98 protein-coding genes and 2 riboswitches (1 of these 100 running past the window's edge) are annotated in these 115,343 nt (G+C 40.9%); of the genes, 55 read left to right on the forward strand and 43 right to left on the reverse strand.

Annotated features, from left to right (window positions below; genetic code table 11):
* Positions 1–397 (reverse strand): IS110 family transposase (locus ACSLUH_RS07555; RefSeq protein ID WP_448565700.1); only part of this gene is annotated, 397 nt, incomplete at its 3' end.
* A 244-nt stretch (positions 398–641) separates the two neighbouring features.
* Here ACSLUH_RS07555 and ACSLUH_RS07560 point away from each other — a divergent pair.
* Positions 642–875 (forward strand): RH3 domain-containing protein, encoded by a 234-nt coding sequence (locus tag ACSLUH_RS07560; RefSeq protein ID WP_448565701.1) that lies wholly within the window; start codon positions 642–644, stop codon positions 873–875.
* On the forward strand, positions 862–1,125 hold the full coding sequence (locus ACSLUH_RS07565; protein WP_448565702.1) for a type II toxin-antitoxin system RelE family toxin: 264 nt from the start codon (positions 862–864) through the stop codon (positions 1,123–1,125). Before ACSLUH_RS07560 ends, ACSLUH_RS07565 begins: the two co-directional genes overlap by 14 nt.
* Positions 1,126–1,236: 111 nt before the next feature.
* Here the strand turns inward: ACSLUH_RS07565 and ACSLUH_RS07570 are convergent, their stop codons facing one another.
* The 6 genes from ACSLUH_RS07570 to cyaY all read right to left on the reverse strand — a co-directional run bounded on the left by ACSLUH_RS07570 (position 1,237) and on the right by cyaY (position 6,511).
* Positions 1,237–1,905, reverse strand: coding sequence for a DUF2982 domain-containing protein (locus tag ACSLUH_RS07570; protein ID WP_448565703.1), 669 nt, complete (start codon positions 1,903–1,905; stop codon positions 1,237–1,239).
* Positions 1,906–1,989: 84 nt separating this feature from the next.
* The gene (locus tag ACSLUH_RS07575) at positions 1,990–3,183 is read right to left on the reverse strand and encodes a heme biosynthesis HemY N-terminal domain-containing protein (protein ID WP_448565704.1); all 1,194 of its coding nucleotides are present in this window, start codon (positions 3,181–3,183) and stop codon (positions 1,990–1,992) included.
* Positions 3,183–4,490 carry a uroporphyrinogen-III C-methyltransferase gene (locus tag ACSLUH_RS07580; protein ID WP_448565705.1) on the reverse strand — a complete coding sequence of 436 codons (1,308 nt, stop codon included), beginning with the start codon at positions 4,488–4,490 and terminating at the stop codon, positions 3,183–3,185. Before ACSLUH_RS07580 ends, ACSLUH_RS07575 begins: the two co-directional genes overlap by 1 nt.
* Entirely contained in the window at positions 4,480–5,253 is a 774-nt protein-coding gene (locus ACSLUH_RS07585) for a uroporphyrinogen-III synthase (RefSeq protein WP_448565706.1), read from the reverse strand. The genes ACSLUH_RS07580 and ACSLUH_RS07585 overlap by 11 nt, the downstream gene beginning before the upstream one ends.
* Entirely contained in the window at positions 5,243–6,172 is a 930-nt protein-coding gene (gene hemC / locus ACSLUH_RS07590) for a hydroxymethylbilane synthase (protein ID WP_448565707.1), read from the reverse strand. Before hemC ends, ACSLUH_RS07585 begins: the two co-directional genes overlap by 11 nt.
* Before the next feature lie 18 nt (positions 6,173–6,190).
* Entirely contained in the window at positions 6,191–6,511 is a 321-nt protein-coding gene (cyaY, locus tag ACSLUH_RS07595) for an iron donor protein CyaY (protein WP_448565708.1), read from the reverse strand.
* Positions 6,512–6,622: 111 nt separating this feature from the next.
* Here cyaY and ACSLUH_RS07600 point away from each other — a divergent pair, with 111 nt between their 5' ends.
* The 7 genes from ACSLUH_RS07600 to ACSLUH_RS07630 all read left to right on the forward strand — a co-directional run bounded on the left by ACSLUH_RS07600 (position 6,623) and on the right by ACSLUH_RS07630 (position 13,857).
* Positions 6,623–6,799, forward strand: a complete 177-nt coding sequence (locus ACSLUH_RS07600; protein WP_448565709.1) for a hypothetical protein — start codon at positions 6,623–6,625, stop codon at positions 6,797–6,799.
* Positions 6,799–8,046 carry a diaminopimelate decarboxylase gene (gene lysA / locus ACSLUH_RS07605; RefSeq protein ID WP_448565710.1) on the forward strand — a complete coding sequence of 416 codons (1,248 nt, stop codon included), beginning with the start codon at positions 6,799–6,801 and terminating at the stop codon, positions 8,044–8,046. Before ACSLUH_RS07600 ends, lysA begins: the two co-directional genes overlap by 1 nt.
* Before the next feature lie 33 nt (positions 8,047–8,079).
* Complete coding sequence (gene dapF, locus ACSLUH_RS07610; protein ID WP_448565711.1) at positions 8,080–8,910, forward strand: diaminopimelate epimerase; 831 nt, start codon at positions 8,080–8,082, stop codon at positions 8,908–8,910.
* Between the two features lie 8 nt (positions 8,911–8,918).
* Positions 8,919–9,620: a DUF484 family protein gene (locus ACSLUH_RS07615; RefSeq protein WP_448565712.1), complete on the forward strand. Its 702-nt coding sequence runs from the start codon at positions 8,919–8,921 to the stop codon at positions 9,618–9,620.
* Positions 9,621–9,623: 3 nt separating this feature from the next.
* On the forward strand, positions 9,624–10,337 hold the full coding sequence (locus ACSLUH_RS07620) for an HAD-IA family hydrolase (protein WP_448565713.1): 714 nt from the start codon (positions 9,624–9,626) through the stop codon (positions 10,335–10,337).
* A gap of 86 nt (positions 10,338–10,423) precedes the next feature.
* Positions 10,424–12,598: a DNA helicase II gene (uvrD, locus tag ACSLUH_RS07625; protein WP_448565714.1), complete on the forward strand. Its 2,175-nt coding sequence runs from the start codon at positions 10,424–10,426 to the stop codon at positions 12,596–12,598.
* Positions 12,599–12,615: 17 nt separating this feature from the next.
* A complete protein-coding gene (locus tag ACSLUH_RS07630) occupies positions 12,616–13,857 on the forward strand; it encodes a diguanylate cyclase (protein ID WP_448565715.1) in 1,242 nt (413 codons plus the stop codon).
* Here ACSLUH_RS07630 and ACSLUH_RS07635 read toward each other — a convergent pair.
* Positions 13,854–15,959 (reverse strand): TonB-dependent receptor, encoded by a 2,106-nt coding sequence (locus tag ACSLUH_RS07635; RefSeq protein WP_448565716.1) that lies wholly within the window; start codon positions 15,957–15,959, stop codon positions 13,854–13,856. The two genes, ACSLUH_RS07630 and ACSLUH_RS07635, sit on opposite strands and share 4 nt — an antisense overlap.
* Positions 15,960–16,167: 208 nt before the next feature.
* Here ACSLUH_RS07635 and ACSLUH_RS07640 point away from each other — a divergent pair, with 208 nt between their 5' ends.
* Complete coding sequence (locus ACSLUH_RS07640; protein ID WP_448565717.1) at positions 16,168–17,991, forward strand: YfiR/HmsC family protein; 1,824 nt, start codon at positions 16,168–16,170, stop codon at positions 17,989–17,991.
* 46 nt (positions 17,992–18,037) lie between these two features.
* Here the strand turns inward: ACSLUH_RS07640 and rarD are convergent, their stop codons facing one another.
* The 4 genes from rarD to ACSLUH_RS07660 all read right to left on the reverse strand — a co-directional run bounded on the left by rarD (position 18,038) and on the right by ACSLUH_RS07660 (position 20,463).
* Positions 18,038–18,955, reverse strand: coding sequence for an EamA family transporter RarD (gene rarD, locus ACSLUH_RS07645; RefSeq protein ID WP_448565718.1), 918 nt, complete (start codon positions 18,953–18,955; stop codon positions 18,038–18,040).
* Positions 18,956–19,260: 305 nt separating this feature from the next.
* Entirely contained in the window at positions 19,261–19,644 is a 384-nt protein-coding gene (locus tag ACSLUH_RS07650) for a DUF6559 family protein (RefSeq protein WP_448565719.1), read from the reverse strand.
* 87 nt (positions 19,645–19,731) lie between these two features.
* Entirely contained in the window at positions 19,732–19,860 is a 129-nt protein-coding gene (locus ACSLUH_RS07655; protein ID WP_448565720.1) for a hypothetical protein, read from the reverse strand.
* A gap of 147 nt (positions 19,861–20,007) precedes the next feature.
* Complete coding sequence (locus ACSLUH_RS07660; RefSeq protein ID WP_448565721.1) at positions 20,008–20,463, reverse strand: thioesterase family protein; 456 nt, start codon at positions 20,461–20,463, stop codon at positions 20,008–20,010.
* Between the two features lie 164 nt (positions 20,464–20,627).
* On the opposite strand from ACSLUH_RS07660, the gene recQ reads away from it, so the two are divergent.
* The gene (recQ, locus tag ACSLUH_RS07665; RefSeq protein ID WP_448566028.1) at positions 20,628–22,406 is read left to right on the forward strand and encodes a DNA helicase RecQ; all 1,779 of its coding nucleotides are present in this window, start codon (positions 20,628–20,630) and stop codon (positions 22,404–22,406) included.
* 55 nt (positions 22,407–22,461) lie between these two features.
* Here the strand turns inward: recQ and ACSLUH_RS07670 are convergent, their stop codons facing one another.
* On the reverse strand, positions 22,462–22,761 hold the full coding sequence (locus tag ACSLUH_RS07670; protein WP_448565722.1) for a c-type cytochrome: 300 nt from the start codon (positions 22,759–22,761) through the stop codon (positions 22,462–22,464).
* 149 nt (positions 22,762–22,910) lie between these two features.
* Here ACSLUH_RS07670 and ACSLUH_RS07675 point away from each other — a divergent pair, with 149 nt between their 5' ends.
* Positions 22,911–23,228, forward strand: coding sequence for a DUF3630 family protein (locus ACSLUH_RS07675; RefSeq protein WP_448565723.1), 318 nt, complete (start codon positions 22,911–22,913; stop codon positions 23,226–23,228).
* Positions 23,229–23,230: 2 nt separating this feature from the next.
* Complete coding sequence (locus ACSLUH_RS07680) at positions 23,231–23,686, forward strand: 2-thiouracil desulfurase family protein (RefSeq protein ID WP_448565724.1); 456 nt, start codon at positions 23,231–23,233, stop codon at positions 23,684–23,686.
* Between the two features lie 41 nt (positions 23,687–23,727).
* Here ACSLUH_RS07680 and ACSLUH_RS07685 read toward each other — a convergent pair whose 3' ends face one another.
* Entirely contained in the window at positions 23,728–24,741 is a 1,014-nt protein-coding gene (locus ACSLUH_RS07685) for a GGDEF domain-containing protein (RefSeq protein ID WP_448565725.1), read from the reverse strand.
* Positions 24,742–24,996: 255 nt separating this feature from the next.
* A riboswitch (cyclic di-GMP riboswitch) is annotated at positions 24,997–25,079 on the reverse strand.
* Positions 25,080–25,229: 150 nt separating this feature from the next.
* On the opposite strand from ACSLUH_RS07685, the gene ACSLUH_RS07690 reads away from it, so the two are divergent.
* Positions 25,230–27,089 (forward strand): tetratricopeptide repeat protein, encoded by a 1,860-nt coding sequence (locus ACSLUH_RS07690; RefSeq protein ID WP_448565726.1) that lies wholly within the window; start codon positions 25,230–25,232, stop codon positions 27,087–27,089.
* A gap of 7 nt (positions 27,090–27,096) precedes the next feature.
* Positions 27,097–27,606, forward strand: coding sequence for a hypothetical protein (locus tag ACSLUH_RS07695; RefSeq protein ID WP_448565727.1), 510 nt, complete (start codon positions 27,097–27,099; stop codon positions 27,604–27,606).
* Between the two features lie 24 nt (positions 27,607–27,630).
* Here the strand turns inward: ACSLUH_RS07695 and ACSLUH_RS07700 are convergent, their stop codons facing one another.
* Positions 27,631–27,885, reverse strand: coding sequence for a hypothetical protein (locus tag ACSLUH_RS07700; RefSeq protein WP_448565728.1), 255 nt, complete (start codon positions 27,883–27,885; stop codon positions 27,631–27,633).
* A 186-nt stretch (positions 27,886–28,071) separates the two neighbouring features.
* Here ACSLUH_RS07700 and tesB point away from each other — a divergent pair, with 186 nt between their 5' ends.
* The gene (gene tesB, locus ACSLUH_RS07705; RefSeq protein ID WP_448565729.1) at positions 28,072–28,929 is read left to right on the forward strand and encodes an acyl-CoA thioesterase II; all 858 of its coding nucleotides are present in this window, start codon (positions 28,072–28,074) and stop codon (positions 28,927–28,929) included.
* A 32-nt stretch (positions 28,930–28,961) separates the two neighbouring features.
* Here the strand turns inward: tesB and ACSLUH_RS07710 are convergent, their stop codons facing one another.
* Both ACSLUH_RS07710 and yihG read right to left on the reverse strand, forming a co-directional pair.
* Entirely contained in the window at positions 28,962–30,227 is a 1,266-nt protein-coding gene (locus ACSLUH_RS07710; RefSeq protein WP_448565730.1) for a mechanosensitive ion channel family protein, read from the reverse strand.
* Between the two features lie 8 nt (positions 30,228–30,235).
* Complete coding sequence (gene yihG / locus ACSLUH_RS07715) at positions 30,236–31,132, reverse strand: 1-acylglycerol-3-phosphate O-acyltransferase, YihG family (RefSeq protein WP_448565731.1); 897 nt, start codon at positions 31,130–31,132, stop codon at positions 30,236–30,238.
* Between the two features lie 418 nt (positions 31,133–31,550).
* Here yihG and proB point away from each other — a divergent pair, with 418 nt between their 5' ends.
* The 3 genes from proB to dmeF are packed head-to-tail and all read left to right on the forward strand — an operon-like array spanning position 31,551 to position 34,841.
* Positions 31,551–32,648 (forward strand): glutamate 5-kinase, encoded by a 1,098-nt coding sequence (gene proB, locus ACSLUH_RS07720; protein ID WP_448565732.1) that lies wholly within the window; start codon positions 31,551–31,553, stop codon positions 32,646–32,648.
* Positions 32,649–32,678: 30 nt separating this feature from the next.
* On the forward strand, positions 32,679–33,929 hold the full coding sequence (locus tag ACSLUH_RS07725) for a glutamate-5-semialdehyde dehydrogenase (protein WP_448565733.1): 1,251 nt from the start codon (positions 32,679–32,681) through the stop codon (positions 33,927–33,929).
* A 6-nt stretch (positions 33,930–33,935) separates the two neighbouring features.
* Entirely contained in the window at positions 33,936–34,841 is a 906-nt protein-coding gene (gene dmeF, locus ACSLUH_RS07730) for a CDF family Co(II)/Ni(II) efflux transporter DmeF (RefSeq protein ID WP_448565734.1), read from the forward strand.
* Between the two features lie 81 nt (positions 34,842–34,922).
* On the opposite strand, the gene ilvC is transcribed toward dmeF, so the two are convergent.
* Positions 34,923–36,407 carry a ketol-acid reductoisomerase gene (ilvC, locus tag ACSLUH_RS07735; RefSeq protein ID WP_448566030.1) on the reverse strand — a complete coding sequence of 495 codons (1,485 nt, stop codon included), beginning with the start codon at positions 36,405–36,407 and terminating at the stop codon, positions 34,923–34,925.
* A 166-nt stretch (positions 36,408–36,573) separates the two neighbouring features.
* On the opposite strand from ilvC, the gene ilvY reads away from it, so the two are divergent.
* On the forward strand, positions 36,574–37,461 hold the full coding sequence (gene ilvY / locus ACSLUH_RS07740) for an HTH-type transcriptional activator IlvY (RefSeq protein ID WP_448565735.1): 888 nt from the start codon (positions 36,574–36,576) through the stop codon (positions 37,459–37,461).
* Positions 37,462–37,510: 49 nt separating this feature from the next.
* Here ilvY and ACSLUH_RS07745 read toward each other — a convergent pair whose 3' ends face one another.
* Positions 37,511–39,034 carry a YifB family Mg chelatase-like AAA ATPase gene (locus tag ACSLUH_RS07745; RefSeq protein ID WP_448565736.1) on the reverse strand — a complete coding sequence of 508 codons (1,524 nt, stop codon included), beginning with the start codon at positions 39,032–39,034 and terminating at the stop codon, positions 37,511–37,513.
* Between the two features lie 438 nt (positions 39,035–39,472).
* Here ACSLUH_RS07745 and ilvG point away from each other — a divergent pair, with 438 nt between their 5' ends.
* The 8 genes from ilvG (at position 39,473) to ACSLUH_RS07785 (ending at position 49,242) form a co-directional block, all read left to right on the forward strand.
* Positions 39,473–41,137, forward strand: coding sequence for an acetolactate synthase 2 catalytic subunit (ilvG, locus tag ACSLUH_RS07750; protein ID WP_448565737.1), 1,665 nt, complete (start codon positions 39,473–39,475; stop codon positions 41,135–41,137).
* A complete protein-coding gene (gene ilvM / locus ACSLUH_RS07755; RefSeq protein ID WP_448565738.1) occupies positions 41,137–41,394 on the forward strand; it encodes an acetolactate synthase 2 small subunit in 258 nt (85 codons plus the stop codon). Before ilvG ends, ilvM begins: the two co-directional genes overlap by 1 nt.
* Before the next feature lie 116 nt (positions 41,395–41,510).
* Entirely contained in the window at positions 41,511–42,437 is a 927-nt protein-coding gene (locus ACSLUH_RS07760; RefSeq protein ID WP_448565739.1) for a branched-chain amino acid transaminase, read from the forward strand.
* A gap of 143 nt (positions 42,438–42,580) precedes the next feature.
* Complete coding sequence (ilvD, locus tag ACSLUH_RS07765) at positions 42,581–44,443, forward strand: dihydroxy-acid dehydratase (RefSeq protein ID WP_448565740.1); 1,863 nt, start codon at positions 42,581–42,583, stop codon at positions 44,441–44,443.
* Positions 44,433–45,986: a threonine ammonia-lyase, biosynthetic gene (gene ilvA / locus ACSLUH_RS07770; RefSeq protein ID WP_448565741.1), complete on the forward strand. Its 1,554-nt coding sequence runs from the start codon at positions 44,433–44,435 to the stop codon at positions 45,984–45,986. Before ilvD ends, ilvA begins: the two co-directional genes overlap by 11 nt.
* A 110-nt stretch (positions 45,987–46,096) precedes the next feature.
* Entirely contained in the window at positions 46,097–46,645 is a 549-nt protein-coding gene (locus ACSLUH_RS07775) for a MarR family winged helix-turn-helix transcriptional regulator (RefSeq protein ID WP_448565742.1), read from the forward strand.
* Between the two features lie 106 nt (positions 46,646–46,751).
* The gene (locus ACSLUH_RS07780; protein ID WP_448565743.1) at positions 46,752–48,233 is read left to right on the forward strand and encodes a DUF418 domain-containing protein; all 1,482 of its coding nucleotides are present in this window, start codon (positions 46,752–46,754) and stop codon (positions 48,231–48,233) included.
* A gap of 85 nt (positions 48,234–48,318) precedes the next feature.
* Positions 48,319–49,242, forward strand: a complete 924-nt coding sequence (locus ACSLUH_RS07785; RefSeq protein ID WP_448565744.1) for a prohibitin family protein — start codon at positions 48,319–48,321, stop codon at positions 49,240–49,242.
* A 119-nt stretch (positions 49,243–49,361) separates the two neighbouring features.
* Here the strand turns inward: ACSLUH_RS07785 and ACSLUH_RS07790 are convergent, their stop codons facing one another.
* Together ACSLUH_RS07790 and ubiK are read right to left on the reverse strand one after the other, a co-directional pair.
* Complete coding sequence (locus ACSLUH_RS07790; RefSeq protein WP_448565745.1) at positions 49,362–51,713, reverse strand: EAL domain-containing protein; 2,352 nt, start codon at positions 51,711–51,713, stop codon at positions 49,362–49,364.
* Positions 51,714–51,761: 48 nt separating this feature from the next.
* Positions 51,762–52,013: a ubiquinone biosynthesis accessory factor UbiK gene (ubiK, locus tag ACSLUH_RS07795; protein ID WP_448565746.1), complete on the reverse strand. Its 252-nt coding sequence runs from the start codon at positions 52,011–52,013 to the stop codon at positions 51,762–51,764.
* A 110-nt stretch (positions 52,014–52,123) separates the two neighbouring features.
* Between ubiK and rep the strand changes: the two genes are divergently transcribed.
* From rep to ACSLUH_RS07830, 7 genes are all read left to right on the forward strand, one after another.
* Positions 52,124–54,148, forward strand: a complete 2,025-nt coding sequence (gene rep, locus ACSLUH_RS07800) for a DNA helicase Rep (RefSeq protein ID WP_448565747.1) — start codon at positions 52,124–52,126, stop codon at positions 54,146–54,148.
* A 54-nt stretch (positions 54,149–54,202) separates the two neighbouring features.
* Positions 54,203–54,303: riboswitch (TPP riboswitch) on the forward strand.
* Positions 54,304–54,367: 64 nt separating this feature from the next.
* Positions 54,368–56,299 (forward strand): phosphomethylpyrimidine synthase ThiC, encoded by a 1,932-nt coding sequence (gene thiC, locus ACSLUH_RS07805; RefSeq protein ID WP_448565748.1) that lies wholly within the window; start codon positions 54,368–54,370, stop codon positions 56,297–56,299.
* Between the two features lie 10 nt (positions 56,300–56,309).
* Positions 56,310–57,443 (forward strand): FAD-dependent oxidoreductase, encoded by a 1,134-nt coding sequence (locus tag ACSLUH_RS07810; protein WP_448565749.1) that lies wholly within the window; start codon positions 56,310–56,312, stop codon positions 57,441–57,443.
* Entirely contained in the window at positions 57,440–57,634 is a 195-nt protein-coding gene (gene thiS / locus ACSLUH_RS07815; RefSeq protein WP_448565750.1) for a sulfur carrier protein ThiS, read from the forward strand. The genes ACSLUH_RS07810 and thiS overlap by 4 nt, the downstream gene beginning before the upstream one ends.
* Positions 57,635–57,639: 5 nt before the next feature.
* The gene (locus ACSLUH_RS07820; protein WP_448565751.1) at positions 57,640–58,461 is read left to right on the forward strand and encodes a thiazole synthase; all 822 of its coding nucleotides are present in this window, start codon (positions 57,640–57,642) and stop codon (positions 58,459–58,461) included.
* A gap of 8 nt (positions 58,462–58,469) precedes the next feature.
* The gene (gene thiE / locus ACSLUH_RS07825; RefSeq protein WP_448565752.1) at positions 58,470–60,008 is read left to right on the forward strand and encodes a thiamine phosphate synthase; all 1,539 of its coding nucleotides are present in this window, start codon (positions 58,470–58,472) and stop codon (positions 60,006–60,008) included.
* On the forward strand, positions 59,996–60,742 hold the full coding sequence (locus ACSLUH_RS07830) for a HesA/MoeB/ThiF family protein (RefSeq protein WP_448565753.1): 747 nt from the start codon (positions 59,996–59,998) through the stop codon (positions 60,740–60,742). Before thiE ends, ACSLUH_RS07830 begins: the two co-directional genes overlap by 13 nt.
* A 65-nt stretch (positions 60,743–60,807) precedes the next feature.
* Here ACSLUH_RS07830 and ACSLUH_RS07835 read toward each other — a convergent pair whose 3' ends face one another.
* Entirely contained in the window at positions 60,808–62,799 is a 1,992-nt protein-coding gene (locus tag ACSLUH_RS07835) for a M3 family metallopeptidase (protein ID WP_448565754.1), read from the reverse strand.
* A gap of 232 nt (positions 62,800–63,031) precedes the next feature.
* Between ACSLUH_RS07835 and ACSLUH_RS07840 the strand changes: the two genes are divergently transcribed.
* Positions 63,032–65,074, forward strand: coding sequence for a TonB-dependent receptor plug domain-containing protein (locus tag ACSLUH_RS07840; RefSeq protein ID WP_448565755.1), 2,043 nt, complete (start codon positions 63,032–63,034; stop codon positions 65,072–65,074).
* Between the two features lie 16 nt (positions 65,075–65,090).
* Here the strand turns inward: ACSLUH_RS07840 and ubiB are convergent, their stop codons facing one another.
* Genes ubiB through ubiE form a run of 3 tightly spaced genes read right to left on the reverse strand, consistent with a single transcriptional unit; the run spans position 65,091 to position 68,076 of the window.
* Positions 65,091–66,653 (reverse strand): ubiquinone biosynthesis regulatory protein kinase UbiB, encoded by a 1,563-nt coding sequence (gene ubiB, locus ACSLUH_RS07845; protein WP_448565756.1) that lies wholly within the window; start codon positions 66,651–66,653, stop codon positions 65,091–65,093.
* Positions 66,650–67,285 (reverse strand): ubiquinone biosynthesis accessory factor UbiJ, encoded by a 636-nt coding sequence (locus ACSLUH_RS07850; protein WP_448565757.1) that lies wholly within the window; start codon positions 67,283–67,285, stop codon positions 66,650–66,652. Before ACSLUH_RS07850 ends, ubiB begins: the two co-directional genes overlap by 4 nt.
* Before the next feature lie 2 nt (positions 67,286–67,287).
* Entirely contained in the window at positions 67,288–68,076 is a 789-nt protein-coding gene (ubiE, locus tag ACSLUH_RS07855) for a bifunctional demethylmenaquinone methyltransferase/2-methoxy-6-polyprenyl-1,4-benzoquinol methylase UbiE (protein ID WP_448566032.1), read from the reverse strand.
* Between the two features lie 374 nt (positions 68,077–68,450).
* On the opposite strand from ubiE, the gene ACSLUH_RS07860 reads away from it, so the two are divergent.
* Entirely contained in the window at positions 68,451–71,414 is a 2,964-nt protein-coding gene (locus ACSLUH_RS07860) for an immune inhibitor A domain-containing protein (RefSeq protein ID WP_448565758.1), read from the forward strand.
* Here ACSLUH_RS07860 and recG read toward each other — a convergent pair.
* The 8 genes from recG to ACSLUH_RS07900 form a co-directional block, all read right to left on the reverse strand.
* Positions 71,411–73,507, reverse strand: a complete 2,097-nt coding sequence (gene recG / locus ACSLUH_RS07865) for an ATP-dependent DNA helicase RecG (protein WP_448565759.1) — start codon at positions 73,505–73,507, stop codon at positions 71,411–71,413. The genes ACSLUH_RS07860 and recG overlap by 4 nt on opposite strands.
* Positions 73,508–73,534: 27 nt before the next feature.
* The gene (gene trmH / locus ACSLUH_RS07870) at positions 73,535–74,242 is read right to left on the reverse strand and encodes a tRNA (guanosine(18)-2'-O)-methyltransferase TrmH (protein ID WP_448565760.1); all 708 of its coding nucleotides are present in this window, start codon (positions 74,240–74,242) and stop codon (positions 73,535–73,537) included.
* Between the two features lie 93 nt (positions 74,243–74,335).
* A complete protein-coding gene (gene ridA / locus ACSLUH_RS07875; protein ID WP_448565761.1) occupies positions 74,336–74,725 on the reverse strand; it encodes a deaminase RidA in 390 nt (129 codons plus the stop codon).
* A 32-nt stretch (positions 74,726–74,757) separates the two neighbouring features.
* Entirely contained in the window at positions 74,758–76,866 is a 2,109-nt protein-coding gene (gene spoT, locus ACSLUH_RS07880; protein ID WP_448565762.1) for a bifunctional GTP diphosphokinase/guanosine-3',5'-bis pyrophosphate 3'-pyrophosphohydrolase, read from the reverse strand.
* 206 nt (positions 76,867–77,072) lie between these two features.
* Positions 77,073–77,351 carry a DNA-directed RNA polymerase subunit omega gene (gene rpoZ / locus ACSLUH_RS07885; RefSeq protein WP_448565763.1) on the reverse strand — a complete coding sequence of 93 codons (279 nt, stop codon included), beginning with the start codon at positions 77,349–77,351 and terminating at the stop codon, positions 77,073–77,075.
* Between the two features lie 53 nt (positions 77,352–77,404).
* The gene (gmk, locus tag ACSLUH_RS07890; RefSeq protein ID WP_448565764.1) at positions 77,405–78,034 is read right to left on the reverse strand and encodes a guanylate kinase; all 630 of its coding nucleotides are present in this window, start codon (positions 78,032–78,034) and stop codon (positions 77,405–77,407) included.
* Between the two features lie 108 nt (positions 78,035–78,142).
* The gene (locus ACSLUH_RS07895; RefSeq protein ID WP_448565765.1) at positions 78,143–79,102 is read right to left on the reverse strand and encodes a GGDEF domain-containing response regulator; all 960 of its coding nucleotides are present in this window, start codon (positions 79,100–79,102) and stop codon (positions 78,143–78,145) included.
* Positions 79,103–79,137: 35 nt separating this feature from the next.
* Positions 79,138–85,788: a response regulator gene (locus ACSLUH_RS07900; protein ID WP_448565766.1), complete on the reverse strand. Its 6,651-nt coding sequence runs from the start codon at positions 85,786–85,788 to the stop codon at positions 79,138–79,140.
* A 348-nt stretch (positions 85,789–86,136) separates the two neighbouring features.
* Between ACSLUH_RS07900 and ACSLUH_RS07905 the strand changes: the two genes are divergently transcribed.
* From ACSLUH_RS07905 to ACSLUH_RS07920, 4 genes are all read left to right on the forward strand, one after another.
* On the forward strand, positions 86,137–88,374 hold the full coding sequence (locus ACSLUH_RS07905) for a TonB-dependent receptor (RefSeq protein ID WP_448565767.1): 2,238 nt from the start codon (positions 86,137–86,139) through the stop codon (positions 88,372–88,374).
* 117 nt (positions 88,375–88,491) lie between these two features.
* The gene (locus tag ACSLUH_RS07910; protein WP_448565768.1) at positions 88,492–89,649 is read left to right on the forward strand and encodes a hypothetical protein; all 1,158 of its coding nucleotides are present in this window, start codon (positions 88,492–88,494) and stop codon (positions 89,647–89,649) included.
* 6 nt (positions 89,650–89,655) lie between these two features.
* Positions 89,656–90,579 carry an HAD family hydrolase gene (locus ACSLUH_RS07915; RefSeq protein WP_448565769.1) on the forward strand — a complete coding sequence of 308 codons (924 nt, stop codon included), beginning with the start codon at positions 89,656–89,658 and terminating at the stop codon, positions 90,577–90,579.
* 6 nt (positions 90,580–90,585) lie between these two features.
* Positions 90,586–91,182 (forward strand): DUF1361 domain-containing protein, encoded by a 597-nt coding sequence (locus ACSLUH_RS07920; protein WP_448565770.1) that lies wholly within the window; start codon positions 90,586–90,588, stop codon positions 91,180–91,182.
* A gap of 61 nt (positions 91,183–91,243) precedes the next feature.
* Here ACSLUH_RS07920 and ACSLUH_RS07925 read toward each other — a convergent pair whose 3' ends face one another.
* Positions 91,244–92,434 carry an amino acid aminotransferase gene (locus ACSLUH_RS07925; RefSeq protein ID WP_448565771.1) on the reverse strand — a complete coding sequence of 397 codons (1,191 nt, stop codon included), beginning with the start codon at positions 92,432–92,434 and terminating at the stop codon, positions 91,244–91,246.
* A gap of 258 nt (positions 92,435–92,692) precedes the next feature.
* Positions 92,693–93,406, reverse strand: a complete 714-nt coding sequence (locus ACSLUH_RS07930; RefSeq protein WP_448565772.1) for a DUF445 domain-containing protein — start codon at positions 93,404–93,406, stop codon at positions 92,693–92,695.
* Positions 93,407–93,543: 137 nt separating this feature from the next.
* Here ACSLUH_RS07930 and ACSLUH_RS07935 point away from each other — a divergent pair, with 137 nt between their 5' ends.
* Positions 93,544–94,404, forward strand: coding sequence for a peptidylprolyl isomerase (locus ACSLUH_RS07935; RefSeq protein ID WP_448565773.1), 861 nt, complete (start codon positions 93,544–93,546; stop codon positions 94,402–94,404).
* Between the two features lie 72 nt (positions 94,405–94,476).
* On the opposite strand, the gene ACSLUH_RS07940 is transcribed toward ACSLUH_RS07935, so the two are convergent.
* The gene (locus tag ACSLUH_RS07940) at positions 94,477–95,076 is read right to left on the reverse strand and encodes an outer membrane beta-barrel protein (RefSeq protein ID WP_448565774.1); all 600 of its coding nucleotides are present in this window, start codon (positions 95,074–95,076) and stop codon (positions 94,477–94,479) included.
* A 274-nt stretch (positions 95,077–95,350) separates the two neighbouring features.
* Here ACSLUH_RS07940 and ACSLUH_RS07945 point away from each other — a divergent pair, with 274 nt between their 5' ends.
* The 7 genes from ACSLUH_RS07945 (at position 95,351) to ACSLUH_RS07975 (ending at position 105,965) form a co-directional block, all read left to right on the forward strand.
* The gene (locus ACSLUH_RS07945; RefSeq protein WP_448565775.1) at positions 95,351–96,625 is read left to right on the forward strand and encodes an efflux RND transporter periplasmic adaptor subunit; all 1,275 of its coding nucleotides are present in this window, start codon (positions 95,351–95,353) and stop codon (positions 96,623–96,625) included.
* Positions 96,626–96,634: 9 nt separating this feature from the next.
* Positions 96,635–97,336 carry an ABC transporter ATP-binding protein gene (locus tag ACSLUH_RS07950; protein WP_448565776.1) on the forward strand — a complete coding sequence of 234 codons (702 nt, stop codon included), beginning with the start codon at positions 96,635–96,637 and terminating at the stop codon, positions 97,334–97,336.
* Between the two features lie 8 nt (positions 97,337–97,344).
* The gene (locus ACSLUH_RS07955) at positions 97,345–98,703 is read left to right on the forward strand and encodes an ABC transporter permease (protein WP_448565777.1); all 1,359 of its coding nucleotides are present in this window, start codon (positions 97,345–97,347) and stop codon (positions 98,701–98,703) included.
* A 14-nt stretch (positions 98,704–98,717) separates the two neighbouring features.
* Positions 98,718–99,932 (forward strand): ABC transporter permease, encoded by a 1,215-nt coding sequence (locus tag ACSLUH_RS07960; protein ID WP_448565778.1) that lies wholly within the window; start codon positions 98,718–98,720, stop codon positions 99,930–99,932.
* 84 nt (positions 99,933–100,016) lie between these two features.
* The gene (locus ACSLUH_RS07965; RefSeq protein WP_448565779.1) at positions 100,017–101,354 is read left to right on the forward strand and encodes a sigma-54-dependent transcriptional regulator; all 1,338 of its coding nucleotides are present in this window, start codon (positions 100,017–100,019) and stop codon (positions 101,352–101,354) included.
* Complete coding sequence (locus ACSLUH_RS07970) at positions 101,354–102,697, forward strand: sensor histidine kinase (RefSeq protein ID WP_448565780.1); 1,344 nt, start codon at positions 101,354–101,356, stop codon at positions 102,695–102,697. The genes ACSLUH_RS07965 and ACSLUH_RS07970 overlap by 1 nt, the downstream gene beginning before the upstream one ends.
* A gap of 109 nt (positions 102,698–102,806) precedes the next feature.
* On the forward strand, positions 102,807–105,965 hold the full coding sequence (locus ACSLUH_RS07975; protein WP_448565781.1) for an ATP-binding protein: 3,159 nt from the start codon (positions 102,807–102,809) through the stop codon (positions 105,963–105,965).
* A gap of 194 nt (positions 105,966–106,159) precedes the next feature.
* Here ACSLUH_RS07975 and ACSLUH_RS07980 read toward each other — a convergent pair whose 3' ends face one another.
* Genes ACSLUH_RS07980 through ACSLUH_RS07990 form a run of 3 tightly spaced genes read right to left on the reverse strand, consistent with a single transcriptional unit; the run spans position 106,160 to position 108,769 of the window.
* Positions 106,160–107,479 (reverse strand): hypothetical protein, encoded by a 1,320-nt coding sequence (locus tag ACSLUH_RS07980; protein ID WP_448565782.1) that lies wholly within the window; start codon positions 107,477–107,479, stop codon positions 106,160–106,162.
* Positions 107,472–108,374, reverse strand: coding sequence for an ABC transporter ATP-binding protein (locus ACSLUH_RS07985; RefSeq protein ID WP_448565783.1), 903 nt, complete (start codon positions 108,372–108,374; stop codon positions 107,472–107,474). Before ACSLUH_RS07985 ends, ACSLUH_RS07980 begins: the two co-directional genes overlap by 8 nt.
* Positions 108,375–108,379: 5 nt before the next feature.
* A complete protein-coding gene (locus ACSLUH_RS07990; protein WP_448565784.1) occupies positions 108,380–108,769 on the reverse strand; it encodes a GntR family transcriptional regulator in 390 nt (129 codons plus the stop codon).
* A 234-nt stretch (positions 108,770–109,003) separates the two neighbouring features.
* Here ACSLUH_RS07990 and greB point away from each other — a divergent pair, with 234 nt between their 5' ends.
* From greB to ACSLUH_RS08020, 6 genes are all read left to right on the forward strand, one after another.
* Entirely contained in the window at positions 109,004–109,483 is a 480-nt protein-coding gene (greB, locus tag ACSLUH_RS07995; RefSeq protein WP_448565785.1) for a transcription elongation factor GreB, read from the forward strand.
* A 46-nt stretch (positions 109,484–109,529) separates the two neighbouring features.
* Entirely contained in the window at positions 109,530–109,841 is a 312-nt protein-coding gene (locus tag ACSLUH_RS08000) for a RidA family protein (RefSeq protein ID WP_448565786.1), read from the forward strand.
* A gap of 12 nt (positions 109,842–109,853) precedes the next feature.
* Positions 109,854–110,453 carry a Crp/Fnr family transcriptional regulator gene (locus tag ACSLUH_RS08005; protein WP_448565787.1) on the forward strand — a complete coding sequence of 200 codons (600 nt, stop codon included), beginning with the start codon at positions 109,854–109,856 and terminating at the stop codon, positions 110,451–110,453.
* A gap of 75 nt (positions 110,454–110,528) precedes the next feature.
* Positions 110,529–111,170 (forward strand): NAD(P)H-dependent oxidoreductase, encoded by a 642-nt coding sequence (locus tag ACSLUH_RS08010; protein ID WP_448565788.1) that lies wholly within the window; start codon positions 110,529–110,531, stop codon positions 111,168–111,170.
* A gap of 1 nt (position 111,171) precedes the next feature.
* Complete coding sequence (locus tag ACSLUH_RS08015) at positions 111,172–111,630, forward strand: DMT family transporter (protein WP_448565789.1); 459 nt, start codon at positions 111,172–111,174, stop codon at positions 111,628–111,630.
* Positions 111,620–112,366, forward strand: coding sequence for a GNAT family N-acetyltransferase (locus tag ACSLUH_RS08020; protein ID WP_448565790.1), 747 nt, complete (start codon positions 111,620–111,622; stop codon positions 112,364–112,366). The genes ACSLUH_RS08015 and ACSLUH_RS08020 overlap by 11 nt, the downstream gene beginning before the upstream one ends.
* A gap of 52 nt (positions 112,367–112,418) precedes the next feature.
* Here ACSLUH_RS08020 and ACSLUH_RS08025 read toward each other — a convergent pair whose 3' ends face one another.
* The 4 genes in view from ACSLUH_RS08025 to ACSLUH_RS08040 are tightly spaced (at most 59 nt apart) and all read right to left on the reverse strand, a layout consistent with a single transcriptional unit that may run on beyond the window.
* Entirely contained in the window at positions 112,419–113,582 is a 1,164-nt protein-coding gene (locus ACSLUH_RS08025; RefSeq protein ID WP_448565791.1) for a M14 family metallopeptidase, read from the reverse strand.
* Positions 113,582–114,673, reverse strand: a complete 1,092-nt coding sequence (locus tag ACSLUH_RS08030) for a permease (RefSeq protein WP_448565792.1) — start codon at positions 114,671–114,673, stop codon at positions 113,582–113,584. The genes ACSLUH_RS08025 and ACSLUH_RS08030 overlap by 1 nt, the downstream gene beginning before the upstream one ends.
* Positions 114,674–114,732: 59 nt before the next feature.
* A complete protein-coding gene (locus tag ACSLUH_RS08035; RefSeq protein WP_448565793.1) occupies positions 114,733–115,116 on the reverse strand; it encodes an ArsR/SmtB family transcription factor in 384 nt (127 codons plus the stop codon).
* Positions 115,097–115,343, reverse strand: partial view of a PhzF family protein gene (locus tag ACSLUH_RS08040; RefSeq protein ID WP_448565794.1) — the end only. It continues 620 nt past the right edge of the window; the window shows 247 of its 867 coding nt (coding positions 621–867); its start codon lies off the right edge, out of view — the gene reads right to left on this strand; it ends in the stop codon at positions 115,097–115,099. Before ACSLUH_RS08040 ends, ACSLUH_RS08035 begins: the two co-directional genes overlap by 20 nt.

Raw genomic sequence — 115,343 nt, forward strand, 5'->3', positions numbered from 1 at the left:
TAAGTAAATCGCGAGTGGCGCGCATTTCCTTATCGTAAACGTAGGCCATAGGAAAGTTGCCTCCACGGATAAGTTTAGCGATTTTATACGAGTCAATTTTATCGTTTTTTGCTTTACCGCCATGAATAGCCTTCATATACAACGCATGGCCGAGAATAAAATCAATGTTGTGCTGCTGACAAAAGTCACAGACCCAATACCAGCAGTGCATACATTCTACGCCAATGACAATATTACCAAGGTACGGATTCAACAGCTGCAGTAAAGCAGCGGGGCTATCTTTAATTTTTTGGTGTACGAGGATGACGCCTGTATCATCAATAATACAGACATAAAGTAATCTGGCATGTAAATCGATACCACAATAGTACGGATGCATGTTATTGTAGAAATTCATTGAGCTTTCTCCTATTGGTTTGGTTACCTTGAAGCTTAGTCAATGGCTAGCTTCAAGGAGGAGGCTCAATGAGTATCAAGCACTTCAACAGGACAAATAAAGCTTGGCTCCTGTCGCTGCGCTCCAAATTTTAGCCAAGCTAATTATTTGCCCGTTAAGTGGGCGTTAGTTGCTCCCCCAACCTTGGTGACATCATGACATTATAATGCTATAGTGTTGTTCATTATTTAGGTGGAGCAAAAATATGAGTAATTTATCCAAGCGTTCAACAGTGTATTTTGAACCAGAGATACACCAAGCACTTAAAATTAGAGCCGCATCAGCTCATCTTTCAGTATCGGAAATTATTGATGAAGCAGTTCGTCTATTGATGCGAGAAGACCAAGAAGATTTAGCTGCTGTTTCAGAGCGAGCAAACGAACCTGAGATTTCATATGAAGAATTGCTAAATGATTTAAAATCACATGGCAAAATATAAGATTACTTTCAAGAAGTCGGTAACTAAAGATTTACGGACTATCCCTAAAAGCGATATTAAAAAGATCCTTCATAAAATAGATTCGTTAGCCGAAAACCCTAGAGGTGAAGGCTGTGTCAAACTATCTGGACAAGATAGCTATCGAGTAAGGCAAGGTCTTTATCGAATAATATACGAAATAAGAGATAACTTGCTTGTGGTCAATGTTGTTAAAATAGCCCACAGATCTAGTGTGTATAAGAGCAACTAACAAGAGACTATGGCATCAATAACTCATTTTTAGTTTTTAGCGCTTGCAAGCTGTTTGCTTGATATCTGTTGGTTGAATGATGAAATTTCAGCGTCAAACGGGATGACTAAATTAATAATTTTGATGGTGCGCTTTACAGTTTTTTAATAGCGCGGTGAAATCTTCCATTGAGCGGTCAATATCGGTTTGTGCAATAAATAAATGTGCACCATAAACCCGATGTAACAAAACACACTGATGTAAAAAACCTGCTAACGGGCCTTTTATTTCTTTATCTCCCAACTTAAAACTTTCGAAGTTAATGATCACTTCTTCACGTTTTGCTAGGCCTCTTGAGACACAATAAAGCAACAGCGGCTTTTGTTCGTGAAGGAGGTGGTTGGCTAACCGCGGCGGCATATTGTTGGCAATGTCGGTTAATTGCTCAACACGAATGCCGATATAACCCAATTCTTCCCTAACAATGCCATGGGTATTGGTGATAGGGTAAATATTTCGGATCACTGACCAAGGTAACGACCAACATCCTTTGCGGTGAATAAAGGTCAAAGCTTGCGGGGTAAGATCGAAGCGATAACGAGGCTCAAGTAATTTGCTTGCGCCAATAACAATGGTCACTATCGCGACTAAAGCGGCGAACATCAAAGGGAATTTAGCGTCTTGCCAAAACCATTGGCCGAGCAATAATACGATAAATAGCCCGAAAACACCGACAACCAGCGCAAATCGACCATGCTTGTTAGCATTACCAGCGATGAGTATATGCGGTGAGTTATCCATACATTTTGTTGTTATGTTAGCTGAGTGTTATGCAACAACGTATACCGACACAATCGCATGGTGACAATACACCCATGTAACATCTTATTGGTTTTCGACTATTTTATTAAATACTTCTAATGCTTTTACCGTTTCACCTTGATGCTGGAGTACCTCAGCAAAGGCTTTTAAATCGATGGTATCGTATTGATGCCCGGGTAAGTGCACTAGGCTATTAAACGCTTTTTCTGCCCGATCCCACTCTTTCGATTTTATCGATAGATGTGCTAAGCAACTTAACCATTTTGCACTTTGTGGATCATGATGTAAGTGCTTTTGCACTGCCTGAACTAATTCGTTGCTAACCGTCAGCGGCAATAAGCGTATTTTTTTAATAAACGTTTCATCCGTGCCCTTCTTGACCTTTGGTAATAACAATTTCGTTAATGGTTCACTGACGTGATGATTCGCTAAGGTTTGACAATAGGCAAATAATACGGCATCTCGTTGCTTGACTTTGCTCGCTAATCCTTGCCAGTAGTCATGTAAGGCAAGTTGACTTTTTTCCGAGATCGTTTGTTCAAAAACGCCATTAAAGGCTTGGCTCTCCCAGCGAATGATTTGTTCTTCTGTTAGGGTTTTGCTTTTTCGAGCTTGTTTTAACAAGTTAACCACATGTTGAAAGCGCTTTTCAATTAGGCTTAACGTGATTTCTTGGGCGAGTAACCGATCATCATGGCCAATATGTTTATGGTAATCGTCCAACACTTTTCGAGCACTGGCATATTCTTGATGGTTAAGCAGTAATTTTATCGTGACTAAAATAGCTTCTAAACCATGGTCCTTTAAGTCAGCCGGCTGTTGTTCCAATTGTCCAAGATAATGCTTGGCATTACTCGATAACCCCAGTTTATCAGCGGCGCTCGCGGCCAAAAGATAACTAATATTACTGAGTTTATTGCTTTCGGCGCTGCGACTAAGCAGGTGCTCTGCTTGCGCATAATCTTCAACGATATAAGCAGCGACACCTTTATTAAAATCTCTTAACGCTCTTCGTTGGCTCGCAAAAGCGATCTTATTCCAAGCGCTGAAAGAGAGCTTTAAGCCACCTTTAAATAATTGTATGACCACGAGTAGGAGAAAAAACAAGGTCACTAACATGGCAACCGCGGCGGTTACCGTGGTCTCGCGTGCATTATCGCCCATCTTAATTAAGATATAGCCTTTATCGTCAATTAAGGCAGGAGCGAACGCTATGGTAAGCAGAAAAAGTCCAAGAAGTATGAGAAGCCGTGTCATTAGAGCGCCTCACTTTCTGATGCTGAATCGACCATCGGTGAGCTAGACCCGTTGTTACTTTGCTGCTCTAGTTCATTTAGCTCATTCAGTTGTGTCTGATGACTCATCAATACTCTAATTTCTTGCAACGAGGATAGTTGAGTGGGTAAATCAATATCAACGGCAAGCTGACTCAACGCGTTAATTTGTTCGATAAAGTATGTCGTGTTTTGCTGGCTGGTATCAAAGTACTCATCAATCCATTGGCTTATCTCAGCGAGCGTTTGCTGATAAAGGCCAGTTTGGTGCCGAGCCGCTGCGCCTTGAGCCAAGCTGAGCTTCAATAGAAGGTTTTCTCTTAAATTTTGCTGATATTCAGGTGATAACAACGGCTTAACGTTAACATTAACCGGACGAAGCGTGAAGTATTGCTCGACAAAGTTATCCCAAGTAATTTTTAAGTTTTCACGCCAATCCGCGATATCATTCGATACTTGCTTAGGTTGCTCGCTTGCTTGCTCTTTTTGAATATAAACCAGTGGCAACTGGTAAACCTGCGCACTCAAGGCTTGCAAAGACAAAATGATTTCTTCTATCTCCAACTGAGGTAATACTTTTAAACTATCGATGTCTTGTTTGATATTAAGTCGCAAGGTTAAAAACTTGGGATCATTAAGTTTCTTAATTTGTTTGTCAGCGGCAAGCAACAGTTCAATCGCTTTTGCACTATCCTTTTCTAACCATAAGGTTCTACTGGCGATACGCAGCAAGTATTCGGCTTCATATATCAACCAATCACTGGGTTGATTTTGTTGCAAGCGCGCTATTTGTTGTTCGAGTAAGGCTATTTTTTCATCTCGTGTCACCCATTGTTGCGTTTGTTCAACAAGTGCATCATTGATCGTGTTTCTTAGCGAAACTTCTTGAGCATCGTTCAATTGTTCTACCAGTTGCTCGAGTTTTCTTTCACTTGCTTGTTCAGCTTGAGTTAATTGGGCAAAGCGTTGCTGAATTTGTTGGTTTTGATACCAATATAGCCCCGCTACGCCACCAATACTGCTCAGTGCTATTAATAACGCTAACACCCCTACTTTCGATACCTTGGCTTTAGGGGTTTGATGAGTAGCAGTTGTTGATGATGGTTGATGTTTATTCGATGACACAGGTTTGCCTTTTTGTGCTTGATGTTTTTCGATGGTCGAGCTTGCTGTGGTTTGCTTGTCGTTGGCAGTATCTTCCTCATTCAGCGTTTTATCTTCAAAATCAGTTGATTGCTCTGGCGCTTGCTGAGGTGTTGAAAGGCTTTTGTCTTTTTTATTATCGGTCATCAGTCAAGTCCATATTTAACAAGGTTGTTAGTATTGCTTGGTTAGTCGCGCCATGACAATTAATGACGTTTTGTAACCCGAAATTTTTTGCTTGTAGTGCAATACGTTCACTCGCGACGAGCCACAAGCAATCACAACACCAATGATTATCAGTAATATCAATTAAGTGTACAAGGCTTTTTAATAAAGCGGAACTCGTGACAACAATACAGTTAACGCTTTGCTGCTGCCAGCGCTTTGCCACATCGGCGGGAAAGCTGAGCCATTGTTTTTGATAAACAGGTAAATAGTTTACCGTAGCGCCTGCAGCATTCAGTTGCTTTGCAAGATGCTCTCGACCATCCTCTCCACGAACGATGGTGATTCGCTGCCCTTTTATATTATAAGTCGCCAAATCAGTGAGCGCTAACATACCTTCGCTATCATGTTGCTTAGGACAAATACTTTCAATACCGAGTTCGGTGAGCTTTTGTTGGGTAGTTGGACCAACTGCGATCACGGTTTGTATCGGTGCTAAGGCTAACCATGACGGAAGAGAGAGTGCTTGGTGAGCGTATTCAACCGCAGAAACACTAATAAAAATTAATATTTGCGGTTGCTGCTGTGCTAATTGTTGTTCGATGGTTTGCCTATTGGTAACTGATTGATAGGTAAACATCGGCTGGCACAAGGTAGTAAAACCTTTTGACTGTAATGTTTGTGCTAGTTTTGTGCCTTGTGGTTCTGGGCGCGAAATTAGCACAGTAGCAATGTTATCCACCATAAACACTTTGTAAAATCGTATCGGCACCCTGCTCTAGCAGCTGCTGCGCCAATTGCTCTCCAAGCTGCTCGGCTTGCTCAACATGGCCAGTTACTTCATCTTGTAAAATGGTTGTTCCATCAACAGCACCCACTAAGCCTTTGAGGTGCAGCGTTTCGTCATTGACGATGGCAAAACTACCAATAGGTACTTGGCAGCCTCCTTCGAGCTTTCTATTCATTGCTCGCTCTGCCAGCACTCGATAGCGCGTTGTTTGACAGGCAAGCGGGGCAAGCAACGCTTTAATGTGCTCATCGTCGGCGCGACATTCAATACCAACAGCCCCTTGACCGTTTGCCGGCAACATAACCGTAGGTTCAATAAATTCTTGAATACGCGCTTCCATCTCTAGGCGAATTAAGCCGGCTGCAGCAAGAATTATTGCATCATATTCGCCATTGTCTAATTTCGCTAAACGGGTATTAACATTACCGCGTAGGTCGATAATATTTAAATCAGGACGCATCGCTTTTAATTGGCATTGTCTGCGTAAGCTAGACGTACCCACCGTTGCACCTTGTGGTAATTCTGCCAAGCTGTTGATGGTATTTGAGACAAATGCATCGCGAGGGTCTTCTCGCGGGCAAATCACTTCTAACCCTAACCCTTCAGGAAACTCCACTGGCACATCTTTCATTGAGTGGACGGCAATGTCAGCGCGATTTTCAAGCATGGCTACTTCAAGTTCTTTAACAAACAAGCCTTTACCGCCAACTTTGGCTAACGGTGTATCTAAAATTACGTCACCTTTTGTGGTCATTGGCACCAGTTCAACGGTAATGTCGTGATGATGATGCTCTAGCTGGGCTTTTACATATTCGGCTTGCCACAAGGCAAGTGCGCTTTTTCTTGTTGCAATACGAACAACATTTTTACTCATGATAATTCCTAATTACGACTACTGTGGGCTCAAACTTACATCTGTTTCAGCTTGAGTGCTGACCGCTTTATTGATAAACGCCCAAAATTCTTCGCCGCCACGTTTGTCTATCCATTGCTCGTTTTCGAGGTGAAAGTGATGGCCATTAAATTTAGTCGCGACCCATATTTCATGCAAAGGTGCTTGTTTATTGATAATGATTTTTGAACTATTTTTAAAGGTGAGTGTTAACATGCCGCTCACTCCTTCATAGTCAATATCGACACCACAATCCTCAATCGCTTCTTCAAGCGCTAGTAACAGTTCATCGGCTATAAAATTGTACTGACTATCGTTCATTAATCGTTCCTTTTACAAAAAACACTAAAATCGCGTTTCGTTTCGTTGGTAACATATGGTCAAGCCATTATAAAACGTCTATCATGGGAAAAAAATCGAATTAATCAAATAATGCGTAAACTAAAACTTTCTACATTGACTTTTTTTACATCATTGTTGCTATTAAATGCTTGTGGAATGCCTGGTCCTTTGTATCAAACAGAAAAACAACAGCCAAGTCAAACACAAGACGCCGATAAGACGCAAAAACAAACTCCAGCTGAGGCTAAAAAAGAGGAAGGTCGCTAATGGATTTCTTCAATTATCAGCAACAAGACCTATTCGCTGAGGATGTTGCGGTTGAAGCACTCGCTAAACACTATCAAACGCCATTGTATATTTATTCGCGTAAAACGATCGAACGTCATTGGCATGCCTTTGATCAAGCTGCTGGCGATCACCCGCATATGGTGTGCTATGCTGTTAAAGCCAATAGCAATCTAGCGGTTCTGAATGTTTTAGCAAGGTTAGGCTCTGGCTTTGATATTGTCTCTAAAGGAGAATTGGCTCGGGTGATCGAAGCTGGCGGGGATCCAGCAAAAGTTGTCTTTTCTGGGGTCGCCAAAACCGAAGATGAAATTGCGTTTGCCTTAGAAAAAGGCATTTATTGTTTTAATGTTGAATCAGCGCCTGAATTGGCTCGTATTCAAGCGGTTGCTGCGAGCATGGATAAAGTCGCATCGATTTCATTAAGGGTGAACCCTGATGTCGATGCCGGCACGCATCCTTATATTTCAACTGGTCTGAAAGAAAATAAGTTTGGTGTAAGTATTGATGATGCTATGAATATTTACACGGAAGCCGCATCTTTGCCCAATATTAATATCAAAGGTATTGATTGCCATATTGGTTCTCAACTAACCGAGATAACGCCATTTATCGATGCACTCGACCGATTGTTAGTGATGGTTGATAAACTAGCGGAGCAAGGTATCGTGCTTTCGCATATCGATGTTGGTGGAGGTTTAGGGGTTAATTACCGAGAAGAACAACCGCCACAACCGAGTGCATATGCAAAAGCTATTGTTGAACGATTGGGTGACCGTTCACTCACGCTATTGTTTGAACCTGGACGAGCTATTATGGCTAATGCGGGTATTCTAGTAACTAAGGTTGAATTTTTAAAAGAAAATCAAGGGCGACATTTTGCCATTGTTGATGCGGCAATGAATGATTTGATCAGACCTTCTTTATATCAAGCGTGGCAAAACATCATTCCGGTGAAACAAAATAATGTTGAACCTTCGCGATGTTATGACGTTGTTGGTCCGGTATGTGAAACCAGCGATTTTTTAGGAAAAGAGCGTCAACTAGCGATTAAACAAGGCGACTTGTTAGCGGTGCGTTCATCTGGTGCTTATGGCTTTACCATGAGTTCAAATTACAACTCTCGTCCGCGAGTGGCAGAAGTCATGGTTGATAATGAACAACATTATTTGATCAGAAAACGAGAAACAATAAGTCAATTGTGGCAAGGTGAAGCATTGCTTCCTTGAGTTTGTCCTTAATTGACCGAGAACAAGAATAACATGTTAGTAAACTTTTCAAAGATGCATGGCTTGGGTAATGACTTTATGGTGTTGGATAACGTCACCCAAAATGTGTATTTACCTAATGATCAAATAAGGCGTTTGGCGGACAGAAATTTCGGTATCGGTTTTGACCAGTTATTGGTGGTTGAACCTCCTTATGATCCCGATCTTGATTTCCATTATCGAATTTTTAATGCCGATGGAAGTGAGGTCAGCCAATGCGGTAATGGCGCACGTTGTTTTGCGAAATTTGTTCGCATGAAAGGGTTAACTAATCGCAACAAGATTAGAGTTTCTACCCATGCAGGCAAAATGACATTATTTGTTGAGCGAGATGGTAATGTCACGGTAACCATGCCGATTCCGCAATTTGAACCCGGTAAAATACCGTTCAATGCCAATAAAGCCGAAGGTACTTATATTTTGCGATGCGAAGAGGAAACCGTGCTCTGTGGAGCTGTTTCGATGGGTAATCCTCACTGTGTGATCACTGTTGATTCTATTGATGATGCTCCCGTAGAACGTTTGGGCAAGCAATTGAGTATCCATGAGCGATTTCCGCAGGGAGCTAACGTTGGTTTTATGGAAATTGTCTCTTCCGACAGCATCAAATTGCGTGTTTTTGAACGAGGTGCTGGGGAAACGTTAGCCTGTGGCAGTGGCGCTTGTGCTGCTGTGGTGATAGGTCAACAACAAAATAAACTTGCTAAGCAAGTCATGGTAGATTTACCCGGTGGTAAATTGAAAATATATTGGAAGGGTGTTGGACACCCGGTAAAAATGACTGGCCCAGTAACGCATGTTTTCGATGGACAGTTACATTTATGAGTAATGAAATGAATAACGATACAAACACTTTAGAGCATGAACAATTAGAAGAAATCGCTTTGTCTGATGATATTGTGGTGAGTTTTTTAGAAGATAATCCCGATTTTTTTAATCGTAATCCGTCGTTACTCGCTAGTTTGCGTATTCAAGATAATCAACGCGGAACGGTATCTTTGGTGGAACGCCAACAAACCTTGCTCAGACAAAAAGTTCATGCGCTTGAAGACGAAATTACGGAATTAATGTCAGTTGCTAACCAAAATGAGCAATTGTTTGTCTTGTACAGTGATCTTTATTTGCGTTTGATTGATTGCCAAGATGGCGCAGAATTGCTGGATTGTTTGCATCAAGCGACAACTGAGCTGTTATCGTTGTCTGATTTAAAGTTATGGCTAACTCGCCCTACTGAATTAGCACACCCAGTGATCACAACAGCCGATTGTAAAGGTATCGTTTCTGATCGACTCGACAATGAGACTTATTATTTTGGTCGTTTACAACAAAAAGAACAGCAGCTTATTTTTTCAGAAACCCAAACCGGTTCGGTTGTTTTGATAAAGCTTATGCATTTGGACAAAACGTTGGGATTTTTAGCTATCAGTAGTCAAGATGCCGATCACTTTGATCCGCGTATGGATACGTTATTAATCGGTCAGTTTACGCGTTTGATTGCCAAGTTAATTGCAAAGCATCTTTATAGCGTTGGTTAAGTTTTGAAGTTCTTTCGTCGGTTATTGCCAATTAAAGCAATAAGTTTTGACTTAGATGATACTTTATATAGCAACTATCCGGTGATGTTGGCTACTGATAGCGCGATGACGCGCTATTTTTCTAAGTGCCTTCCGAAGCAATCTCAAGCGTATGACCACCATTATTGGTTTGTTATTCGTAAGCAGCTTCTGCAGCAATATCCGCATTGGTCTCATGATGTTGGCTTTCTGCGCGAGCAAGTCTATTTTCATGGCCTTAAAGCCTTAGGGTTTGATGAGCATCAAGCGCAGTCGATGGCTAGCGATGCCATGGCGCATTTTTTACATCACCGCAGTAATTTTCAGGTGCCAAAAAGTGTTCACCAGCTACTCGAACAACTCCGTCAACACTATCCCATTGTTGCGATTAGTAATGGTAATGTCGATACTGAAAAAATTGGTATTCGCGACTATTTCACTGATATTTTCCACGCTGATTTAACCCAAAAGCAAAAGCCAAGTCCTGATATGTTTTACAAAGCTTGTCAAAAACTGGGTATTGCAGCTCGGGAGTTACTTCATGTCGGTGATTGTGGGCGCAGTGATATTTATGGGGCTATTATGGCGGGTTGCCAAACTGCATGGGTATCAAGTTATGATGTTGGCAAACCACTATCTATTTTACCTAATTGCGAATTAACAGACGTTGAAGAGTTAGCTTTATTGGTAAATCGCTAAGCGTATCGGCAAGTGATACGGTCGCAATTTTTGTTGCCTCAGGTATAATCGCATCATTACCTTCGCTTAAGAATAATAATGCTATTATGGATGTCTCCCAGTTACTCGATTCTCTCAATGATAAACAACGTGATGTTGTCGCTGCACCACTACAAAACATGCTGGTTTTGGCCGGTGCAGGTAGCGGTAAGACACGAGTCTTGGTGCAACGTATCGCTTGGTTGATGAAAGTCGAACAGGTTTCTCCTCATAGTATTTTAGCGGTGACTTTTACCAATAAAGCGGCGGCTGAGATGCGCTCTAGAGTTGAACACGTGGCCGGCGGTAATGTCCACGGTATGTGGATAGGCACATTCCATGGATTAGCGCATCGGTTATTGCGTATGCACTTTCAAGAAGCCAACTTACCGCAAAGTTTTCAAGTGTTAGATTCTGATGATCAGCTGCGCTTAGTCAAACGAGTGATCCGCTCACTCAACCTTGATGAAAAACGCTGGCCTGCAAAGCAGATGCAATGGTACATCAATGGTAAAAAAGACGAGGGCCTGCGCCCTCAGCATATTGAAACTCACTTTGATCCAACGGAAGAAACCTTTGTTAAAGTGTATCAAGGTTATCAAGAGGCGTGTGATCGTGCCGGTTTGGTTGACTTTGCTGAGTTATTGTTAAGAGCCCATGAATTGTGGTTGAACAATCCGATATTACTGCAACATTACCAGCAACGTTTTCGTCATATCTTGGTTGACGAGTTTCAAGATACCAATGCCATTCAATATGCGTGGCTTACTTTACTTGGTAAAGCGCAAAGTCAGGTCATGATCGTCGGTGATGATGACCAATCAATATATGGCTGGCGTGGTGCGAAGATAGAGAATATTCAGCGCTTTTTAGATGATTTTCCGTCGGCGCAAACCATCAGGTTAGAGCAAAACTATCGTTCAACCGCTAATATACTTAATGCGGCCAACAAATTAATTGCCAACAATAATAATCGCTTGGGCAAAGAGCTCTGGACTGAAGATAATGACGGCGAAAAAATTTCTATTTACACCGCGTTTAATGAGATTGATGAAGCAAGATTTATAGCGGGTCGTATCAATGATTGGCGTGATGGCAGTGGTACTTTAGATGAAGTCGCTATTCTATATCGAAGCAATGCACAATCACGCTTATTGGAAGAAGCGCTCATCCAAGCCCAGTTGCCGTATCGGATTTATGGCGGTTTGCGCTTTTTTGAACGTCAAGAGATCAAAGATGCGTTAGCCTATTTGCGTTTAATCAATAATCGTGATGATGACGCCGCGTTTGAACGTATTATCAATACACCAACTCGTGGTATTGGTAATACCACGCTGTCTTTAGTGCGCGATGCTGCTCGTAGCTTGCAATTAACCTTATGGCAAACCTGTCAGCATTTACTAGAGCATCAAGAATTGAAAGGCCGTAGCGCCAAAGTCATTACCCAGTTTATTCAGCTGATTGAGCAGTTAGAAGACGATTCTTGTCACCTCGATTTAGATCAACAAGCTAATTTTGTCATTCAGCACAGTGGCTTAAAAGCCATGTATCAAGCTGAAAAAGGTGAACGAGCCCAAGCGCGGATCGAAAACTTAAATGAACTCGTAACTGCATGCCAGACATTTGAAATGGAGCCGGAGTTAGAAGAAGAGCAAACGAAATTGACCGCTTTTTTAACTCATGCTGCGCTTGAATCCGGTGAATCTCAAGCTGATGCTTATGAGCCAGCGGTGCAACTGATGACCATGCATTCAGCCAAAGGCTTAGAATTCCCGTTGGTATTTATTGCCGGCCTTGAGGAAGGAATGTTTCCATCTCAACAATCTGTCGAAGAAATAGGGCGTTTAGAGGAAGAACGACGCCTGTGTTATGTCGGTATGACCAGGGCCATGCAAAAACTGTATTTATGTCACGCAGAAAGTCGGCGTTTATATGGGCAAGAGAAGTTTCATCCACCTAGCCGTTTTCTAAAAGAGCTGCCCGAAGCTTGTGTTGAAGATATTCGTATGCGCAATCAAGTCTCTCGCCCTGCAACGACCGGGCGTTTCTCTAATACGATAACCTTGGAAACTTTTGAAAATAGTGGCTTTAAATTGGGACAGTCAGTATTGCATCCTAAGTTTGGTGAGGGGGTGGTATTGAACTATGAAGGGAGTGGCGCACAGAGTCGAGTTCAAGTAAATTTTTCACAAGTAGGTAGCAAATGGCTGGTAGTAGCCTATGCTAATTTACAGGCGATATAAAAATGTAAGGCTTGCGAATGACAAAAAAGTTGCTGGTGGTTGAAGATAGTAAAGCGATTGCAAATGTAATAAAGCAGATTGGACAATCGGTAGGTTTTGAGGTGACTATTGCTGAAAGCATCGCGCAACTTGAAGATGTTTTACAAGGGAACCAACATTATTTCGCAGCGACAATAGATTACTCTTTACCTGATGGTCCCGATGGTGAAGCCATAGAATGTGTACTTTCACGTCGTATCCCTGGCATTGTAATGACAGGTAAGATGGATGATGAAACCCGACAAAAAATCTTATCTCAGCCGGTTGTCGATTATATTCCTAAAGAAAATAGCCAAGCTTACATGTACCTTAAGCGCATTTTATCGTGGTTAATGGTGAACAATAACATTGGTATTTTAGTGGTAGATGACTCTCGCGCCTCACGTAACTATATTGTTGAATTACTCAAACGAAGAAATTACACCGTTTATATTGCTGACAGTGGCAAAAAAGCGTTAGAGATATTAAAGCAGTCTTCCAACATTAAAATGGTGATCACAGATTTAGAAATGCCCGAAATGGATGGTATTGCGTTAACCAATGAAATACGTCGGCATTTTAGCCGTGAAAATATTGCCATCATAGGAGTTTCAGGCGCAGAAACCGGTTCACACACGGCGCGCTTTATTAAAAATGGCGCAGATGACTTCCTTCGTAAACCTTTTTGCCTAGAAGAGTTTTATTGTCGTATTACTCAACATATTGAAAATATAGATAATATCGAAAGAATCAAACAAGCTGCACTGACAGATTACCTAACAGAACTGCCCAACCGTCGCGCATTTTTTCAACAGGCTGAAGGGTGCATTCAACGGTTTATTAAAAAGCAAACCTCATACTGTTTAGCGATGTTAGATATTGATTTTTTTAAAAAAGTGAATGATACCTATGGTCATGACGCGGGCGATCATATCTTAAAGATAACGGCGCTGTATTTACGGCGCTATTTTGGCAGTGGTTTGGTTGCCAGACTTGGTGGTGAAGAATTTGTGATTCTATTTGCGGGTTCAGATGAACATATGATCCAACAGAAGCTTAATGAGTTTCGTTTGGAAATTGCCAATAACACCATGCCGTATGAAGAAAAAGAAATTAATTTTACGGTCAGTATTGGCGTTGTATTTAATAGTCAGGCCCCGTTAACCGTACAGCTGAATTTAGCGGATGAGGCCTTGTATAAAGCAAAAGCTGGCGGTCGAAATAAAATAGTTGAAGCTTAAAAGCTTAGCGTTGCTTCGAGTGTATACCAGCGTTTAGGTTTCGGATAAGGAAAAAGCGTCGTCCCACCTTGGCGATAGTCACGATTGAAAAGGTTTTCAACTGAAAACCTAACTGAAAAATGTTTGGATAATTGATAGGTGAGATTGGTGTTTATTACCCAACTCGCGCCTTCATAGTGCTTGGGTGCTTGGTAACTTACCCCTTCCATTGGAAATGGGTCGATTACTCTTCTGCCATCTTGTTGAATATTGATCGGGGTAAACTGTTTGCCGATATATCTCGCGCCAAGATAAATGGCGGTACTATCGGTTAATTGATGGCTAACATTAATATTTCCGGTTATCTTTGGCACATTGGCGATATAACCATGGTGGCTTGCTATCAATTCGCTTTCTGTCGCTTCTCTAAAGGTTAAATTGGCGTGAATCTTAGTTCGGCTGCCAATGTAAGCAAATTCTTGCTCGACGCCCCAACTGTTGAGCTTTCCAGCATTGCTATAATTATTGTCGATAGCATTGTTATCTCTAAAAATAACATTGCTGGATTGGTCATAAAACAATGTTGACGATAGCTGCACATTTAATGACGGTAAGGTCACACTATGAGAAAACTGCCACGCACTCAGCTTCTCTGGCTTTAGCGTTTTAGCACCTTTAAAAGACGCTAAGTTTGAAAAACGATTCCAATAGGTTGCATCCACAAACGCTTCTGAGTAGGAAAGCTTAACATTGGCATTGTCTCGATTATAAACCAGAGCTAATCTAGGACTAAACTCCTCGATATTCGCGGTCGCTTTTCGATCTTTTTTATCATAACGAATACCAAGATTAAGATCCCATAGCTGGTCAATTGAATGTTGCAATTGCCCAAAGAGAGAATAGTTACTCTCTCGGCCACTGGGTAAAACATTGTTTAAGGTGTCATTAAAGCTAAAGCTATTCTTGGCGAGTGGAAAGTCGGCTCCATAGACTTTAAATGCTTCTACTTGACCACCGAATAGTAAGCTACTGTGTGAAAAACTAGTCTCTATGGTTGATATCAACCCTTGAGTTACCTCTTTCCATGAGGGCGCAACAACAACTGGCGCGATGGGCTCAATCACTGCCATTGTGTCAGCTTGAAAGTTATCTACGTAAAGTTGCGTTTTTTGCTGCCACCCAAAGAGGATATGGTTAAACGCGTATTCAAAGTGGTTGGCAGTGTACCCGAAACCTGGACCTGTACCGTCAAGCTTTTCAATTTTGTCATAGTCATATGGCTCACCCGTTAGGCCTGCTCCCGAAAATGGTTCGATGTAATGTGCTCTGCGGCTGTTAAAGAAAATATTGCCCCAATTTGATGCGATGGTTAAGCCAAGATCAAAAGGGGTTTTATCCTTGATGCCGTTGATAATTGCGTTATTGTTTGACTGAGGTTGCCTACTGTAAACATTTTCAGCTGAGAATGCTCGATGCTCACCTTTACTTTGGTAGGTATTTGCCCAAATAACGAAGCCAGTATCAGCAACTTTTTCACCCGCTAACAACGAAACTCCTCGCTGTCCATGGTTCCCTGCCAAGAGCTTGACTTGATTATTGGGGATCTCATTGGTGCTTTTAAGACGGATATTGATAGTAGCTGTTAAGGAAACATTTCCATAAAGTGCAGAAGCAGGGCCTCTAAGTACTTCTATTTGTTTAATTTTATCCAGTGATATACTGTGATCTGGTGAAGCCATTGAATAACTGTAACTGTTCATCCGATGGCCGTTAATTAAAATTAAAATCTTTTGTTGAGCTGAGGTATAAATTCCACGTGCCGCAACATTGATTTCGTTTTGATCTTCAATATCGGTAAAGCCTGGCACATAGCTGAGTAAGAGTTGCTTTAAAGAAGTAGCCCCACTGGCATTGATCATTTGCTCATTGATAATGGTTACTGGGACCGGCGCTTTAGAAACGGTTTCTTCTTTTAACGAGGCGACGGTAATCTTGGTATTAAGTAATTGATCAAGCGAAAGATCAAGCAAATCAGGAGCTAATTGATTTGCCATAACGCTGTTTAGCGATAAGGGAAAAACAATGGCAGAAATCAATTTTGCGGGAGAATAGCGAAACGTCATGAAAATACAGCTAGAAATTTTGATGTAGATTAACGTGATAGCGAAAAATAATCAATTAGGTGGTGATTTGTTTGACAAAAAACCGTATTGTTGCATTATCAAGGATAAATTTCTGATTACACAGATACTTTGCATGGTTAGATTTAGGCGTTTATGTAACGTAGTTATATTAATTGGGTTAAGCAGTATACTGCTTAACAGCATCGCCATGGCAAAGCCACAACTTAGTGGTGCACAGGTAAAGGCGGCTTACTTATTTAATTTTTTAAAAAAAGTCAGCTGGCCAGAACAGTCAGAAAAGAAAAACTATCGGCTAACGTTATATGGTGATGGTAAAGAGTCTAATACCATTAAAAGCGTATTAACTGGGCAGTCTGTCAATGGCCTGCTGATTATTGTTGAACAAACTAAAAAGCTCGAACAACTTAAAGCATCAGATTTAGTTTTTATTAATCAGCAATATAACGAGCAGGTTGCTGACATAGCGGCGCAACTTCGCAAAACAAGTACATTATTGGTCACTGATAATAGCGCTGACCGTCATAATGTTATGATTAACCTTACCTTTAATCCTGAAACCTCAGCGATGTCATTTGAGGTCAATAAATCTAATATAATCTTTGAAGGTTTATCAATGTCACCAGAGCTACTATTGCTTGGGGGGACTGAACTAGACGTTGCGACCTTGTATCGAGAAAGTGAGCTTGCTTTACAACAGATTAAACAGCGAGAGCTGACGTTAACGGCGCAACTCAATGAGCAACAACAACAGTTTTTAGCAACGCAGAAAAAGTTAGCGCAGCTAAATGCATCGCTTGCTGAGCGTGAGCAAGTCGCCAAGCAAAGGCAAGAAGAGCTGCAGCGATTGAAAGAGAGTATTGAACAGCAAAAAGAAGCGTTAAATGATCGCGAAAAACTATTAGATAACGTTAGTCAGCAATTAGCGCAAGCAAGAGAAAGTTTAGCTAAGCAAACCCAAACCGCAGAAGAACAAGCGGCGGTTAACCAACAATTAGCAACACGAATTGAAATTAATAGACAAACGTTAGATATTCAAGAACAACAAATAGCCAAGCAAGGCTCACAGCTCAATAAAAAGAATCAACAGATTGCTCAAGGGCAAGAACTCATTGATCAGCAAAAGTTTTATTTATCTGTGTTAGCGGTGCTGACGGCGATCACCTTGCTTTTCTTAATTGTTGCATTACGGCTATTCTTTAAAAATAGGAAAACAACGGCTAAGCTCAGCAATACCTTAGCAAATTTGCAGAACATGCAAGAACAGCTAGTCCAATCTGAAAAACTGGCATCATTAGGTAAGTTGACCGCCGGCGTTGCCCATGAAATTAACACGCCACTTGGTATTGCGGTTACGTCAACGAGTGCAGTACTTGAACAGACTGAAGAAATAGTTCAAAGCTTTGATAGTAACAGCTTGTCAAAGAGCAAAGTAAAACGTTATCTCGACAATGTAAAAGAAGCGTCGGTATTAAATACTTCTTCGTTAGAGCGGGTAATTGAATTGTTGAACAACTTTAAGCAAGTTGCTGCAGATCATGTCGTCGGTGAAGAAAGAGAATTCGATATTGTTGAGTATATCGTTGAAATTATGCAAACATTTTCAGCGGAGCTTAAACGTCACCATGTTAAATTTAATATCGACGCCGATGGCGAGATTAAAATTAGTACTTACCCAGGGGCAATCGCTCAAGTGATCACGAATTTAGTGACTAACTCCATTCGTCATGGTTTTGAAGGACGAGAAAACTGTCAAATCACTATTAAGGTATCTCAAGGTAGTAAAGGTGTAGAGCTTCGTTATATCGATAATGGTAGCGGGATGTCCCAAGAAGTATTAAGAAACGTTTTTGAGCCTTTTTACACAACAAAGCGTAATAGTGGCGGTACTGGTTTGGGTATGAACATTGTTTACAACGTCATCAGCCAAAAGCTAAAAGGCACTATTGAAGTGACTAGTGAGCTTGATAAAGGGGTTTGTTTTGATATTCTCCTACCCCGTCAATTGTCTTAGTGCTGTTTAATTAAGATTATCAAGCGCACTGATGATAATGGTAGCGTTATGCTGCCGCTCCTCTTAATCTCTTTTTGCGTCTATTTAACGAATCAGTGCTGTAGATTAATAGTGCAAACCAGATAAATACAAAGGTAACCAATTTAGCTGTTTCCAAGGGTTCTTGATAGTAAAAGGTTGCCAGCACAAACATAATACTTGGCCCAATATATTGGAAAAAGCCTAACGTTGACAACGACAGTCGTTTTGCTGCAGCAGTAAAACACAGTAAAGGCGCTGTTGTCACCACACCTGCGAACGCTAAACTGATATTCAGTGTCCAAGTATTCGTTAGTAAGTTACTGGTTGACGACTCAACAAAAAAGAACCAATAAATAAGTGCAATTGGCAGCATCAGTAATGATTCAACTAACAGCCCAACAAAGGTGTCTACGGCTATTTTTTTTCGCAATAGACCATAAATGCCAAATGTTCCTGCCAAGGCTAATGAAATTACCGGTACAGAGCCTAGTGTAACCAACTGAATTAGCACGCCAACAATGGCGAGGAAAACAGCAAATAATTGCCAACGACTTAAACGCTCACTAAGAAAGAGCATTCCTAGCGCAACACTGAATAAGGGATTGATAAAATAGCCTAAACTCGCGTCAAGTAAGTGATCATTGTTAACAGCCCAAATAAACAAAAACCAATTAACGCCAAGAAAACTCGCCGTGATGGTGAGTCGGATTAAAACGTGTTTTGCTTCTGTTAATAGGTTGACGATAACACGGCCTTTACCGATGGCAATAACGATAAAGAACAATAAGACACACGACCACAATACGCGATGCACCATGATTTCATCGGCGGTTACCTCGCTGATTAACTTAAAATAGATTGGGGCTAATCCCCAAAGTAGGTAAGCCGAAACGGCGCTAATGATGCCATTTCGATGATCTGGTGGGGAAATTTGTGTGCTCATGGAATGACATTACAATTAAAGACATTATTATATCAAGATGTCTAACCAACAGCACAATAATATCACTGCTATTTTATTGTACTATAGTGTTAAGACGTAAAGGCAACAGAACATTATTGTAAATATTTCGCTATACGATAAAGTCAAATATTGTCGAGTTCCTTCACAGCCTTGTGGTTAATGTTTATTTGGGGCGTTACTCACATAGGCTTTTGCTTATTTGACATCACTGAGTAATGTTCAAACCGCTGAAATGCTACCAATACTTGCTGCTGATTGTAGACAACAAACACAGTCAATAGACGCTAACTACCACCAAGTAAATCTAGCCCAATATCAGTTACTTCATTGACCAAATCGGGTAGTGGTGACTTTTTGTCAAGGTTGAGCAGCGACTCAAAATTAAAGCGTGGCCAACCATCAAAAAGATACTTAGCAATTTCACAGCGTAATTCGTTATACGACAGTTCAACTCCGTCTTGTTGAGTTGACTTAGCAAATTCGTCTACCGTGCAAAACATTGCGTAGGCATAGTGTATATCTAGGTTAGTTTCGAATGTTGATAAGTAAATGGTGTTAATATCAACAACTGAATAAACCTCTTTTTTACCATAGGCTTTAATAAGCTTTTTAGGCAGTTCTGTTGCGATGGCCTTAATAGTACTGTTACTAAATAAAGCGTCAAACATGAGCGAATTCCTTACGATTTTTTATCCCTTATGGCGACAGGTAAATGATAGTTAATATACAGCACTCTTTTTAGGTGTTAAGCACCTTTATAGTGATACGATAAGTAGCGCGGGTAAAAAGCTCAAGGTGCTTATGATAAGAACAAAAGATGATTCAAAATCTGCTTTTTCTTGTGCCGTTTTTTTCTTCCACCATATTGTTATCGATTTTTTCATATGCTCTCCTTTAGCGTCATTTAGCCTTTTAGTCGAATTGCATTGTGATTTATTACAAAAACGTTTAAAAAACTTACTGGATTGACGCATCAACACGCTCTAGTAGTTTTTAAGGTGATATATCGCGTTTAATAGCCCTAACGGAAATTAACCGACCAAATAAGTACCGGTACCAAAAGCAATATGGGCATTATCTTGATTATGAAGTTCCATGCGAGCAACAGCCACTTTACTGCCGCTGCGAATAATTTTGGCGGTAGCGATAAATTCATCACCTTTGCCGGGTCTAAGATAATCGGTTCGCAGATCTATGGTACTCAATTTACTAAGACTTTTTTCGATGTTGTCTGGAGTAGGGTTATCTAATTGTTTAATTATATTGGCTGCTGCCACTACCCCACCAACAAGATCTAATGCTGCTGCGGCGACCCCGCCATGCAAAATCTTTTGCATGGGGTTACCAATCAGAGCGTCTTGCCAAAGAAATCGTACTTCGGATTCATGATAATTAAACTTGGTTACCCTTAAACCGAGTAATCGGTTAAAAGGCATCCCATTTGTCCAAAAATCAGCAATCTGTTGAAATATTTCTGAATCATTCATAATCTAATAAACTGGTAGGAGGAGTTTTTAACAGTGTAGAGTAGTTTACTTACCGATGTAAACAAATCACTGTTTCATGTCAGCATACTCAGGTAAAATGCCTCCATAATTAGGTAATAAAAGACAGATTCTTGTTTTCCCATAATCAATCCTCATCCGAACAAATGCTGAGTGTGCTCAAGCAGTATTTTGGCTATTCAAGTTTTAGACTTGGTCAAGAAGATATTATTAATCAAGTGCTTGCTGGTCGAGATAGTTTAGTGTTAATGCCGACAGGTGGAGGGAAATCACTTTGTTATCAGCTACCAGCGATTATGCTGCCGGGTGTCACTATTGTTGTTTCACCATTAATTGCTTTAATGAAAGACCAGGTGGATGGATTAAAACGCCAAGGTATTGCATGCGCTTACATTAACTCAAGCTTATCGAGCGATGAAATTCATCAAATTTTTCAAGGTTTAGCGCAAGGGAAAATTAAGCTTCTTTATCTGGCACCTGAACGATTAAAGAGCCGCTATTTCTTAGAAGGGCTCCAATCATTGCCAATAAGTTTATTTGCCATTGATGAAGCTCATTGTATCTCTCAATGGGGACATGATTTTAGGCCAGCTTACACCCAATTAAATTGTTTAAAACAGCAATTTCCTTCTATACCTGTTATGGCGTTAACGGCAACAGCCGATGTAACCACCCGTAAAGATATATTAATGCAATTGCAACTGAACCAGCCTTATATTCATATTGACAGTTTTGACCGACCTAACATCCGTCTGACGTTGGCAGATAAGTATCATGGTATTTCTCAAGCGGTTGGTTATATAAATAAAAGGCGAGAACAAAGCGGTATTATTTATTGTAATAGCCGTTGGCAAGTTGAAAATATAAGCAAGCGACTTTTAAAAGAAGGTATTAATTGTGCTGCATATCATGCGGGATTAGAAAGTCATATTCGCGCCGATGTTCAAGAGCGCTTTGCAAAAGATAAATTACAGGTTGTCGTGGCAACGGTTGCGTTTGGCCTAGGGATTAATAAACTTAATGTCCGCTATGTTATTCATTTTGAACCACCGAGAACGTTAGAAGCGTATTATCAGGAGATTGGCCGTGCTGGACGCGATGGCTTGGCCGCTGAAGCGTTGTTTCTTTATGATGATAAAGATGTTGATCGTATCGTTAAGCGTATTAGTGAACATAACGATGATCAACGTGTTGATGTCGATTTGAGAAGATTTCAAACCATTCAAGGCTTTATTGAAGCGCAGACTTGCCGGCGACAGGTGATTTTAAATTATTTTGCCGAATACACTGATAACCGTTGCGGTAACTGTGATATTTGTTTAGACCCACCCAGACAGTTTGATGGTACAACAGAAGCACAAATGGTACTGTCGTGTGTTTATCGCATTGAACAACAAGGTGATATTGATTATCTGATTAAAGTGCTAAGAGGTGAGCAGCACAAACACATTATTCAGCTTGGTCATGATAAAGTATCAACATTTGGAATCGGCCAAAGTAAAACACCTGGCTATTGGTATGCTATCGTGCGACAACTGATCCATTTAGGCTATTTGCAGCAAGATATTAGTCAAAACTCAGCATTGCGGTTAACACAAGCCGCGCAAGCTATTTTAAAAGGGGAAACATCATTAATGTTAGCGTCTCCTCGTTTACAAAAAGCTAGCTACTGGCAAATGAACCAACTAAAGCAAGGCAGTTATGACAAATCATTATTTGTTAAATTAAGGACGTTAAGAAAGGCAATTGCCGAAGCAGAGGATATTCCACCGTATATTGTCTTTAATGACGCAACGTTGGCGGATATGGCTAGAACTAAACCAAAGTCAAACGCACAGTTTTTAATGGTGAGCGGTGTGGGTAATACAAAATTGGAGCGCTATGGTAAAGCGTTTATCGAACTGATAACCGAACATGAAATGTAATGTTAGTAACAATATAGCGCCGAGAACGCGCTATATTGTTCGGAAATACGCCGACTTATTTTAAGCTAGCGTAGTATGCAGAGATATTGGCAATATCTTCATCTGATAATGGCATTGCCATAGCTGACATAACAGGATCTTTACGCGCACCTGATTTGAAATCTTTTAATTGTTTAACGAGGTAAGCTTCTTTTTGACCAGCAAGGTTTGGATACATTGGTACTGCAGAAATACCTTCAGCTCCATGACAAGCCTGACAAGTAGCTGCTTTCGCTTTACCTGCGGCAATATCGCCAGCAAAAACAGGAGATGCCATCATCACAGTAGCTGCAACAGCTAAGGTAAGTTTTTTCATAACGTTTATCTCTCTTATGGTTTATTTAAATCACTCTTATCTTGATTGATTATATGTAAAAAGTTAACAGCTGTCGTGGCTTTTTTTGTATTATATGACCAACTTAGCTCAACATTGATCAAGAACAAGGTTAAACCCTTGAATAGAATATGTACACAATCAATGCGATAGAATATCTCCCATCACATGCAGCGATAACGTTAACTGTAAACGGTATCGATTGGCAAACTGAAACAATCTGCTTAGCTTTTGAGGGTTTTATATCCAACGCAGAATTTCAATTGCTAGAAATTATCAAGGGAGCCGATAAAGTAATGGCGCGATTTTTAGCGAATAATTATGAATTTTGTTTACATGCAGAGTTTTATAGCGAAGCCATTTGGATAGAAGCAAGTGATGACGGCAGTGCTGAGTATCTTTCTCATTTAGCGATGATATTAGCGCATCGCATAGTGGAGCAAGGGTAGCCATGGATAAAATATTGGTGAGTGCCTGCTTGCTTGGTAAAAATGTTCGTTACGACGGTGGACATCAAAAGGTTAACAGTCAGTACCTTGCGCGTTGGCAAGCACAAGGGCGTATTGTATCAGTTTGTCCCGAAGTAGAAGGTGGCTTAGGGATACCGAGAATACCAGCAGAAATATGCGGCACTAGTCATGTGAAGAATCGTGCTGGACAAGATGTAACCACTGCATTTGAACAAGGAGCTATGCAGGCGTTATCACTATGCTTGAAGTATCAGATAAAGTACGCGTTGCTTAAAGAATCTAGCCCTTCGTGTGGTCGAAATTATATTTATGATGGCAGTTTTTCAAATAGAAAAATACCTGGATTAGGCATTACCAGCCGTTATTTATTAGCGCATGGCATAGCGGTTTTTTCAGAAGCTCAAATAGATCAGCTTGTTGAAATTATTGATGGTTAAGTTTCAACCTAGCTCAACCAACGTTTGACTCGCTGTTAACATCAACTTGCAATGGCAATAGAGTTACGACTCGTTTGAACATGTTTGGAAAGCAGCTCTTTGGTCTCTTTAATGGCTGCGTGAACATTGTCACGCAGTGTAAAGTCGTTTACCGCTAGAGATAGGGTCATTTGAGGTAATTTAATACCGGTTTTACTACTAACAAAACGTAATTTTTCAACGCCTTGTCTAATTTTTTCTGCAATTTCAGCTGCTACATTTCGTTCCATTTCGGGTAACAAAATCAAAAACTCATCACCAGATGCTCGGACAGGGAAACCGCTTTCTCCCACGTAACTATTGACTTTGTTGGCTACTTTAGCAATGAGGACATCACTAATTAAACTGCCAAACTGCTGGGTAAGCTCGGCAATTTGATCAATATTAATGACAATTGCTGCCATTTGTTGCTCTGGATTTGCTTTTATCCACTGAGCCAAATGCTTGTTCAGCGCTTTGCGGTTATAAAGTCCTGTTAATGGGTCTAAATAAACCTCTTTACGTATTTCTTCTAATTCTTCGCGCAACGCACTGTTTTTTGACTGTGACTCTTGAATTTGAATACTTAAGTTTTGTTGTTGAATTTTAAATTGGCGTGATGCTTTCTTGATATTCTGTAAAGCCAATTTAATTCTGCGTTGATCTTGCGAATACAAATGCTCTTGCTGCTTATCGACTTGGAGGATAAATTGTTCGACTTGCTGGTAAGAGTCTGTATTGGAGATATCAATATCGGTAAGCAAATTATCGATATCAGTAATAATCTCATCTCGAAAACTATTAGTGCCTAAAACTAATTGCCGATAGGTGTCTTCCATGAAAAAGTTATCAAGTGAGTTTTTTTCGGCAAGTTCTTGGTTTACCAAAGCGATCAAGGTTGTGTTTTTGCCGCTAATATATTCGTAACATACAGCGTAATTGATTGGCGTAGCGGGGAGGTTCCAGCTTTGTAATTGCTCAGTTGCAAGTACTAACTTTTGCTCAGCTTGTGCTATGGAATCGTGATGCTTCACCATTAGCCCTTATACTTCAGTGCAATATTCAACTTAATTTGTATACTAAAGCTATTGTCTAGTAATTTTAGCTAAACATCTATATAAATTTGACAAAAAATGGATACTTTTTGTAAAAAATATTGGCATATAAGGAATTTTTCGAACAATGTATGGTAATCAACGAGTGAAAACGTCGAAAGGGTAGGTGGCACGCAAAAGTTACCGTGGGTATAACAACAGAAAACGTTATTAAGATAAGCCCCCACTATATCTAAATTCGGTAGTCCCGCTGCCATAGACGTTGCCTTAGGCCGGTAACTTTGCGTCTCTAACTTTCGTTAGATTTGCCCTTTACGAGCTTTAGTAGCTCATTGGTCATTATAATATTAATATCGCTGTTGTAAACCTTTTGCACATTGTCAGTGGATCTTTTTTTGTTAGCCAGTTATCGTCTAGGGCGATAATTGGTTTTTACTTTTTGTTTTTTAACAAAATGTTGGGATTGCAGCTTGAGTAAATTTTATCGTTATTTAATCACTTTAGTGACGCTTTTGACATTAAGTTATGGTGTCAAGGCGAGTGAATCTTCGCAGTTAATTTCTGAAAATATAGATAAAATTAATCATTTCTATACTTTGGATCGCGAAATGTTATCCGCACAACCAGTGATAGATGTCGCCAACCAAATCTTACAACAGCGCATTTATTATAGTGCCAATATTACGGCTAAGGTTTTTATCTTATTGGCTCAAACGGCGATGAATAGAGGCGATATCAATAAAGCATTACAATTTGCACAAGATGGTTTAACCGTCGTTGGTGTGGATAAGACATTAAAAGTAGAGCTATTGCTGTTGCTAGCATTTGGCAATTACAATGAAGGTCGTTTTCAATTGGTTCATAATTATGCGGAACAAGCAGTTTCACTCGCTAAGCAAATAGATCAGGTTAAATACCTGCTGACGGCATTAAGTTATAGTGCGATGTCAAATGCGTTGTTGGCTGAGCAGCAAGTCGCCTTTGAGCAACTTCAGCAAGTTGAACAACTACTCATCACGCATGAGCAATTTAATGAGCATATTGATGTTATCGAAATTTTAGCGCTGGCGCATTTGTACCTTCGAGACTATGACATAGCTAATACACTCTATCATAAAGTGATCAAGCTGCGTTTTGATAGCGGTCGTGTCGCTGGGATTAATCGCAGTTATTATTATCTCGCATTAACCAATCTTGAGCAAAATCGACTAAACGATGCCTATAATGGTTTTTATGAGGCGAAACAGCAGGCACTAAAACAAAATCTATCGATTCGTGTGGCCTATGCTAACCTAGGTATGGCTCTGGTTTTGCTCAAACAACGATCGATAGATGAAGCGATTACATTGTTTAATAAGGCCCGACAAGTATTTGATCAAGATAATTTGTCTTCTCCCCATTTAAGTGCACTTCTTGGCTTAGCGCAGGCGTATTTAATCGACAATAATATTGCTCAAGCCGATGAGTTATTGTTATTGGCTGAATCACATGTCGAGCAAATTGATTTATCTAAAGAACAAATCGTATTATTTTCTTTACTCGCTCAGACCTATCGTCGTCAAAACAATTACCAGAAGGCTTTAGGGTACAGCGAGCGTTATATTAACTTGTATCAGCGCTATTATCCTGCGTTATTTAACCCTATTCATAATGACATTGAAACAAGGCATGGTATCGATAATCAACAATTAGCGCTCAACCTTGCGGTACAGTCAGACTTGAAACAGTCATACATTGAGCGTTATCAAAAATTTAAGTATATAATTTATGTGCTATTTGGTGTGCTGAGCCTTGTATTGGTCTTGTTTTCATGGTTAGCGCTAAAATATAGAAGCTTGCGTTTGAATCGAGATTATGAGGAAGTCGAAAAGCCGATTGATTATATTGCGTCGCCAAATCAGTCTAAGAAATTGTATCATTACCATTTTAAAATGGCGCGCAGGTATCAATTTCCAATCGCTATCGGTTATTTACTTATTGAGAATTGGGACGAGCTTTGTTTTCGATTTAATCGAAAAACCGTGAATGAAGTAAAAAGTATTATTGCCACGTTAATTAATGAAATCACTGATGAGTTTGAGCAAGTCGGTCTTTTACATGATGGTGAATATATTATTTTAGCTCCACATCAACAGATTGATCGCGTCGAAAGAAAACTTCGGGGACTTAGTAAGAACTTAGCAACAAGATTTTTTGCCAATTTAGGTGATTTTTCGGTTAAAATGAGCTTTGCGGTTAATGCTCCTAGTGTTCAGGACATCGACCCATATATCTTTTTATCGAGGTTGACGGAGTCAACGCGTTCAGATAGTTCTGGCTTCATGCAGTAGGTAGTTTATGATTTTTGTCTTAGCCATATTGGCAATTTTTGTTGCTGTAAGTGTTTATTTTTATTTTAGGGCTGAAACGTTGCAACGTAAGCTCGTTGAAATAAAGAAAGAAACATCATCAACTAAAAAAGAAAACCAATTGTTAGCTGATGCGATTGCGTTAATCGCTAAAAAAAATGAAGAGTTTATTCAGTTTCGCTTAGCGACGTTAAAAGAGCGTTGTCAGGAGGGAGAGGTCTTAATCCTTTACTTGACACCATTGGCAAAAAATTACGCAGCAATTGTTAGAGAAAGCCTTAAAGGCAAAGGACAAACTAATAAAATTATTAAAAAATGCTTTGACGCTTACGATCCGACCAGTTTTCAAAAGTTATCGTCTTTTATTAGCAAACAGGGCGGTCATTACAAAAGGATGTGGAATAGCAATAATTTAAATGGATTTATGTCTTTGGTTGAAGCTTTATTAAATGAGGCTGAAAAGGAAGCAAATCAAACAGCGAATAAGGAAACGTCGTAAAGAGTTTCCTTATCGTGGTAATGACTAATCACGTATCGTAATTTCAGGGTTGGTGTTTATTTCACCATCATCAGTAATTGTTGCGCAATTACTTTCACACAGTAACACAGCTAAACTACCGGCACTGCTATTTCTTATAAAAGCGAGATCGTACCCAAATTGGGTTAAACTGCTCGCCGCGAACTTCTGAGCTAAAGATAACTTGTCCCAAAGAGTCGCTTGCTCAGGAGTGTAGTGCCTTCTTTCTAATAACACTTCTCTATCCATTACTGCTTGCACACTGACCTCACAATGTCGATACACATCATCTTAAGTATAAATTTATTCGACATTATCCTACTCTGTTTAATAATTCAACAATTATTTTTTACAAAAGTGCGGAAATTTAACTGATAGTACCAGTTGCTAAATTTAGGTAAAATAGTGACTTAGCTAACGAGTACTTAAAAAAGGAAGAGCTTTACTATGAGCCAGGTATTAGAAGAATTACTCGCGTTATTAAAACTTGAGCAAATTGAACTCGGTCTTTACCGAGGTCAGAGCCAAGACCTTGGCTTTAGGGCGCTTTTTGGTGGGCAAGTGATGGGACAGGCGCTATCAGCCGCGCAGGAAACTGTAGCGCAAAGTCGACTAGTTCACTCTTTGCATTCTTATTTTCTAAGACCCGGAGATGCGACTAAGCCTGTAGTTTACGAAGTCGAAAATATTCGAGATGGGCAAAGCTTCAGTACGCGTCGAGTAAAGGCTCTGCAAAACGGCAACGTCATATTTTATCTAACCGCATCGTTTCAAATTCAAGAGCACGGGTTTGAACATCAGGCTGAAATGCCAACGGTTTTGCCACCTGAGCAGGTGCCATCTTATCGCGATTTTATTATCGAGAATCAACAATTTATTCCAGAGAACATTCGCGATAAATTTTTAGCAGAAAAGCCGATAGAGTTGAGGCCGGTGCAGCGTTATCACTGGATAAAACCTGAAAAAATGCCGCCTATATGCCACATGTGGATAAAAGCAAATGGTCAACTGCCGGACGATCAGCGCATACATAATTATATGCTAGCGTATACTTCAGACTTTCATTTTCTTCCGACCGCTCTCTTCCCACATGGTGTCAGTTATTGGCAACCTAATTTTCAAATCGCAACCATTGATCATTCAATGTGGTTTCATCGCCCATTTCGGATGGACGAATGGTTACTTTATGTTATCGACAGTCCAACAACCACGGGTGGTCGAGGACTGGTGAAAGGACAAGTATTTAATCGTCAAGGACAACTCGTCGCTAGTACGATGCAAGAAGGGGTGATTCGGCAGCGTTAGCGCACTATTTAACCCAAGAAGGTCAACACGGCCTAAGGTTTCGGTGTATTGGTGAGTTGCTGCCCAACTTCTCGCCAATCATTACCACTAGGATGTTGAAAAATTCTTAACTCAAAGAAGTTAGCCATCGCAAATAAATGATCAAAGATATCAGCTTGTATCCGTTCATAGTTAACCCAGTTTTGGTCGTTGCTAAAAAAGTACAACTCTAATGGCACACCTGCCGAGTTTGTTTGTAATTGTCTCACCATGCAGGTCATTTCATGGTGTACTTTTTCGTGCTGGTTTAAATAAGCTTCAATATAAGCGCGAAATGTCCCGATATTGGTTAGTTGTCTTGAATTGATATCTTCAACGGGGACATTAGCTGATTGAGCATGTCGCTTGAGCTCTTCTTTCTTCATTTGTAAGTAAGGGCGCAGTATATGAAGTTGTTCAAGCTTTTCTATTTGTTTGGCATTGTAAAAATGAATGCTAGTTATATCGATATAGAGGCAACGTTTTATTCGCCGGCCACCCGATTTAAACATATCACGCCAGTTTTTAAATGCCCCGCTGATCAAAGCATAGGTGGGCACTGTGGTAACCGTTCGGTCAAAGTTTTGTACTTTGACGGTATTTAAGCCGATCTCTAATACATCGCCGTCAGCACCATATTGAGGAATTTCTATCCAATCGCCTGGGGCTAGCATCTTATTGGCAGAAATTTGAATACTGGCGACTAATCCTTTAATGGTATCTTGAAAAACTAGTAATAGCACTGCAGTTAATGCACCCAGACCACTAAGCAAATAAAATGGTGAACGATCAAGCAGATAAGCTATGGTCAGTATGGTGGCCACTAAATAGACGGCCAGTTTAACCATTTGAATGGTGGCATTTAACGGTAAATAACGTTCGTTTGCTTTGCTATGGTAAACGCTTTTGATGACATTCAGTATCGAGGATATGACTCTGGCAACTTGGAAACAAATGGCAATTTTAGCCAGCGTTAATAAAAACTGTTGATAATGTGAGTCTGGATAGGTCATTAACGGTACTAAGAACAACAGTATTATGTATGGGAGCATTAAAGCAACACGTTTAAACACCTGATGCTCCAAAAATAAATCATCCCATGTGTTACGTGATCTAATCACCACTGTTTTTATTGTGGTTAGCACTTTATACTTTGCGAGGTAATAGCTGAACGCACAGATGGTTAGCATCGCAATCGTACTGACTAAAATAGTAACGAGTTCAAGATGCGAGGCACTAACACCATAGTCAGTAAGTTGTTCAGAAATTAATGAGAGCATAATCTTCCTTAACGATCAGATGTGTTGATCTCTTCAAGCAATTGGTCTTTTTCTTGCCAAAGTTGAGTAACCCACTTTTGGAAATAAATTTTAAAGTCGCGATCATTGACATAATCTCCAAGTAAAGCCGAGTCAATGTCACGGGTTTGGATAATGACATCTACTTTATGCACTTTTCCACAGAGAAAGTCGAGAAAGGTTGGCGTTCCTTCAGGATAATGTATGGTGACATTGACAATCTTATTTAAGTTTTCACCCATGGTCGAAAGCACAAAACCGATACCACCAGCTTTGGGTTTAAGTAAATTTTTAAACGGAGAATTCTGCTTTTTGTGTTTTTCTTCAGTAAAACGTGTTCCCTCAATGAAGCTCATGACACTGACAGGTTTATGTTTAAATTTAGCGCATGCTTTTTTGGTCGTCTCGATATCTTTCCCTTTAAGGTGAGGATTTTTTTTCACAAAGCTTTGGCTATAACGCTTCATAAATGGGAAATCTAATGCCCACCATGCTATTCCTAAAAAGGGTACATAGATGAGTTCTTTTTTTAAGAAAAACTTTAAAAAAGGAATCTTACCGTGCAATACACGTTGTAAAACCACGATGTCTACCCAAGACTGATGATTGCAAACCACTAAATACCATTGTTTAGTATCTAATTTTTGAATGCCTTGCGCATTGATTTTTACTCGAGTAAATAATTTTTGATTGAGGGTGTTGATAGCGACCCAGTTACTGGCCATATGATCTAGACAATAACTTAAGATTTTTTGTATCGGTGCAATAGGCAATAATGCTTTGAGTAAAGAAAATACAATAATTGGTACAAGCCAAAATAACGTGTTTATGGCATATAATGTAAAAGATAAAAAGCCAATGATTGGCCAAGGTAAAAAGCTCATCATGTTGCATCAATTCTGGTTATTAAAAACACGCCATATCATACTATTTTTTAGCGCTTTTTACAGCGGCATTCGAATTATTATAAAAGTGTCGACTTCGTCTTGGTTTTAGTTGTTTTGGTGGCAAGTGATAGAAATAGCTGCAAAGCTGGTAAATAATGTTACTGAAATACGAATAAAAGTAAGAATCAATAAGCTATTTAATCAAAACTTTTCCATGGGTGATTATTCAACAAGTCGAAATTTATCTTCAATAAAGCACGCTAGTTAATGGCCGCTTAGTACAGTAAAACAAGGTTTTGGGTTGATTATCGCGTTATAGCATCTAAAAGAGCAAGATGGACTTAGTCAAAACGAAAAGCTATTTGCATAATTGTTTGATTTTAGCGATGCTTATTCTTTAAGCAAGTTGAGGTGAGTCATGGATTTTAAGCGGGTTGTCATTAAAGTGGGTAGCGCATTAGTCGCGCCTGATAATAAAGGGTGTAATGGCACTTATTTACTGACGATTGCACGTTTCATCACACAGTGTCATCGAGTGGGTAAACAGGTTATCTTAGTTTCTTCAGGCAGTGTGGCTGCAGGACGACATTTAATTGCTCATAATTCGCCTAATCCATCAATTGAAACTAAGCAGGCAATGGCAGCGGTTGGTCAAATGCAAATGATGGCCAATTGGCAACGCTTTTTTGATGTGCCATGCAGCCAGTTACTGATTACACATGGTGATTTAAAAGATCGTCAACGCTATATCAACATTAAAAACACCTTAAGAGTATTACTCGAAAACAACGTCATACCGATTGTTAATGAAAATGATACGGTGGCAACAGATGAATTGAAAGTAGGCGATAACGACAATCTGGCGGCATTAGTTGCTTTGGTAGCAGAAGCCGATAGTTTACTTATTTTAAGTGATATCGATGGCGTATTTACTCAAGATCCTAGAAAGCATAGCGATGCGACCTTAGTTCCCGTCATAGATAAAATTGATGAATCAGTTTATGCCATGGCAGGAACAACGTCTAACCCGATTGCTACCGGTGGTATGAAAACTAAAATACAGGCGGCAGAGAAGGCCACCGACAATGGTATCACTACCTATATTATTAATGGCCAGAACCCTCAAGCATTTGAACAATTATTGGCTGGCGAAAACCCCGGAACTTGCTTTAATGCTAAACAAGGCGTTCATCGAGCGAAAAAACATTGGTTAAAGCATACGCTAAAAAGTTGCGGTAATATTTATGTTGATCATGGCGCGGCACGAGCCGTTAAAGATACCGGAGCATCACTATTAGCTTCGGGGATTGTCGATATTTCAGGTACTTTTTCTAGTGGTGATTCAGTAGAAATTCGAAGCAAAAAAGACGATAGCTTGCTTGCTAAAGGAATTTCCCAATACAGTGCTCAAGATTTGCACCGCATTAAAGGTAAAAATAGTGATGAAATCTTCGCTGTGCTTGGTTGCTGTCCAAGCAAGGTCGCCATTCACCGTGACGATATGGTAATTATGTAACTCAAATCAATAAATCTCAGGCAAATAGACATGACTTTTAGTATTGAAGAAAGTGCCGTTAAAGCAAAGCGCGCGGCGATTAAAGTTGCGCAACTCACTAGTGTGCAAAAAGACACCTTACTGCAATCAATTGCTGACAGAATAGAGCAATCTAGTGCGGCAATAATGGAAGAAAACCAAAAGGATATTAGCGAAGGTCGACAAAAAGGCCTTAGTGACGCGATGCTAGATAGGTTATTACTGACACCTGAGCGTATACGTGATATTGCCATGGCGATCAGGGAAATTAGCGCATTAAAAGATCCGGTTGGAGAAATTGCAAATTTGATTCGTCGACCGAATGGTATCCAAGTAGGACAAATGCGTATCCCGCTTGGTGTTATTGCGATGATTTATGAAGCTCGTCCCAATGTTACGGCAGAGTCTGCGGCGCTTTGCATAAAATCGGGTAATGCGGTCATTTTACGAGGCGGATCAGAGGCCATTCATTGTAATCTTGCACTGGCAATGTGTCTTCACCAAGCCATCGAGCAAATGGGCTTAGATGTTAATATGGTAACGGTTATACCTGATACCGGTCGAGAGGTTATCGCCAAGTTATTAAAGCAAAGAGAAACAATTGATTTGGTTATTCCTCGTGGCGGGGAAGGATTAATTCGCTATGTTACAGAAAATAGCCAAATCCCTGTGATTCAACACTTTAAAGGCGTTTGTCACTTATACCTTGATAAACACGCTGATGTTGATAAAGCAATTGCAATTTTGCTCAACGGTAAAACTCAAAGGCCAAGTGCGTGTAATGCTTTAGAAACGCTGCTAATTCATCAAGATGTCGCACAAAAATTGTTACCGATAGCAGCAAAAGCGTTAGCGACCTTTAACGTGCGTATTCATGCTTGCGATCAGAGTATCTCATTTTTTGATCATGCAATAGCGGCAACGGATGCAGATTACCAGGCTGAGTATTTAGCGCAAGAAATAGCGATCAGAGTGGTGAATAGTTTTGAACAAGCTATTGAACATATACATCAATATAGCTCTGATCACACCGAAGTGATTGTCACCCAAGATATATCAACAGCTAATGCCTTTGTTCAGCAAATAAATTCTTCGGTGGTGATGGTGAACGCCTCTTCAAGGTTTTCTGATGGCGGTCAACTAGGGTTAGGGGCTGAAATTGGTATTTCTACCAGTAAGCTTCATGCTTATGGTCCGATGGGGCTTGCCTCGCTAACAACACAAAAGTATGTTGTTTATGGTGACGGACAAATAAGAGAGTAATAAGCAATGGAAAATAATTGGTGTCATAGCCCCTATCAACCTTCTTCGTCAGCAGAGAAAGCTAAAAAAGTATGGTGGGTATTCTGGATCACAGTCGTTGTTATGGTTTTAGAAATTGTTGCGGGTACTTGGTACGGCTCTATGGCATTGCTCGCAGATGGTTGGCACATGGGCACTCACGCCGCGGCATTTTCTATTACACTTTTTACTTTCTACTACGCGAAAAAACACGCAAATAATCATCAATTTAGTTTTGGTACTGGCAAAGTAAACTATTTAGGTGGCTTCGCCAGCGCTATTGCTCTGGGAATCGTTGCTATTTTAATGGTGATAGAATCGATTGAAAGATTGGTGTCGCCGATCACAATACAGTTTAATGAGGCGATTATCGTTGCGGTGATTGGCTTGCTCGTTAATGTCATTTCAGTGTTTATTTTGCATGACCATGACCATGACCATGACCATGACCATCATCACGAACACGGTCATGATCATAATATGCGTGCGGCCTATTTTCATGTCTTGGCGGATACATTGACCTCGCTAACGGCAATTGTTGCGCTGCTTGCTGGAAAATATTTTGGCTTAATTTGGATGGACGCTGTAATGGGGATTGTTGGTGCCGTCGTTATTTTGCGTTGGGCCTATCGTCTAATGGTTGACTCTAGTGAAGTGTTGCTTGATAAGTCTGTTCCAACCGAGCTGCTGTCTGCGGTAAATGAGCGCTTACAGCAACACCAAGCACAGGTGCGAGACTTGCACGTCTGGCAAATCTCTCAATCTGATTATGCCGCAGTCTTGTCTGTTAGTACCCCAAGCCCGAAGTCGATTGTATTTTACCAGTCAATCTTAAAGGAAGAATTACCGCAATTGACTCATGTTTCTATAGAACTTGTTGAACAATCTTCTTGAATAAAATAAAAAGCGGTACTAGCTGAACTAGTACCGCTTTTAGCCAATAATTCGGCCAGATATTATTGGCAAGCGAGCATATTAGTTGTTAGATTCGACAATTCTTTTCATATCGGTCATATAGCCACGTAACTCTTTACCAATGGCTTCAACACCGTGGCTGCGAATCGCTTCATTTACTTCAATTAATCGTACGTTGTCGACACCATTTGAAGTGGTTTTTAAACCTTCACCTAAGTCTTCTAAGCTAAGCTGACTAACAAACTCTTCTAACATTGGAACTGCTGCATGACTGAATAAGTAGTTACCATATTCTGCAGTGTCAGAAATAACCACGTTCATTTCATACAATTTATTACGCGCGATACAGTTGGCAATTAATGGCGTTTCATGCAACGACTCGTAGTAGGCTGACTCTTCGATAATGCCCGCAGCAACCATACATTCAAATGCTAATTCAACACCTGCTTTCACCATCGCCACAACAAAAATACCCTTATCATAGTACTCTTGCTCAGAAATCGATGTTTGACAATCTGGCGCTAATTCAAAAGATGTCTCTGCAGTTTGTGCCCGCCAAGCCAGTAGATTAGCGTCGTCATTGGCCCAGTCTTCCATCATTGTGGCAGAAAAACGCCCTTCGATAATATCGTCCATGTGTTTTTCAAATAGCGGACGTAAAATATCTTTAAGCTGTTCAGACATATCAAACGCTCGAATTTTTGCCGGATTGGATAAGCGATCCATCATGTTGGTAATACCACCATGCTTTAATCCTTCGGTTACGGTTTCAATACCGTATTGCAATAATTTGCGTGCATACGCTGCATCAACGCCTAAAGCGAGTAATTGTTTGTGGCCTAAAATCGCTGCGGTTTGTAACATGCCACAAAGAATGGTTTGCTCGCCCATTAAATCCGATTTAACTTCAGCAATAAATGAAGACTCTAATACGCCAGCGCGATCTCCTCCGGTTGCAGATGCATAAGCTTTAGCTATCGCTAAGCCATTTCCTTGCGGATCATTTTCTGGATGTACTGCTATCAACGTAGGTACACCAAATCCGCGTTTATATTCTTCGCGAACTTCGGTTCCTGGGCACTTAGGCGCGACCATGATAACGGTAATATCTGGACGAATTTGCATGCCTTCTTCAACAATATTGAAACCATGCGAATAAGAAAGGGTTGCGCCGTGCTTCATTAATGGCATAACCGCACTTACTGCTGAAGTATGTTGTTTGTCTGGTGTTAAGTTCAATACTAAGTCAGCTTGTGGAATAAGCTCTTGATATGTACCGACTTTAAAGCCATTTTCTGTAGCCCATTGCCATGATTGACGTTTTTCAGCGATAGCTGCATCACGCAAAGCGTAAGATATGTTTAGCCCTGAGTCACGCATGTTTAAACCTTGGTTTAAACCTTGTGCACCACAACCGACAATGACGATATTCCAATCTTTAATAAAGTTACAGCCATCAGCAAACTCTTCTCGTTTCATAAAACGACATTTGCCTAGTTGAGCAAGCTTTTCACGTAAGCTTAAGGTATTAAAATAATTCGCCATTTCTTTCTCCAATTCTCTGTTGTGCAGTGATGAAGCCATGCCCATTGCTTTATCGAGCTTTACCACTTTATTGCGCAAGCATACTCCCTTTCTTTTGTTGCTTAAAATGATATATTTGCATTACCATGTTGCATAATTTGCAATATGGTGGTGTTGAGGGAAAATTTTGGATATTAAGTCGTTAAAAATGTTTGTCGATTTGGCCAATAGTTTGCACTTTAGCAAGACGGCTGAGGCTAATCATGTCAGTCCCTCGACGTTAAGTCGGGTAATTCAGCGTCTTGAAGAACAAGTGGGGTGTACACTGCTGCATCGCGACAATCGCTCGGTGAGTTTAAATGAGGCTGGTAAGAAGTTTCTGGTATTTGCAGCAGGTCAAATAGAGCAATGGCGAGTATTACAAGCATCATTGAACCAGCAACAAACTCAGTTACACGGTAAACTCCATATTTTTTGTTCGGTAACTGCGGCTTACAGTCATTTACCCAGCTTACTTGATCGCTTTCGCCAGCAACACCCATTTGTAGAGATAATGCTCACGACAGGAGATGCAGCAGATGCGTTGACGCAGGTCAGTGAGGGGTTGGTCGACTTAGCAATTGCTGCTAGGCCAGAAAAACTATCAAGAATGTTTTATTTTCATTCATTATCGACATTGCCAATATCCGTCATTGCTCCGGCAATGCCATGTAAAGTGCAACAACAGGTTCAGGCGGACGTGATCCAGTGGCATCAAATTCCGATTATTTTGCCAGAGCATGGTGCAGCAAGAAAGCGGCTAGAATATTGGTATCGGAAAAAACAACAAGGTAAACCCAACATATACGCTACGGTAGCCGGTAATGAAGCCTTGGTTAGTATGGTCGCTCTAGGTTGTGGCGTTAGCATTGCCCCGCAGGTTGTTGTCGAAAACAGCCCGGTTAAAGAACGAGTTCAGTACCTTAAAAACGTCGGCGAAATAGAGCCGTTTGAACTCGGTATTTGTTGTTTAAACCAAACTAAAGAGCAAACGTTAGTGAGTGCTTTTTTTAACGCTCTAGAACAAAGCAATTAACCTCAGGTTTGCATTAGAAATGTTTTTTCTTATGCAGGGTCGAAGTCAATTAAACACTAACAGCTTCAGTAAGATGGCGTAATATCCGATCCATGGCGCGATAGGAAAGCGCTTCGATCAAATGTTGTTTACTTATCGTTTGAGCTTGTTCCATATCTGCTAGCGTCCGCGCTATTTTTAATATTTTATGGTGTGCTCGCGTTGAAAGCCCAAGTTTCTCAACAGAAAGTTCCAAAAACTGGTGGTCTTCTGTACTAAGTGGACAATACTCTTTGAGTTCGGCTGCGGATAAATGCGCGTTGGATTTTTGTTGGCGTTTGTGCTGAATATTCGCTGTCCGCTGAACTCGCGCGCGAAAGGTTTCGCTTGATTCGTTTTTCGAGTTATCGTTAGCCCAAACGCCTCTAGGTAGCCTTGCAACTTCAATTTGAATATCAATCCTATCGAGGAATGGGCCAGATAAGCGACTCAAATAACGTAACACTTGCTCAGGTGTCGAGCGATTGTCATTGTAAAAACCGGTAGGGCTAGGATTCATGGCAGCAACCAGTTGAAATTTTGCCGGAAAAGTTTGCTTGTGTAACGCCCGAGAGATTGTCACCTCGCCAGATTCGAGCGGTTCGCGCAATACGTCTAAAACTTTGCGTTCGAACTCTGGTAGTTCATCAAGAAATAATACTCCGCGGTGAGCGAGTGAGACTTCGCCAGGCTTGGGGTGACTGCCTCCACCAATTAAGGCTGCGGCAGAAGCGGTATGATGAGGTGCTCGAAAGGGTCGTGTTAACCAAGAGGTTTGCTCTATCGTTTGATGGCTAATTGATTGAATAGCCGCGACTTCTAAGGCTTGTTGTTCCGTCATTTGAGGAAGTATTCCCGGCAAACGACTCGCTAACATGGTTTTTCCTGTGCCAGGAGGACCGATCAACAACAAGTTGTGCTCGCCACTTGCAGCGATTTCTAACGCACGCTTAGCTAAGGGTTGGCCGACAACATCAGCCATATCGTTAAACTCTATGGGGTCGGGTTCTTGGTGTTGTTTGGGAGTTGCCAGTGGCAGTGGCTTTTGCCTTAGCAAGTGGGGATACAATTCACTTAAATGTCTTAGTGGGTGTACTTTTGCTGATCTAACCCAACTGGCTTGCTCAGCATTATCTTGGCTGATGATCAACGCGCGATGACTTTCTGCACAAGCCATCGCCATCGGAATTTCACCAAGCACAGCGCGAAGTTCTCCAGAAAGCGCCAACTCCCCCGCGAATTCGTACTGGCTTAAGTCACTTTCTGGAAGTTGTCCTGATGCGGCTAAAATGCCAACCGCGAGCGGTAAATCAAACCGTCCTCCTTCTTTGGGCAAATCGGCAGGCGCTAGGTTTATGGTGATGCGCTTGGCGGGAAATTCATAGCCGCAATTGACTATCGCACTTCGCACTCTATCTTTTGCTTCCCGAACTGAGGTTTCCGGTAAACCGACAATGTTAAAAGCAGGTAGACCATTGGCAATATGCACCTCTACTGACACTAAAGGCGCCTCGAGACCGACACGGGCACGACTAAACACACAAGCTAATGACATAAAAAATCCATTTAATTATCTTCCATTGTATCGACAGTGTAGTTCAAACACAGAGATTTGCAGCCTAGCTTATAACCAAGCATTGAAAATTTTTTAAAAAATCTCTAACAAAAAAACTTGCGTCTAATAAACGAGCTATGGTACTAATTTAAAAAGGCTCAGATAGCCCATCAATTATTTTAGTTTTTCAGGTTTATTGAATAGTAATGCAGAACATTAGCTTAGTGATTATTAACATTCTCGTCGTGGTGATTATTAAATCAGCGCGGGGGTGTTTGTTGAGCTAAGAAAAGCTAAACGTAATTAAAACCCTCGCTCTGAAAAGACCGAGGGTTTTTTTATGGCGAGTTGTTAGTAACAAATGATAGTAAATTTAGCGAAAGGACACTGATTTTACTTTAACGATTTTTTGAATATAAAGTGAATAGTGATAAAAACATGGTAAGTAACAAAACACACACTGGCGGCTCTTTATTATTTGATGTTTTGCAGCAACATGGCGTAAAGCATGTATTTGGCTACCCTGGCGGAGCAATCATGCCTATTTACGATGCGTTATATGACAGTGACGTTGAGCATTTCTTATGTCGTCATGAGCAAGGCGCTGCATTCTCAGCAATAGGTTATGCAAGGGCTTCTGGTAAAGTCGGTGTATGTCTCGCTACTTCAGGCCCTGGAGCAACGAATTTGATAACGGGGCTAGCCGACGCGATGGCGGACTCAATACCTGTTGTCGCCATTACTGGACAAGTAGCGACTTCCGCGATGGGTTCAGATGCCTTTCAAGAAGTTGATATTTTTGGGCTATCTCTAGCTTGTACCAAGCATTCGTTTCAAGTGACTGATGTTAATGACTTGGCTGGAGTTTTACATCAAGCTTTTGAAATTGCGCTTGAAGGTCGTCAAGGACCAGTGCTTGTTGATATCCCCAAAGATATTCAGTTGGCAGAAGTTACCGCTACGGTGACAGAGCTATCGTCACTTAAAAATCCAGTGGAATTACCTCCTGCTGATGTTGGTAAAGCGTTGGCATTATTAAGCCAAGCCAATAAGCCAATTTTGTATGTCGGTGGTGGTGTTGGTATGGCTAATGCGCAGCAGCAAGTTAGGGAGTTTGCTGCCACTACAGGGATGCCTAGCGTAGCAACCTTAAAAGGTTTAGGGGCGTTAAACCCCAAGGATAATAATTACTTAGGCATGTTAGGTATGCATGGCACTAAAGCGGCTAACATAGCAGTGCAGGAATGTGATTTGTTGGTAGCAATCGGTGCACGTTTTGATGATCGTGTCACTGGGAAGTTGGCTGAATTTGCTCCGAATGCCAAAGTGATCCACTTTGATATCGATACTGCTGAGATCAATAAGCGTCGAACCGCTGATGCGTCAATTCTGGGTGATTTAAAAACTAATGTACCGGCACTTTCAATGCCGTTAAATATTGGTGAATGGCAATTACACTGTCAAGCGATGAAAAGTGAGTATGCTTGGCAATATGACCATCCATTTGAGACCATTTTTGCTCCTGCTGTGTTAAAAGAAGTCAGCGAAAAAATGGGCGAAAATGCCTGTGTTACCACCGATGTTGGACAGCATCAGATGTGGGCGGCGCAGCATATGTCATTTAATGACCCCACTAATTTTTTAACCAGTGGCGGCATGGGGACAATGGGCTTTGGCCTTCCAGCGGCTATCGGCGCACAAATATCTCGACCGCTAGATACTGTGATTGCCGTTTCTGGTGATGGCTCGATTATGATGAATATTCAAGAGTTATCTACGATAAAACGCTTTCAGCTTCCCGTTAAAGTGTTACTTATCGATAACGCTAAATTAGGTATGGTTCGACAATGGCAAGATTTATTCTTTAACGGTCGATTAAGTGAAACTGATTTATCTGATAATCCAGACTTTGTCACCTTAGCTTCTGCGTTTGATATCAAAGCAAAAGCAATTACGAAAAAGCATGAAGTGTCGCAGGCCATAGATGAAATGCTGGCACATTCAGGACCTTATTTACTGCAGGTTAAGATCAATGCACAAGATAACGTTTGGCCATTGGTACCGCCTGAAACTGCCAACGATAAAATGATGGAGAGCACCTAATGAAAGACTATCAATTAGTAATCGAAGCCGATGATAAGCAAGTGGTGCTTGAGAGAATATTACAAGTTACTCGTTATCGTGGTTTTATGATCAGTGGTATAAATGCGCAAGTGAATACTGGCACCCACATTGGAACCATTAAACTGGCGGTTCGTAGTGAACGAGCGATAGAATTGTTGGTCGATCAAATCAATAAATTGGTCGACATCAAGCAAGTCAAAGTAGACAATAAAGCTGTAAAGCAATACATAGCTTAACTATGTATCGTAGTTATCGGTATAATAGTAATCGACAAGCATATAAATAACGCACCGAAAAAGTTTACTATTTGAAATTTTACGGTGTCATAAATAGTAGAAATTAGGAATATAAAATGGCTAAAGTTAGTGCAGAACTCATTTGGTTTAACGGAGAATTAATGCCGTGGCAGAACGCAACCGTTCACGTAATGAGTCATGCGTTACATTATGGTTCATCGGTTTTTGAAGGTATTCGTGCCTACAAAACCCATAAAGGAACCTGTATTTTTCGATTAGAAGAGCACATTAAGCGCTTATTTGATTCAGCTAAAATTTATCGCATGAACATTCCTTATACCCAGGAAGAAGTTATTCAGGCGTGTAAAGATTCTGTTGCTAAGAATAACCTCGAATCAGCTTATTTGCGTCCACTAGCGTTTTTAGGTGATGTTGGTATGGGGCTGCGCCCACCTGCAGACGCGAAAGCAGACTTAATGATTGCATCTTTTAGCTGGGAAGCCTACCTAGGGGCGGAAGCGATTGAAAATGGTGTTGATGTAGGGGTTTCAAGCTGGAACCGTTTAGCACCTAATACCATGCCTACAGCAGCAAAAGCTGGTGGTAACTATTTATCATCTCAGTTAATTTCAATGGAAGCTGCTCGCCATGGTTATACCGAAGGAATCGCGCTAGACGTTAACAATCAAGTGAGTGAAGGTGCTGGTCAAAACTTGTTCTTGGTACGCAATGGCGTTATTTATACTCCTCCGGGTACGGCAAGTATTTTACAAGGCTTAACTCGTGACACGGTGTTTTTCCTAGCAAAACAATTGGGTTATGAAGTGAAAGAAGAGACCATTTCTCGCGAAGCGCTTTACCTCGCTGATGAATTCTTTATGACGGGCACAGCAACTGAAGTTGTTCCTGTTAAATCAGTTGATGGTATGCCTGTTGGTTCGGGCTCTCGTGGTCCAATTACTCAAGCTATTCAATCAGCATTCTTTGGTATTTTCGACGGTAGTACCGAAGTGCCAGAAGGTTGGTTAGACCCTGTAAAATAATAAGAATTCAGCACATTGATAGTTGATCATCAATGTGCTGACTTTACTAAAATATGTAAATAAGCAAGCTTAGTTTTTTAGTTTATTGAGATAATGCACTAACAAAACCAAGTTTATACAATATACAGTCAGGAATAATGATTATGCCTAAATTACGATCTGCAACTTCAACTCAAGGCCGAAATATGGCGGGTGCACGTGCACTTTGGCGCGCAACAGGGATGAAAGATAATGATTTTGGTAAACCAATTATTGCCGTGGTGAACTCATTCACTCAATTTGTTCCAGGACATGTGCATCTAAAAGATATGGGGCAGCTTGTTGCTGGCGCGATTGAAGAAGCTGGCGGTGTTGCTAAAGAATTTAATACTATCGCTGTAGATGATGGCATTGCCATGGGTCATAGCGGTATGTTGTATAGTTTGCCTTCTCGTGATCTTATTGCCGATTCCGTTGAATACATGGTCAACGCCCATTGCGCCGATGCTATGGTTTGTATTTCTAACTGTGACAAGATCACTCCCGGCATGATGATGGCAGCAATGCGTTTAAATATTCCGGTCATTTTTGTCTCGGGTGGACCAATGGAGGCGGGGAAAACTAAGCTATCTGATCAAATTATAAAATTGGACTTAGTTGATGCGATGATCCAAGGAGCCGATCCAACGGTTTCCGATGAGCAAAGTGAGCAAATTGAGCGTTCTGCCTGCCCGACATGTGGTTCTTGCTCAGGCATGTTTACCGCCAATTCAATGAACTGTCTTGCTGAAGCATTAGGCATTGCATTACCAGGTAATGGTTCTATGCTAGCCACTCACGCTGATCGCAAACAACTGTTTTTGCGTGCAGGTAAAGAAATTGTCACACTAACCAAACGTTATTATCAGCAAGATGACGAAAGCGCCTTACCGAGAAATATTGCCAATAAAGCAGCTTATCAAAATGCGATGTGCTTGGATATCGCCATGGGCGGTTCCACCAACACTGTGTTGCATCTGTTAGCTGCTGCTCAAGAAGCCGGTGTTGATTTTACCATGAAGGATATTGATGCCTTATCTCGAAAAGTACCACAGCTTTGTAAAGTGGCACCTTCAACCCAAAAGTATCATATGGAAGATGTACATCGTGCTGGAGGTGTTGTTGCTATCTTAGGTGAGTTAGCACGTGCAAACTTGTTAGATACTTCGGTAACTAATGTCTTGGGCACTAGCTTAGAAGAGCTTTTAGCAACATATGATATTAAAGTTACGCAAGATGAGGCGATAAAACAGTTCTATCAGGCTGGCCCTGCAGGTATTCGCACAACGCAAGCGTTTAGCCAATCGTGTCGTTATGACAGTTTGGATGATGATCGTGAAAATGGGTGTATTCGTGCACTTGAACATGCTTATTCCCAAGAAGGTGGTCTTGCGGTTTTATCGGGTAATATTGCTTTAGATGGCTGTATCGTTAAAACGGCCGGTGTCGCCGATGAAAACTTAACCTTCTCTGGGCCAGCACATATCTTTGAGAGTCAAGATGAAGCAGTCGCTGGAATTTTAGCGGGTAAAGTTGTCGCAGGCGAAGTGGTGGTCATTCGTTATGAAGGCCCTAAAGGTGGCCCTGGTATGCAAGAGATGCTTTATCCAACAACGTACTTAAAATCAATGGGCTTAGGTAAAGCGTGCGCACTGATCACCGACGGTCGTTTCTCAGGTGGCACGTCAGGATTGTCTATTGGTCATATTTCTCCAGAAGCGGCCAGTGGCGGCGCAATTGCTTTGGTTGAACAGGGAGATATTATCGAAATTGATATCCCTAAACGAACCATTGAATTGAAAGTGTCGGCAGCAGAATTGGCGCAACGTGAGGCTGATATGGTCGCAAAAGGCAAAAATGCTTGGAAGCCTGCTAATCGAGTTCGACCCATTAGTTATGCACTAAAAAACTATGCCATGTTAGCAACGAGCGCAGACAAAGGTGCTGTGCGCAATCGTCAGTTATTAGATGGTGAATATGATGACTGAAGCTGAATTAGTCGACCAAAGTTTAGGGTTAAAGTATTTAAGAAAAATTTTGCTGGCGCCGGTTTATGATGTTGCCGTTGAAACACCACTAACACCATTAACCAAGCTGTCGGCTCGACTTAATAATCAGATTTACTTAAAGCGAGAAGATCATCAACCGGTTCACTCGTTCAAAATCCGTGGTGCTTATAGTAAGTTAGCAAGTTTAACCGAAGCTCAGTGTATTCATGGCGTTATCGCAGCTTCTGCAGGAAATCATGCGCAAGGATTGGCATTGGCGGCACAAAAGTTGGGGATAAAAGCCACCATTGTTATGCCAATCACGACGCCAGATATAAAAGTAGATAATGTTCGTCGTTTTGGTGCAGAGGTGCGTTTAGTCGGAAAAAGCTTTAATGAAGCACAAGCGGCCTCAATGGAGTTTGCAGAGCAAGAGCATAAGACCTATATTCATCCATTTGATGATCAGGAAGTGATCGCAGGTCAAGGCACTGTCGCCAAAGAATTATTGCAACAGTTTTCTAAAGCACAAGTTGTCTTTATTCCCGTTGGAGGTGGGGGGTTATTAGCAGGTATGGCGGTATACCTAAAGCAACTTCGACCTGATATTAAAGTCATTGGCGTAGAAGCACAAGACTCAGCCTGCTTAAAAGCGGCACTAGAAGCAGGCGAGCCAACGGATCTAACCCAAGTTGGCTTGTTTGCCGATGGTGTTGCGGTAAAGCGCATTGGAACAGAAACATTCAAGTTGATCCATCGTTACTGTGATGAGGTGATCACGGTGACCACTGATGAAATATGTGCCGCGATAAAAGATATCTTTGAGCAAACACGAGTGATAGCCGAGCCAGCTGGCGCTTTGTCACTCGCTGGTTTGCAAAAATATTGTTTGACCAGTCAAGGAGGGGAATCCTTAGTGGCGGTATTATCAGGCGCCAATATGAATTTTCATACCTTGCGTTATGTTTCAGAACGATGTGAACTTGGTGAGCAAAAAGAAGCGGTGTTTGCCGTATCAATACCTGAACAAAAAGGCAGTTTCCGTCGTTTTGGTCAGGCGTTGCAAGGCAGGGTTATTACCGAGTTTAACTATCGTTTTGTCGATAAGCCCGGCTGCGAGCATGAAAATGCTCATATATTTGTAGGTGTTAGAATTGCCAATCGTGCCGAACGAGAAGCGTTAATTACGCTATTAGAAGAACATCAGTATCAGGTGACTGATTGTACTGACAATGAGTTGGCTAAGTTACATGTTCGATATATGATTGGCGGCCAGCACGCGCTGCCACTGCAAGAGCGCATTTTTAGGTTTGAATTTCCTGAGTACCCGGGAGCGTTAGAAAAATTTCTTGATACCTTGGGAGAGCACTGGAATATCACCTTGTTTCATTATCGCAATCATGGCGCTGCTTTCGGCCAAGTATTAGCAGGCTTTGAAGTGACTGTCGAACAACAGCCAGCCTTTTTTGAGCATCTTCAGGCTCTGGGTTACCAATGGCAAGAAGAGACGGAAAATGAAGCCTATCAAGCATTCTTGGCATAGCTGTTGATGGTTACCTCGGTAATGTGATTTAGCAAAACTCGCAAATCTCTGATTTTCAACTAAGATTATCACGTAGGTTTCGTTTTGATGCGAAACCTTGGGGGTGACTTATGAGAGATTTATACCTATTAATTGAGCGTTTAACCAACACATTGATTAATGAAAAGCGTAAAGCGCTCGCTGAGTTTGGCTTGCAGCCGGTACAGCTTGATGCGTTGCTTTATTTATCAATGGCGAATAAGCACTCTGACAATGCTATCTCGGTTTCAGAATATTTAGAGCATACTAAAGGCACTATTTCTCAGTCGCTCAAAGTATTGGAACGCAAAGCATTAATCCACAAAACACTCGACAGTGACGATAAACGTGTCTTGCACATCAAAGTCACTGCTGTTGGTAAACATATTCTGTCTCAGCTTACTCAGCATTCAAAACTGCAGAGTGCGCTAACTCAGTTGAGTAAAACCAATGAAAAGTCGCTAATCAAAGGTCTAGACGCTATTTATCATAAAATTCATGATACTGATGAGAGCAAATCCTTTGGTCAGTGTTTTACCTGTAAACATTTTCAGAGTGATAACGAATTCTATTGTCGATTCTTTGATGAGGGACTCTCAGAGTCTGAAACCACGCAAATATGTCGCGAGCATAAAAATTAGCGTGTGCCATTATGGTGAATAAGCAATAAAAACTTTGCTTTTAGCTTCCTATGACCTAAGGTATTTCGAAAACTATAATAAAGTTGCTAATTGCAAAGGACTTCCTATGAATGAGACGCAAACTTCACAAGAGGTGAATTCTTCCTCCGTTTCTGCTTTAAAACCAATATCGGCGAGTAAACGCATCGATGCCCTCGACATTTTAAGAGGTATTGCCCTTATTGGAATTTTGTTGATGAACATTGAATGGTTTAATCGCCCCATCGCTGCGTTGAGTTCATTTGATGAAAGCCTAAGTGGAGTCGATCATGCAGTGGGGTGGTTAATACGCTGCTTTGTTGAAGGAAAATTCTATAAACTATTTGCTCTATTATTTGGGATGGGCTTTGCCGTGATGTTAATGCGGGCAAAAGAAGTTGGCCGACCTTTTGGTGCATGGTTTAGCCGCAGAATGATCGCGCTATGGGTAATAGGGATTGCTCATATGATATTTTTATGGGGTGGTGATATCCTGCATGACTATGCTTTAGCAGGAATGTTTTTGTTGCTATGGGTATATCTATTGCAAAAACCTCGTTTTCAAAAATTTGATAACCCGCGCTCTTATTTAAAACTGTCGCTAATTTGGTTATCAATCCCACTACTGTTTGCTACTCTCGCAGGTATTGGCGCCGGAAGTTATTTTGATGCTGAAAAAGCCAAATCAAGTTGGCAAGAACAGCAAGAGATTGCTGCTTTAGTTGCTGAGCGGATGTTAACGCCATCGAAATCATTAACCTTATCCGTAGATGTTGTGACAGAGTCGGAAGAACCTGTGATAAATGAAAGCGATTCACCAGAGCAAGAAGAGCTCTCAGACGAACAACGCAAGGAACAAGCGGTAGAAGATCGCGTGAAAAGTAAACGCGAGCAAGAACAACGCAAGCAGAAAGAAATCACGGCATTTACCCAGGATAGCTATTGGCAAGCGACTAAGTTTCGTCTTGAATTTGTCGCTGAGATGGTGCCATTTTCACCGATATTTTCATTAATGATGCTCGTACCATTATTTATTCTTGGCTTTTGGTTTGTCGCCAGCAAGCGTATTACTCATTATCAAGAACATATCCCGATGTATAAAGCGATGATGCGCATCGGTTTACCATTAGGCCTATTTTTAAACGTAGCGGGACTTATTCTATTACAGCAACCAGTAACCAAAGTTGCTATGGCGGTGCAAGGCACAGGGCAGATGATCTTTTTATTAGGTCAATATACGCTAACAGCTGGATACATCGGTTTAATTGTGTGTCTATTAGCAAAATCAAATTGGCAAAAACGTTTAGCCCATTTTGCGCCAATGGGCAAGATGGCTTTAACTAACTACATTATGCATTCGGTCATTTTAACTTCAATTTTTTATGGTTATGCTGGCGGTCAGTTTGGAGAAATCGCTCGCGGTGGACAAATGCTGATTGTTATTGGCATTGTTGTTTTTCAGGTGATATTTTCAAAGTGGTGGTTAGCGCATTATCGTTTTGGTCCGTTAGAATGGTTATGGCGTTCTATTACCTATAAAAAAATACAGTCAATGCGTTTACCTTCTTAAAAAAATCTTGACATAATATGTCTACACAGACATATTATGTCATCGACTCAATAATAAGTAAAAAACAGTAGCAAGGGAGGTCTTTATGACTAATGGATTGAGTAGGCAAGCTGTTAACAAGAAAAATGTCACTAAACAGCTGGGCAGAGGAGCTGTCGCTGGGCTGGTGGTTCTCGGTGCCTGGATGGCGTTTTATACCATTGATGAAGGTCATGTTGGTATTGTTAAGCGTTTTGGTGAAGCGACTACACAGGTAAATCCTGGTTTACATACCAAAGTTCCATTTGCCGATACGATAGAAGAACTGGAAATACGAACACGTAAAAATAGCGAAAACCTTAAAGCATCAACTTATGAACAAATGCCTGTGACCGCCGAAGTGTCGGTAAACTGGACGGTTATACGCCCAGAGGCATTTGAGCTTTATAAAAATTATGGTGGCTTAGATCAATTTGAAAATCGTATTCTTGATCCTAGGTTACGTTCCGCGACTAAAGATGCATTGGCACGTTTTAAAGCTGAGCAAATCATACAAAATCGTGGCCAAGTTATTCAAAAAATTGAAGAAACACTCTTAGCAGAAATGGCTGACTTTCCTGTAAAGTTAGATAGCGTTCAAATAGAGAATTTAGTTTTACCGCCAAAGTATTTGCAAAGTATAGAAACCAAGCAAACAGAAAAAAACTTAGCGGCGGCTGAAATGCATCGTCTAGAGCGTCAAAAATTAGAAGCACAACGTGAAGTAAACACTGCAGAAGCAAAACGAGATGCAGAAAAAGCGCGCGCTGATGGTTCAGCTTACGCAATTATGACCGAAGCAAAAGCTGAAGCGGAAGCTATTCGCTTAAAAGGTTTAGCTGAAGCGGAAGCGATGCAAAAGAAAGCAGAGTCATTAAAAGCCAGTAAACTATTAGTTGATTATGTTAAAGCACAGCAGTGGGATGGTAAATTACCGACGACGGTGATGGGCGATGGCCAAGATATTTTATGGAACATGAAAGAAAAGTGATCGTTTACGGTTCCTTATACGTAGATAACTTAACATTGATAGTTTTCCAGCAGTGCTAAACCGGCGACTTTTGTCCTAGTTAGCAATTATGCCCAGTGATTCACTGGGCTTTTTTTTTGTTAGTGATTTTTATTGATAAAAGTGACTAAATTTTCCACGCTGAGAGGCTTCGATATTAAATACCCTTGAGCATAATCACATGCGAGTTCTTGAAGAAGTTGATACTGCTCCGTTGTTTCTACACCCTCGCCAACGGTTTTGATGCGCAGTGATTTCGCCAAATTGACGATAGCTTGTAAGATGATATTGCCCTTCTCCATGGCGGTATTATTCATAAAAGAACGGTCTATTTTTAAGGTATCAAAACTAAATTGATGCAGATAGCTAAGTGAAGAATACCCAGTACCAAAGTCATCTAAAGCGAGACGTACGTTCATCGTTTTAAGTTTTTTAATATGTTCTCTTGCTAATTTAACATTATCGACGATGGTTTGTTCGGTAATTTCTAAACATAACTGATTAAGAATTTCTGGGTTGTTTTTATTAACTCTCTCGAGCGTATTAATAAATAAAGGTGAAACGAATCCTTCACTGGAAATATTTATATTAATATTTATCTTGCAGGGCAGTGTATTTTGAAACTGTTTTAATAGTGCAAGCGCTTTTTCAACAACATATAAATCAAGCTTACACATGTAGCCTGCTCTTTCTATTTCGGGTAGAAAAATATCAGGAGGTACCAGACCAATTTCCGGGTGATGCCACCTTATCAAACATTCTGCTGCGACGATTGAACCTGTTGAGATCTCTACTATTGGCTGTAACAACAAGAGAAGTTCATCATTTTTCAGTGCTTTGATAAAGTCATACTCAATTTTATAACTGTCTGTCGAACTGTTTTGATCGTGTTGGTAATAAACCTGATTACGGCCGCGCAGTTTAGCCTGGTACATCGCTTCGTCAGCTTGTTTGATAAGTTGTAATGCCTTTGTTTTGCCGTTGTGACATGCAGCAACACCGATGCTGACGGAGGTGTTTAGTTGAAATCGACCAACTTGTAACGAGCCGCTAACTGAGTTTATGACTTTATTTGCTGTTTTAAGGATTTCGTCTTCGTTTTTGATATCTTCTAACAAAATAGCGAATTCATCGCCACTTAATCTTGCTAACGTATCGACTTGCCTAAGACTATTAGCAATTTTATCGCCAATACTTTTTAAAAGCCGATCACCAATGTGATGGCCATGTTTGTCATTAATCTGTTTAAAACGATCAACATCGAGGAATAAAATAGCGATGCCGCTACTTTTTCCACGTTTAACCTGATTGAGAGCATGACTGACTCTTTCGATAAAGAGTGTTCGATTAGGTAGTTGTGTTAGTGGGTCATGTAACGCCAAAAACTTTAGCTCTGACTGATTGTTTGCTCGTTCAATAGCGGTACGAATATATTTTGCGACGAAAGATAACAACTGCTTATCTTCTTCCTTTAACAGCTGATTATCGGAATAGCTTTGGGTAACAACAATGCCTTGTTGATCTCCTTCTCCAAACGGTACTCCTAGCCATGCAGTGGGTATTGTTCCATGCAAAATAAAGCTTTTTTCATTGATTAACTGTTTAATGTCGTTTTTATATAACAGCAGAGGCTTACCTTGTTGTAACGCAAACCCAGTAATGGTCAGTTGTCTTGAATCTTTGGGTAAATACTCAAAGTCATGCCCTTGGTCTTTTTCGTCAGAAAAATAGACCAATTTGATGCGTTGTTGATGATTGTCTACTAGGCCAATAAATAAATTTTTACTTTGTGTTAGGCGCGCGATGTTTTGATGCAGTTGCTGATAGAATTTTTCCAACGTTGAGCAACTAAAAATGAGTTCTGATATCTCAAATAGTACGTCTTGCACCATTAGGCTTTTTTCGAGTTTCTCGACGGTATTTTGCAGTTGTTTGAATGCATTGGCTTGCACAATTTTAGTGGCGGCAATCGATGCCACAGCTACTAATCCTCTCTGATGCTGGTCATTATAAAAGTTTGCATCTGGGTGCTCTGAATCGATTACCCCAATTAGCTCTCCATCGCAAATCATTGGTACTGTCAGCTCGGATAATCGGCGCTGATCATCAACAATATACTCTGGTTCATCTAAGGTATTGTGAATAACGACAGGAGTTAACGTTTTTGCGACGCGGCCGACGACACCTTGACCGACGGGGATCTCGATCGGGTCTAGTATTTGATACTCTGAAGGGTTTTTATTACCAAAAGCAGCGGCTTGAGTAAGGATTTTGCGTTTTTCATCGAGTAAGTAAATCACGATGTCGACAAAACCAAACTTGGCAATGACGTTATGAGCCGTGTGCCAAACGACATCGTCAACTGTGCTCAGCTTAAGTAAATCAGTGGCAAACTCACTAACAATAGATAAATAATTGTTTTCTGTTTCAAGTTTACTGAGCTGATGTTTCATCTACGACAATAGCTAACGGCAAGGTAACTTAAGTGTAGCAGTTTGTTTTTATTCTTGTTTTAAATTCTCTTCAAGTGCAGCAACTTTCGCTTCAAGCTCAGCTAACTTCTCTCTAGTTCTCAACAAAACTTGCGTTTGAACATCAAATTCTTCACGCGAGATAACATCTAATTCACTTAATTTACGTTGAATGACCGTTTTCGTTTTTTCTTCAAAATCGTTGGCTAAATTGCGCACACCAGGAGGAATCGCTTCTGTCACTTGTTTGGCAATTTCTTCTATCTTTTTACTGTTGATCATATGCTTAGCTCGCTAGTTAATAATAATAACCATTGTAACGCGTTTAGCTGTTTTGCCAAAGATTAAAACAAGGTAAAATTGCCACCCCTTATTTTGAGTATGCAGTGTTAATGAAGTTAAATCCCAGACAAAACGAAGCGGTAAAATACGTTACTGGACCATGTCTTGTACTGGCCGGCGCAGGTAGCGGTAAGACCGGGGTTATTTGTCAAAAAATTACCTATTTGATTCAAAAGTGCGGCTATAGTGCTCGAAATATTGCAGCGGTAACTTTTACCAACAAAGCTGCACGAGAGATGAAAGAACGTGTTGTCAAAATGTTGGGTAAAGATCAATCACGCGGCTTAACGGTTTGTACTTTTCATTCGCTGGGATTGGATATTGTGCGTCGCGAGATCAAAACACTTGGCTATAAACCGGGTTTCACCTTATTTGATGATCAAGATACCTTAGCCTTGCTTAAAGAGCTTACTCTAGAAGAGTTTGATGGTGATAAAGACTTACTCAGTAAGTTGCAAATGATGATTTCCAATTGGAAAAATGATTTGCTATTACCCGAACAAGCGATAAAACAAGCTGCTGATCAAGATACCCGTTTATTCGCCGAGTGTTATGGGCGCTATCAAAAGCATATGAAAGCCTATAATGCCTTGGATTTCGATGATCTTATTTTAGTACCGACATTGTTACTCAAAAACTTTCCTGACGTTCGAGAGCGCTGGCGTAAGAAAATACGTTATATGCTAGTTGATGAATATCAAGATACTAATTCTAGTCAATATGAACTCGTTAAATTGATTACTGGTAAAGCAGGTTTGTTAACCGTGGTTGGTGATGATGATCAGTCTATTTACTCTTGGCGCGGTGCTAAACCACAAAACTTAGTACTACTAGGTCAGGATTATCCAGAACTAAAGCTGATTAAGTTAGAGCAGAATTATCGATCAAGTGGCCGTATTTTGAAATGTGCGAACGTGTTAATCGCCAATAATCCCCACGTTTATGACAAAGCATTATTTAGTGAACTAAATTACGGTGTCGAGCTACGGGTTGTGCAAACTAAAAACGAAGAGCATGAAGTTGAGCGAGTCGTAGGAGAGTTGATCGGTCATCGATTCTTAAACAAAAGTCAGTTTAGAAACTACGCCATTCTATACCGAGGCAATCATCAATCGCGTTTGCTTGAAAAAGCACTGATGACTAACCGAATTCCCTACAAAATTAGTGGTGGAACATCCTTTTTCTCGCGCGCCGAGATTAAAGATATGATGGCTTATTTGCGCGTATTAGTGAACCCAGATGATGATAATGCTTTTTTGCGTATTGTTAATGTGCCACGTCGTGAAATTGGCCCCGCTACTCTCGAAAAGTTGGGTAGTTACGCCAATATGCGTCAAATCAGTATGTTTGCTGCTAGCTTTGAATTGGGTCTAGAGCAGTATTTAACCGGTCGCGCGTTATTGCATGTTCAAAACTTCACCCGTTGGTTGGTTGAAATGGCAGACAATGCTGAGCGCGGTGATACCAGTGCTGTTTTGCGCTCAATGGTGCGAGAAATGAATTATGAAGATTGGCTTTATGATACATCTCCAAGTGCTAAAGCCGCAGAAATGCGGATGAAGAACATTACCGAGCTTTTTAGTTGGGTAACCCAAATGCTTGAAGGCAATGAAGATGAAGAGCCGATGACCCTAGCGCAAGTGGTTACTCGGTTAACGCTGCGCGATATGATGGAGCGAAGTGAAGAAGAAGAAAATGCTGATCAAGTGCAGTTAATGACGTTGCATGCATCGAAGGGTCTAGAGTTTCCTTATGTATTTTTAATTGGTATGGAAGAAGGTTTGTTGCCTCACCAAACCAGTATTGACGAAGGAAATGTTGAAGAAGAGCGTCGCTTGGCTTATGTCGGCATAACTCGAGCGCAACGGGAACTTATTTTTACCTATGCGCGCGAACGTCGTCAATTTGGTGAAATCGCCCGTACTGAAGTGAGTCGCTTTCTATATGAGTTACCACAAGATGATTTATCTTGGGAATTAACTCAGACGCCTCAAAGCCAAGAAAAGAAGCAAGCTGTTGCCAAGGTGGGTGTTGCTAACTTACGTGAACTGTTAAAAAACAAACCTAGCTCCTAACGAGAGCTTTTAGAATATTTCTTGATATTTTAATAGTTTATCGATTACCATAGCGTGAACTTGTCGGAGTGCCTTTTGGCTGAGATCGCATTATGCGGGATCCGTAGAACCTGATTCAGACTAATATCTGCGAAGGAAACAAGGTAAAGCACCACCCTACCTGAGATCTACACTCCGTCTTTTGACTGTTAGTTTTGGTTAACCATCGAAAGGCTGAATATGACCACGTTATCACGTAAAGAAGCGCGAGAAGCCGCGCAACAATTTTTAAGCGACAGCAACAATTATCGATTTCCTAATTCAGAGAAAATCTATATCGACGGAGTGCTGCATCCAATTAAAGTGGGGATGAGAGCAATTGCACAAAGCGATACCCTCATCGGTGGCGATAAAGATAATCCACAATACCAAGCTAATGAGCCTGTGGTTGTCTATGATACATCGGGTGTTTATACCGATCCTCAAATGGAAATTAATGTAAAGCAAGGCTTGCCTAAGCTACGCAGTAATTGGATTGAGCGGCGCGGTGATACTGAGCAACTAAGCCATTCAAGTTCAAGCTTTAGTCAAAAGCGTTTAGCCGATGAGGGGCTTGATCACATTCGTTTCGAACATACCCCGTTAGTGAGAAGAGCAAAAGCTGGCAGCAATGTAACGCAAATGCATTATGCTCGTCAGGGTATTATCACCCCAGAGATGGAATACATCGCAATTCGTGAAAATTTAAAGCGTGAGCAAGTATCAAAAGCGCTCAGCACTCAACATCCAGGCCAGAGTTTTGGTGCTAGCATCCCCGCGCAAATAACCGCTGAGTTTGTTCGTCAAGAAGTTGCAGCAGGAAGGGCAATTATTCCCGCCAATATTAACCACCCAGAAGCTGAACCAATGATCATTGGTCGTAATTTTCTTATTAAAGTAAATGCCAATATAGGTAATTCCTCTGTTTCTTCGTCAATTGAAGAAGAAGTTGAAAAGCTAGTGTGGTCAACACTATGGGGCGCCGATACGGTGATGGATTTATCAACCGGTCGTTATATTCATGAAACGCGAGAATGGATCATACGAAATTCACCCGTACCTATTGGCACGGTACCTATCTATCAAGCATTAGAAAAGGTCAATGGTGTTGCTGAAAACCTTACTTGGGAGATATTTAGAGATACTCTCATTGAGCAGGCCGAACAAGGTGTTGATTACTTTACCATTCATGCAGGAGTTTTACTGCGTTATATCCCGATGACGGCTAAACGAGTGACAGGAATCGTATCACGTGGTGGCTCGATTATGGCGAAATGGTGTTTAGCGCATCATCAAGAAAACTTTCTTTATACCCACTTTGAAGAAATTTGCCAAATTTGTCAGCAATACGACGTTTCTTTTTCTTTAGGCGATGGCCTGCGTCCAGGTTCGGTGGCTGATGCCAATGATGAAGCCCAGTTTAGTGAATTGCGCACATTAGGAGAGTTAACTAAAATCGCCTGGCAATACGATGTTCAGGTGATGATAGAAGGCCCTGGGCATGTGCCATTGCATATGATCAAAGCCAACATGGACGAGCAACTCAAACATTGCGATGAAGCGCCTTTTTATACACTTGGCCCGCTGACCACCGATATCGCACCGGGTTATGATCATATTACCTCGGCGATTGGCGCCGCTAATATTGGCTGGTATGGCTGTGCGATGCTCTGTTATGTCACCCCAAAAGAGCATTTAGGTTTACCTAATAAACACGATGTCAAAGAAGGGCTGATCACTTATAAAATTGCGGCACATGCGGGAGACCTTGCGAAAGGGCATCCGGGAGCACAAATTAGGGACAATGCGCTATCGAAGGCGCGTTTTGAATTTCGCTGGTACGATCAATTTAATCTAGGGTTAGACCCAGAGCGCGCGAGAGAATTTCATGATGAAACTTTGCCACAAGAGTCGGGTAAAATCGCACATTTTTGTTCGATGTGTGGGCCGAAGTTTTGTTCAATGAAAATAAGCCAAGAGGTTCGAGATTACGCTAAACAAACCGAGCAGCAAGCTATCGATATCAAGATGGTCGATATTCAAGCTGAATTTGAAGCGCAACAACGAGGTCTTGAGCAAAAGTCACAAGAGTTTGTCGAACAAGGTAGTGAACTTTACCATCAGGTACCGTAAGGAGCGCAAGATGACAAAAGTGGTTATTGTCGGTGCGGGTTTACTGGGACGATTATTGGCGTTGTTACTTGAAAAAAGTGATGTTGATCAACAATTAACTATCGTGCTACTTGAAAAACATAGCTTAAGTGATGCTAAAGCAACAGGCCGCATTGCTGCTGGTATGGTCGCTCCTCTTGCTGAATCCGTCTCCATGGATGATACGCTTGTTGCGATGGGGGCTAGAACTTTAGAACTTTGGCCCAAACTATTAGCCTATTTGAGCTTAAATGTCAGTTGTTGGCAACAGGGGTCACTGGTGATAGCCCACCGACAAGATAGCGCTGATCTTAGCCATTTTATCCAACGGTTGCGACCACAAAGTGGTCTTGATTATTGTCATCTTGATGCAAGTCAGCTCCATCAATTGGAGCCAGAGCTTAGCACCAAATTTCAACAAGGGCTGTTTTTGCCCGGTGAAGCACATATTGATAATCAGCAGCTTTATTTACAAAGTGAGCAATTGCTGAGGGCAAGTCGAATTGAAATAACTGAAAAGTCTACCTTTAAGTTAGCTAAATTTCAGCAAGTATCGTTGGAAAATCAAAAAAATTGCGATTGGCTTATTGATTGTCGCGGTTTAGGCGCAAAAAACGAGTTGCTAGAACAACAGCAAGGATTAAGGGGGATCCGAGGCGAAGTGATCCGCGTTTTTGCACCAGAGGTAAACCTCAACCGTCCAATTCGGGTGATGCATCCAAGGTATCCGATTTATATTGTCCCCAAAGGTCAGCATCACTATGTTATTGGTGCTACTGAGATTGAATCACATGATGACAGCGCGATTACTATGCAGTCGGCGATGGAACTGATGAGCGCCGCTTACAGCATTCATTCGGGGTTTGCGCAAGCCAACGTTATTGCCATGCAAACAGGGCTTAGGCCAACCTTTTACCATCACAAACCTCGAATATATCAATACCAACAACAAATACAGGTTAATGGTTTGTACCGGCATGGATATTTATTAGCACCCTATTTACTTGAACAATTATTGCTGATGCTGCAGCAGCATGGCTTAGTTGCTGAGCATGCGTTATATCAATGCTTTGGTGCGATCACCACCTTAGATAAACGCTTAGTTAGACAGGAGGTTTTACCATGATAGTCATTGTTAACGGCAAAAAACTAACAGTTGCCAGTCAGCAGTTGGTTGATGTTATCTGTCAGTTTAATGCCAAAGCACCATTTGCAATTGCGATAAATGGAGAGTTTGTTGCCCAAGCGGATTATCAAAAAACCTTACTAAAAGAGGGCGATTTAATTGATATTGTTTCGCCTATTTTTGGCGGGTAGTTGTTATGAATGAAGAAAATATTGATAAAATGAATCTCGATAAACCACTCACTATTTATGGTGAAACATTTACCAACCGATTACTGATAGGCAGTGCTTTGTATCCATCACTGTCAGTAATGAAAGAAGCGATACAGCAAAGTGGCAGCCAAATCGTCACGGTGTCGTTAAGGCGCCAAGCGCCTCAAAGTCAAGGTGGTGAAGATTTCTGGCGTGAGATTCAATCATTAGGTCTTAAGTTACTCCCCAATACCGCTGGTTGCTATCAAATTAAAGAAGTGGTCAATATTGCCAAGATGTCACGAGAGTTGTTTCAAACCGATTGGATAAAGCTTGAACTCATTGCTGATGATTACAATTTACAACCGGATACCATGCACTTGGTTAGTGCAGCTGAGCAGCTGATTAAAGATGGCTTTAAAGTGCTCCCTTATTGCACCGACGATTTGGTTATATGTCGTCGGCTGGTTGATGTCGGCTGTGAAGTCATTATGCCGTGGGGAGCGCCCATTGGAACAGGTCAAGGGCTTAATAACCCTGCTGCCCTTGAAACTATTCGTCATCGTTTGCCGCAAACAACCTTGATCATTGATGCAGGTATTGGGTTACCATCGCATGCAGTGCAAGCTTTTGAACTTGGTTATGATGGCATTTTGTTAAATACTGCGATAGCACGAGCCAACGACCCAATCACAATGGCAAAGGCGTTTGCACATGCATGTCAGGCGGGTAGGCAGGGCTATTTAGCAGGCGCAATGCCGGCAAAACAAGTGGCCTCGCCAAGTACTCCTGAGTTAGGTATGCCGTTTTGGCATCAAACAACATGAGGTCAGTGATGATAAAGCCCATTGTATGGACAATTGCAGGCTCTGATTGCTCAGCTTGTGCTGGAATTCAGGCCGATGTTAAAACGTTACATCGTCTTGAGGTGCAAAGTTGCACAGTGATCACTGCCGTGACCGCACAAAATAATGACGGAGTATTAGCGATTAACCCAATGACTAACAGCGTGATTAACAGCCAGCTAGATGCGTTGTCAGCAACTGCGCAAGCGGCGGTGATTAAGATCGGTTTACTAGCCAATAGTGAGCAGGTGATTACTATTGCCAAAAAATTAGCGGAATATAAACAGAACTGGCCAATATCGCCGATGGTGGTTTTTGACCCTGTGGCTGTTGCCACGAGTGGAGACCATTTAACTGAAGACGATACCGTAGCGGCAATCAAACAATATTTGTTACCGATTGTCGACGTTTTGACGCCTAACATCGAAGAACTGCAAGCGCTTTCCGGGGTCTATATTTTGTCTTGGCAATGTCTCGCTGACGCGACCGAAAAGCTATTAGATCTCGGCGTTGCCAGTGTTTCGGTTAAAGGTGGGCATTTAGATATTGTTGAAGATCATTGTGTTGACTTTACCACCAGCGCGCTTGAAGAATTCTGGCTCTGTGCTAAGCGACGAGATCAGGTTAGTCAGCGAGGCACTGGCTGCACTTATGCATCAGCACTAAGTGCCTTTTTAGCGCAAGGTCATTTATTACGAGATTCTGTGACACTAGCAAAAGCATATATTAGCCAAGCCTTAGATAATAAAGCGGCATATCAATACAGTTTGCATGGTGTAGTTCAAGGGGCGTGGCCTAGTAAACGACAATATTTTCCACAAGTATTAGTTGATGGTAGCCGATTAAGTTCTCGCCTAGCGTGGCAAAGTAGTCAGCAATCTGTTGATCAGCGCTTTAATTTCTGTGATCAGTTTTTGCCACTCGAATTATCTGGAAAGTTGCTTTATCCGGTAGTTGACTCGATTGAATGGTTAACTCGTGTATTAAAAGCGGGCGTTAAGTTAGTGCAATATCGAGAAAAAAACTTGCATGGGCAAGCACTTAATCAAGCCATTGCCGATGCGGTTGATTTGGGTAAGCAATACCAAGCGTGTCTGTTTATCAATGATTATTGGCAACTGGCAATAGAACATGGTGCTTTTGGTGTTCATCTTGGTCAAGAAGATCTTAAAAAAGCAGATCTAAAGCAGATAAGCCAAGCAGGGTTACGTTTAGGGATCAGTACTCACGGGGTTTATGAGCTTTTACATGCACAACAGTTTAAGCCATCCTATCTTGCGATTGGGGCGATTTTTCCCACTTGTACCAAAGATATGAGTGGACAAATACAAGGTATTGAAACACTGACAAGGTTGGTACAACTTAATGATAACACGCCAATTGTTGCCATTGGTGGTATCAATTTGACCAATGTTGAACAGGTACTTAGTACCGGCGTTGATGCGGTTGCCGTGGTGAGTGCCATCACCCAAGCCGCTTCACCTGAAACTGTGATCAAGTGTTTTGAGAAAACGCTATGTCAGTATTAACCGATAAAGAGTTTATCCGTTATAGCCGCCAATTAATGCTGCCTCAGCTGGGAGAGCAAGGACAGTTGTGCTTTAAGCAAAGCCATATTGTCATTGTCGGTGTAGGAGGCCTAGGGTGCTCTGCTGCACAGTATCTTGCTGCAGCAGGTATCGGCGAACTAACCTTGATTGACCACGACACGGTTGAACTGAGCAATTTATCAAGGCAATTATTATTTAAGGATAAAGATATTGGCTTATCGAAAGTTCACTGCGCGGAAAAGGCGCTAACGCGCTTAAATCCGCACTTAAAGATCAATGCTTTCGATCAAGAGGTAAGCCAAGTATGGTCAGCATTGTCATTTAGTGGCGTTGATATTGTGATCGATTGTTCTGACAACTTAACGACCCGAGCCTTTATTAATCGTCAATGTAGGCAAATGAAGCTTAAGTTAGTGAGTGGTTCCGCTATTGGTGTTCAAGGACAACTGCTGAGCTTAGATTTTAGCGAACAGCAATCACCGTGTTATCAATGTTGGTTGCCTGAGATTAAAGAGCAAGAATCGTCATGTCGTGATTTAGGGGTGCTTAGCTCCATTGTTGGCGTGATTGGCACGATGCAAGCAACCGCCGCGTTGCGGTTGTTGTTAGGTGATAAGGCAGGCCTCAATCAATTGTTATTGTTTGATGGTTGGCAGATGTCGTTAACACCGTTTAAAGTGGTCAAAAATAGTCAGTGTTGCTGCTGTGGTTAGTGGTATCAGAAGATTGGTTTGATGATAAAAAGCCAGCAATTGCTGGCTCTTTATATCGTGATAACTTAAAGCGATTTAAGCTTGTTGATATAGGTATCTGGAGTAAAGTCGCGCTTTAAGAAATCGGCGACAAACTCTGCGGCTGGCTTACTACCTGCTGCTCCTAAGACTTTTTCTCGATATTCTTTAGCAACGGCCTTATTGCGCATGCCTTCTTTATCGAAACGCGAGAATAAGTCAGTGGCAATGGCTAAAGACCATTGATAAGTGTAATAGTCTGAAGAATACCCATACAAGTGACCAAAGTTAGCGTAAAAATGCGTGCCTTCAACAAAAGGGTATGGAGCATATTGATTTTCCAACGCCACCATGGTTTTTTCGAGGTCGAGTTTATCGGGATCTTGACTGTAATAGCTCAATGCTAAGTTAGCATAATAAACTTGAGTTGCCGTGGCAGTAGCTTGACCAAAATCACGTGCTTTGTTCATTTTTTCGACTAATGATTTTGGAATAACTTCGCCTTTTTCGTTACGAGCGAAGTTTTTCAAGGTATTGTAATCCCAAATCCATTCTTCCAGCATTTGCGATGGGGCTTCAACAAAATCACGTTCCATGCTCATGCCAGCCACGCCATACCATTTCTGATTTCCAGAAAACATATTGTGTAGCAAATGACCAAATTCATGTAGGAAGGTTTCTACTTGGCTATGCTCCATTAGGCCATTAGGGAAGTTTTGCGCCAATGCCGACACTGGAATTTGTTTATCTTTTAAGCCCGTGCGAATCGTCCAATGTGCCGCGTGTTTGTATTTGTTTTTACGCGGGTGGTTATCCATGTAGAAACGGCCAATTAATTTACCATCTTCTAACATTTCAAAGCTTTCAACGTCTTCATGCCACGTTTCGGTTTTCCACGGTCGAATAGTCACTCCGAATAAATCTTCGGTGAGGCCAAAGATACCGTCGCGAACGTTGTCATAGTTAAAGTACTGACGCACTTCTTTTGAATCAACAGCGTAGTCTTCTTGACGGATCAAGTTCATTAAGTAACTCGCTTGCCATACTTGTACTTGCTGAGCGCTTGGATCAATTTTTTGCAAACGTTTAAGTAGCACGTCGAGCTCCTTTTCAACCGGTTGCTCAAGTGCGCCACCGATACGTGCTAAAAATTTTTCAGCATTGTCTGGATTGGCAATCATTTTTGGTGCCATGCTTAACGCAGCATGATTTTCATAACCCAGTAATTTGGCTAACTCATCACGTTTAGCAATCAACTTGTTTAATACTTCAGCATTTTGCGGGTAGCCACGAGCACGAGAAGCTATTCGCAACTTTTTACGCAAATCGTCACTCTCACCATAAGTCATCACTGGGTACAAATCTGGATAATCAGTACTAATTTTGATGATGCCATTTTCATCGGCAGGACGCGCCGCGATGTAGTCTTCAGGCAAGCCTGCTAGTTGCTCTATTGTCGCATCAACATAGCGGACGTCTTCACGAATATTTTTACTAAATTCATTACCAATCGAAGTGATTTCTTTTTGTAAGTCAGTGATCTGCTTTCTAACGGCTTCGCTGCGGTCTACCCCTGCACGTTGATAATTGGTCAGGCTTTCATTAATCATGTGTTTTTCAACAGCGTTTAAGCGATTTAAATCAATAGCGGCTAGACGTTGATAATAATCTTTAGATAGACCAACACGGGTGTAAAACTCAGAAGCTTTTTCGCTACATTGGGTCGAGGCATCGCGAATGTCATCACTTGGATGAACTGCTTTAAAGTACCAAACGTGACTGATCGGCGCTAAGCCATCCATTATTGCTTCATATTCCCCAACAACACGTTCTAGCGTTGCTGGCCCTGTTTGTTGCTCCAAAGTGGTAAATTGTTGATGAGCACTATCTAGCACCTTCTCACAAGTAGAGGTTATTTGCTGTGCGGTTAAATTGACGTTAATGCCACTAGTGATTATTGCGGGCGATTTATCATTAGCAAATGCCGTTGTCGTTAGCAAAGTTGCCACTAGCGTTAAAGAGAATGTTTTCTTTCGCATGTTGAGAGGACCTTTATCGTTATAATGTAAACAGATTGTAATTTTTTAGAATTTGTGAAGTCTATTATAATTTGCACAAAAATGTAACAAAACGTAGGAGCAGCCTATTAAATAGTGGACGAGCAGTTGATGTATATCAACACCCTTATCTATTTTACTTGCTGATGCCGACGTTATTCGATGAAATGCTATAATGTTTATTAAAACTGGTTGCCATAAAGGCCACAACTCAATGTACAAACGGCTAACGTCACTGATACCGCTATTTGTTTTGTCATCGTCAGTATGTGCTAATAACGACGACTTATTAGCGCTTTCGATTGAGGATCTATTAGAAGTCAAAGTCAGCGTATCGAGCCGTTATGATGAAACACTTAGACAGGCTCCCTCAAGCGTTACCGTCATGACTCGGCAAGAGTTTGATATATTAGGATTAACGACACTCGAAACGCTTTTAAACTATGTATCAGGTGTTCAGTACAGTCGAGCAGGATATCAGTCAAAAATAAGCTTTCGTGGTCGTCATGCGAATAATAATGACATACTGGTGTTGCTTGATGGTATGCGATTAAACGACCCCGTTTCAGCAAGCGCCTTCATAGCCTTTCAATATATTGATTTAGCATCCATTGAAAAAGTCGAAGTCATTAAAGGACCAGGCTCAGCAATGTACGGCAGCAATGCATACAATGGCGTTATTTCGTTAACTTCCCGAAGCGACGGAAAGAAGCTTAGCGCGAATGTGGGCAGCTTTAATCGAATAGGTGCTAACCTTAGTTATCATCATCAAGGACAGCAAGGTTTTATTGGGGTTAATGCGGGGATTTTTGATGACCAAGGTGATGATTATTCTCCCTTTTTTGATTTTTTTGGTATTCAAGAATCTACACAAGACCCGCGCAGTGGTCATTATGTTTATTTAACAAGTGGCTACAACGAATGGTACGTTAAAGCCGGACTGCACCATCGACGAAGTGAAGATTTTGTCTGGCAATCACAAGGTAATGGAATAAATAATCAGGATGTTAACAGTGAATTTTATCAGTTGGGCTATCAAGGTGTCTTATTTGATACTCTGAATTTTAACTTTAATTTGGAACAAACAAAGAGTGAGCAATCGGCAATATTAGTGGTTGCTCCAGAAGGTATTAGCCAAAGCATTTGGTCTGATGATTCGACCGTTGACTATATCGGAGGCAACTATCGTGAGGTTGAAGCCAAACGGGTAACGTTAAATACCTCTTGGCAGCAGACTGAACAAGCTTCAATGCTGTTTGGCCTTGAATATCGAAAAGAGCAAACTGATACCATTGATTTTCAAGGTAATTGGCAAGCACAGGCCAATCGAGATAGTCTAGGTTTTATATTCTTGCCGCGAAGAGAAGCAGGGTATACTCGTGGGGTCTGGTGGTTCGGCAGTTATCAACCTTTAGTCCCTGAAGTTAGTCGCAATATCCAATCAGCGTATCTTCAACAACATTACCAACTCAATCAGCAATGGAAAATCACGCTTGGTGCTCATTATGATGATTATAGTGATGTCGGTAATCATATCAGTATGAGAGGAGCGTTTGTTTATCAAGCAAACCAAGATATGACGTTTAAAGCGCTCTATGGGGAAGCGTTTCGAGCCCCATCTCTTTATGAGTTGAATGCACTGATAGCTACTGGCTTTATTGGTAATAGTAATCTGAAACCAGAAACGGTGAAAACCGTCGATTTGATTTGGCAACAAGAATACCAAGACATTGAGTGGAGCTTAACGTACTACTACTCTGACTTTGCCGAGATAATTGAGAATGTGCTTGTTGATGATATCGTTAGGGGCTTTTCTAGTTTTCAACCGCAAAATTTTGGATCGTTAATCTTATCTGGGTGGGAGCTTGATTTAAAAGCCAAGCTGTCAGCAGCTTGGTCATTCAGTGCTAACGCTTCAACAGCAGAACGATTTAAGCGGCTTGGTTCGGCACGCTCAATGGCTGCCTTGGCATTAAAATATCAACAAGAGGCGTGGCAGGCTAGCATTAGCGCTATTTACCATAGTAGTGTGGTTTCTCGCGAAGCGACGTTTGACAATGAAGCTATATCGTTATCTAGCTATTGGTTAGCAAAAATGCATCTGGTTTATGGGTGGAGTCAAGACATTGAGGTATCTTTGAGCATAGATAACCTCTTTGATAAATACTATCTCGGCTATAATGAAGCGGCGGGCACAGAACAAGGCGTTCCGGCTCGAGGTCGACAAATTACTGCCCAATTAACCTGGCACTGGTAATGTTAAAGCAAGCGGTTTAAGCCAGTACAATAGCAGCGACAATTGCTCCACCGATTAGCCACAGCGTTCTGATTAATTTTTTATGTTGATATTGCTGCTGTTGATATAGGGCATTAAAGTGGGATTTCTGTTGAGCAAGTTGCTTGTCTCCTTTTAAATATTCGTAGACTAAGTCGGGTATTTCCGGCAGTTTTTCATTCCAAAACGGTAAATTATCTTTGACTTGTTTAAGCACTGCTTTGATACCCATTTGCTCTTTAACCCAATTTTCTAAATAGGGTTTAGCGGTTTGCCATAGATCGAGTTGCGGGTATAACTGGCGGCCTAAACCTTCTATGTATAACAGGGTTTTCTGTAAAAGTACGAGTTGAGGTTGTACTTCCATATTAAAGCGTCGAGCGGTATTAAATAAATTTACCAAAACTTGGCCAAATGAAATTTCCGCGAGTGGTTTATTAAATATAGGCTCACAGACGGTGCGAATAGCAAATTCAAACTCATCAACATTGGTATCTTGTGGTACCCAGCCAGAGTCGACATGCAGTTGTGCTACTTTTCGATAATCGCGATTGAAAAATGCGACAAAGTTTTCTGCTAAATAACGTTTATCTTCGCGATTGAGGGTGCCAACAATACCGCAGTCTATCGCTATCCAAGTAGGATCTTTAGGGTTTTCAGTGTTGACAAAAACATTGCCTGGGTGCATGTCAGCATGAAAAAAACTATCGCGAAAGACTTGTGTGAAAAATACGTCAACACCACGTTCTGCAAGTAGCTTCATGTCAACACCCTGCTCGGTTAACGTTGCGATTTCGCCAACACCAACGCCATAGATCCGCTCCATCACTAAGACATTTTTATGACTATACTCACTGTAAATTTCAGGAACATAAAGTACTTTGTCGATCGCTTTTCCTTGCGAAAAATTTCGTTTGAGTTGTATTGCGTTGGCGGCTTCACGATTTAAATCGAGTTCATCAAGGATGGTTTTACTGTATTCAGCAACCACTTCTTTAGGACGCAGGCGTTTGCCATCGGGCACCCATTTAGAAACAGCACCTGCTAAGCGATTCATCACTTTAAGATCGGCCTTGATGACCTTTTCGATTCCGGGTCTTAGTACTTTAATAACAACATCTATATATTGCTCTTGCTGTAAAAGACGAGCACTGTGAACTTGGGCAATTGATGCCGAGGCCATAGGCTCGGTATCAAACGACTGAAAAACTTGATTAAAGGTTTGTTCACCAATGGCTTCAACTATCATTTGCTGAGCTTGGCTTCCAGAAAATGCTGGTACTTGATCCTGCAATAGACTTAACTCTCTGGCGAAATCTTCAGGCAGTAAATCGCGGCGAGTTGACAGCATTTGACCAAATTTAATAAAGACAGGTCCCAGAGATTCTATCGCTAATCTAAAACGTTGAGCGGCGTTTTTGTCTTTATGTTGATTTCGCAGCCAAAACAAACTCATTCTAATCGCTTTAATGTACCAAGGTAAGCGTTGGCGAGGCACTAAGTCGTCTAAACCATATTGAAGAAAGGTTTTAATGATTTTGTAAACTCTTTTTGTGCTCACACAGAACCTCGTTGTTGATTGAGTCGTTGTTCTAAAATTAAGATTCGCTCAGACAATGCATCCGTTTGTTTTCGGTTATCTGTTACGTTTGCAGCAAAAAGTTGATATTCACAATTGGTGATCGCCAGTTGCTTTTCGTGAACAAGCCACTCACTGGCGTCAGCCTTTATTTGTTGATGGACAAAATTTGCTTTTTTCCAAAGACTTGCAGCTAGTAGAGAGACTTTATAGGTAGCAACATCACCGATATAGTTTGCTAGTTCACTTTGCCAATCAATAGAAAATGACTCTGCTAAAGCGGCAAAGCGTTGTGCAACCTTCAAATCACCGACAACATCTAATTGATTTGACTTTATCGCTTCGGTTAGCGCGTTATCCGATTGCAGCTGCTTTAATAGCGTCAGTGTTGTTGTGACGGTGCAGTCGGCAAGTGTGGTATTGCCAGTGACTAAAACTTTGTTATTGGTAACGGTAAACACCAGCGGAAATTTTAACTCTTTGAGTTCAACTGCTAGTGTCTGTTGCTCAAGATTATTGATCATTTTAACGCTGTCGTGACTTTTACTAAGCGCTAAATCAATGATCAGCTCAATGGCTGATGTTAGACCTTGTTGAGGCATGAATAACGTCATGGTTAAAATTTATAACCTTTGTGGAGTGCAACGATGCCGCCAGTTAAGTTTTTGTAAGTCGTTTGTTCAAAGCCCGCTTCGTTCATCATCTGTTTCAATGTTTCTTGATCAGGGTGCATGCGAATTGATTCTGCTAGATACTGATAACTATCGCTGTCTTTTGCGACTAATTCACCCATTTTAGGTAAGATATTAAATGAATAGAAGTCGTAGGCTTTATTGAGTACCTCATGCTCTGGTTTTGAAAACTCAAGCACAAGTAACCGTCCGCCAGGTTTAAGTACACGGTAAATTGAGCTAAGTGCCATGTCTTTATCGGTAACATTTCGCAACCCAAAGGCGATGGTAACGATATCAAAAGTGTTATCTTCAAAAGGTAAGTATTGGGCATTGGCTTGAACGTACTCGATATTTTGGACAAGCCCTTTATCACGCAATTTGTCGCGACCAACGTTAAGCATTGAGCTATTGATATCCGCTAAGATAACCTTGCCATCTTTACCCACAAGTTGGGAAAATCGTGCGGTTAAGTCACCTGTACCACCGGCGAGATCTAACACTTTATTGCCTGGTCTAACGCCGCTCGCATCGATGGTGAATCGCTTCCAAAGTCGGTGTATGCCGAACGACATTAAATCGTTCATGATATCGTATTGTTGTGCTACAGAATGAAATACATCAGCAACCTTAGATTCTTTTTCCCGCTTATCTACCGTTTTAAAGCCGAAATGTGTAGTTTCGGATTCTGTGGTTTGTTGGGGAGGTGTTGCGCTTTGGTTTTGCTCGGTCATCACGATAATCTTCTCTATCAAGGTTGGCGCTAGTCTAGCGCATTTTTTATTATTAATTAATAGACATCAACAGATATTAGGCATTTCAATTTTATCTGGGTATACTTAGGTAACAAAATTTTAACAACAGTACCAAGCCTAAGGTATTGTGGCCTGGCAGTGGGCGATGTTTGGGCGCCTACTGCTGATGGGTTACACAAGAACGAGACAATTTTGTTAAAAATTCGCCACTAGATAAAGATAAAACTAAAATAGAATAAGTGCTGTTTGCCTCGGGAAAACAACGGCTGAGATATCTTCGCCTCAAATGGATAAAGTCGTTGGTTAATTTTACGAGAGATGTTTCAGCAATCTCAACGTTATAAGGGGAACTTATGAAAGTAACATGGCTAGGCTGTCTATCATTGCTATTTTGCAGTATAGCAAATGCCATAGATTTACCTGAGCAGCACTTCAAGGCAAGTGCAGATATAGGTGTGATTAACAAAGAGCAAATTTTGTATTGGCTTGTTAAACGAGGAGAGCTTGCTCAACATGCCACTGATGTAGAGAAGCAGCGTGCACTAGAGCAATATTTAGGTAAGAAGCAGTTTGGCCACCAAGCTGATGTCGCCAAGGTCAAAGCAAAACGACGGGCAAATAAAAACCTTGTTAACAAGTCAGTGAGTTTCGATGCAAAGAGTAAAGCTGTTGATACGACAGTGAAAGTACTGGCAGTTATGGTTGATTTTAGCGACCTGAAACATGATGAAAATGCTGATATTGGCAATCAAGATACCTCCCAACAACATTATAATAATTTGGTTTTTTCGCATGATTGGCCAGAGGGCATTTCGGCTTATGAGTATTACCAACAAGAATCTGGAGGTACGTTTTTCCTTACTGGACAAGCTTATGGTTGGGTAACAGCTGATAACAACGCAGCGTATTATGGTGAAAATGACCCTGATAGTAACGATGATGATATTAGGCCTGGTGAATTGGTAATAGAAGCCATTAATAAAGCGGTTACCGAGTTTAATATTGATCTTGCCGAGTATGACCTAAAGGACCCTTATGACCTAGATCAAGATGGTAATTTAAATGAACCTGACGGTATTATTGATCATGTGATGGTCTTTCATGCCAGTATTGGTGAAGAAGCTGGCGGTGGTAGTTTAGGTGAAGATGCTATCTGGGCGCATCGTTCTGCCGTTGCTAATCAAGCTGTGCAAATTAACGATACCGATTATAAGGTGTGGGGTTACACCATTAACCCTATCAATTCGCGCACAGGTGTTGTTGTTCATGAATTTGGTCATGATTTAGGGTTACCAGATGAATATGATACCGCTTCCGGTCAATACGGTTCACCTGTTGCAAACTGGTCAGTAATGGCTTCTGGCAGTTGGCTAGGCACCCCTGGCGGTTCTAGTCCGGCAACATTTAGCAGCTATGCCCGAGATTTTTTACAGCAAACTTATTTAGGTAATTGGATCAACCAGTATGAGGTTGATTTACAAGCTCTCAATAGTGAAACAATAAACTTGGTGGCGGCTAATAACCATCAAGATGGCATCAATCAGGTCAAAATATTACTGCCCAATAAACAGGTTAGCGTTGGCGCACCTAAAACGGGCGCTTATCAATATTATTCTGGTCGTGAAAACCTCAAAGATAATCGCTTATCTTTTGCACTTACCTTGCCAGCACAACAGGCGACACTGACTATGACCGCGCGTTGGAATATTGAGCTAGATTGGGATTATGTTCAAATTCTTGTTAACGGCGACGCTATTGCTGGCAATCATACCAAAACTAACAATACCGAGCGCCCAGAAGTGACTAACTTTATTTCGGGTAATTCGGCGGATATTGAGCAAGCGTATGGCGAATTGCACTGGGTCGATTTAAGTTTTAGCCTTGCAGATTACCTTGGTCAAGAGGTAACCATTGACGTTCGTTATAAAACTGATGAATATGTACTTGAGCAAGGATTTTTTGTCGATGATATTGCGTTAACCGCCAACGGCACGGTTTTGTTTACCAGTGGTGGTGAAGCTGAAAATGAAGTGACGTTAGCTGGCTTTAGCCGTGTCTCTGATACTGCCGATGGCAAGCCACATCATTACTACGCTCAGTTGCGTAATTACAGCGGCACTGATGCCAAGCTCGAGGACGACTTCTATGAGCCGGGTGTATTGCTTTGGTATCGCGATGAAAACGTTGACGATAACCAGGTAAATATTCACCCTGGAGAAGTCTTTATCGGTGTTGTTGATGCCGATCAACAATTAATTACCTCTCAAGATACGTTCTTTCAGGTGCGTGACGCCACATTTAGTTTATACGACCAATCGCCATTTTCAGGTGATAATCATTTAACCGCTAACCCATTGTTTTCTGATCAAGATGATTATTCATCTCCGCAACAGCCAGCATCTGGGATTATTTTGCCTAAATTGGGCGTAATGATGGAGGTTGTAAGTCAAGCGAGCGATAGTGCAACGGCAAGCATTGTCCTGAGTAAGCAATCGGTAAGTGATGTAAAAGTGACGCAAACGGGGTTGCAAGTTGTGGTTGCTTTAGAGGCCCCTAGTTTGATCGATGGTACAGAGATTACCTGGAATATGGGTGATGGAACTGAGCTGATCGGTGAGACAGTTTCTCATACCTATAGTGAAGCTGGCCTTTATACAATAATAGTTAACTATGTTACCGAGGAAGGTAGCCAAACAATTTCACAATCGGTTACCGTAGGTCAGCCGATTACTGGTGATTTTAGTAGTGAAGCTGACGGCTTATCGGTGAGTTTCGGTGCTAACTTAATTGGTGGTTTTGGTGAATTTAGTTATCAGTGGAATTTTGGCGACGGTAATTCTTCAACAGAAGCTGCACCGACTCATACCTTCAGTGCGACAGGCAGCTATAACGTGCAATTAATCGTAACTGATGCCACAGAGCAACGTTTCACCTTTACAAACTCGGTTGAGGTTGTTGAACCGTTAAGCGCTTCTATTTCAAGGACGGTAAACAATTTAGCGATTAGCGTCCAATCAACACCGTCTGGTGGTGATGGTAATTATAATTATCTTTGGGATTTTGGCGATGGTACAACAGCACAAACGGCGAATGCTAATCATACCTATAGCCAAGCAGGTACGTATACGATAACACTAGAGGTGAGTGATGGCGCAGGTGAATCAGTGCAAACGTCTATTAGCGTCACGGTTTCAAGTGCAAAAACGACTCAAACTAGCAAAAGCTCTAGTGGTGGTGGTTTGGGTATATTCGCGTTAACGTCACTGGTATTGATTGGAATAATGCGAAGACAGTTAAGCGCCGTTAAAAGCGTTTAAACTTGGCTGTATTGCTCTTTATTCGGAAGCCACCGCGCTATTAATGCGGTGGCGTTTTCTGGATATTGCTTCCAAAGGATATAAGCCTGCTGTTGGATCTCTGGGATAAGCTGCGCATCTCGCACTAAATCAGCCACTTTTAAATCTGCTAGACCAGTTTGTTTTGTGCCGAGTAGTTCTCCAGGGCCTCTGATTTCGAGATCTTTTTGGGCGATAACGAAGCCGTCATTACTTTCTCTTAGCACCGCTAATCGCTTTATTGCCGTTTTCGATAACGGTGATTTATACATCAACACGCAATGAGAGGCGACTGACCCTCGACCAACACGTCCACGCAATTGGTGCAGTTGCGCAAGCCCTAAACGCTCAGGGTTTTCGATCACCATTAAGCTGGCGTTCGGCACGTCAACACCTACTTCAATCACAGTTGTTGCCACCAACAAGTGAAGCTCTCCTTGCTTAAATTTTTCCATAATGGCTTGTTTTTCATCGGCTTTCATTCTGCCATGGACAAGACCGATACGTAATTCAGGCAGGTGTTGCTGTAAATAGAGCGCAGTATCTTCAGCGGCTTGGCATTGCAGTACTTCTGATTCTTCTATTAGCGTACAAACCCAATAAGCTTGACGATTTTCGGTGATACAACTTGAATGTATTCTCGCAATCACTTCATCTCTTCGCGTATCGGGCAAAGCGACAGTTTGTATCGGGGTTCTTCCTGGGGGTAACTCATCAATAATTGAGGTATCTAGGTCAGCATATGCCGTCATCGCCAGCGTTCTGGGAATAGGTGTTGCTGTCATGATTAACTGGTGAGGATAATGTCCATCAAACGCGCCTTTTTCTCTAAGGGAGAGGCGTTGATGGACGCCAAAGCGATGCTGCTCATCAATGATAATTAGCGCCAGTCGATTAAAAACGACTTGCTCTTGAAAGAGTGCGTGAGTGCCGACGAGTAGTTGGGTATCACCCTTGGCAAGGGCTTCAAGGGCAAGTCTTCTTGCCTTGGTTTTGGTTTTACCAGCGAGCCAACTGACGGTTATATTTAAAGGCTCGAACCACTTTTGAAAGTTGATGGCATGTTGTTCTGCAAGTATTTCTGTCGGTGCCATTAATGCGACTTGATAACCTTGGCTAATCGCGGTCAAGGCTGCTAGTGCTGCTACCAGTGTTTTTCCTGAACCAACATCACCTTGGACTAAGCGCATCATCGGATGGTTTTTCATCATGTCGTGGCGAATTTCGCTAACCACGCGGGATTGTGCATTGGTGGGCGAGAATGGCAGTGACGCTAAAAACTGACTTTCCAATGTTGGGTTAATGGTCAATGAAACGGCTTGATGAACATCACTGCTCTCGCGCAATTTAAGCATGCTTAAGTTATGAGCCATTAGCTCTTCCCTGATCAAGCGCTGCTGTGCCGGATGTTTGCCTTGCTCTAATAAGCTCACCGAAGTATCAGGCGGTGGACGGTGCAGCAAAGCGAGTGCTTGTTTCAATGAATAGCCTTCAGGAATAAACCCACTTGGCAATAGCTCTTCGACATCACCTCGTTGCAAACGAGTTAGTGCTTGCTCAGTTAAGTTACGAAGTGAAATTTGCCTCAGGCCATCCGTGGTTGGATAGACTGGCGTTAAGGTTTCTTCGACAGGGGTAAGAGCAACATCGTCTTCTAAAGGCTTGTATTCAGGGTGAATAATTTCTAAAGACCTAGCCCCTCGGGTAATCTCTCCATAACAACGTATGGTCATGCCAATAGCAAGGCCATTACGCTGATTAGCAGAAAACTGAAAGAAGCGTAAATTGATGATGCCCGTGCCGTCATTCACCGTTACTAGCATCATACGGCGCTTGCCATGGATGATTTGATTTTGAGTGATTTCACCTATGATATTGGTAAATATACCGGGCAAACAATCCCTTATCGTTGTAATGCGAGTTCTATCTTCATAACGAAGAGGTAGATGAAACAATAAATCTTGCAACGAGTGCAATCCTAGCTTTTCCAGCTTATTTGCCATACTAGGACCAACACCTTTAAGTGTTGTAATGGCGATATGTGCTAAATTTCCAAGCCCTGACTGACGTTGCACGTCGATATTTCCTTGTAAGGTTGTTAACTAATCATCAATATCTTGCCATGTTTCTTTATTCATTTGCATTTTTTGCCACCATTCTTCAGAGGCTACGATTTGGCCTTGCTCGTCAATATGGGGATATGGGAGTCCTTTGCGTTTGCAGGCTTTGGCGAAGATAGGGTGACCACCTTCAAATAAAAAGCGTTGGCGGCGCTGTTCACTGATTCTCGGGGTATCATAGAGTCCAGCAAGTTGTCGTTGTCTTTGCGCTTCGTATAGAACAACCGAACAAGCAACAGAAACATTTAACGACTGCACCATCCCGACCATAGGAATAATAATATCTTGATCGGCTAGTTTTAAAGCGGTTTCTGAGGCACCAAACTTTTCTTGCCCAAGAATAATGGCTGTTGGCTTGGTATAATCAATTTCTCTAAAATCAACAGCAGTATCAGATAAATTGGTTACTAAAACTTGCATATTTTGCGCTTTAAGTTTAGCGATGGCATCTTCGGTATTGTTGTAATTGTGAACGTCAATCCAATTTTGACTACCGGCAGCGCTGCCACCTGATACACGCATCTTTTCATTTTTCCAAACGGCGTGGACATCGCTAATACCAATTGCATCGGCGGTACGAACAACCGCAGCTAAGTTATGGTTTTTATGCACGCCTTCCATGCATACAGTGAGATCTGGCTGACGCATATCTAACATGGCGTTGATACGCTGTAATCTTTCTGGAGTCATCTTGTTTCGCTTATCCTTGGCAGGTTTACGAGGGTTTAAGTAGAGCCGTGATGGCCAAGAACATCACGCTCTACACTGGTTCAAGTATAGATGTTAACTAACGTTTGGTAATTCCATCACGCCATCTATTTCAATTTCAACATCTTTGGGTAATTTAGAAACCTGAATTGCTGCGCGCGCTGGATATGGCTCGCTAAAATACTTGCTCATGATTTCATTGACAGTGGCAAAATTTGACAGGTCAGTCATGAAAATGTTCACTTTAACCATATCATTAATCTCGCCGCCAGCAGCTGTACAAACGGCAACAAGATTTTTAAATACTTGCTCTGCTTGAGCTGCAAAGTCGCCCGAAATGACTTCCATGGTTTCAGGTACTAAAGGGATTTGTCCAGATAAGTAAACAGTGTTTCTTACTTTTACCGCTTGGCTATAAGTTCCGATGGCGCTAGGTGCTTTATCTGTATTAATAATGGTTTTCATCTTTGTATAGTTCTCTATCCAATTGAGTTTGATTACTTGTTACGAACAACGCGTTGTACGTCGACCATAACCTTTATTTTCCTAATAATGCCGGCTAAATGTACACGGTTATAGCAGGTTATTTCCATATCAATAACGTATAAGCCAGAATCTTTTTCACCAGAATTCAAGGTATGAACATTTGAGCCTGCTTTGGCGATAACATTGGTGAGTTTAGCTAAAGCACCCTGATGATTGACTATTTCGATACGGAGTTTGGCAATAAACTCACGTTCAACATCAGTATCCCATTTTACTGGGAAAAGCTGTCCTTCCTGATGACCTTTAATATTTCTGCATCCTTGCTGATGAACCATTAAGCCTTTACCTGGGCTTAAATAGGCTAATATGGCATCACCAGGTATTGGACGGCAACATTTTCCGTAATTAACCAACATACCTTCCGTGCCCTTGATTGGCATTTTAGATTTGGTCGTTGCAGGGTTAATGACGCTGTCTTCGGTAAATTCGTCAGTCAGTCGTCGTGCAATACCAATACTGAGCGCGTTGCCAAGACCGATATTAATCAGTAACTCATCAAAGGTTTTGTTTCCGGTTTCACGAACCACTTGTGCAATTTTTTCTTCACTAATGTCATTTATTTTGGTTTTGCCTAATGCATGGCTTAATAGTCGACGCCCGAGCGCCAATGATTCATTATGCTCTTGAGAGCGTAAGTAGGTTCGAATTTGCAAACGGGCTTTTGCGGTAACGACAAAATTCAACCAGGTAGCATTAGGTCTGGCCGCCGGAGACGTAATAACTTCTATGGTTTGTCCTGAATCAATCGGTTTATGCAGCGGATAGGGCTTTCGATCAACTTTTACGCCAACACAGGAATTACCAACGTCGGTGTGAACCGCATAAGCAAAATCAACTGCAGTGGCCCCCATTGGCAGTTCAATGATGCGGCCATCAGGTGTAAACACATAAATTTCTTCTGGAAATAGGTCTGATTTGACGTTTTCTATAAATTCAAATGAACTACCTGCACTTTGTTGTAGCTCAAGCAAGCTTTGCATCCAACGTCTTGCTTTCATTTGTGCGGTAGTGCCACTGTCATCACCTTCTTGCTTATAAAGCCAATGGGCGGCAACTCCTTTATCGGCCATCTGGTCCATATCGTGGGTACGAATTTGAATTTCAACAGGAATACCGTGGGGACCAATTAATGAGGTATGTAATGACTGATAACCATTGGTTTTTGGAATGGCGATATAGTCTTTAAAGCGGGTTTCAATCGGTTTAAATAAGTTATGCACAGCGCCAAGTGCTCGATAACAATCATCTATTTTGTTTTTTACGATGACGCGAAAAGCATAAATATCCATCACTTCGTTAAACATTAGCTCTTTGCTTAACATCTTGCGGTAGATTGAAAAAAGGTGTTTTTCTCGGCCGAGCACTTCAGCCTCAATGCCACATTCTTCTAAACGAGAAGCAATTTCTTCTCTGATATTGTTAACGATTTCTTTGCGATTACCTCGAGCTTGCTTGATCGCCGATTTGAGGGCACGAGCGCGCATTGGGTATAAGGCTTCAAAGCCAAGCTCTTCTAACTCATTTTTAATATCATGAATACCAAGGCGATTGGCGATGGGAGCATAAATTTCTAAGGTTTCTCTTGCAATACGCCTTCTTTTGTCTGGCCGAAGTGCCTCTAAAGTACGCATGTTGTGAGTTCGGTCGGCCAGTTTGATCAAGATAACGCGAATGTCTTGCACCATGGCCAAGATCATTTTGCGGAAATTCTCCGCTTGCATCTCTTCTTTGTTATCAAACTTTAATTTATCAAGCTTACTAACACCTTCAACTAATTCTGCCACGGTATGACCAAAAAGCTCAGCAAGTTCATCTTTAGTGACTGGCGTATCTTCGATAACATCATGTAACAGTGCTGCCATGAGTGTTTCATGGTCTAGGTGCATTTTTGCAAGGTTATGAGCAACGGCGACAGGATGAGTGATGTAAGGCTCTCCACTCGAACGCATTTGACCTTCGTGCGCATCTCGAGCGACAATATAAGCTTGTTTAAGTAAGTCAATCTGTACTTTCGATAAGTAGCTAGAAACGACTTCTTTTAATGGTTCAAAAAGATACACCGAAACTTCCTTTAAACGAGAACTAAGTTTAAATACTGCATGACAAACAAAGGATACGTTTATTTGACGATAAAGCCAATATATCACCCTGATAAAAACAGATAACTATTTGGTTACGATTATCGTTGCTATGATAAGCAAGCAGCCATAAAAAAACGCGTAACTACATCAGGTAAATTACGCGTTTTCTACAGTATCAGGACTGATTATTGGTTTTGACCACCAACAATTGCTGCTACAGCAGCAAGTTCAGCAGATTCCTGCTGGATTTGCTCATGACGGTCTGAATCATTCATCACGTCATTAGTGATTAACCCTTCTTCAATTTCACGCAAAGCAAGTACAGTTGGCTTGTCGTTTTCCAACTCAACCAATGGGTCTTTACCGCCCGTTGCAATTTGACGAGCACGACGAGATGCTACTAACACCAAGTCAAAACGATTGCCGATTTTATCTACAGCATCTTCAACAGTTACGCGAGCCATTCGGTCACTCCAACATTAAAACGAATTAAATAGTCGGGTAGTTTACTATGCGCTTAATCATTAGCCAATAGTTGATCGAATAATTCTTGATGATTTTGTACTTGTTGGCTGCGCTTTAAGCGCTGATTTTCGACGATAGTGATTAAATCTTTGAGTGCTTGGTCAAAGTCATCGTTGATAATGATGTAATCAAACTCTTGATAATGAGAGCATTCTGCTTTGGCTTGTGCCATACGGTTAGCGATAACGTCATCACTATCCTGTCCGCGCTGTTTTAACCGTTGCTCGAGTGCTTGCTTAGAAGGTGGGCAGATAAATATAGTGGTTACGTCGGGTTTGCGCATTCTGACTTGCTGCGCCCCTTGCCAATCAATATCTAAAAATACATCGATACCTTGGGAAAGTTGGTTATCTATCGCGACTTCTGAGGTACCATAATAGTTACCAAATACTTCCGCCCACTCATAGAAATGCTTTTGGTTTATGTGTTGTTTAAAGGCTTCTACATCGACAAAGTGATAATGTTGACCATCAACCTCGCCTGGTCGAGCCGCCCTTGTCGTGTGGGAGACTGAAACTTGCATTGGGCGAGCACTTGGTTGTTTTAATAAGGCTGTCAACAAGCTCGACTTTCCGGCACCACTTGGCGCTGATAAGATAAATAAGTTACCTTGAGTCGTCACGATTAATCTCCTGAATGTCAACAAAGGTTCGTTAAAATGCGCCCACTATACCTAATTTGAGCTTGGGTTTGTATCAGAAATGTATTCCTTATGCAGAGCTGTGGTTAATTAGGTTGATTTCGGTATGGTGTCATAGGATACGGCATTTCGCGTTGAATTTTTTACTTGATAAAGCTTTTCATCTGCGACTTTAATTGCCATGTCAACCGATAGCTGCTTTGATGGGGACACACTAACTGCACCAATACTGACGGAAACGGTTTGAGCGGCCGACGATGTGCTATGCTGAATTTCTAAGCTATGCACTTGTTCTAAACACTCGCTAAGGATCTCTTCTATATTGGTATGCTGGTTTACTGGCAAATAAAAGTAAAACTCCTCACCGCCGCAACGGTAGATATCGCCGTGATTATCAAATAGTACGCGTCTGATGGCATTGGCGACTTTTCTTAAGACGATATCTCCCATTTGATGACCGTAAGTGTCATTGTAGCGTTTAAAGTAATCGACATCAGCAATGCCAACTAACATTGACCTTCCCGCCTCTTGGGTAAATAACCACTGCTCTTGAATATCTTTTTCCCATTTTCTTCGATTTGGTAACTCGGTTAAGCTATCGAAATGAGCGAAGCGTTCAAGTAGTTTTCGTTGTCTAATAATTTCAAGTTGCGAATTGACCCGAGCTCGCACGATACCATGATTAAACGGTTTTTGAATGTAATCGCAGGCCCCTAAGGTTAAACCCTTTTCCTCGTCCTCTGCACTTTGCAATCCAGTGATAAAAATAACCGGTATCTGCGCTAACGTCGATTCACTCTTGATTTTACTGATTAACTCAAAGCCACTTTCTTCTGGCATTAATACATCAAGCAAGATGAGGTCTGGTTGTATTTCTAGTGCTTTTTGCAATCCTTGCTTAGCGCTTTTACAGGCGACGACTTTATAATGCTCGTTAAAGATCGAGGCTAATATTTTTAAATTAACACTCTCATCATCGATACACAGCAGTGTAAATTGCTTGTCGATTACTCGTCTTTGATGTTCTGTACTTTCCTTTGCTTGTGGCATGATATCACTCTACTGGAAACTCATTGCTAGCGTTATTACGATAGCGAGGTATCTATGTTTTCTAATGCGTCCATTGCTTCGTCAAAATCAAAATCGCTGATCAAACTGTGAAGATGACTGACTTCACTATTATATTCTGTTTTTTCAGCAAGTTGATAGAGTTTGTTAGATATTGTTTCTGCACTTGTATCAGCGTTCGCTACCAATGGGCGTAATTGCGCTAGCAATTGTTTTGCTTGGCTAATATCAAGAGCGTCGGTTGCTGTAGAAGGTTGAGCGTTTTGGTATATGCGATCAAGTTGTTCGATCAAAAATTCTAAATGGGTGCAGACTTCGTTCAATTTTAATTCAACATGAACACCTTGCTGGTGGATCTCTTTTTCTAAAGCACTGGCTGAAGCCGACAGTTCGTATGCGCCGATATATTGTGCAGTAGATTTTAATGAATGCACGCGACGATAGAGTTGGTCGATATGTTGGTCCCTGTAGTCCGCTAATAGTTGTGTCGCGAGTTTGTGGTATTTGGTCCAAAAGTCGTTAACTAAATGGGTGTATAGCGCTAATTTTCCCTGGACTTTAGCGATGGCATCGTCAACGTTAAGTGAGGTATGAACTTTAAGGTTTTTTATCGTTTGCAGAACCTCATTATCTTGGTGCTCAGAGTGCGCAGTCGATGAGGATCTTTTTTCAACCAATAGAAAGCGACTTAATGTTTGGTAGAGTATTTCTGGCTCTATGGGCTTGGTTAAATGGTGATTCATGCCGGCTTGAATACTTTTTTCGACGTCACCTTCCATTGCATGAGCAGTCATCGCCACGATAGGAATATCGGTAAGTTTTAGGGTATTGCGTATCTCTGTTGCTGCACTCAGACCATCCATTTCTGGCATCTGAATATCCATTAATACGATATCAAATGGTTCTGTTGCGAGTTTTTCCAGGGCAATCAGGCCATTTTCAGCGCAAGAAATAGAAATATTTGTATCATTTAGAAATTCAATGGCAACTTGTTGATTGATTAAATTATCTTCGACAAGAAGTACACGAAAATCACTTAAATCTGGAATGACAATGTTATTTGGTTCAGGAATAACTTTCATTTGTTGGCTATCTTTACTTAATAAATCGACGATGGCGTCAATTAAAACGGAAGGGTTTATTGGCTTTTCAAGAAATTTATCAATATCAACTCCTTGCGCCAACTTGCGTGCTTCGTCCTTATCATAGGCCGAAACCATTAGAATATGAGGGTGTTTTCCCTGAGCATGTTGTTGTATTGTTTTAGCCGCCTCGATACCATCCATTTGGGGCATTTTCCAATCCATTAGGACCAAATCATAAGGGCTACCTTGCTTTTCAGCTTGCAATACCCTGTCAACTGCCTGCTGGCCATTTTTAACACCATCAGCACTTACTTCAATGTTGGCGAGCGCATCAAGTAAAACGCGCCTTGCAATATCAATATCGTCTGCCACCAAAACTTTGAGGTTCATTAATGATTGACGATTCAATATTGAACGTTTTTCGCTAGCAACATGACACAACTCAAATTTTGCAGTGAAATTGAAGACCGAGCCCTTGCCTGGCTCACTCGTCGCCCATATTTTTCCTCCCATCAGTTCACTAAGTTGCTTACTTATCGCTAATCCAAGCCCTGTTCCACCGTATTTTCTTGTCACACTCTCGTCTGCTTGGGAAAATGACTCAAATAAACGACTTGTTTGTTCTTCACTCATCCCGATCCCCGTGTCATGAACAGAAAATTGTAATTCTGTAATGACCTTATTGGCAGAGAGTTGCTCAATTTTGATATGTATTGCTCCTTTCTCGGTAAACTTAACCGCGTTGTTAGCCAAATTGATGATGATTTGTTGTAAGCGCAAAGGATCGCCGATAAGTACTTTAGGAACATCCTTGTCGACATCGATAACAAATTCGAGGCCTTTCTCATGTACTTTGTAGGTACAGACATTGACGACACGTTGTAGTATTTCAGGCAATGAAAAGTTAACTCGTTCTAGGTTCATCTTTTGGGCTTCAATTTTGGAGAAGTCTAAAATGTCGTTGATTAACCCAAGCAGTGATTTTGAAGAGTCTTGAATTTTTTCCAAATAATCTCGTTGAGCTTGCGAAAGTTCGGTTCGTAAAGCAAGTTGACTTAGACCAATAACCGCATTCATTGGCGTGCGAATTTCATGGCTCATGTTAGCAAGAAAGTTTGATTTTGCTTGACTGGCTTGTTCGGCCTTAATTTTTTCAGACGCCAGTTCTTTGGTTCTTTCGTGAATTTGCTGTTCTAAGTTACGACTATAAGATAAAACCTGTTGATAGAGCTTGGCATTATCAAATGAAATCGCCGTTTGATCAGCTAATAACTGCAAGACATTGATTCTTTCCTCGGTAAATGCATGCTCAATGGCATAATGTTCAAGATAGACAACGCCCATTAAATTGCCCTTTACAATGCTGGGCACACAAATAATTGATTTGGGTTGATGAGTTTCGAAGTAAGGGTCATGAGCAAACTTACCTTCATCCATTAAATTGTTGATTATTTTAGATGTTTGTTTGCGAGCTACATAATTAATTAAATTGTAAGGTAACTGAGTTGCTCCTACGTTGGTATCATAATTACCTATTGCGATTTCTATTTTTAAAATACCTTCTGTTTGTAACAAAAATGCACCTTTTTGAGCTCCTGCATTTTCGATGATGATCACCATCATGCGATGCAGAAAAGCTTGCAAATCTGCTTCGCCACTCAAGGTTTCAGATGCTTTTAAAACTGATGATAGATCAAGTGCTTGACCATAAGCCGCTGTATCGCGTTTGAGTGGTTTAGGTAAACCTGTTTGCTGCTGGAAGAATTTATATTTTGCTTTTAACTGTTTTGCTTTCGTTTTCGCACCCCAAAGCACATAGTTGTCATGAGCTTGTTGCAAATAGAGTGTTGCGACATCGCTTTTTTCAAAGCTTAGCCAATATCTTGCTGCTAATTCCTGTGCGATAGCCTGATGCTGCGTATAACCGTTGTCTTTAGCCGTCGCTATAGCCGTGTCATAAAGCTGCCACGAACTTGGGTTTTGCGTTAAGTTTGCAATTTCGGCAGCGACTAGTTGCGTTTTATGTAAGTAATTTTCAGGGCTGTTTTGTGACCACAACTGCATTAACTTATGGTTTTGTTGTATACGCTCAAAACATTCTTGGTAAGTTTTATCTTTTTTACCGAGTCGACGACAGCGTCTTGCTAAATGCAAAGCAGAAAAATAAAAAAACTCAGAAAAATGATATAAAGAAACGGCAGAGGTGGCCATAGGATAAGCCAACTGATAATGAAAATGTGCTAGGTCATCATCCTCAAATAAATAAGCCAAAACCATTTTAGCGCTGTGATAGGCGAATAAAGTGGTGACGTTATTGGTTTCTTGCAAGAATTCTAATGTATTACGTTCATCAAAGGCAGGCCCATGAAAATCAATTGCCTTATGATCGCCATTCACCAGGTTTAGCGTTAATTGATACCACACGTTAGCTAGACCTAATTGATAGGCTTGTTTTTTTTCAGCCATAAGATGTGTATATTTATTAAAAGAATGCTCTACTTTGTCTAAATTTTCTCCTGCAAAGAGTTGATGCATACAGAAAAATAGTGCTGAGTGAAATGCATACTCAACATTGCCAACCTCAAGCCCTTGATAGAAATTGTGCTCCAGCGGATTTAACGTTGTATTTAAATGCTTATTCCAATGGATGACGGAAACATTGCGGGTAAATTCCACTTCAATTTCACCGTAAGGTGAAGCAAATTTCTGATAGATATTTCGTGCAAGCTCTGCGAAGGCTAGACCGTCTTTGAATTTATTAAATGCCCCACAGAGCAATAACGCATGAGTGACAAAAACTTTACTGGAAATTGCGGATATACCCGAGGTTAAACAGATATTCATTGACGTATAGGAGACAGATAAAAATGCCGTTGGACTGATTAAGTAGGCTGGTGTTTGGATGGCATTTAATATTTCCAAAGCGGCGAGCGCCTGTCTGTCTTGCATTTCAGGTAAATCGATAAATAGCTTGATTGGCTTGCTTCGATAATAGGATTCTAAGCTCAAGTATTTACTTGCGACATCATCTTGCTCTGCTAAGGTAAAATCGAGCGACTCTAATGTTTCGACGCCAAGTTGAAAAGCTTGTGGCATTTCATTTTGAGCAATTAAGGCTAGAATTTGAATCTTAGCGAGATTGACTCGATCAAATAATTCGTGCAAATGTGCTTTGTTTTTATGGAATATTTCATTAACTTGCTGAAATTCTTGTGTTAAATAACATGCCTTCGCTTTGCTAATCGTTAATAAACTATATTGTTGATAATGTGTTTTCCAAGGCTCTTTTTCTAGGTAAAGTTCGGCTTTTTCAAAATAGTAATGCACATTGCTATAGGCATTCGCTTCCAATGCTTTTAAACCAGCCTCCGTGTTTTTTAATACCAAAAGAAACTCTTTATTTTGCTCAATGTACAACGGAGCGGCGGCATTGAGGTGTTCGATGTAATCAAAGATATTGCTATCGTGGGTTTCTTCTCCTAAGGCAAGATAATGTTCAGCAATACGATAGTGAATGGCGGTTTTAGGGATCGGGCGATTCAATAAGTAAGCGGCTTGTTGAATTTTATCGTGTACAAACCGAATAGTTTGTATCGACTCGCTATCACTTTCTGTATGTGCGCTGATTAATCCTTGCTCAATTAAACTGTTTAATTGAAGCTGAATGCTATCGATATCTTTATGAAGGATTTTAGCGATGATTGATAGGGTAGCTCGAATACCAATACAAGCAGCGATGTGCAAAATGTCTTGTTGAAATTCTGACAGCAGTTGAATTCGACTGACCATGAGTTCAACGACATTGGCGGTAACCGACAGTTGATTTAGTTGCTCCAAATACCAAGACCATTCGTTTTTTTCATCCCGAAATAAGATGTTTTTGTCTTTTAAAGATTTGATAAACTCTTTGGTGAAAAATGGATTACCACCAGTTTTATTGATAACCGCTTTTGAAAACGCTTCAACTTCGCTGGTTTTAAGTTGCAGCGAATCAGCGATAAACTCTGTCATTACATCTCTTGGCAGTGCTTTAAGCTTGATATGACTATGATAGGCTGGTGCATCATCAATAGCCGCTAAAAAGTGGTTAAGCGCATGAAATGTATCAATTTCATTGTCACGATAGGAAATGACAATAAACAAGTGTTTTATTTCAGGATGTTTGATGATTTTTTCGAGTAATTTTATTGTCGCTAGATCAGACCATTGCATATCATCTAAAAAAAGCGTAATCGTGCGTTGTCGAGAGCCTAGCGCTCGAAACAAACTCAAAATGGTGTTATCAAAGCGCAACTTGCTTTCGCTTGGACTCAATGAAGGTAAAGGCTTTTGTTGACCAATAATAAAGGCTAAATCAGGGAGGAGATCGATAATAAGCTGGCCATTCTCACCGACTTCTTGCTGAATCACCCGACACCATTTCGCTAATTCGTTTGTGCTTTCCCCTAATAATTGCTCAACTAGATCTTTGAGGGCATTACTCAAGGCAAAATACGCGGTCGTCTTTTTATATTGCTCGAATTTACCACTAACAAAGTAGCTTTTATCTTCGTTAATTGGACGATGCACTTCTTTGATAAGCCTTGATTTGCCTACACCTGAATAGCCACTAATAACACATAGCTGTGTTGAATGTTGCAACTTTACGGTGTTGTATGCATTTATCAGCGTCGACAGTTCTTGTGCTCTTCCATAAAGAGTCCCAGAAAATACTAGGGTGTTACTGATGTCTCTTTGCGCTAAAGCAAATTCAGGAATCTCTTTATTCTTTTTAAAGTAATATAAACATTTTTCTAAATCTTCTGCTAAACCGGCTGCGGTTTTATAACGTTGCTCAGGGGTTTTCTCTAACAATTTCGCTAATATTAAAGCAATTTGTTTTGGGAGCTCAGTGGTAATGCTGTCAGCTGGCTCTGGTATTAATGCCATATGCGCATGCACTAATTCAATATCATCTTGAAATTCAAAAGGGTAGCGACCAGTAAACAATTTATATAGTGTTGCACCAATGGCGTAAAGGTCAGAATAATACTCTACCGGCTTGTTAATGCGGCCACTGGCCTCCGGCGACATGGTACTGAGGTTATATTTATCGAGTTGATTATTCGATAAACGTTTGTGAACTGATTTAAATGTACTGGCAAAAGATAAGTCAAATAATGATACCTTGAGTTCCTGACCTACAAATATGTGGCTGGCATTAAGATTGTTGATAACTAATTGTTCTTTGTGTAATTTTTCAACAAGGCGACTTAAGTTTATTGCTATCGTTAATTTATCGGTTAGCGTGCTGGCTTCTTCGCTAAAATCAAACAATGTAGCGGTTTGATGATAGGGATAAATATCGTAAAAGTTATTATGATCTTCAAATGAGTCGATAGAAGCAACGATTCCGTCAATGTTAAGCGTTTTGCTGAGGTGGAGGCTGTGTTTTAGTCGTTCACTGTGCTTGCTGGCACTGTTTTTGTTAAAACGCTTAATGACAACGTGCTCACCGTCATTGTTTTGCGCTAAAAAAAGTTCAATAGAAACCGAAATAGCTGGCAGCTCTTTGACAATACTATAGCCTTTAAATGACAGCATAGACGAGTACAATCCCTGGAAATTAAATAATTCGTTAACGAGTTTATTGTTTAAGGTATCTTATTCTATTAGTTTACCTGCACTTTGCTTACTAACGACTAAATTACCTGTAAAAAATCTATTTATCTTACTACACTAGTAATTATTCATTATATATCAAGAATATTGATATAAAAGTTACGACAAAAATAAAATATATTGGCAATTTTAGGATCTTGCAGTTTAAAGCTAAGTGTTAAATGCGCAATGAGAGAGCGAGTATTGAGTCGCTTCTGTTGTTCTGTACTTTAATGCTATCACTTGGTTACTACGCTTGATGGTCTAAAGTTATTTTTTTAAGGGCTAGCCATGCTTAAATTTAACGCAAACTCATGCACTTACTTTTTTACAGGCACTGTTGTAAACGCATTGATGTTTACTTCATTTTATACTCAAGCTGAAGAAAGTGATATTCAAGCGATCGAAGTGATAGAAGTCTATGCGCAAAAGCGGGCTCAATCATTAGTGGATGTTGCCGTTGCTGTTACTGCGATTGATGGCGAGAGTATCGATCGTCTGCAAATAAAAGATTCTACCCAACTGGCTTCTTTTGTCCCGAGTTTTAAAGTAACTAATAATGCTGGAGAAGGCACACCGCCAGCGTTCAATCTTCGCGGCGTGGGTATGATTGATTACAACACATCAACTATCTCGCCAATTGCCGTTTATAGCGATGGTATTGTCAGTGGTAGCGCTAATAACTTATCTGTGAATTTGTTTGATATTGAGCAGGTGGAAGTATTAAGGGGTCCTCAAGGAACGCTATTTGGAAGAAATACAACCGGCGGCGCATTGTTAATTCGTTCTAAACAACCAGAAGATACCTTCGGTGGTTTTGTTAATGCTAGTTTTGGCCAATATCAGCATCGCTCTTTTGATGGCGCACTAAACATGCCATTGACAGACCATACATCCATGCGCTTTGCGTTTAACCAAGAAGATTATCAGTTTTCAACTAACAATCTACTGGAAGGGTCACCAGACGGCGGTTTAGATCAAAAGAATTATCGGTTAATGATTAAATCGACTTTTGATGATGTCACTGTCCTCGTCAAGTTTCATCAAGAAGATTGGTCGGGTAAGCCTAAGCCCATTGCCAGTAATGGTATCTTGAGATCTGATGGCTCTGGTGAATGTCTGCCAAAAGAAGCAGGGAGCGCTCAATGTATGGATGCCTTCGGCGGACAAATCAATGGCGATGATTTTTGGGACGTATTAGCTGATACCGCTGATCGTAGTCACCAAAGTGATAGCTGGGGAGCCAGTATCAATGTCGCGTGGAAAATAAGTGAAACCTTAAACTTAACGGCGCTTAGCGGCGTGCGTGACCTAGAGCGTTATCATACTTGGGACTCTGATGGCGCAGGTAATTTGATCGAAGGAACCATGGGGACTGACAATCGTTTGCTAACTCATGAATTAAATCTTGCCTATCAAAATGATAAGTTGTTTTGGCAAACTGGTATTTATTGGTTAACAGAAGAGATAGCACAGAAAAATAGTTTTGACCTATTTAGAGATTTTAGAGCGATCTCTGACTTAGCTAGCATAGCCGCAGAGTTTTTCTATGATAATACGTTGGAAAACCAGTCAAATGCAATCTATAGCCAAGCAGATTACTCCTTGTCCAGTGAGCTAACTTTTACTGCTGGGCTAAGATACACCGATGAGTCAACAGATTACCTAGCCAATGCCGATTTAGATACCGTATTTGGGGTCATACCTAATTTATGGAATTTGTCAGGCAAGATAGACGATCAAGAATGGTCAGGTCGTTTAGCGATCACGAAGAAATTTAATAAAACAAATAGTCTTTATGCCAGCCTAACTAAGGGTTACAAAAGTGGGGGCTACAACGCCGGATACTCAACCAGTGAGGCACAAGCCGCTGATTCAGACTATCGACCAGAAACCTTGTACGCTTATGAAATCGGTGGCAAGTTCTTTAATTTGCTGCCAGATGTCAAACTACAAGTTGCGGCATTTTATTATGACTACAAAGATCAACAGGTGTTTGTCAATGTTCCAGATAACGTAGTACCTTACCATGTTTTGAAAAATGCTGGTGATTCGACTATTTATGGTGCCGATGTTGAGGTGCAATATACACCGCAAGCCAATTTACAGTTCAATTTAGCGGTCGGTTATTTACCTAAAGCCAATATCGGTGACTATCAACAAGGTAATCTTAATGTTGAGGATAATCGCTTGCCATTTTCGTCAAAATGGAACATTAGTGGCATGGTGATATACGAACAACAAATGTTTGGAAAGTTATTAACCAGTCAACTTGGTTTTGATTATCAGTCGCGCTTTTATTTTGATCAAAATGAAAACCCCTACACGGAACAAGAGGGTTACACGCTAATAAATGCTCGTATAAGCTACGCATTAACACCAGAACTACTGTTGTCACTTTGGGGTAAAAATTTAGCCAACACTGAATATGCGGAGTTACGCTTTGATTCGATTGCCGCTTTAGCGGCAGTGACAGAACTGAAAGGGGAAGCACGGCAGCTGGGGATAGAGTTGCGATATAAATTTTAGAACCGCGTCTGAATTGAACATATAATTTCATAGATATCAAAAACCTATAGACATTTTATAACGAAATCTATTAAGGTGGTTTACCACCTTTACTTTATCAATAAAAGTGAGCAAGCGATGAAATGGAAGTTACTCTGGCCAATTTTATTAACGTTACTCGTGCCATTGGCTGTAGCCTGGTTTAAATATCCTGATCACTTACCTCCCGGTTTTGGTGAATTTCCGCCAACTTATGGCGGTGATGTACCGGGTTTTAGTTGGCCATATTTTCTCACCATGCTTGCTGGTGTGCTTTATATTGGTGGGTTAATTTTGGTGCCAAAATATTTTGGCTTTAAAGGCGCTCCAATTATCCCAAGACCCAAGTCAACGGTGAGTTTACCTTGGTGGTTCTGGGCCGGCGGCATTGTCATGGGCTTTTTTTGGTGGTTAATGTGGACTCGAGTCACACCGTTCGGAGATCTCGTTTTTTGGGCATTTACTCCACTGTGGTGGGGTTTTATATTTTTCCTTGATGGTATCGTTTATAAACGTAATAACGGCGCTTCACTGTTTTCTCAAAAACCAAAAACGTTATGGATTTGTGCGCTGGTCTCGATTCTTGGTTGGGCATATTTTGAATATTATGATTATTTTGTCTTAGGTAACTGGTACTACCCTAATGCAGAGCACATCCCTTGGTCGAAAACCGTATTAACCATCGAGTTTTTGATCACATATTCCACGGTTACTCCTGTTTTATTTCAATGGTATAACTTACTTAAAACCTTCCCCGCGATGAATGTGCGCTATCAAAATGGCCCTAAAATGGTACTCAATGGCAATTACATGATACTCATTGGTGCAGCGTTAATTGGTGCTATGGTGTACTGGCCTTATGAATTGTTTTGGGCGGTATGGATTGGTCCATATGCGGTGATGACTGGCGTATTATTACGACTCAATATTTGGAACCCATTTACCGATATCGCCAAAGGCAATTGGACCGCAGGCGTTTTGATCGGGGTATCCTCACTGTTAAATGGCTTATTTTGGGAAATGTGGAACTACGGTTCAATGCACCCTAATGCTGAACCTATTACCAATCCTAACTATTGGGTATATAACATTCCTTATGTCGATGTGATTCATATTTTCTCTGAAATGCCATTGCTTGGCTATTTTGGCTATATCCCTTTTGGGGTTTTGGTATGGCAAGTATTTATCTGGAGTGGCAAGATGTTTAATTTTGATAGTGAAATCGTGATTAAACCGGTTGCCAATCAAGAGAACTAAAAGCGCATGGAAAACGGGTTTGACCCCTTACCTTCTTGGCAAGAGGGTAAGGCAAAGCAGCGAATTATTCAGTTTGTTGAACAAGTAACGGATGAAAACTCACCTTATTACGTCCCCATTCAAGACCGCATAGCGACGTTTGATAACGATGGCACACTCTGGGTGGAAAAACCATTACTTGCACAACTGGCCTTCTATAAAAGACAATTATTTGATGCGGATGTTCTTGTTGATGCGGGCAAGTTTAGACGCATATTGCACTGGCTCAAGGAAGCGATACATGATGCCTTTGATTTACTAAAAATGTTATGGGCTTATATTCGCTCCGGCTTAACGACAGATGAGTATAGAATATTGGTTGCACAATGGATTGCTCACGCTAAACACCCGCGATATCAACGTAAATATACCGAGCTCGTTTATTTGCCGATGCGGGAAGTTTTAGACTACTTCTCCCATCATGGATTCAGTAATTACATTGTTTCTGGCGGAACCGCCAATTTTATTCGCCCTTGGTCTGAGCAAGTTTATAAAATTTCAGCAGATCGTGTTATCGGCTCAAGTGTTAAAACTCGGTTATCGAAAAGAAATGGCCAACTGGCGGTTAAGCTCGAGCCTTTGCCTTTTTCGTTTGAGTATCGTTCGGGTAAAGTTTTGGGTATAGAGCGCCGATTAGCTAAACGACCCATCGCCGCGTTTGGTAATAGTTTAGGTGACGTTGATATGCTTAAATGGACTAGAACAACTCGGCAATCGTTGTGTGTTTTAATACATCATACTGATGCTGCGCGAGAATACAGCTACTCTCCTGATCCGTTTTATTATTTTGGTGAGAAAACTCTGTCGATCGCCAAAAAGCAAAACTGGCAAATAGTTGATATGAAAACTGACTGGCGTCGAATATTCGATTTTGAGCCAGACACGGAGTAGTGGCTAATGAATCATGTACCGATTCACTTTACCTTATTGTTGAATGTTGGCTTAGCGATGATCCCATTATTGCTTGCTTATTATCTATTTAAAAAAATAGAAAGGCGCAATGTGCTTTGGTGGTTTTTCGTTATGGTGTTTGTCGCTTTTTTACCCAATTCCGCATATGTGTTGACGGATGTTATTCATCTACTTGCGGCGATAGAATCACCAAACATCTCTAGGCCGTATCTTTATGGCATATTGTTTCCGCTGTTTATCGTATATTTTTTGGTTTGTTTTGAAAGTTATGTTTTATCGGTTACTTGGGCAAAACGTTATTGCCAGCATCAATCGTGGTTTTCATTTGCGAGTTATATTGTACCCGGACTAACCGCACTTTCAGCGCTGGGCGTATACCTTGGTCGGGTTCAACGACTAGAGAGCACCGATATTCTTGAACACCCAATAACGGTATTGCATGATATTTTATTGGATTTAACGCAACTGAAAAGTTTAGCGATGATAGCGCTATTTTTTATTGGTTACTTGATAAGTTACTATTTATTTAACGCTGTTAATCGTGTGATTGTTAATCGTTACCGGGAACGGTTTGAGCTCTAGATGTCGAGATGAAAAAGCCGAACGATATTGTTCGGCTTTTCTTTTTCTTATCGTTTCAGCGTTAAGCGATAACTTTAGCGATTGATTGCGCTAAATAATCCACATTGCTTTTCGCAATGCCCGCGATACTCATACGGCTAGAACCGACCATATAAATACTATATTCGTCTTGCAGTTGTTGTACTTGCTCAGGGGTAATACCTAAGAAAGAGAACATACCTTTTTGACGAGTGATAAAGCTAAAGTCTCTATCAACGCCATTTTCTTTAAGTTTATCAACCAATAATTGACGATTGCCATTAATGCGATCACGCATTTCTTTTAATTCAGCGTACCACTGATGGCGTAACTCATCGGAATTGAGGATAGTTTCAACCAAAGCTGCCCCGTGTGCAGGCGGCATTGAATAGATACAACGGACAACCGACAGTAATACTGAATTGGCGATATCGGCATTAGCAGCTGAACTGGCGATAATGGTAGTTGCGCCAATGCGCTCACGATATAACCCGAAATTTTTTGAACACGAGCTACAGACGATCATTTCTTCAACACTTTCGGCGACCAAACGCAAGCCGTAAGCATCTTCATCTAATCCATCACCAAACCCTTGGTAAGCCATATCGACAACGGGTAACCAACCTTTGTCCTGAGCGAGTTTAGCAATCTGCTGCCATTGCTCATTGTTCAGATCCATACCACTTGGGTTATGACAACATGCGTGAAGTAACACCGCGTCATCACTGCTCACCTCTTTTAAGGTATTGAACATACCGTCAAAATCGAGCGTTTTGTTTTCATAGTCGTAATACGGGTAGGTTTTTACCGTTAAACCTGCAGCTTCAAACAGGCCAGTATGGTTAGCCCATGTTGGGTTGCTCACCCAAATGGTTGCACCTGCTTTACATGATTTGATAAATTCAGCAGCAACTCGCAAGGCTCCAGTTCCACCAGGCGTAGAAACGGTGCGCGCGCGATTTTCAATGAGCACTTTATGTTGGCTAAAAATTAGCTTGCTCATTTCTTCATTGAATAACGGGGAGCCAGTTGGGCCAATGTAAACTTTGGTATCCTCGTTGTCATGACGATATTTTTCCGCTTTCTTTACACAATCTAAAATAGCGGTGTGACCAGCTTCGTCTTTATAAACACCGACACCTAAGTCGATTTTTTGAGGATTTGCATCTGCACGATATTTTGCCAATAAGCCTAAGATAGGATCGGCTGGCAATGCCTTTAAGCTACCAAACATTTCTCCGTTTACCTTTTATGCTGAAGTGGGATCAACAACGTTACGCCATCGTATTGCCGTTAAAAATAATCCCGAGTGATTAAAGCGCAAGCATAGCCCTATTAAGGGCAATTTTAAAGCATTTACGTTAAAAAACTGAGGATTTGTTATGACAAAAGAAACTATCCCATATTTTAAGGTTTTTAAGGGCATTCAACGAATGAGGCGCAACGAAATATGTACAGGTTTACACCCCTTTCTTGAGGCAGCGAAGCACACTTAAAGATAAGTTTTGCTTAATTGTGCCAAAGCGCCAATTAAACCACCAAAAACGCCGCCCCACACCACAAGCCAACCAAGGTGCTTGCGGATCATGCTTTGAATGATTTCTTTAACTAATTGGGGGGTCAATTCATTTAAACGCTTTTCAATGATATCACTGACTTTATCACGGATATCTGACATAACAGTTGGGCGTTCAAGCTCTTCTTTAACAATTTGATTAAATTCGTCACTGTCAGCAAGTTCAACCATGGTTTCTCTCATTTTTTCAATAAAGGGCACTTCCATCGGCGCTAGTGCTTCTCGGCCACCAACCATGGCCAACATCCCCCCAAAAGAAGAGTTTTCAATCACAGATATAAGTTTTTCAAACGCAGGAGACAGATCAACGCGATTAATAATGGGGGCTAAATTAAGATTATGCCCTTTACTGCTTTGTTCTGATAAAAAGCGGTCAATGTTTTCTTCAGTAAAAAACTGCTCCATCATTAATTGCCGAATCCCCAATTTAAAATCCTCAAATCGAGCCGGAATAACACCAGAGCCATATAAAAAAGGGATCTTCTCAAACAACATATGAATGGCTAACCAATTAGTGAGCGCGCCAGAAAAGGCGAACAAACCAATAGAAAAGATAATGCCATTGGAAAGATACCAGCCTAACCCCATTGAAAGTAAAGCTAAGCCATTAGTCACAAGGCTTTTATTCATTGAAAGCTCCGATAATGAGATGAAATTTTACAATACTGCATATGTTAGCAAGCAACGTATTGTTGTTAAACTAACAGGGTGAAAAAGAGTCGATTTTACTTTAAGGTAATTGCTCAGCGATTTTTAAAGGGATAATAATGAAATATTTAACGTTAGCGAAGTTAATGGTATTGGTATCGACGTTTGCGACCACAACCGTGGTTAAAGCGGAGGCAGAGCAAAACTGGCGAAAACTCGATCCCAAGCAAACCGTTTTAATGACTTTACCTCACGGCTCTGTGGTTATTGAGCTTGCTCCTCAATTTTCGGCAAATCATGTCGAGCAATTTACTCGCTTAGTTAAAAGCGGTCATTACGATGGTAATAAATTTTATCGTGTCATTGATGGCTTTGTTGCTCAAGCTGGACCAGAAGATGGCAGTGAACAAGACACGGCGGTTAAGCCACTAAATATCGAGGCTGATTTTTCAGCGGGCGATGATTTTCGTTTTACTCGGGTTGAAACTAACGATATGTTTGCTCAGCAAACTGGTTTTAAACAAGGGTTTGCGCTTGGCTATAACTCGATAGAGCAAAAAGCGTGGATGTTGCACTGTCCTGGCGTTATTGCCATGGCAAGGCAGAGTGAGCCAAATACCGCTACCAGTCATTTTTATATTACCAATGGCCAAGCAACCCGTTATTTAGATCGCATTATGACGATTTTTGGTCGCGTTGTTTATGGTATGCATCATGTACAAGCGATAACGCGTACTTCGGTGATAGAAGGGGAAGATCCTGTTGAGGCTAGTCAATATACACCAATAGTCTCAATGCGCTTGATGAGTGATGTCCCAGCCGATGAGCAAATCATTATTGAAGTTGAAGCAACAGAAACTGAGGCGTTTAAGCAAAAGTTAGCTGATAGAAGAGATCGCGATAATGCGTTTTTCTACAAAAAACCGCCACCGGTACTCGATATTTGTCAAACACCGGTAAGCAGTCGACGTATTAAATAATCACTAGATACTTCTTTGCCCACTTTATTCTACGTAAATTCTGAAGGTAAATAGATAAAGTGGGTGCAGAGGTTAGAAGTGATAACTGATACCAAAATTGAGCATATCTTGGGGCTTTAGATCCCCCATGGTTTGATAGACTAGACCGGCGTTGATGCCAATGCCATTGTCCCATTGATATTGCCAACCAGCACCAAGAACAATGCCGACACCGTCGTCTTCAACCAGTTGAGTCTTATTACGACTGAAATCATAGTCGTAAAACTGAATACCGGCCTTAGCGTAAAAGCTATTATTTTTACTGGTAGCAAGCTGCCACTTTAATGCGGTAACAATACTGGAAAAATCTAAATGATTGGCATTAAAATCAAACATTGGTTTGCTTTTGTTTAAACAGCGCCATTCATCGTCGGAGAGTTCAGTGCAACTCCAGTCATCAATTTCTTCACCACCTTGCAATCCAAGCTCAAAGGCAAAGTCTTTATTGAATTGATAATTGTAATAAAGATAAGAGGCGCCGATCGCGACATCTCCTGATTTACCTTTGTATTTGGCATTTCCGCCAAGCAAATCCAAACCAACACGATGAGGTGACTCGGTATTCGCCATGGTATTCATTGAAATGCATGACAGCAGGATACCAGCGACTGCGCTAAGTTGAGTTAATTTCATGATAATCCCTTTGTAACAATTTAAAAAAGATAAGGCCATTATCTTCAAACAGGTTGGGTAAAGTCTGTCGTGGATTTGTCGAAAAACCGTCTTAACTTGTTAAAAAGTGTAATCTGCTCTCGCTTTATTCAAATCATGTTCGCTCAATTAGTTTAGCGAACAACAAGGTGTTCGCACACGACAAAAATAAAATTTTTTCAATTAATTCATATGTTTACTTTTTGGCATTAAGTTTGCTATTTAACGACTAGACAAAGCGTTAAGTGGATAAACAATGTTAAGAGATACTTCAGGACAAGACGTCATTATTGAAAAAAAGGCGTTTAACCTAAAAACGATAACAACATGGTCGTTACCGATCATTGCATTGATAGTTTTTGCGGTGATTATGCTGCCAAAATTTAACGATATGTTTTCTTCTGGGTTGACATTTTCAAGTGAGCGATTGCGATTTGCAACCGTTGAAAGGGGGGATTTAGAGCGTGATATTGGTGTGCAGGGCAGAGTTGTAGCGGCTAATAGCCCGACGTTATATGCAACGGCACCAGGTATCGTATCTTTATTTGTTCAGGCAGGGGATACCGTCAAGCAAGGGCAAAAGCTGGCAGAAGTTGATAGCCCTCAATTGAGAAACCGTTATGAGCAAGAATTGTCAACTTTGGCACAACTCGAACTAGAAGTTGGGCGTCATCGTATCGAAATGAAGTCTTCACAGCTCAATAATCAGCAATCCATCGAAATGTCAGCGGTTAATTTGGAAGCGGCAGATATTAATAAAAAGCGCGCTGAAACTAGCATTAAAGATTCATTGATCAGTCAAAAAGAATACGAAGAAAAAGTTTCTGAATATAAACGGGCTAAATTAGCGCATGAGCACGCTAAACAGAACTATGCATTGCAAGTTGAAAGTATGGACTTTGAACTAAAGAGCAAACAATCACAACTCGAGCGCCAGCAGTTCGTTGTTGATGATTTGAAACGCCAAGTCAGTGAATTGGTACTAACGGCGCCAACTGACGGAATTATTGGCAGCGTCAACGTTCGAGAAAAAGACAATGTCAGTGCAAATGAATCATTGATCACCGTCATCGATTTAAGTGCCTTTGAAGTCGAAGCCAATATACCTGAAAACTTTGCTGATGACTTAGGCGTTGGTTTAGCTGCAGAAATTAGCTTTAACGGTGAAACACATTCAGGGACAGTGATTGCCATTTCGCCAGAGGTAACTAATGGTCAGGTTATCGGGCGTCTTCGTTTCGATCAAGACACGATTTCTAACCTTAGACAAAATCAGCGAGTTAGTGCTCGGATCTTAATTGAATCTAAACAAAATGTTTTAAAAGTTCGTCGAGGAGCCTTTGTAGAAAGTGGCGGTGGACGAATTATTTATCGTGTCGAAGGCAATAATGCCATACGTCAAAACCTCACCTTAGGTGCCCGCAGTATCGGTGAAATAGAAGTGATCTCGGGCTTAAACGAAGGTGACAAAGTCATTATATCCAGTATTGATGTCTTTAATAATCATGACCAAATTTATCTGACTAACTAGGAGAGTCACATGTTAAGAATGAACAATGTAAGTAAAATATATCGCACTGATTTAGTGGAAACCCATGCTTTACGAAAAGTCGATTTGCACATTGATAATGGTGAGTTTGTTTCAGTGACGGGTCCCTCTGGTTCAGGTAAAACCACTTTTTTAAATATCGCAGGTTTATTAGAAACCTTTGAGGAAGGTGACTACTTTTTAGGTGAGCAAAACGTAAAAGGACTAAGTGATGATCAATTGTCAGAAATTCGAAATCAAAAAATCGGTTTTATTTTTCAAAGCTTTAATCTTTTGCCTGATCTACCCTTGTTTGACAACGTTGATGTTCCATTACGTTATCGCGGCATGAGTAAAGGTGAGCGTAAAGACCGTATCGAGCACGCGCTTGAAACGGTCGGCTTAGCGTCACGTATGCAGCATCTTCCAACTCAGTTATCTGGTGGTCAACAGCAACGTGTTGCAATTGCTAGAGCGATTGCTGGCGATCCATTATTTCTTCTTGCCGATGAACCGACAGGTAATTTGGATTCATTAATGGCTCAACAAGTGATGGAGTTACTGGAAAAAATTAATAGCAATGGCACCACGATTATTATGGTAACTCATGATGATCAACTTGCTCAACGAGCCAGCAGAAACATTCAAATATTTGATGGTCAGGTTAGCGACCTAGACGCGTTAAATGCTGGTCATTCGGTCCGCTCAGCTTAGGAGGCGAAATGTTTTTATATAATTTTCAATTGGCACTAAAAAGCATCAAAGAGCGGCCATCGTTAACTATATTAACGATTTTAGTTATCGCATTAGGATTAGGCTTATATACCACAGTTGAAACCATGGCTTATCAAGGGGGGAAAATTCCGCTTGCCCATAAAAGTGACAACATCTTTCTTATTCAACTGGATAATAGAGAATTAAATGCGCCTGAAGTTGATCGCTGGTCACGGATGGTCGATGTCACTTATAAAGATGCAATCAATCTAAAAGCGATGAATGTTCCAGAGGTTACTCAGACTTTTGTCTGGTCAACAGAGGGTATTTTAAACGTTGAAGATCCAAACATTACCCCGATTCGCACAGCAGCAGCGGTTACCACCCATGAGTTCTTTACCATGTTTGAACCTAAGTTTTTATATGGTACTGGTTGGGATAAAACCGCAGAACAAGGTGGAGAAGGCGTTATTGTTATCAGTAAACGCATGAATGATCAACTGTTTGGCGGTATTAATAGTGTCGGACAAAACGTTCGTATTAACACCAGTGTAATGCGTGTGGTTGGGGTTTTAGATACTTGGCAATTGGAAAATCGTTTTTACGATCGTAGTTTTGGTACCGCATTTCCAGATGATTTTTATGTGCCATATACTTTTGCATTGAATCAAGATTTACCTAGACGCTCGCGGTTTGATTGTTGGGCCGATGATGCGTCGATAGCGCGAAGCTTTACCAATGAAAATAAAGATCGATTACTAAATTCAGAATGTGGCTGGATCACCTATTGGGCAGAAATTCCGGATGAGCAAGTTGATGCCTATAAAACGCAATTGATTAACTACGTTGAATCGCAAAAAGCATTTGGTCGCTTTCCACGTGAAATTGAAACGTATGTTACTGATTTAACCAGTGCTGTTATCTACATAAGTAGCAGAAACAATTTTATTAATATGTTTAAGATACTGTCGGTATTATTCTTTGCGGTATGTTTGTTAAATGCCGTCGGTATTTTATTGGCTAAGTTTATGCGTAGAACTAAAGAAGTTAGCTTGCGAAGAGCCTTAGGCGCCAAGAAAAAGACCATTATTGCTCAATACATTATCGAGGTTGTTCTTATCGGCATCATAGGGGGTGCGGTTGGTATTATCGTCGCATATTTTGGCTTAGAAGGTATGCTCAACATTCGCTTGTATGCGTCAGATTATCGATTAAAAGTTGAAGACTTAGCCCCTTACTTTCAACTTGACTGGACAATGATCGGCAATGCTTTTATGACCAGTGTTGTCTGTACTCTAGTGATCAGTATTTATCCAATCTGGCGTTTATGTAGCGTACCGCCAGCTAGTCAGCTGAAGTCGCAGTAAAGGAGCAAACTATTATGATTAAACCAATTTTATTGACCTTAAAGCGTCAGAAGTTCATGTCGGTACTGATGATCATTCAAATTGCTTTTACCATGGGGGTATTGAGTAGTTCGGTATTTGTTGCGACAGAAACGTTAAGTGAGTGGAATTTGCCTTCAGGTATTCCTCACGAAGATATTGTCCGTATTTCGCCAGAGTTTTTTGACGAAAGCCAAGATGTCGGTCAAGCATTAAATAATGATCTTGAACGGGTGAGGAATGAAGCAAAGGTGGTTAGTGTAGCACCAAGCAATGCGGTGCCTTTTACCGCAGAAAATGTTGTTAATGTTTATTTATCGGCAGAAGAAGAAGCGCAACAATTTCCAACCGTAGTTGTTGAAAGTGATGAAAACATTTTTGATGTGTTGGCACTTTCCTTGGTCGAGGGACGTATGCTAACCGCCAGTGATGTCATTAAAGGGCCAATGGAAACTACGCAAGAAAATGCCGCCGTGGTGATGATCAGTGAAGAACTTGCACAAATGATGTATCCCAATCAGTCTCCTATTGGACAGACATTGTGGTTGGCTAAAGGCTCTGATCCAGTGCAAGTGGTCGGTGTTTACAGTAACTTTATGACTGGTGAACGCTTGAATGGTCAAGGTAAATCATATCATTCGGTGATCAGGCCACAAGTGAAATGGAGTCACGCACGACAACCGCACTATTTGATCCGCGTACAAGAAGGTCAAGGTGAAGCGATGTTAGAAGATTTACTCGCCATGTTTTATCAAGAGCAAGGGCGTTATGTGAACTCGACTGAACTCTTAAAGCGAACGCAAAAAAGAATGTATGATGGCCGTGGTAGCCGAGCATTGACCTTTTTGGTGTTAAGTATGGTGTTAGTGCTAATAACAGCCTTTGGCATAACAGGTTTAACGTCGTTTCAAATTACCCAGAAAAGAAAGCAAATTGGTACTCGACGAGCATTAGGGGCGAAAAAGCGAGACATTATCTCCTATTTTATTACTGAAAATAGTATCATCACATTGGTAGGTCTACTGATTGGTGTTATGGTCACCTTGACGATAACCTTTGAAATGTCAGAGCAATCAGGCCGTAATTTTTTAAATATTTCGGTGATGTTGGCGACAGCGTTATTTATGTGGTTGATAAATCTACTGGCCGTATATTTCCCGGCTAAACGAGCTGCCAATATAGCTCCAGCAATTGTTACTCGTTCGGCTTAATCGAGTAGTTATATTAATAATAAGCAACGTAAAGTGCTGGCTTTACGTTGCTTTATCTATTAACAGACAGTTGAAAGGAATTTCATGAAAGCAAAAGTATTGGTGATTGATGATAACCCTGATGTGGCACACGCATTAAAAGTACTGTTTACCTTAAACAATATTGATTGTGATCACCAATTAACGCCCGACGAAGGTTTGGTGGCTTTAGCCGGCGACCATTATGATTTAGTGATACAAGACATGAACTTCACTAAAGATACTACCTCAGGCGAAGAAGGGGTCGAGCTTTTTCAACAAATTCGTCAGCAGTATGCGGATTTGCCGATTATTTTGATGACCGCTTGGACGAATTTAGAAACTGCGGTTGAATTGGTTAAGTCTGGTGCGAGTGACTATATCAGTAAACCGTGGGACGACGATAAATTGTTGATCACCGTGCAAAACTTGATTGAGTTAAGTGAGTTACAACGTGCGCAGCGTAAAGGAGCGTTAAAAACTTCTAAAAAATATCAACAATTGGCAGAAAAATATGACTTATGTGGTATTCGTTTTCAAAGCGATGCGATGTTTAATTTACTCAATATCACCACGCAAATAGCGCATTCGTCAGTGTCAGTGTTAATCACAGGACCCAATGGTGCCGGTAAAGAAAAAATCGCCGAAATTGTTCAAGCAAATTCAAGCTGTAAACAAGGGCCCTTTATTAAGGTGAATGTTGGGGCGTTATCTCCTGAGTTAATGGCTGCAGAGCTGTTTGGTGCTGAAGCAGGCTCTTATACAGGTATCACTAAGCGTCGGCAAGGTCGCTTTGAACTCGCTGATGGCGGAACATTGTTCTTGGATGAAATTGGCAATCTCTCGTTAGACGGTCAAGCAAAGTTATTGCGGGTATTAGAAACTGGAGAGTTTGAGCGTATTGGCGGAACCGAAACGTTAAAAGTTAAGGTGCGCATTATCAGTGCAACCAATGCAGATTTAAAACAAGAAATCGCCAATGGCAATTTTAGAGAAGATTTGTTTTATCGTTTAAATGTTATTGAACTCCCATTATTACCACTAGCTGATCGTAAAGCTGATATTCTCCCCCTTGCTGAACTTTTTCTTGATGGTAAGTTTCAGCTAACGGAGCAAGCGTCGCAGGTGCTTAAACATCACTCATGGCCAGGCAATATCAGAGAGCTTAAAAATGTTATGCAACGAGCGAGCTTGCTCGCCAATGGCCAAGTGATCGATGCTGATGTGCTTGGTTTACCAGTTAATCTGCCAAAAAAATTGGCGATTACTGAAGAAGTCACCAGTGATGATATTCATCAGGCGATAACGAAGGCAGGTGGCGTAATTTCTGAAGCAGCAAAATTACTTGGCCTGAGTCGTTCAGCCTTATATCGTCGCATGAAAAAATTTGGGATCACTGAGTAATGTTTTTATGGCGCAATACAAAGCGCAAGTCATTAGTTAACCGCTTGTATGTTAGTGTCTGTTTGCTCGTTGTTATTGCCTTTCTGGGCTTGGTAGCTATTACTTCTCGAGTAAGCGGTATTGAAGCATTTTTTATTGCCGCCTTATTTGGACTGTTTTGTTGTTTGATCTTGGCGGTTATTTTCAAGCAAGCAATGTCACCACTCAATAATGCGCTGATAGCGCTGGATAACGGCATTGCCTCATTAAAAGATAATGATTTTAGCTTGACGATTCATAATGAAAATTATCAAGAAATAGCGCGACTTGTCTCAACTTATAATGAACTTGCGAACGTTTTGCGCACAGAGCGTATGGACATTTTTCAGCGTGAATTATTACTTGATACTGTTATTCAAAGCACGCCAGTTGCGATAGTGCTAACGTCATTAAAAGGTCATATCGTTTACAGTAATATTGCTGCAAAACACTTGTTAAAGTTTAAAGGAACACTAGTTGGCAATAACTTTTTTGATTTATATCACCAACTTTCGGAATCGCTGCAACGTGCCACGGATGAGAAACTTAATGGCTTAGTGACCGATGAACACAATGATCAGCGCATCGTTTATAGTGTTAATTGTCAGTCATTTATGCTTAACGGACGCACACATCAACTTTATATGTATAAAAACATGACGCAGGAAATTTCACAAAAAGAAACACAAATGTGGAAACAAGTGATCCGCTTAATCAGTCATGAATTAAATAACTCATTAGCACCGATAAACTCACTGACTAAGTCTGCGCAGCAAATTATTGATCAGCCTGAACATCACCATATGTTGCGAGATGTTTTATCAACGATAGGAAGACGCAGTCAGCATTTGAATGAATTTATTGGTCAGTATGCTTCTTTTGCAAAAATGCCAGAGCCAACTATTGCTAGGGTTAGTTTGCAGGAATTTTTTAATAATATGCAAACCATTTTGGGGATTGATTGTTCATTGGACAGTATCACTGAAAGTGCCCATTTTGACGCTGCACAATTAGAGCAAGTGTTAATTAACTTGGTAAAGAATGCCAAAGAGTCCGGCTCTGATGTTAAGCACGTCAGTTTAGCTATCTTTCAGCAAGCCAATCGGTTGTACTTCGTTGTAAAAGATCGAGGCCCGGGATTGTCAGAGCAGCAAATGCAACAGGCTTTGTTGCCATTTTTTACCACTAAAGCTGAGGGGTCAGGCATTGGCTTAGCTTTATGTAATGAAATTGTATCACTCCATGGAGGACAGTTGAAATTAGCCAATCGAGATAATGGTGGTCTTGAAGTCAGTTTTGCTTTACCGTTAGCGGACAATCATTAATCAAAACTTTCAGCGAATAAGTCATTCGTGCGCTACAGTTAAGTATATAAAATATAGCGTTAATGACTAGCGAACAAGAGATAGCTCAATAGCGCTTGGTTAAGGGAATTTGAGCAAGTTAACCACTATGGTAAAGGCACAGCAACTACAACAACAAGTAAAACGGCAGTTGCTGATAGCAACCTTACTCGTTGCAATGTTATTTAGCGGCTCTTTTTATATTGTGTTTAGTTTGTCAGCTGAACAAAAAGAAGTTGCTAAGATAATCGATATTGCCGGAAGCCAGCGAATGTTGTCACAGAAAATAGCATTGAATGCCCATCGCTACTTCCGTTCAATTCAGCAAGGACTTCTTAACCAAGAAGTACAACGTCAGTTAAATGCATCTGCAAACAAAATGTATGAAAATCAACTGTTTTTGAGCGATTATATCCATCAATATAGAGAAGATATGCCAGAAGCGCTATATCAACTGTATTTTCAAAACCCCAATAATTTAACTAACAGAGTAAAAATTTACGTCGAAAGTGCACAAGTGCTTTTAACGGTAACACATGAAACCCAAGCCCATTTATTAATGAAACGACAGTTTGACCCGCAGTTGGTTGAACAAATGTTGGTGCTGTTAAATCAAGCGGTACAGTTGCTTGAAAGGCAAGCCGTTGCCAATCAAAGTGCGATACAAAACAGCCAAATAGCACTGTGGCTTTGTGTGTTATTGATGCTGATAATGATTTATCGCGTGATATTTTTGCCTATGCAAAATCACATAACTGAAAGTTATCAAGAATTATTAGTAAGTAAAAACCTTACCGAAGAATTTGAATTTGCCATTAATAAACACGCCATTGTTTATCGCGTCGATATGGCGGGAAAAATTACTTATATTAACCAGAAATTCACTGATTTTTACCAGTATCAGCCAGAAGAAATCGTGGAGAAAAGTGTCTTTAAGGTCTGTGGAGATATCTACCAACAAGCAGATTACGAACAGATATTTCAAGTATGTGTCAAAGATGATTATTGGCGTGGCGAATCACTTAATAAGATAAGAGATGGCCGTCAACTTTGGTTAGACACGACTATCGTGCCACTTAAACAGCTTAATAGACGCATTGCCTCGTTTATTGTTATTCAAAATGACATCAGTGGTATTAAGCAAACGGAACTTGCCTTAAATCAACTTCATCGCATTACTTCATCGATAACGTTGGATCTAGAAGATAAAGTCCAAGAATTGCTCAAACTAGGTTGCCAGATATTTGACCTGCCCATGGCAATTGTTAGCGAAATCAAAGAAGAAAACTACAAAGTGCTTTATTGTTATTCGCAAGAATTATCGATTGAACAGGGGGCTCAATTTGAGCTTGGCAACACCTATTGTGCTCATACTTATGCTGCCGATAAACCTACTGGATTTCATCATGCTGGCCAGAGTGATATTAGTAGCCATCCCTGCTATCAGACATTTGGCTTAGAAAGCTATATTGGCGCGCCAATTTTTGTTGAAGGGAAGCGTTTTGGCACATTGAATTTTTCCGGACCTACACCATTATCACGACCATTTAGTGAGCGTGAATTGGATTTGATCCAACTCTTTGCTAATTGGCTGACTGCTGAATTAACCAGTGCAAACAACCAGCGAGCGTTAGTAAAAGCTAAGGAATTAGCGGAAACTGCGGTGGTCGCAAAAAATGAGTTTCTCGCCAGCATGAGTCATGAAATTCGTACACCAATGAATGGTGTTTTAGGGATGTTATCCTTGTTAAGTGACACTAAGCTTAGTCATGAACAACGCCATCGTATTGAAATCGCAAAAGAAAGTGCTGACTCTTTACTTAACTTAATTAACGATGTCCTCGACTTTTCTAAAATTGATGCCAATCATTTAGAGTTAGAGCAACGCGAATTTGACTTAGTGAGTATGTTAGGAAACCTAGCCGAATCTTTAGCTAATAGTGCGCAAGATAAAGGCATTGAATTAATTGTCGACTTAACCGACATTGGTCAATCTAATATTGTCGGCGATGCTTATCGCATCCGCCAAATTGCTACCAATTTAGTGAGCAACGCGATTAAATTTACCGAAAAAGGCGAAGTTGTGTTGAAGGTGGCATTAGCACCTATTGATGCCAAGCAAGCTCAATTAACGATTGAAGTGTCGGATACTGGTATTGGTATTCCAAAAGACAAGCAACAGCGATTGTTTTCCGTGTTCAGTCAAGTTGACGCATCAACTACACGTCAATACGGTGGTACAGGCCTTGGTTTGGCGATCGTCAAGAAGCTCTGTGATATGATGTCTGGCAGTATCAACATAGAAAGTGAGGGTGGCAAAGGAACCACGTTTACTTGCTTATTAAAGGTAGTTCTGGGTCAAGAACAGAGTACTTATCCAAAACAAACCTTTAAAAAGCGTCCTACGTTAGTCATCGACAATAATCGTAGTAACGCAGAAATGATTAACAGGCAGCTAGCCTTGTGGCAGATCCCTGCGATTATTGTTAACGATGAAGTTAGTTTAGTTAAATTACTCGAACATCATCAAGAACAGCCATTTGAGGTCGCTTTAATCAGTTATGATGTCTTCGGTTCTAGTGGCGAAAATTTATTATCAGCTGCCCAGAAAAAGTTAGATTACCCGGCAATTGATATCGTGCTGATGACGCCAATGTCAGCAATGATCACCTCACAATATCTAGAGGAATTAGGGGTGAAATTTTACTTCCCTAAGCCAGCAATAATGAGGGATTTTCATCAACTGATTAAACAAGTTTATTCAATAGCATCGCCTGTGAGCGAGATTGAGCCGTGCTCGGTTCAACAAGTCAGTACCAAAAGCTCTCCAGAGAAAGACCTTGTGCTAGCCTATGAATGGCCTGAAAAAGCGCGGATATTGTTGGTTGAGGATAATCGTGTTAATCAGATGGTCGCCAAAGGCGTTTTACAAAAACTAGGCCTCAGTTGCGATGTAGCTAACAATGGCCAAGAAGCACTTGAGTTATTAACAGCATCTTCAGACGCTGAACCATACAGTTTAGTGCTGATGGACTGTCAAATGCCAATAATGGATGGCTACCAAGCCAGTCAGGCGATAAGAAATGGTGACGCAGGTGACCGTTACCGAGACATATCGATTGCCGCGATGACAGCTAACGCCATGGTGGGTGATAAAGAGAAATGTTTGGCGGCAGGGATGAATGACTATATTTCCAAACCGATTAATAAGGAAGCGATTGTTAGTGTCCTACAACGTTATTTAAACTAGCCGTGGTGTGGTGGTTTTAGGTCCTTACGCCAACTTATAAGAAAAAATTAATGAGTTATCACTGAAGTCTCAATACCAACAAAATAACCCAGCCCCAAGACGTTAATGAAAGGGGCTATGGCAATTTTAATACGAGCGGCATTAAAGTTTATTGATTTGGCATAGCCAAGTAAGAAAGTTCAACACGCCCTAGTTTAATGATCAAGTACCTTTTCTATATCAGCCTTTTTGTAGATAAAGCGACTAACGACTAACAATATACCGGCAAAGGCTATAAAGCCAACAATACTAAGAATATGCTGATTTGACAGTAAAAAGCTACTTGTTTGACCTTTGTAGTAAGCTGAAATACTGATGATAATTGCAAAATATCCGCAAACAAAACCAACGAGTGGTAGGTTAACTTTGTGCCAGTTCAATAAGATAAACAACGGAACAATTACCAAAGCGATTATTACTGATAATGCAATTACAACCATAAAGGTGAGCGAAACATTATATCCTAATAAATGAACGCCTAAGAAAGCAAACCCAAGCAAAACGGCGCAATCAAATACAATTAAACGGTACATCGCAGATAAAACAGCTTGTTTAAAACCGACAAAGTTTTTGCCAGTATATAAGTGGGCAATGGTTCTTAATTGTTTTATATGCTTCCTTGCATGGAGGATTACAGATAATGGCGTCATTGCGACGAAAAGCAGTACTAAGTTTTCATAAGCGTTTGTTGTTTGACCACCTAAAAGAAACAAAAAGATGACCAATGCAAGGCTATGGGCTACCGCGTAAAGGCCAATTCGATTTAGCGGGTCTGTCAGCGCCCAACTTAAGTCAGCGTTACTATTCATCAACTTGTCCTTAATAGCACCACCAATCAAAGTGTTAATTTTATTGATAACATTAACTAGTGCAATATCTGAGGTATTGGTGTTTTCAGGCGCTAACGTTGAGTGTTTGGTGCTATATCCTTTTCGACTAAACAAATGGATGCTCAAATAGCTACCAATGATGTACAGCAAAATAATCAGATAGTTAAAATCGATGTGAAGTTTTTGCAACTGATAAAGGATTGCAGGTACAAGTGGCCATAATAATCGCGCGGTCACTTTATCTGCAAAGGTTAGATTTAGGGCGCATAGTCCAACGCAAAAAGGGATAAATACAGCAATGGTATTGGCACTAATGTTTATCAGTAATGGCCAAAGAAAGCTTAGGTTTATCGCCAGTAATATGAAGAGTGCATTGCTAGCTAAATGGCGCCTGTATGAGTTATTGACTTGCCAGAGGTAATGACCGCGAAAAACGCGTAATGCAGCTCCTAAAAACATCCCCATAAAACTGCATACGACTGAGGCCATCATCATTGGGGTTTTCATCAACTCTGCGCTAACGTGCCAATTTTCAACAGACGTTGTTAGCAAATACTGAAAAACCAATAATAAAACAACGATTAATGAACTGGTTAGCCAAGAAAAACCCAGTAGGTGTTTTAGTGTTTGATATTCTCTATGCATCGAATTCTCCATGATGGGTCATCGCTAAATACCAGTCTTCTAAAGAAATTGGTAATAATTCTATTTCTAGTCCCATGGCTTGCCACTGTTGCATTGATTGTTCCGTTATTGGCGAGAGCAACTTTCCAAACGCCGAACTGTCTGTGATCACTGCATCAGAAATCATCTCCAGCGGTAATGTTTTTATATCGATTTGAGGATCTTTGCTGGTTAATCGAATTTGGCCAATACCTTCTTTAAGTTCGTCAAGCGGATAATCGCAGGCGATGGTGCCATTATTGAGCAAGGCAACACGGCTAGCGATGCGTTCTAAATCTGAAATAATGTGACTGGAAAAGATAACCGTCGTACCATTATCAGCACAAAGTTCAGCGAGTTCAGTGAGAAAAGAACGTCGCATATTTGGGTCTAAGTGAGCAACAGGCTCATCTAAAATCAGTACATCAGGTTGAGTTGACAAAGCTTGCACTATTCTGAGTACTTGACGCTGACCACCTGAGAGTGCACTTATCACCTTTGAGGGGTCAAGCCGCCATTTTTGACAAAGCTGAGTGGCATAAGATGCATTCCATTGATCATAAAAGCTACCGAGGTAGTTCAGATAGGCGGAAATTGACATCCAGTCAAACCCGTGAGTATCTTGAGCGACAAAGGCTATTTTTTGTCGTTGTTTTGCTGTTAAGGTTTGCCAGGTGTTATCAAAAATATTGACCTCTCCAGACGTAGCGGTTTTTAGGTTCATAATCGATTCCAACAAGGTGGTTTTTCCCGCACCGTTATGTCCTAGTAGAGCAACTATTTCACCTGGCTGTATCGCCCAATTCAGGTTGTTTAAAATAGTCTTATCAGCATAATTTTTGGTAAGGCTTTGAATATTAATAATCGGTTTAGTCATGCTAGTTACTCTTTTGTTTGTAATGACAGATACTGTTGCACTTGGGCTAATATTTGCTCGTTAGTTAATGATTCTTTGCGAGCCGAGTGAACATAGCTAATTAACGCTTGCTCTAACCTCAGTGAAGGCTTAAATCTTTCCTGTTCTGCGACAATCATACCTACGCCTCGATGACGAATTAGCACCCCTTCAAGCTCGAGTTGATTGTAGGCTTTGGATATTGTCATCGGGTTAATGCCAAGGGATTTTGCCAGTACTCTTACCGACGGGGCTTGCTCTCCAGCATTTAGTAAACCTGCTCTAATCGCTTGTTTTATTTGATCAATGAGTTGTCGATAAATCGGAATTGCCGACGACGCATTTATCGAGAAAGTAGCGTTAGCATCGAATGCCATTGCGAAGATGTCCTTTTGATTTTAGGTCGTACTACCTAACAGGTTAACTTGTTAGGTGTATTATTGTATTAATACACTGATGTGGTCAAGCGTTTCTATAACGAGGTCTTTAATTATTCAGTTAACGATATATTTCTTATCAGCTTTTTTTCATTGATAACAAAGCTTGGCACTGTTGAGTACTAAGGGGTAAAATGCATTGAAGTTTTTGATGAAACCAAGATAGGCAGTCTGTTGAAAACCAAAATTATTACGCGCAAAGGTTACTTGAAGCTTCAACAGGAGCACGACCACCTTTGGCGAGAAAAACGCCCCGAAATCACTAAAATCGTATCTTGGGCGGCAAGTTTAGGGGATCGCTCTGAGAATGCTGATTATACGTTTAATAAGCGTTTGCTCAGACAAATTGACCGACGAGTCCATTATTTACGTAAATTGCTACCAGATTTAAAAGTGGTTGATTATTCGCCACAGCAAGAAGGGCGGGTATTTTTTGGCGCTTGGGTTGAAATTGAAAATGAGGCTGGCGATGTCAAAAAGTTTCGTATTGTCGGCCCTGAAGAAATTTACGGAGATCAAAAAGACTATATTTCAATCGATTCTCCCATGGCGAGGGCTTTATTAAAAAAAGAAGTTGATGATGAAGTGTTGGTCAAAACCCCTGATGGTGAAAAATACTGGTTTATTAATTCTATTGAATATGAAAAAGAATAAGCTTGTTTAAGGTTAAGTAAGGACGACCCCAGCGCGTAAAGGATTTATGGCTACAATAGAGAGAATAGCAGGTATTTACCAGGGGCGAAGTACATCATCGGCTTATCAAGACTTAGTTTGGACAGTGGCAACTGCTGGCGATACCACTTTAGATATCGTTGGCCAGACCAAAGCGACATTAACAACAATAGAAAACAACCTATTAGCGTTAGGCAGTGATAAACATGATATTGTCTCTGCACAAGTTTATATTGTGAATATCGATGAAAAACCACTAATGGATGCTATTTTTTGTCAATGGCTTGGTGATGGCCCTCAGCACTGGTTAAAAAAGGGCCTGTTTAGGTGTTTAGCTTGAAGGTAATGATTATTGTTAGCAATTAAAGAACAACTCGCGTACCAGTCGTTGAAAAAAGCCATGGTGGCATATGCCAGTATCAGTGAGTCTGCTTGGCAAACGTTTTTACTGATCACCCGTTATCGTGAGGTGCCTAAAGGCACAATGCTATGCAGTGTCGGTGAACTTCCACAATATTTTAGTTATTTATATCAGGGATTGGTGCGTTGTTTTGTTTGTGATGAAAAAGGGAATGAATACAATAAAAATTTCTTCGATGAAGATAAGTTTCCCGGGTCGATGACATCCTTGTTAACCGCTATGCCTTCAAAAGTTGGTTTTGAAGCACTTGAACCATGCATCATCATTGATATTAATTTTGCGAGTTTTAGACAACTTATCGAACAATATGATGACTTTAAGCGTTTTCAAATCAATTATCTGGAAAAGAATTGGTTGCTGGCAAAGGATGCTCGTGAAATAGAAATTGTTCAGCAAGACGCTAGTCAACGCTATCAAAAGTTTGTCGAAAGGTTTCCAATGTTGAGTACTCGTATTCCGCAGTACCATATCGCCTCGCATTTAGGCATTACACCAACTCAGTTAAGCCGTATTCGAAAAAAACTGCTCTAAATCAACCTATGTAAATGATTACCTAAACGTGACTGATTACATTACGTTCATCTTGAATTAAATGGACGAAATAAAATGAAGATAGACCATCAAGAATTGTTAAATGCACTGAATTGGCGCTATGCCGTTAAACAATTTTCGGAAAGAAAAGTTACTGATGAGATGTTAACAACGCTACTTGAAGCCGCTCGTTTGACACCATCATCTTATGGGTTGCAGCCATATTCGCTTCTGGTCATCGAATCAAAAGTTATCCGAGAGCAATTGTTAAGTCACTCATTTCAACAAGATAAAGTGCTCCATTGCTCACATCTATTGGTATTTGCGGCTAAAACCATTGTTGATGAGCACTTAATTGATCGCTACATCGAAAAAACGGCAGAGCTATCTGACCGAACGCAACAGCAATTAGAAGATTATCGTCAATATCTCTTATCGGTATTTTCTGCTATGAAAGCAGAGCAAAAACAGCAGTGGTCACATCAACAAGCCTATATTGCCCTTGGAAATGTGTTAACTTGCGCAGCGTTGTTGCAAATTGACTGCTGTCCTATGACAGGTATCGATAGTAGCGGCTATGATCAGGTACTAAACTTAGCTGACAAAGGGCTAACCACCACCGCTATTTGCCCTATTGGCTACCGAGCTTTGCATGACAAATCCGCACAGGCTACAAAAATACGTGTTGATCGTGAAGAATTAATTATTGAGGTCTAGGATGAATCTACTGATGTTACTGGCATTTCTTGCTGGCGCAGCGATCGCGATTCAAGCCAATCTAAATGCGCAGTTAGGGGTGTTATTAAAAAACTCTATGCTAGGCACCGCAATAGCTTTTTTTACCGCTTGTGTATTTTCTATTGGTATGCTGTTGGTGACCACTAAACATTACCCTGATGTTCAACAAGTAAAGAATATCCCTATTTACTTTTGGTTTTCAGGAGGGGCACTAAGCGCTCTGGGGGTTGGCTTGTTTTACTATTTAATCCCAAAAATGGGGGGTGGCGCGATGATGTCATATGCATTAACAGGTCAAATGTTAGCAGCAGCGCTGACCAGTCATTTTGGTTGGCTTAGTTTGCCCACTACCCCGTTAAACGGGCAAAAATTATGTGGAATTGTCGCCTTAATTGTTGGTGTTATTTTAATGAATGGAAAATCTAACTATGGATCATAAGCAAGCCAATCTTAGTAACTTGATCGCGTTGTGGCAATTGTATGGCTTCAAGTCCTTGCCAATTGGTGTAAAGCAAAGTGTAAATGTTAATAGTAGCTGGCCACATCGAAGCTGGTTTGCTTCCTCAAGCAATGCCGGTGATGTTTTAGATACCCTATTAGCTGAGCAATCTAGGCGACAAGCGGGCATTATTTGTCCGTTGTGGCCCTCACTAGAGCCATCACATTTAGCATTAGCGCAAAAGCTTCTTAATGATGATTGGCAAATTGGCTTTTCTCAAACGGCGATGCAATTACCGAGAAATGCTTGGCGTCAACAGCACAGACTTGAACAACAAGACATATCTATTGAGCGAGTAGTTACTAAAGAGAATCTCGCTATTTGGAAAGATATTGCTAGCAGTGCCTTTAATTATGCGATTGATGAAGGTGCTATACAGATCTTACTTGAGCGGGATGACGTTAACGTTTATTTAGCAGCTAAAGAGGGTCAATATGTAGGAACCGCCTTATTTTTTCAAACAGGAAGTTATTTAGGGGTTCATCAAGTTGCTGTTGCCCCTGCTTGGCAAGGAAAAGGCGTTGCATATCAACTAATGCTGAGACTATTTGAGCAGGCGTTGGTATCTGATGCAGAACACATCGTGTTGCAGGCTTCAAAACTCGGCTTGCCTTTGTATCAAAAACTTGGCTTTAACACCTTGTTTACTATTGATAATTATCGAAAAAGCGCATGATGAAATGCGCTTTTTCTTAATCAATGGCTAAGCCTAACAGGGTATACTAGCACTAGCTACAACCACATTTGCCTGAACTTTCATTGTTGTGAGACGCTAACGTATTAGGCACTTGAAAAACCGTATTGATCAGTTGCTCTCCAAGCTTGATGCATTCGAGGTGGTCCCATGTCTCGCTAGCTCCAGAATTTTGTAACGGCTTGAATGAAGCTTCTAATAGCAAAGATGGCACGTTAAAGTGCTCGGTAACATAACCTGTAGCTGTTTTTGCTTTGCTTTTATTAGCGCTACAGCAACTCGTACCACAACCTGTTTGAAAACTATTGTAGTCATATTCTGTTTGAAAGTTTGCTGAGCGCTTGGCAAGCTCTTGTTTAACCGACTGTGCGCTTTCATCATGACCTTTGGACATGATGAAGTTGTAGGGAATTTCTTCATCGCCATGAAGATCGAAAAAGAAATCAACGCCAATCTCCGCCATTGCCTTTTGCACATAAAATACTTCTGGGCATTGCTCGGCACATGCTTCGTCCCAACAACGATTTAAGTTTTTGCCTAGTGCGTTAGTGCGGTGATTACCTAATAAGGTACCATCCGGATTCATATTGGCAACGAGATAAAACACATACTCATGTTGACTTTCTGTTAACGGGGTATTGTCAAGCAAGGCATTAATGCTGCCTTCTATCACCCATTGTGCCATTGTTTCACCAGGATGCTGCCGTGCAATAATCCAAACGTTTTTTGTCGATTGACTTGGTTTACCAAACCTTAATATTTCCATCGTTTGCCCTAAAGGCGAGTTCGGAAGCGGTATTGAGCTCACCAAAGGGGAGCGCTTGATAGAATCAACTAATTGCTTTTGCCTAGTCAAAGGATACGGTACAAAGTATGCGTAATAGACGGTCGAGCGCTCAGCTAAAAGATTAAGGTGTAACTTATCACCATCAAAACTAGTAGTTACTCGAAACCAACTTTGGTTGTCGTAAGAAGCAAATGCCTGGTAATCTTGCCACGCTTTTGAAAACGAAACTTCACTGGCATTACGGATAGTAATATGTTGTTGTTCAGCCTGCTGTGTTGATACTGAAAAATAGAACCATTGTCGGGTACAGGCTTGATTATCCTTTTTAATGTTAACGATAATGTTACTTGCGCTGTCAGCTTCAACAACTTCAATAGCGCCACCTTCAAAATTTGAACTAATGGTGATCATTATAAGGTTACTCCTACGTTTAGTAATTCGATAACAAAGCCAGTAAAGCAGGCGGTTAAAAATACTGAGGTGATAAAAGCAAGTAGCAATGGCCAGTGAAACAAGCGCTTTAACATCACCATCTCTGGAAGGCTGGCACCAGCGCCGGCTATGGTTAAAGACATCACCGCACCAACACTCATACCTTTAGCGATTAGTGATGCGGCAATAGGCACCATCGTTGAAGCTCTAACATACAGAAATACGCCGATAATCGCTGACATCGGAATTAACAACATTAAGCTTGTATTAGCAAAAGAGGTAAATAACTGGGCAGGTACATAGCCATGCAATACAGCCCCAATGGCAACACCAATCACCATGTATGGCAGCATGGTTTTTAACTCGTTAAACGCGCCTTTTACCAAGCTGTAAAAGGTATGATTTGATTGATATTTTGGCTCTGTTTCACAGCAATTTGAAGTTTCTGCATTAGCCGTATCTGTTGGCGAACAACACGAGTCCGTGCTTATGTTGCTGACAGTTGAACTTGGTGTGCAGCTTTGTGGTTCACATGAAGTTTTGGCAGCATTTGAGTCATTACACTGATTACTTATGCCAAGGCTTTCGTGTTTGATAAAACGCTCAAAATTAAAGTGAGCTAATACTGCACCACATACGCCAGACATGGTAATAGCAAATATGCTGTATAGCAGTGTGATTTGGGCGCCAAAGGTTACCCAAAAAAGTGCGATAATAAACGGATTCACTAGGGGGGAGGTAAACAAAAAAGCCATTACTGGTCCAAAAGAAGCGCGTGCTTTTAATAGACCGACAGTCATTGGTAGCGTAGAGCAACTGCAAAATGGTGTCACTGCGCCCAGCGCGATAGCAGCGCCATAACCACGACTACCCGATAGAATTGCCTGGATTTTTTCTGCAGGTAAATAATGGTTGATTAAGCTGACAATAAAACTAATACCAACGAATAACAACGCAAGTTCGGCAAAGGTGCCAATAAAAAAGCTGATCGCTTCTTGGGTTGCTGTTGACACAGGTATCGTTGAGATAAACTGAGATACCACATCAGTTGTTTGTAGAGATGAACTCATTTTTTCTACTCCAATTTTATATTTCTAGAATATTCGAAATATAAGATTAAAAAAAAGCTTTAACAGCCTTGGCAGCACTCTTCAGAAAGAAATGCGATTAAGTTGTCTAGCTCCTGATACTGGGCGTTACATCGCAACACTCTTCCTTCACGTGTTTGTGATACAAGGCCTACTTGAACTAAGCGAGAAATATGATGTGACAGAGTAGAGCCTGGTACATCGAGCTTTTCTTGTATCGCAGATACAGGTAAACCTTCTTGCCCTGCTTTAACAAGCGTTCTATATATTTCTAATCGAGTTTTATGACCCAATTCTGCGAGTTGATTCGCGGCTTTATCTATGTTCATGGTGGCGATGTTAGATGACTTCATCGCCACTGTCAATACATTTCTAGAATTATCGAAATATAAGTTGGATATCGATTTATATTTCGACGTCGACATAGCGAGTTGCTTGACCAATGCCTCCCGCAGTCAACGAGACAATTTTTCTATTAGTAAGTTTTAGCGATACTTGAATAACGCTAGGTGATGGCGGTGTCATTGCATAACCTTGTTCAATGCACATATCAGGTTGATCTATGGCGAGCTGATCAAATAGATAGCAAGCGAGTGGGCCTGCTGCCATGCCAGTTGCTGATTCTTCTTGTATACCATAGCTAGGTGCAAAC

Source organism: Thalassotalea ganghwensis (assembly GCF_053485795.1).

Bases quoted from the DNA above. Each gene is read 5' to 3' on its own strand.
- ACSLUH_RS07980 (WP_448565782.1), bottom strand. From the start codon at position 107,479: ATGCATAGAGAATATCAAACACTAAAACACCTACTGGGTTTTTCTTGG.
- ACSLUH_RS07985 (WP_448565783.1), bottom strand. From the start codon at position 108,374: ATGACTAAACCGATTATTAATATTCAAAGCCTTACCAAAAATTATGCT.
- ACSLUH_RS07775 (WP_448565742.1), top strand. From the start codon at position 46,097: ATGAGAGATTTATACCTATTAATTGAGCGTTTAACCAACACATTGATT.
- ACSLUH_RS07650 (WP_448565719.1), bottom strand. From the start codon at position 19,644: ATGTTTGACGCTTTATTTAGTAACAGTACTATTAAGGCCATCGCAACA.
- thiC (WP_448565748.1), top strand. From the start codon at position 54,368: ATGACCACGTTATCACGTAAAGAAGCGCGAGAAGCCGCGCAACAATTT.
- cyaY (WP_448565708.1), bottom strand. From the start codon at position 6,511: ATGAACGATAGTCAGTACAATTTTATAGCCGATGAACTGTTACTAGCG.
- ACSLUH_RS07910 (WP_448565768.1), top strand. From the start codon at position 88,492: ATGAAATGGAAGTTACTCTGGCCAATTTTATTAACGTTACTCGTGCCA.
- ilvD (WP_448565740.1), top strand. From the start codon at position 42,581: ATGCCTAAATTACGATCTGCAACTTCAACTCAAGGCCGAAATATGGCG.
- ACSLUH_RS08030 (WP_448565792.1), bottom strand. From the start codon at position 114,673: ATGAGTTCATCTCTACAAACAACTGATGTGGTATCTCAGTTTATCTCA.
- ACSLUH_RS07710 (WP_448565730.1), bottom strand. From the start codon at position 30,227: ATGCTCTCATTAATTTCTGAACAACTTACTGACTATGGTGTTAGTGCC.
- ACSLUH_RS07935 (WP_448565773.1), top strand. From the start codon at position 93,544: ATGAAATATTTAACGTTAGCGAAGTTAATGGTATTGGTATCGACGTTT.
- ACSLUH_RS07920 (WP_448565770.1), top strand. From the start codon at position 90,586: ATGAATCATGTACCGATTCACTTTACCTTATTGTTGAATGTTGGCTTA.
- ACSLUH_RS07560 (WP_448565701.1), top strand. From the start codon at position 642: ATGAGTAATTTATCCAAGCGTTCAACAGTGTATTTTGAACCAGAGATA.
- ACSLUH_RS07930 (WP_448565772.1), bottom strand. From the start codon at position 93,406: ATGAATAAAAGCCTTGTGACTAATGGCTTAGCTTTACTTTCAATGGGG.
- ACSLUH_RS07655 (WP_448565720.1), bottom strand. From the start codon at position 19,860: ATGAAAAAATCGATAACAATATGGTGGAAGAAAAAAACGGCACAAGAA.
- thiS (WP_448565750.1), top strand. From the start codon at position 57,440: ATGATAGTCATTGTTAACGGCAAAAAACTAACAGTTGCCAGTCAGCAG.
- ACSLUH_RS08025 (WP_448565791.1), bottom strand. From the start codon at position 113,582: ATGATCACCATTAGTTCAAATTTTGAAGGTGGCGCTATTGAAGTTGTT.
- ubiK (WP_448565746.1), bottom strand. From the start codon at position 52,013: ATGATCAACAGTAAAAAGATAGAAGAAATTGCCAAACAAGTGACAGAA.
- ACSLUH_RS07945 (WP_448565775.1), top strand. From the start codon at position 95,351: ATGTTAAGAGATACTTCAGGACAAGACGTCATTATTGAAAAAAAGGCG.
- tesB (WP_448565729.1), top strand. From the start codon at position 28,072: ATGAGCCAGGTATTAGAAGAATTACTCGCGTTATTAAAACTTGAGCAA.
- ilvA (WP_448565741.1), top strand. From the start codon at position 44,433: ATGATGACTGAAGCTGAATTAGTCGACCAAAGTTTAGGGTTAAAGTAT.
- ACSLUH_RS07790 (WP_448565745.1), bottom strand. From the start codon at position 51,713: ATGAAACATCAGCTCAGTAAACTTGAAACAGAAAACAATTATTTATCT.
- ridA (WP_448565761.1), bottom strand. From the start codon at position 74,725: ATGAAAACCATTATTAATACAGATAAAGCACCTAGCGCCATCGGAACT.
- ACSLUH_RS07580 (WP_448565705.1), bottom strand. From the start codon at position 4,490: ATGACCGATAATAAAAAAGACAAAAGCCTTTCAACACCTCAGCAAGCG.
- ACSLUH_RS07660 (WP_448565721.1), bottom strand. From the start codon at position 20,463: ATGAATGATTCAGAAATATTTCAACAGATTGCTGATTTTTGGACAAAT.
- thiE (WP_448565752.1), top strand. From the start codon at position 58,470: ATGATAAAGCCCATTGTATGGACAATTGCAGGCTCTGATTGCTCAGCT.
- ACSLUH_RS07640 (WP_448565717.1), top strand. From the start codon at position 16,168: ATGGCAAAGCCACAACTTAGTGGTGCACAGGTAAAGGCGGCTTACTTA.
- ACSLUH_RS07680 (WP_448565724.1), top strand. From the start codon at position 23,231: ATGGATAAAATATTGGTGAGTGCCTGCTTGCTTGGTAAAAATGTTCGT.
- lysA (WP_448565710.1), top strand. From the start codon at position 6,799: ATGGATTTCTTCAATTATCAGCAACAAGACCTATTCGCTGAGGATGTT.
- ACSLUH_RS07955 (WP_448565777.1), top strand. From the start codon at position 97,345: ATGTTTTTATATAATTTTCAATTGGCACTAAAAAGCATCAAAGAGCGG.
- ACSLUH_RS08010 (WP_448565788.1), top strand. From the start codon at position 110,529: ATGAAGATAGACCATCAAGAATTGTTAAATGCACTGAATTGGCGCTAT.
- ACSLUH_RS07585 (WP_448565706.1), bottom strand. From the start codon at position 5,253: ATGGTGGATAACATTGCTACTGTGCTAATTTCGCGCCCAGAACCACAA.
- ACSLUH_RS08000 (WP_448565786.1), top strand. From the start codon at position 109,530: ATGGCTACAATAGAGAGAATAGCAGGTATTTACCAGGGGCGAAGTACA.
- ACSLUH_RS07850 (WP_448565757.1), bottom strand. From the start codon at position 67,285: ATGACGTTATTCATGCCTCAACAAGGTCTAACATCAGCCATTGAGCTG.
- ACSLUH_RS07780 (WP_448565743.1), top strand. From the start codon at position 46,752: ATGAATGAGACGCAAACTTCACAAGAGGTGAATTCTTCCTCCGTTTCT.
- ilvG (WP_448565737.1), top strand. From the start codon at position 39,473: ATGGTAAGTAACAAAACACACACTGGCGGCTCTTTATTATTTGATGTT.
- ACSLUH_RS07860 (WP_448565758.1), top strand. From the start codon at position 68,451: ATGAAAGTAACATGGCTAGGCTGTCTATCATTGCTATTTTGCAGTATA.
- rpoZ (WP_448565763.1), bottom strand. From the start codon at position 77,351: ATGGCTCGCGTAACTGTTGAAGATGCTGTAGATAAAATCGGCAATCGT.
- ACSLUH_RS07675 (WP_448565723.1), top strand. From the start codon at position 22,911: ATGTACACAATCAATGCGATAGAATATCTCCCATCACATGCAGCGATA.
- ACSLUH_RS08015 (WP_448565789.1), top strand. From the start codon at position 111,172: ATGAATCTACTGATGTTACTGGCATTTCTTGCTGGCGCAGCGATCGCG.
- ACSLUH_RS07630 (WP_448565715.1), top strand. From the start codon at position 12,616: ATGACAAAAAAGTTGCTGGTGGTTGAAGATAGTAAAGCGATTGCAAAT.
- ACSLUH_RS07745 (WP_448565736.1), bottom strand. From the start codon at position 39,034: ATGTCATTAGCTTGTGTGTTTAGTCGTGCCCGTGTCGGTCTCGAGGCG.
- ACSLUH_RS07635 (WP_448565716.1), bottom strand. From the start codon at position 15,959: ATGACGTTTCGCTATTCTCCCGCAAAATTGATTTCTGCCATTGTTTTT.
- ACSLUH_RS07760 (WP_448565739.1), top strand. From the start codon at position 41,511: ATGGCTAAAGTTAGTGCAGAACTCATTTGGTTTAACGGAGAATTAATG.
- ACSLUH_RS07685 (WP_448565725.1), bottom strand. From the start codon at position 24,741: ATGGTGAAGCATCACGATTCCATAGCACAAGCTGAGCAAAAGTTAGTA.
- ilvC (WP_448566030.1), bottom strand. From the start codon at position 36,407: ATGGCGAATTATTTTAATACCTTAAGCTTACGTGAAAAGCTTGCTCAA.
- ACSLUH_RS07615 (WP_448565712.1), top strand. From the start codon at position 8,919: ATGAATAACGATACAAACACTTTAGAGCATGAACAATTAGAAGAAATC.
- rarD (WP_448565718.1), bottom strand. From the start codon at position 18,955: ATGAGCACACAAATTTCCCCACCAGATCATCGAAATGGCATCATTAGC.
- ACSLUH_RS07925 (WP_448565771.1), bottom strand. From the start codon at position 92,434: ATGTTTGGTAGCTTAAAGGCATTGCCAGCCGATCCTATCTTAGGCTTA.
- ACSLUH_RS08035 (WP_448565793.1), bottom strand. From the start codon at position 115,116: ATGTCGACGTCGAAATATAAATCGATATCCAACTTATATTTCGATAAT.
- ACSLUH_RS07600 (WP_448565709.1), top strand. From the start codon at position 6,623: ATGCGTAAACTAAAACTTTCTACATTGACTTTTTTTACATCATTGTTG.
- ACSLUH_RS07695 (WP_448565727.1), top strand. From the start codon at position 27,097: ATGATTTTTGTCTTAGCCATATTGGCAATTTTTGTTGCTGTAAGTGTT.
- ACSLUH_RS07785 (WP_448565744.1), top strand. From the start codon at position 48,319: ATGACTAATGGATTGAGTAGGCAAGCTGTTAACAAGAAAAATGTCACT.
- rep (WP_448565747.1), top strand. From the start codon at position 52,124: ATGAAGTTAAATCCCAGACAAAACGAAGCGGTAAAATACGTTACTGGA.
- hemC (WP_448565707.1), bottom strand. From the start codon at position 6,172: ATGAGTAAAAATGTTGTTCGTATTGCAACAAGAAAAAGCGCACTTGCC.
- ACSLUH_RS07990 (WP_448565784.1), bottom strand. From the start codon at position 108,769: ATGGCATTCGATGCTAACGCTACTTTCTCGATAAATGCGTCGTCGGCA.
- ACSLUH_RS07895 (WP_448565765.1), bottom strand. From the start codon at position 79,102: ATGCCACAAGCAAAGGAAAGTACAGAACATCAAAGACGAGTAATCGAC.
- dapF (WP_448565711.1), top strand. From the start codon at position 8,080: ATGTTAGTAAACTTTTCAAAGATGCATGGCTTGGGTAATGACTTTATG.
- ACSLUH_RS07725 (WP_448565733.1), top strand. From the start codon at position 32,679: ATGACTTTTAGTATTGAAGAAAGTGCCGTTAAAGCAAAGCGCGCGGCG.
- ACSLUH_RS07810 (WP_448565749.1), top strand. From the start codon at position 56,310: ATGACAAAAGTGGTTATTGTCGGTGCGGGTTTACTGGGACGATTATTG.
- ubiE (WP_448566032.1), bottom strand. From the start codon at position 68,076: ATGACCGAGCAAAACCAAAGCGCAACACCTCCCCAACAAACCACAGAA.
- ACSLUH_RS07835 (WP_448565754.1), bottom strand. From the start codon at position 62,799: ATGCGAAAGAAAACATTCTCTTTAACGCTAGTGGCAACTTTGCTAACG.
- ACSLUH_RS07940 (WP_448565774.1), bottom strand. From the start codon at position 95,076: ATGAAATTAACTCAACTTAGCGCAGTCGCTGGTATCCTGCTGTCATGC.
- ACSLUH_RS07575 (WP_448565704.1), bottom strand. From the start codon at position 3,183: ATGACACGGCTTCTCATACTTCTTGGACTTTTTCTGCTTACCATAGCG.
- ACSLUH_RS07565 (WP_448565702.1), top strand. From the start codon at position 862: ATGGCAAAATATAAGATTACTTTCAAGAAGTCGGTAACTAAAGATTTA.
- ACSLUH_RS07970 (WP_448565780.1), top strand. From the start codon at position 101,354: ATGTTTTTATGGCGCAATACAAAGCGCAAGTCATTAGTTAACCGCTTG.
- ACSLUH_RS07915 (WP_448565769.1), top strand. From the start codon at position 89,656: ATGGAAAACGGGTTTGACCCCTTACCTTCTTGGCAAGAGGGTAAGGCA.
- ACSLUH_RS07905 (WP_448565767.1), top strand. From the start codon at position 86,137: ATGCTTAAATTTAACGCAAACTCATGCACTTACTTTTTTACAGGCACT.
- ACSLUH_RS08020 (WP_448565790.1), top strand. From the start codon at position 111,620: ATGGATCATAAGCAAGCCAATCTTAGTAACTTGATCGCGTTGTGGCAA.
- proB (WP_448565732.1), top strand. From the start codon at position 31,551: ATGGATTTTAAGCGGGTTGTCATTAAAGTGGGTAGCGCATTAGTCGCG.
- trmH (WP_448565760.1), bottom strand. From the start codon at position 74,242: ATGACTCCAGAAAGATTACAGCGTATCAACGCCATGTTAGATATGCGT.
- recQ (WP_448566028.1), top strand. From the start codon at position 20,628: ATGCTGAGTGTGCTCAAGCAGTATTTTGGCTATTCAAGTTTTAGACTT.
- dmeF (WP_448565734.1), top strand. From the start codon at position 33,936: ATGGAAAATAATTGGTGTCATAGCCCCTATCAACCTTCTTCGTCAGCA.
- ACSLUH_RS07840 (WP_448565755.1), top strand. From the start codon at position 63,032: ATGTACAAACGGCTAACGTCACTGATACCGCTATTTGTTTTGTCATCG.
- ACSLUH_RS07965 (WP_448565779.1), top strand. From the start codon at position 100,017: ATGAAAGCAAAAGTATTGGTGATTGATGATAACCCTGATGTGGCACAC.
- ACSLUH_RS07960 (WP_448565778.1), top strand. From the start codon at position 98,718: ATGATTAAACCAATTTTATTGACCTTAAAGCGTCAGAAGTTCATGTCG.
- ACSLUH_RS07900 (WP_448565766.1), bottom strand. From the start codon at position 85,788: ATGCTGTCATTTAAAGGCTATAGTATTGTCAAAGAGCTGCCAGCTATT.
- ACSLUH_RS07570 (WP_448565703.1), bottom strand. From the start codon at position 1,905: ATGGATAACTCACCGCATATACTCATCGCTGGTAATGCTAACAAGCAT.
- uvrD (WP_448565714.1), top strand. From the start codon at position 10,424: ATGGATGTCTCCCAGTTACTCGATTCTCTCAATGATAAACAACGTGAT.
- ACSLUH_RS07830 (WP_448565753.1), top strand. From the start codon at position 59,996: ATGTCAGTATTAACCGATAAAGAGTTTATCCGTTATAGCCGCCAATTA.
- ACSLUH_RS07950 (WP_448565776.1), top strand. From the start codon at position 96,635: ATGTTAAGAATGAACAATGTAAGTAAAATATATCGCACTGATTTAGTG.
- ilvM (WP_448565738.1), top strand. From the start codon at position 41,137: ATGAAAGACTATCAATTAGTAATCGAAGCCGATGATAAGCAAGTGGTG.
- ACSLUH_RS07670 (WP_448565722.1), bottom strand. From the start codon at position 22,761: ATGAAAAAACTTACCTTAGCTGTTGCAGCTACTGTGATGATGGCATCT.
- yihG (WP_448565731.1), bottom strand. From the start codon at position 31,132: ATGATGAGCTTTTTACCTTGGCCAATCATTGGCTTTTTATCTTTTACA.
- ACSLUH_RS07820 (WP_448565751.1), top strand. From the start codon at position 57,640: ATGAATGAAGAAAATATTGATAAAATGAATCTCGATAAACCACTCACT.